This is a genomic window from Streptomyces sp. NPDC047085, from assembly GCF_040643735.1.
Lineage (GTDB): Bacteria > Actinomycetota > Actinomycetes > Streptomycetales > Streptomycetaceae > Streptomyces.
Map to the genome: position 1 here is coordinate 222,496 of NZ_JBEYUW010000010.1, position 111,905 is coordinate 334,400.

Annotated in this window: 102 protein-coding genes and 21 pseudogenes (1 of these 123 running past the window's edge); 67 read left to right on the top strand and 56 right to left on the bottom strand. The window is 68.6% G+C overall.

What is annotated here, in order from left to right; all coding sequences use genetic code 11:
* From ABZ865_RS29870 to ABZ865_RS29910, 9 genes and pseudogenes are all read left to right on the top strand, one after another.
* A protein-coding gene (locus ABZ865_RS29870; protein ID WP_361236975.1) for an alpha-glucuronidase crosses the window boundary here: on the top strand, positions 1 to 289 show its 3' portion. 1,688 nt of this gene lie to the left of the window's left edge; the window shows 289 of its 1,977 coding nt (coding positions 1,689–1,977); its start codon lies beyond the left edge, outside the window; the stop codon is at positions 287 to 289.
* Between the two features lie 249 nt (positions 290 to 538).
* Entirely contained in the window at positions 539 to 1,540 is a 1,002-nt protein-coding gene (locus ABZ865_RS29875; protein WP_361236978.1) for an acetylxylan esterase, read from the top strand.
* 125 nt (positions 1,541 to 1,665) lie between these two features.
* Positions 1,666 to 2,727, top strand: coding sequence for a LacI family DNA-binding transcriptional regulator (locus tag ABZ865_RS29880; RefSeq protein WP_361236981.1), 1,062 nt, complete (start codon positions 1,666 to 1,668; stop codon positions 2,725 to 2,727).
* Between the two features lie 125 nt (positions 2,728 to 2,852).
* Entirely contained in the window at positions 2,853 to 4,184 is a 1,332-nt protein-coding gene (locus ABZ865_RS29885) for an extracellular solute-binding protein (protein ID WP_361236984.1), read from the top strand.
* A gap of 6 nt (positions 4,185 to 4,190) precedes the next feature.
* Positions 4,191 to 5,177, top strand: a complete 987-nt coding sequence (locus ABZ865_RS29890; RefSeq protein ID WP_361236986.1) for a sugar ABC transporter permease — start codon at positions 4,191 to 4,193, stop codon at positions 5,175 to 5,177.
* Positions 5,174 to 6,019: a carbohydrate ABC transporter permease gene (locus tag ABZ865_RS29895; RefSeq protein ID WP_361236989.1), complete on the top strand. Its 846-nt coding sequence runs from the start codon at positions 5,174 to 5,176 to the stop codon at positions 6,017 to 6,019. Before ABZ865_RS29890 ends, ABZ865_RS29895 begins: the two co-directional genes overlap by 4 nt.
* 52 nt (positions 6,020 to 6,071) lie before the next feature.
* Positions 6,072 to 8,294, top strand: coding sequence for a glycoside hydrolase family 3 N-terminal domain-containing protein (locus ABZ865_RS29900; RefSeq protein ID WP_361236992.1), 2,223 nt, complete (start codon positions 6,072 to 6,074; stop codon positions 8,292 to 8,294).
* Positions 8,295 to 8,358: 64 nt separating this feature from the next.
* Complete coding sequence (locus ABZ865_RS29905) at positions 8,359 to 9,444, top strand: endo-1,4-beta-xylanase (protein ID WP_361236995.1); 1,086 nt, start codon at positions 8,359 to 8,361, stop codon at positions 9,442 to 9,444.
* A 245-nt stretch (positions 9,445 to 9,689) separates the two neighbouring features.
* Positions 9,690 to 9,791 (top strand): annotated as a pseudogene (locus tag ABZ865_RS29910) (universal stress protein); the annotation flags it as partial.
* A gap of 81 nt (positions 9,792 to 9,872) precedes the next feature.
* Here the strand turns inward: ABZ865_RS29910 and ABZ865_RS29915 are convergent.
* The 3 genes from ABZ865_RS29915 to ABZ865_RS29925 all read right to left on the bottom strand — a co-directional run bounded on the left by ABZ865_RS29915 (position 9,873) and on the right by ABZ865_RS29925 (position 13,233).
* Entirely contained in the window at positions 9,873 to 11,117 is a 1,245-nt protein-coding gene (locus ABZ865_RS29915; protein ID WP_361236998.1) for a glycoside hydrolase family 6 protein, read from the bottom strand.
* Between the two features lie 580 nt (positions 11,118 to 11,697).
* On the bottom strand, positions 11,698 to 11,856 hold the full coding sequence (locus tag ABZ865_RS29920) for a hypothetical protein (RefSeq protein ID WP_361237001.1): 159 nt from the start codon (positions 11,854 to 11,856) through the stop codon (positions 11,698 to 11,700).
* Positions 11,857 to 11,973: 117 nt separating this feature from the next.
* Positions 11,974 to 13,233, bottom strand: a complete 1,260-nt coding sequence (locus ABZ865_RS29925) for a SpoIIE family protein phosphatase (RefSeq protein ID WP_361237307.1) — start codon at positions 13,231 to 13,233, stop codon at positions 11,974 to 11,976.
* Positions 13,234 to 13,431: 198 nt separating this feature from the next.
* Here ABZ865_RS29925 and ABZ865_RS29930 point away from each other — a divergent pair, with 198 nt between their 5' ends.
* Positions 13,432 to 14,073, top strand: a complete 642-nt coding sequence (locus tag ABZ865_RS29930; RefSeq protein ID WP_361237004.1) for a carbonic anhydrase — start codon at positions 13,432 to 13,434, stop codon at positions 14,071 to 14,073.
* 46 nt (positions 14,074 to 14,119) lie between these two features.
* On the opposite strand, the pseudogene ABZ865_RS29935 reads toward ABZ865_RS29930, so the two are convergent.
* Positions 14,120 to 15,068 (bottom strand): annotated as a pseudogene (locus tag ABZ865_RS29935) (L-threonylcarbamoyladenylate synthase).
* 345 nt (positions 15,069 to 15,413) lie between these two features.
* Here ABZ865_RS29935 and ABZ865_RS29940 point away from each other — a divergent pair.
* Positions 15,414 to 15,830, top strand: a pseudogene (locus ABZ865_RS29940) (transposase); the annotation flags it as partial.
* Here the strand turns inward: ABZ865_RS29940 and ABZ865_RS29945 are convergent.
* The 4 genes from ABZ865_RS29945 to ABZ865_RS29960 form a co-directional block, all read right to left on the bottom strand.
* Positions 15,827 to 17,368, bottom strand: a complete 1,542-nt coding sequence (locus ABZ865_RS29945) for an oxidoreductase (RefSeq protein WP_361237007.1) — start codon at positions 17,366 to 17,368, stop codon at positions 15,827 to 15,829. The pseudogene ABZ865_RS29940 and the gene ABZ865_RS29945 overlap by 4 nt on opposite strands.
* Before the next feature lie 73 nt (positions 17,369 to 17,441).
* On the bottom strand, positions 17,442 to 18,287 hold the full coding sequence (locus ABZ865_RS29950) for a Cof-type HAD-IIB family hydrolase (protein ID WP_361237010.1): 846 nt from the start codon (positions 18,285 to 18,287) through the stop codon (positions 17,442 to 17,444).
* Positions 18,288 to 18,386: 99 nt separating this feature from the next.
* Positions 18,387 to 19,640 (bottom strand): MFS transporter, encoded by a 1,254-nt coding sequence (locus tag ABZ865_RS29955; RefSeq protein ID WP_361237013.1) that lies wholly within the window; start codon positions 19,638 to 19,640, stop codon positions 18,387 to 18,389.
* 109 nt (positions 19,641 to 19,749) lie between these two features.
* Entirely contained in the window at positions 19,750 to 20,436 is a 687-nt protein-coding gene (locus tag ABZ865_RS29960) for an isochorismatase family protein (protein WP_361237016.1), read from the bottom strand.
* 190 nt (positions 20,437 to 20,626) lie between these two features.
* Between ABZ865_RS29960 and ABZ865_RS29965 the strand changes: the two genes are divergently transcribed.
* Positions 20,627 to 21,487 carry a LysR family transcriptional regulator gene (locus tag ABZ865_RS29965; protein ID WP_361237019.1) on the top strand — a complete coding sequence of 287 codons (861 nt, stop codon included), beginning with the start codon at positions 20,627 to 20,629 and terminating at the stop codon, positions 21,485 to 21,487.
* A gap of 90 nt (positions 21,488 to 21,577) precedes the next feature.
* Here ABZ865_RS29965 and ABZ865_RS29970 read toward each other — a convergent pair whose 3' ends face one another.
* Together ABZ865_RS29970 and ABZ865_RS29975 are read right to left on the bottom strand one after the other, a co-directional pair.
* Positions 21,578 to 22,135 (bottom strand): TrmH family RNA methyltransferase, encoded by a 558-nt coding sequence (locus ABZ865_RS29970; protein ID WP_361237022.1) that lies wholly within the window; start codon positions 22,133 to 22,135, stop codon positions 21,578 to 21,580.
* Between the two features lie 169 nt (positions 22,136 to 22,304).
* A complete protein-coding gene (locus tag ABZ865_RS29975; RefSeq protein WP_361237025.1) occupies positions 22,305 to 23,090 on the bottom strand; it encodes a Ku protein in 786 nt (261 codons plus the stop codon).
* Between the two features lie 187 nt (positions 23,091 to 23,277).
* Here ABZ865_RS29975 and ABZ865_RS29980 point away from each other — a divergent pair.
* Positions 23,278 to 23,678: pseudogene (locus tag ABZ865_RS29980) on the top strand (PHP domain-containing protein); the annotation flags it as partial.
* A gap of 490 nt (positions 23,679 to 24,168) precedes the next feature.
* On the opposite strand, the gene ABZ865_RS29985 reads toward ABZ865_RS29980, so the two are convergent.
* On the bottom strand, positions 24,169 to 24,627 hold the full coding sequence (locus ABZ865_RS29985; protein WP_361237028.1) for a MarR family winged helix-turn-helix transcriptional regulator: 459 nt from the start codon (positions 24,625 to 24,627) through the stop codon (positions 24,169 to 24,171).
* Positions 24,628 to 24,737: 110 nt separating this feature from the next.
* On the opposite strand from ABZ865_RS29985, the gene ABZ865_RS29990 reads away from it, so the two are divergent.
* Together ABZ865_RS29990 and ABZ865_RS29995 are read left to right on the top strand one after the other, a co-directional pair.
* Positions 24,738 to 25,820, top strand: coding sequence for a substrate-binding domain-containing protein (locus ABZ865_RS29990; protein WP_361237031.1), 1,083 nt, complete (start codon positions 24,738 to 24,740; stop codon positions 25,818 to 25,820).
* A gap of 302 nt (positions 25,821 to 26,122) precedes the next feature.
* Positions 26,123 to 27,820, top strand: a complete 1,698-nt coding sequence (locus ABZ865_RS29995; protein WP_361237034.1) for a hypothetical protein — start codon at positions 26,123 to 26,125, stop codon at positions 27,818 to 27,820.
* Positions 27,821 to 27,890: 70 nt separating this feature from the next.
* On the opposite strand, the gene ABZ865_RS30000 is transcribed toward ABZ865_RS29995, so the two are convergent.
* Positions 27,891 to 28,463: a hypothetical protein gene (locus ABZ865_RS30000; RefSeq protein WP_361237037.1), complete on the bottom strand. Its 573-nt coding sequence runs from the start codon at positions 28,461 to 28,463 to the stop codon at positions 27,891 to 27,893.
* 481 nt (positions 28,464 to 28,944) lie between these two features.
* Here ABZ865_RS30000 and ABZ865_RS30005 point away from each other — a divergent pair, with 481 nt between their 5' ends.
* Entirely contained in the window at positions 28,945 to 29,382 is a 438-nt protein-coding gene (locus ABZ865_RS30005; RefSeq protein ID WP_361237040.1) for a VOC family protein, read from the top strand.
* A gap of 182 nt (positions 29,383 to 29,564) precedes the next feature.
* Here the strand turns inward: ABZ865_RS30005 and ABZ865_RS30010 are convergent, their stop codons facing one another.
* Together ABZ865_RS30010 and ABZ865_RS30015 are read right to left on the bottom strand one after the other, a co-directional pair.
* Positions 29,565 to 31,706 (bottom strand): SpoIIE family protein phosphatase, encoded by a 2,142-nt coding sequence (locus ABZ865_RS30010; RefSeq protein WP_361237043.1) that lies wholly within the window; start codon positions 31,704 to 31,706, stop codon positions 29,565 to 29,567.
* Between the two features lie 563 nt (positions 31,707 to 32,269).
* A pseudogene (locus ABZ865_RS30015) lies at positions 32,270 to 32,952 on the bottom strand (transposase); the annotation flags it as partial.
* 201 nt (positions 32,953 to 33,153) lie between these two features.
* Here ABZ865_RS30015 and ABZ865_RS30020 point away from each other — a divergent pair.
* Complete coding sequence (locus tag ABZ865_RS30020) at positions 33,154 to 33,375, top strand: hypothetical protein (RefSeq protein WP_361237046.1); 222 nt, start codon at positions 33,154 to 33,156, stop codon at positions 33,373 to 33,375.
* A 257-nt stretch (positions 33,376 to 33,632) separates the two neighbouring features.
* Here ABZ865_RS30020 and ABZ865_RS30025 read toward each other — a convergent pair whose 3' ends face one another.
* Positions 33,633 to 34,106, bottom strand: coding sequence for a hypothetical protein (locus ABZ865_RS30025; protein WP_361237049.1), 474 nt, complete (start codon positions 34,104 to 34,106; stop codon positions 33,633 to 33,635).
* Positions 34,107 to 34,722: 616 nt separating this feature from the next.
* Between ABZ865_RS30025 and ABZ865_RS30030 the strand changes: the two are divergent.
* The 3 genes and pseudogenes from ABZ865_RS30030 to ABZ865_RS30040 form a co-directional block, all read left to right on the top strand.
* Positions 34,723 to 35,289 (top strand): annotated as a pseudogene (locus tag ABZ865_RS30030) (helix-turn-helix domain-containing protein); the annotation flags it as partial.
* A gap of 164 nt (positions 35,290 to 35,453) precedes the next feature.
* Positions 35,454 to 35,558 (top strand): hypothetical protein, encoded by a 105-nt coding sequence (locus tag ABZ865_RS30035; RefSeq protein WP_361237309.1) that lies wholly within the window; start codon positions 35,454 to 35,456, stop codon positions 35,556 to 35,558.
* A gap of 116 nt (positions 35,559 to 35,674) precedes the next feature.
* A complete protein-coding gene (locus ABZ865_RS30040) occupies positions 35,675 to 36,379 on the top strand; it encodes a hypothetical protein (protein ID WP_361237052.1) in 705 nt (234 codons plus the stop codon).
* Positions 36,380 to 36,385: 6 nt separating this feature from the next.
* On the opposite strand, the gene ABZ865_RS30045 is transcribed toward ABZ865_RS30040, so the two are convergent.
* Positions 36,386 to 36,634, bottom strand: a complete 249-nt coding sequence (locus tag ABZ865_RS30045) for a hypothetical protein (RefSeq protein ID WP_361237055.1) — start codon at positions 36,632 to 36,634, stop codon at positions 36,386 to 36,388.
* A gap of 430 nt (positions 36,635 to 37,064) precedes the next feature.
* Here ABZ865_RS30045 and ABZ865_RS30050 point away from each other — a divergent pair, with 430 nt between their 5' ends.
* From ABZ865_RS30050 to ABZ865_RS30060, 3 genes and pseudogenes are all read left to right on the top strand, one after another.
* A complete protein-coding gene (locus tag ABZ865_RS30050) occupies positions 37,065 to 38,108 on the top strand; it encodes a hypothetical protein (protein WP_361237057.1) in 1,044 nt (347 codons plus the stop codon).
* Positions 38,109 to 38,198: 90 nt separating this feature from the next.
* Positions 38,199 to 38,597, top strand: a pseudogene (locus ABZ865_RS30055) (IS5 family transposase); the annotation flags it as partial.
* 88 nt (positions 38,598 to 38,685) lie between these two features.
* Positions 38,686 to 39,282 carry a hypothetical protein gene (locus ABZ865_RS30060; RefSeq protein WP_361237060.1) on the top strand — a complete coding sequence of 199 codons (597 nt, stop codon included), beginning with the start codon at positions 38,686 to 38,688 and terminating at the stop codon, positions 39,280 to 39,282.
* Positions 39,283 to 39,610: 328 nt separating this feature from the next.
* Here the strand turns inward: ABZ865_RS30060 and ABZ865_RS30065 are convergent, their stop codons facing one another.
* From ABZ865_RS30065 to ABZ865_RS30090, 6 genes are all read right to left on the bottom strand, one after another.
* Positions 39,611 to 40,000 carry a hypothetical protein gene (locus tag ABZ865_RS30065; protein ID WP_361237063.1) on the bottom strand — a complete coding sequence of 130 codons (390 nt, stop codon included), beginning with the start codon at positions 39,998 to 40,000 and terminating at the stop codon, positions 39,611 to 39,613.
* A 432-nt stretch (positions 40,001 to 40,432) separates the two neighbouring features.
* Positions 40,433 to 41,623: a PP2C family protein-serine/threonine phosphatase gene (locus tag ABZ865_RS30070; protein WP_361237066.1), complete on the bottom strand. Its 1,191-nt coding sequence runs from the start codon at positions 41,621 to 41,623 to the stop codon at positions 40,433 to 40,435.
* Between the two features lie 106 nt (positions 41,624 to 41,729).
* Complete coding sequence (locus ABZ865_RS30075) at positions 41,730 to 42,455, bottom strand: hypothetical protein (protein WP_361237068.1); 726 nt, start codon at positions 42,453 to 42,455, stop codon at positions 41,730 to 41,732.
* Positions 42,456 to 42,662: 207 nt separating this feature from the next.
* Positions 42,663 to 43,190 carry a GNAT family N-acetyltransferase gene (locus tag ABZ865_RS30080; RefSeq protein WP_361237071.1) on the bottom strand — a complete coding sequence of 176 codons (528 nt, stop codon included), beginning with the start codon at positions 43,188 to 43,190 and terminating at the stop codon, positions 42,663 to 42,665.
* Positions 43,183 to 43,695 carry a hypothetical protein gene (locus tag ABZ865_RS30085; protein ID WP_361237074.1) on the bottom strand — a complete coding sequence of 171 codons (513 nt, stop codon included), beginning with the start codon at positions 43,693 to 43,695 and terminating at the stop codon, positions 43,183 to 43,185. The genes ABZ865_RS30080 and ABZ865_RS30085 overlap by 8 nt, the downstream gene beginning before the upstream one ends.
* A 140-nt stretch (positions 43,696 to 43,835) precedes the next feature.
* Positions 43,836 to 45,722 carry a nitrate- and nitrite sensing domain-containing protein gene (locus ABZ865_RS30090; RefSeq protein ID WP_361237077.1) on the bottom strand — a complete coding sequence of 629 codons (1,887 nt, stop codon included), beginning with the start codon at positions 45,720 to 45,722 and terminating at the stop codon, positions 43,836 to 43,838.
* A gap of 653 nt (positions 45,723 to 46,375) precedes the next feature.
* Between ABZ865_RS30090 and ABZ865_RS30095 the strand changes: the two genes are divergently transcribed.
* Positions 46,376 to 49,462 carry an FG-GAP-like repeat-containing protein gene (locus ABZ865_RS30095; protein WP_361237080.1) on the top strand — a complete coding sequence of 1,029 codons (3,087 nt, stop codon included), beginning with the start codon at positions 46,376 to 46,378 and terminating at the stop codon, positions 49,460 to 49,462.
* Between the two features lie 29 nt (positions 49,463 to 49,491).
* Here ABZ865_RS30095 and ABZ865_RS30100 read toward each other — a convergent pair whose 3' ends face one another.
* Positions 49,492 to 50,337, bottom strand: coding sequence for an IS5 family transposase (locus ABZ865_RS30100; RefSeq protein WP_361237083.1), 846 nt, complete (start codon positions 50,335 to 50,337; stop codon positions 49,492 to 49,494).
* Between the two features lie 99 nt (positions 50,338 to 50,436).
* On the opposite strand from ABZ865_RS30100, the pseudogene ABZ865_RS30105 reads away from it, so the two are divergent.
* Positions 50,437 to 50,658: pseudogene (locus tag ABZ865_RS30105) on the top strand (IS5/IS1182 family transposase); the annotation flags it as partial.
* A 75-nt stretch (positions 50,659 to 50,733) separates the two neighbouring features.
* Here the strand turns inward: ABZ865_RS30105 and ABZ865_RS30110 are convergent.
* A complete protein-coding gene (locus ABZ865_RS30110; protein ID WP_234520305.1) occupies positions 50,734 to 51,087 on the bottom strand; it encodes a hypothetical protein in 354 nt (117 codons plus the stop codon).
* A gap of 141 nt (positions 51,088 to 51,228) precedes the next feature.
* Positions 51,229 to 51,573 (bottom strand): winged helix-turn-helix domain-containing protein, encoded by a 345-nt coding sequence (locus ABZ865_RS30115; RefSeq protein ID WP_361237086.1) that lies wholly within the window; start codon positions 51,571 to 51,573, stop codon positions 51,229 to 51,231.
* Between the two features lie 154 nt (positions 51,574 to 51,727).
* Here ABZ865_RS30115 and ABZ865_RS30120 point away from each other — a divergent pair.
* From ABZ865_RS30120 to ABZ865_RS30130, 3 genes and pseudogenes are all read left to right on the top strand, one after another.
* Positions 51,728 to 51,949: pseudogene (locus ABZ865_RS30120) on the top strand (hypothetical protein); the annotation flags it as partial.
* A gap of 199 nt (positions 51,950 to 52,148) precedes the next feature.
* Complete coding sequence (locus ABZ865_RS30125) at positions 52,149 to 52,676, top strand: hypothetical protein (RefSeq protein ID WP_361237089.1); 528 nt, start codon at positions 52,149 to 52,151, stop codon at positions 52,674 to 52,676.
* Between the two features lie 465 nt (positions 52,677 to 53,141).
* Complete coding sequence (locus ABZ865_RS30130) at positions 53,142 to 53,462, top strand: hypothetical protein (RefSeq protein WP_361237092.1); 321 nt, start codon at positions 53,142 to 53,144, stop codon at positions 53,460 to 53,462.
* Between the two features lie 4 nt (positions 53,463 to 53,466).
* Here ABZ865_RS30130 and ABZ865_RS30135 read toward each other — a convergent pair whose 3' ends face one another.
* Positions 53,467 to 54,609 carry an MFS transporter gene (locus tag ABZ865_RS30135; protein ID WP_361237095.1) on the bottom strand — a complete coding sequence of 381 codons (1,143 nt, stop codon included), beginning with the start codon at positions 54,607 to 54,609 and terminating at the stop codon, positions 53,467 to 53,469.
* Positions 54,610 to 54,865: 256 nt separating this feature from the next.
* Between ABZ865_RS30135 and ABZ865_RS30140 the strand changes: the two genes are divergently transcribed.
* The gene (locus tag ABZ865_RS30140) at positions 54,866 to 55,255 is read left to right on the top strand and encodes a hypothetical protein (protein WP_361237098.1); all 390 of its coding nucleotides are present in this window, start codon (positions 54,866 to 54,868) and stop codon (positions 55,253 to 55,255) included.
* Here ABZ865_RS30140 and ABZ865_RS30145 read toward each other — a convergent pair.
* From ABZ865_RS30145 to ABZ865_RS30155, 3 genes and pseudogenes are all read right to left on the bottom strand, one after another.
* Positions 55,191 to 55,979 (bottom strand): annotated as a pseudogene (locus tag ABZ865_RS30145) (IS110 family transposase); the annotation flags it as partial. The gene ABZ865_RS30140 and the pseudogene ABZ865_RS30145 sit on opposite strands and share 65 nt — an antisense overlap.
* Positions 55,980 to 56,049: 70 nt before the next feature.
* Positions 56,050 to 57,008 (bottom strand): annotated as a pseudogene (locus ABZ865_RS30150) (PP2C family protein-serine/threonine phosphatase); the annotation flags it as partial.
* Between the two features lie 212 nt (positions 57,009 to 57,220).
* Positions 57,221 to 57,874: a TetR family transcriptional regulator C-terminal domain-containing protein gene (locus ABZ865_RS30155; RefSeq protein WP_361237101.1), complete on the bottom strand. Its 654-nt coding sequence runs from the start codon at positions 57,872 to 57,874 to the stop codon at positions 57,221 to 57,223.
* 143 nt (positions 57,875 to 58,017) lie between these two features.
* Here ABZ865_RS30155 and ABZ865_RS30160 point away from each other — a divergent pair, with 143 nt between their 5' ends.
* From ABZ865_RS30160 to ABZ865_RS30185, 6 genes and pseudogenes are all read left to right on the top strand, one after another.
* The gene (locus ABZ865_RS30160; RefSeq protein ID WP_361237104.1) at positions 58,018 to 58,566 is read left to right on the top strand and encodes a carboxymuconolactone decarboxylase family protein; all 549 of its coding nucleotides are present in this window, start codon (positions 58,018 to 58,020) and stop codon (positions 58,564 to 58,566) included.
* Between the two features lie 126 nt (positions 58,567 to 58,692).
* Positions 58,693 to 59,550, top strand: coding sequence for an NADP-dependent oxidoreductase (locus tag ABZ865_RS30165; protein ID WP_361237107.1), 858 nt, complete (start codon positions 58,693 to 58,695; stop codon positions 59,548 to 59,550).
* A gap of 303 nt (positions 59,551 to 59,853) precedes the next feature.
* On the top strand, positions 59,854 to 60,297 hold the full coding sequence (locus ABZ865_RS30170) for a pyridoxamine 5'-phosphate oxidase family protein (protein WP_361237110.1): 444 nt from the start codon (positions 59,854 to 59,856) through the stop codon (positions 60,295 to 60,297).
* Positions 60,298 to 60,726: 429 nt separating this feature from the next.
* On the top strand, positions 60,727 to 61,098 hold the full coding sequence (locus ABZ865_RS30175; RefSeq protein ID WP_361237113.1) for a hypothetical protein: 372 nt from the start codon (positions 60,727 to 60,729) through the stop codon (positions 61,096 to 61,098).
* Positions 61,099 to 61,222: 124 nt separating this feature from the next.
* Positions 61,223 to 62,670, top strand: a pseudogene (locus ABZ865_RS30180) (NAD(P)/FAD-dependent oxidoreductase).
* Between the two features lie 336 nt (positions 62,671 to 63,006).
* Positions 63,007 to 63,327, top strand: a pseudogene (locus ABZ865_RS30185) (XRE family transcriptional regulator); the annotation flags it as partial.
* A 319-nt stretch (positions 63,328 to 63,646) separates the two neighbouring features.
* Here the strand turns inward: ABZ865_RS30185 and ABZ865_RS30190 are convergent.
* Both ABZ865_RS30190 and ABZ865_RS30195 read right to left on the bottom strand, forming a co-directional pair.
* On the bottom strand, positions 63,647 to 64,492 hold the full coding sequence (locus tag ABZ865_RS30190; RefSeq protein WP_361237116.1) for a hypothetical protein: 846 nt from the start codon (positions 64,490 to 64,492) through the stop codon (positions 63,647 to 63,649).
* Entirely contained in the window at positions 64,489 to 64,809 is a 321-nt protein-coding gene (locus tag ABZ865_RS30195) for a PadR family transcriptional regulator (RefSeq protein ID WP_361237119.1), read from the bottom strand. The genes ABZ865_RS30190 and ABZ865_RS30195 overlap by 4 nt, the downstream gene beginning before the upstream one ends.
* A gap of 317 nt (positions 64,810 to 65,126) precedes the next feature.
* Between ABZ865_RS30195 and ABZ865_RS30200 the strand changes: the two genes are divergently transcribed.
* Together ABZ865_RS30200 and ABZ865_RS30205 are read left to right on the top strand one after the other, a co-directional pair.
* Positions 65,127 to 65,504, top strand: a complete 378-nt coding sequence (locus ABZ865_RS30200) for a transposase family protein (protein WP_361237122.1) — start codon at positions 65,127 to 65,129, stop codon at positions 65,502 to 65,504.
* Between the two features lie 9 nt (positions 65,505 to 65,513).
* The gene (locus ABZ865_RS30205) at positions 65,514 to 65,885 is read left to right on the top strand and encodes a hypothetical protein (RefSeq protein ID WP_361237124.1); all 372 of its coding nucleotides are present in this window, start codon (positions 65,514 to 65,516) and stop codon (positions 65,883 to 65,885) included.
* 2 nt (positions 65,886 to 65,887) lie between these two features.
* Here ABZ865_RS30205 and ABZ865_RS30210 read toward each other — a convergent pair.
* The 7 genes and pseudogenes from ABZ865_RS30210 to ABZ865_RS30240 all read right to left on the bottom strand — a co-directional run bounded on the left by ABZ865_RS30210 (position 65,888) and on the right by ABZ865_RS30240 (position 71,764).
* Positions 65,888 to 66,659: pseudogene (locus ABZ865_RS30210) on the bottom strand (IS5 family transposase).
* 521 nt (positions 66,660 to 67,180) lie between these two features.
* Positions 67,181 to 68,068: an SDR family oxidoreductase gene (locus ABZ865_RS30215; protein ID WP_361237127.1), complete on the bottom strand. Its 888-nt coding sequence runs from the start codon at positions 68,066 to 68,068 to the stop codon at positions 67,181 to 67,183.
* 53 nt (positions 68,069 to 68,121) lie between these two features.
* Entirely contained in the window at positions 68,122 to 68,505 is a 384-nt protein-coding gene (locus ABZ865_RS30220) for an MmcQ/YjbR family DNA-binding protein (protein ID WP_361237130.1), read from the bottom strand.
* A gap of 131 nt (positions 68,506 to 68,636) precedes the next feature.
* A complete protein-coding gene (locus ABZ865_RS30225) occupies positions 68,637 to 69,554 on the bottom strand; it encodes an NADP-dependent oxidoreductase (RefSeq protein WP_361237133.1) in 918 nt (305 codons plus the stop codon).
* Positions 69,555 to 69,606: 52 nt separating this feature from the next.
* A complete protein-coding gene (locus ABZ865_RS30230; protein WP_361237136.1) occupies positions 69,607 to 70,254 on the bottom strand; it encodes a nitroreductase family protein in 648 nt (215 codons plus the stop codon).
* Positions 70,255 to 70,310: 56 nt separating this feature from the next.
* A complete protein-coding gene (locus ABZ865_RS30235) occupies positions 70,311 to 71,135 on the bottom strand; it encodes an isocitrate lyase/phosphoenolpyruvate mutase family protein (RefSeq protein WP_361237139.1) in 825 nt (274 codons plus the stop codon).
* An 80-nt stretch (positions 71,136 to 71,215) separates the two neighbouring features.
* On the bottom strand, positions 71,216 to 71,764 hold the full coding sequence (locus ABZ865_RS30240) for a carboxymuconolactone decarboxylase family protein (protein ID WP_361237142.1): 549 nt from the start codon (positions 71,762 to 71,764) through the stop codon (positions 71,216 to 71,218).
* 187 nt (positions 71,765 to 71,951) lie between these two features.
* Between ABZ865_RS30240 and ABZ865_RS30245 the strand changes: the two genes are divergently transcribed.
* Together ABZ865_RS30245 and nhaA are read left to right on the top strand one after the other, a co-directional pair.
* A complete protein-coding gene (locus tag ABZ865_RS30245) occupies positions 71,952 to 72,611 on the top strand; it encodes a TetR family transcriptional regulator C-terminal domain-containing protein (RefSeq protein WP_361237145.1) in 660 nt (219 codons plus the stop codon).
* 182 nt (positions 72,612 to 72,793) lie between these two features.
* Positions 72,794 to 74,671 carry a Na+/H+ antiporter NhaA gene (nhaA, locus tag ABZ865_RS30250; protein ID WP_361237148.1) on the top strand — a complete coding sequence of 626 codons (1,878 nt, stop codon included), beginning with the start codon at positions 72,794 to 72,796 and terminating at the stop codon, positions 74,669 to 74,671.
* A gap of 345 nt (positions 74,672 to 75,016) precedes the next feature.
* Here nhaA and ABZ865_RS30255 read toward each other — a convergent pair whose 3' ends face one another.
* Both ABZ865_RS30255 and ABZ865_RS30260 read right to left on the bottom strand, forming a co-directional pair.
* On the bottom strand, positions 75,017 to 75,910 hold the full coding sequence (locus ABZ865_RS30255) for a 2-dehydropantoate 2-reductase (protein WP_361237151.1): 894 nt from the start codon (positions 75,908 to 75,910) through the stop codon (positions 75,017 to 75,019).
* 144 nt (positions 75,911 to 76,054) lie between these two features.
* Positions 76,055 to 76,408: a MarR family transcriptional regulator gene (locus ABZ865_RS30260; RefSeq protein WP_361237154.1), complete on the bottom strand. Its 354-nt coding sequence runs from the start codon at positions 76,406 to 76,408 to the stop codon at positions 76,055 to 76,057.
* Between the two features lie 468 nt (positions 76,409 to 76,876).
* Between ABZ865_RS30260 and ABZ865_RS30265 the strand changes: the two genes are divergently transcribed.
* Genes ABZ865_RS30265 through ABZ865_RS30275 form a run of 3 tightly spaced genes read left to right on the top strand, consistent with a single transcriptional unit; the run spans position 76,877 to position 77,942 of the window.
* Positions 76,877 to 77,173, top strand: a complete 297-nt coding sequence (locus ABZ865_RS30265; RefSeq protein WP_361237157.1) for a HEAT repeat domain-containing protein — start codon at positions 76,877 to 76,879, stop codon at positions 77,171 to 77,173.
* 41 nt (positions 77,174 to 77,214) lie between these two features.
* Positions 77,215 to 77,742 (top strand): hypothetical protein, encoded by a 528-nt coding sequence (locus tag ABZ865_RS30270; protein ID WP_361237160.1) that lies wholly within the window; start codon positions 77,215 to 77,217, stop codon positions 77,740 to 77,742.
* An 11-nt stretch (positions 77,743 to 77,753) separates the two neighbouring features.
* Positions 77,754 to 77,942 (top strand): hypothetical protein, encoded by a 189-nt coding sequence (locus tag ABZ865_RS30275; protein WP_361237163.1) that lies wholly within the window; start codon positions 77,754 to 77,756, stop codon positions 77,940 to 77,942.
* Here the strand turns inward: ABZ865_RS30275 and ABZ865_RS30280 are convergent.
* From ABZ865_RS30280 to ABZ865_RS30300, 5 genes and pseudogenes are all read right to left on the bottom strand, one after another.
* Positions 77,866 to 78,259, bottom strand: a pseudogene (locus ABZ865_RS30280) (tyrosine-type recombinase/integrase); the annotation flags it as partial. The gene ABZ865_RS30275 and the pseudogene ABZ865_RS30280 sit on opposite strands and share 77 nt — an antisense overlap.
* 292 nt (positions 78,260 to 78,551) lie before the next feature.
* A complete protein-coding gene (locus ABZ865_RS30285) occupies positions 78,552 to 79,538 on the bottom strand; it encodes a hypothetical protein (RefSeq protein WP_361237166.1) in 987 nt (328 codons plus the stop codon).
* Positions 79,539 to 79,952: 414 nt separating this feature from the next.
* Positions 79,953 to 80,849 (bottom strand): aminoglycoside phosphotransferase family protein, encoded by an 897-nt coding sequence (locus ABZ865_RS30290; protein WP_361237169.1) that lies wholly within the window; start codon positions 80,847 to 80,849, stop codon positions 79,953 to 79,955.
* A 104-nt stretch (positions 80,850 to 80,953) separates the two neighbouring features.
* Positions 80,954 to 81,538, bottom strand: coding sequence for a GNAT family N-acetyltransferase (locus ABZ865_RS30295; RefSeq protein ID WP_361237171.1), 585 nt, complete (start codon positions 81,536 to 81,538; stop codon positions 80,954 to 80,956).
* Positions 81,539 to 81,614: 76 nt separating this feature from the next.
* On the bottom strand, positions 81,615 to 82,796 hold the full coding sequence (locus tag ABZ865_RS30300) for a hypothetical protein (protein ID WP_361237174.1): 1,182 nt from the start codon (positions 82,794 to 82,796) through the stop codon (positions 81,615 to 81,617).
* An 88-nt stretch (positions 82,797 to 82,884) separates the two neighbouring features.
* On the opposite strand from ABZ865_RS30300, the gene ABZ865_RS30305 reads away from it, so the two are divergent.
* Positions 82,885 to 83,325 carry a Tn3 family transposase gene (locus ABZ865_RS30305; RefSeq protein ID WP_361237312.1) on the top strand — a complete coding sequence of 147 codons (441 nt, stop codon included), beginning with the start codon at positions 82,885 to 82,887 and terminating at the stop codon, positions 83,323 to 83,325.
* A 108-nt stretch (positions 83,326 to 83,433) separates the two neighbouring features.
* On the opposite strand, the gene ABZ865_RS30310 is transcribed toward ABZ865_RS30305, so the two are convergent.
* The 3 genes from ABZ865_RS30310 to ABZ865_RS30320 form a co-directional block, all read right to left on the bottom strand.
* Positions 83,434 to 84,159, bottom strand: coding sequence for an ABC transporter permease (locus ABZ865_RS30310; RefSeq protein WP_361237177.1), 726 nt, complete (start codon positions 84,157 to 84,159; stop codon positions 83,434 to 83,436).
* Between the two features lie 107 nt (positions 84,160 to 84,266).
* Positions 84,267 to 85,832 carry an ABC transporter permease subunit gene (locus tag ABZ865_RS30315; protein ID WP_361237180.1) on the bottom strand — a complete coding sequence of 522 codons (1,566 nt, stop codon included), beginning with the start codon at positions 85,830 to 85,832 and terminating at the stop codon, positions 84,267 to 84,269.
* A complete protein-coding gene (locus tag ABZ865_RS30320) occupies positions 85,829 to 86,776 on the bottom strand; it encodes an ATP-binding cassette domain-containing protein (protein ID WP_361237183.1) in 948 nt (315 codons plus the stop codon). The genes ABZ865_RS30315 and ABZ865_RS30320 overlap by 4 nt, the downstream gene beginning before the upstream one ends.
* Before the next feature lie 119 nt (positions 86,777 to 86,895).
* Here ABZ865_RS30320 and ABZ865_RS30325 point away from each other — a divergent pair, with 119 nt between their 5' ends.
* From ABZ865_RS30325 to ABZ865_RS30375, 11 genes and pseudogenes are all read left to right on the top strand, one after another.
* On the top strand, positions 86,896 to 88,155 hold the full coding sequence (locus ABZ865_RS30325) for a HAMP domain-containing sensor histidine kinase (protein ID WP_361237186.1): 1,260 nt from the start codon (positions 86,896 to 86,898) through the stop codon (positions 88,153 to 88,155).
* Positions 88,152 to 88,829, top strand: coding sequence for a response regulator transcription factor (locus tag ABZ865_RS30330; RefSeq protein WP_361237189.1), 678 nt, complete (start codon positions 88,152 to 88,154; stop codon positions 88,827 to 88,829). Before ABZ865_RS30325 ends, ABZ865_RS30330 begins: the two co-directional genes overlap by 4 nt.
* Positions 88,830 to 89,874: 1,045 nt before the next feature.
* On the top strand, positions 89,875 to 90,594 hold the full coding sequence (locus ABZ865_RS30335) for a carboxypeptidase regulatory-like domain-containing protein (RefSeq protein WP_361237192.1): 720 nt from the start codon (positions 89,875 to 89,877) through the stop codon (positions 90,592 to 90,594).
* Between the two features lie 123 nt (positions 90,595 to 90,717).
* Positions 90,718 to 90,896 (top strand): annotated as a pseudogene (locus ABZ865_RS30340) (IS630 family transposase); the annotation flags it as partial.
* Positions 90,897 to 91,363: 467 nt separating this feature from the next.
* Entirely contained in the window at positions 91,364 to 91,975 is a 612-nt protein-coding gene (locus ABZ865_RS30345; RefSeq protein WP_361237195.1) for an NAD(P)H-dependent oxidoreductase, read from the top strand.
* A 234-nt stretch (positions 91,976 to 92,209) separates the two neighbouring features.
* The gene (locus ABZ865_RS30350) at positions 92,210 to 92,458 is read left to right on the top strand and encodes a hypothetical protein (protein WP_361237198.1); all 249 of its coding nucleotides are present in this window, start codon (positions 92,210 to 92,212) and stop codon (positions 92,456 to 92,458) included.
* A complete protein-coding gene (locus ABZ865_RS30355) occupies positions 92,455 to 92,841 on the top strand; it encodes a zinc-binding dehydrogenase (RefSeq protein ID WP_361237200.1) in 387 nt (128 codons plus the stop codon). Before ABZ865_RS30350 ends, ABZ865_RS30355 begins: the two co-directional genes overlap by 4 nt.
* Positions 92,842 to 92,878: 37 nt before the next feature.
* Complete coding sequence (locus tag ABZ865_RS30360; protein WP_361237203.1) at positions 92,879 to 93,172, top strand: zinc-binding dehydrogenase; 294 nt, start codon at positions 92,879 to 92,881, stop codon at positions 93,170 to 93,172.
* A 230-nt stretch (positions 93,173 to 93,402) separates the two neighbouring features.
* Positions 93,403 to 93,978 (top strand): TetR/AcrR family transcriptional regulator, encoded by a 576-nt coding sequence (locus ABZ865_RS30365; protein WP_361237206.1) that lies wholly within the window; start codon positions 93,403 to 93,405, stop codon positions 93,976 to 93,978.
* A gap of 117 nt (positions 93,979 to 94,095) precedes the next feature.
* A pseudogene (locus ABZ865_RS30370) lies at positions 94,096 to 94,533 on the top strand (SDR family NAD(P)-dependent oxidoreductase); the annotation flags it as partial.
* 79 nt (positions 94,534 to 94,612) lie between these two features.
* Positions 94,613 to 94,789, top strand: coding sequence for an SDR family oxidoreductase (locus ABZ865_RS30375; RefSeq protein WP_361237209.1), 177 nt, complete (start codon positions 94,613 to 94,615; stop codon positions 94,787 to 94,789).
* A gap of 61 nt (positions 94,790 to 94,850) precedes the next feature.
* Here ABZ865_RS30375 and ABZ865_RS30380 read toward each other — a convergent pair whose 3' ends face one another.
* The 3 genes and pseudogenes from ABZ865_RS30380 to ABZ865_RS30390 form a co-directional block, all read right to left on the bottom strand.
* Positions 94,851 to 95,459: a flavin reductase family protein gene (locus ABZ865_RS30380; RefSeq protein WP_361237212.1), complete on the bottom strand. Its 609-nt coding sequence runs from the start codon at positions 95,457 to 95,459 to the stop codon at positions 94,851 to 94,853.
* Positions 95,460 to 95,854: 395 nt separating this feature from the next.
* Complete coding sequence (locus ABZ865_RS30385) at positions 95,855 to 96,703, bottom strand: IS5 family transposase (RefSeq protein ID WP_361237215.1); 849 nt, start codon at positions 96,701 to 96,703, stop codon at positions 95,855 to 95,857.
* 56 nt (positions 96,704 to 96,759) lie between these two features.
* A pseudogene (locus ABZ865_RS30390) lies at positions 96,760 to 97,178 on the bottom strand (RacP protein).
* 33 nt (positions 97,179 to 97,211) lie between these two features.
* Here ABZ865_RS30390 and ABZ865_RS30395 point away from each other — a divergent pair.
* Entirely contained in the window at positions 97,212 to 97,604 is a 393-nt protein-coding gene (locus ABZ865_RS30395) for a transposase (protein WP_361237218.1), read from the top strand.
* Positions 97,589 to 97,747, top strand: a complete 159-nt coding sequence (locus ABZ865_RS30400; RefSeq protein ID WP_361237221.1) for a hypothetical protein — start codon at positions 97,589 to 97,591, stop codon at positions 97,745 to 97,747. The genes ABZ865_RS30395 and ABZ865_RS30400 overlap by 16 nt, the downstream gene beginning before the upstream one ends.
* A 2-nt stretch (positions 97,748 to 97,749) precedes the next feature.
* Here the strand turns inward: ABZ865_RS30400 and ABZ865_RS30405 are convergent, their stop codons facing one another.
* Positions 97,750 to 98,982 carry a hypothetical protein gene (locus tag ABZ865_RS30405; protein ID WP_361237224.1) on the bottom strand — a complete coding sequence of 411 codons (1,233 nt, stop codon included), beginning with the start codon at positions 98,980 to 98,982 and terminating at the stop codon, positions 97,750 to 97,752.
* A gap of 267 nt (positions 98,983 to 99,249) precedes the next feature.
* Positions 99,250 to 99,633 (bottom strand): hypothetical protein, encoded by a 384-nt coding sequence (locus ABZ865_RS30410; protein ID WP_329536736.1) that lies wholly within the window; start codon positions 99,631 to 99,633, stop codon positions 99,250 to 99,252.
* Positions 99,634 to 99,709: 76 nt separating this feature from the next.
* On the opposite strand from ABZ865_RS30410, the pseudogene ABZ865_RS30415 reads away from it, so the two are divergent.
* A pseudogene (locus ABZ865_RS30415) lies at positions 99,710 to 100,450 on the top strand (IS982 family transposase); the annotation flags it as partial.
* A gap of 122 nt (positions 100,451 to 100,572) precedes the next feature.
* Here ABZ865_RS30415 and ABZ865_RS30420 read toward each other — a convergent pair.
* Positions 100,573 to 101,235, bottom strand: coding sequence for a hypothetical protein (locus ABZ865_RS30420; RefSeq protein WP_361237321.1), 663 nt, complete (start codon positions 101,233 to 101,235; stop codon positions 100,573 to 100,575).
* A 795-nt stretch (positions 101,236 to 102,030) separates the two neighbouring features.
* On the opposite strand from ABZ865_RS30420, the gene ABZ865_RS30425 reads away from it, so the two are divergent.
* Positions 102,031 to 102,786 (top strand): class I SAM-dependent methyltransferase, encoded by a 756-nt coding sequence (locus tag ABZ865_RS30425; protein WP_361237315.1) that lies wholly within the window; start codon positions 102,031 to 102,033, stop codon positions 102,784 to 102,786.
* Positions 102,787 to 103,800: 1,014 nt separating this feature from the next.
* On the top strand, positions 103,801 to 104,985 hold the full coding sequence (locus ABZ865_RS30430; protein ID WP_361237227.1) for a hypothetical protein: 1,185 nt from the start codon (positions 103,801 to 103,803) through the stop codon (positions 104,983 to 104,985).
* 78 nt (positions 104,986 to 105,063) lie between these two features.
* Here ABZ865_RS30430 and ABZ865_RS30435 read toward each other — a convergent pair whose 3' ends face one another.
* On the bottom strand, positions 105,064 to 105,732 hold the full coding sequence (locus ABZ865_RS30435; RefSeq protein ID WP_361237230.1) for a TetR/AcrR family transcriptional regulator C-terminal domain-containing protein: 669 nt from the start codon (positions 105,730 to 105,732) through the stop codon (positions 105,064 to 105,066).
* Between the two features lie 57 nt (positions 105,733 to 105,789).
* On the opposite strand from ABZ865_RS30435, the pseudogene ABZ865_RS30440 reads away from it, so the two are divergent.
* The 4 genes and pseudogenes from ABZ865_RS30440 (at position 105,790) to ABZ865_RS30455 (ending at position 108,813) form a co-directional block, all read left to right on the top strand.
* Positions 105,790 to 107,239 (top strand): annotated as a pseudogene (locus ABZ865_RS30440) (MFS transporter).
* Positions 107,236 to 107,640 carry a cupin gene (locus tag ABZ865_RS30445; RefSeq protein ID WP_361237233.1) on the top strand — a complete coding sequence of 135 codons (405 nt, stop codon included), beginning with the start codon at positions 107,236 to 107,238 and terminating at the stop codon, positions 107,638 to 107,640. Before ABZ865_RS30440 ends, ABZ865_RS30445 begins: the two are co-directional and overlap by 4 nt.
* Positions 107,641 to 107,851: 211 nt before the next feature.
* Complete coding sequence (locus tag ABZ865_RS30450) at positions 107,852 to 108,493, top strand: hypothetical protein (RefSeq protein ID WP_361237236.1); 642 nt, start codon at positions 107,852 to 107,854, stop codon at positions 108,491 to 108,493.
* 62 nt (positions 108,494 to 108,555) lie between these two features.
* The gene (locus tag ABZ865_RS30455) at positions 108,556 to 108,813 is read left to right on the top strand and encodes a hypothetical protein (protein ID WP_361237238.1); all 258 of its coding nucleotides are present in this window, start codon (positions 108,556 to 108,558) and stop codon (positions 108,811 to 108,813) included.
* A 231-nt stretch (positions 108,814 to 109,044) separates the two neighbouring features.
* Here the strand turns inward: ABZ865_RS30455 and ABZ865_RS30460 are convergent, their stop codons facing one another.
* Positions 109,045 to 109,260 carry a hypothetical protein gene (locus ABZ865_RS30460; RefSeq protein WP_361237241.1) on the bottom strand — a complete coding sequence of 72 codons (216 nt, stop codon included), beginning with the start codon at positions 109,258 to 109,260 and terminating at the stop codon, positions 109,045 to 109,047.
* Between the two features lie 74 nt (positions 109,261 to 109,334).
* Here ABZ865_RS30460 and ABZ865_RS30465 point away from each other — a divergent pair.
* From ABZ865_RS30465 to ABZ865_RS30480, 4 genes and pseudogenes are all read left to right on the top strand, one after another.
* Positions 109,335 to 109,583 (top strand): annotated as a pseudogene (locus ABZ865_RS30465) (hypothetical protein); the annotation flags it as partial.
* Positions 109,584 to 109,585: 2 nt separating this feature from the next.
* Entirely contained in the window at positions 109,586 to 109,939 is a 354-nt protein-coding gene (locus tag ABZ865_RS30470; protein WP_361237244.1) for a hypothetical protein, read from the top strand.
* A complete protein-coding gene (locus ABZ865_RS30475) occupies positions 109,936 to 110,373 on the top strand; it encodes an NUDIX domain-containing protein (RefSeq protein ID WP_361237247.1) in 438 nt (145 codons plus the stop codon). Before ABZ865_RS30470 ends, ABZ865_RS30475 begins: the two co-directional genes overlap by 4 nt.
* Positions 110,374 to 110,786: 413 nt before the next feature.
* Positions 110,787 to 111,437, top strand: coding sequence for a hypothetical protein (locus tag ABZ865_RS30480; protein ID WP_361237250.1), 651 nt, complete (start codon positions 110,787 to 110,789; stop codon positions 111,435 to 111,437).
* Positions 111,438 to 111,905 lie beyond the last annotated feature (468 nt).

Genomic DNA, 111,905 nt, shown 5'->3' on the forward strand with positions numbered 1-111,905 from the left:
CGAGCTGCTGCTCTTCTTCCACCATGTGCCGTACAGGCATGTGCTGCACAGCGGCAAGACCGTCGTGCAGCACATCTACGACACTCATTTCGAGGGAGTCGAGGAGGTCGAGGCCGCCCGCGAGGCCTGGGCCGCACTCGCCGAGCTGGTCTCGCCCGCCCGGCACACTCGGGTGACCGAGCTGTACGAGGAGCAGCTGCGCTGCGCCCGCGAGTGGCGGGACCAGGTCAACAGTTACTTCCTGCGCAAGTCCGGGGTGCCGGACGCGCACGGCCGGCGCATCTACTGAAGCCGTGGTCAGCGCGGTTTAAGGAGTACGACGCCCAGCGGGTCGAGTGTGAACGTCACGGTCGGAGACGTCATGCAGGTGCCTTCCGTCACAGGGGCATCGCATGGGCGTCGCATGGGCCGGGAAGGAGTGACCGGTAACTTTTGAGAATTTTACGGTGACGTCGCCGCAACCTGAAGCCGCACCCGATCCCGGCCAAGGGGTGTCGCACATGAGGGAGTTGGCTCCCCAGACCCGTGTGAGGTGTCCGTGCCCGCCGTCGATCTCCCCCTGGACCAGCTCGAACGCCACCGCCCACCCCTCGACGAACCTGCCGACTTCGACACCTTCTGGCAGACCACCCTGAAAGCCGCCGAGCATCCGCAGCCGGTCGTCAGTGCCGAACGGATCGACAGCGGGCTGCGGCTCGTCGAGACATGGGACGTGACGTTCCGCGGATTCGCCGGCGACCCGATCAGCGCCTGGTACACCCGGCCCGCCGGCACAGACGGCCAACTCTTGCCCGCCGTCGTGGAGTTCGCCGGGTACGGGCGCGGCCGCGGCCTCCCGCACGAGCGGCTCACCTGGGCGAACGCCGGATACGCACACCTGCTCATGGACAACCGTGGCCAGGGCGACCAGTACGGCAGTGGCGGCGCGACCCCCGACCCGCACGCGAACGCGCCCGGTGGCCCCGGCGCCATCGTGCGCGGCATCCTCGACCCGCACGACCACCACTACCGGCGGCTGATCACCGACGCGGCGTGCTCCGTCGCCGCGCTGCGCGCGCTGCCCGGTGTCGCCGCGGACCGGGTCGCGGCCGTCGGCAACAGTCAGGGCGGGGGAGTGGCCCTCGCGGTCGCGGGACTCGTCCCGAACCTGGCGGCCGTGCTGGTCAGCGCGCCGCTGCTGTGTGGCATCCGGCGCGCCCTGGACCTCACCGACGACGGGCCCTACGGAGAGGTCGCCGCCTATCTGGCCGTGCACCGGGGCGCCGAGAGGGCCGCGTACCGGACGCTGGCGTACGTCGAGGGGATCTCCTTTGCGCGCCGCGCGTACGCTCCCGCCCACTTCGGGGTCGGCCTGCGCGACACGGTCTGCCCGCCCAGTGGCGCGTACGCCGCATACCACCGCTACGGCGAGCTGACCGGCCACGATCCCGCGCGGGAGATTCACGCGTATCCGTTCAACGGGCACGAGCACGGGGACGCCACGCATACGCGGCGGCAACTTGCCTGGCTGCACGCGGTGCTGGACGGCGGGCTGGCGTAGATTCGAGCCCGCACGTTCGACGAGCCGGACGGACGCTGCCTCTACCGCGAGCAGGCCGGTGGCATGTTCTACGCTTTCCGGAAGATGTGCGGAAGTTTTCCGGACGCAGAGCTACGGAGGTGGGGATGGTGGCCCCGGACGGCGCCCAGCACAAGACAGCCACGCGGAGCTCGGACGGGCCGGCCAAGGTGACGATCACCGAGATCGCGCGGGAGGCCGGGGTCTCGGTGCCGACCGTCTCACGAGTCGTCAACGGACGTTCGGACGTGTCGCCGGCCACCCGGGCGAGGGTCGAGGACCTGCTGCAACGGCACGGCTACCGGCGCCGCCCGCCCGCTCCCGGTGCCCGGCCGGTTCTGCTCGACCTGGTCTTCAACGACCTCGACAGCCCCTGGGCCGTGGAGATCATCCGCGGGGTCGAAGAGGTCACGCACGAGTCGGGCGTGGGGACGGTGGTCTCCGCGATCCACGACCGGGCGGACGCGGCCCGGCAGTGGATGACGAATCTACGGGCCCGCGCGTCGGACGGCGTGATTCTTGTGACCTCCGTCCTGGAGCCGAGACTCCACGACGAACTGCGGCGTCTGGGCGTGCCGCTGGTGGTGATCGACCCGGCCGGCTCGCCCGCGTCCGAGGAACCGACCATCGGCGCCACCAACTGGGCGGGCGGCATGGCCGCGACCGAGTACCTGCTGGGCCTGGGGCACCGCAGGATCGGCTTCATCGAGGGTCCGTCCCGCCTGATGTGCTCACGGGCCAGGCTCGACGGCTACCGGGCCGCGCTCGACGTCGCCGGAGTACCGGTCGACGGCGAACTGATCGTGCCCGGCGACTTCTACCACGAGTCCGGGTTCGCCGGCTGCAACCAGCTGCTCGACCTGGACGACCCGCCGACCGCCGTGTTCGCGGCCAGTGATCAGATGGCGCTCGGCGCGATGGAGGCACTGCGCCGCCGAGGGCTGCGTGTGCCCGAGGACATGAGCGTCGTCGGTTTCGACGATCTGCCGGAGATGCGCTGGGCGTCGCCGCCTCTGACGACGGTCCGCCAGCCGCTGTCCGACATGGGCAAGCTGGCGGCACGGGTCGTCCTGGACCTGGCCCGGTCCGTCGTACCCGCGTCACCACGTGTGGAACTCGCCACTGAGCTGGTGGTCCGGGCGAGCACCGCGCCGCCGCGCCGGGTGTAGCGGAAGATAGCACTCCGGGGGTGTCAACGGCCCATTTTGTTAAGGGCGTTGACACCCCCGACGCGTGCCCGTAACTTGCGTGGCCATGTCCCGATAAGTTTCGTAGGACTTCCGGAAGGTGCGCCATGTCAACCTTCGACCGTGCCGCTGCAACCGCTTCCAGCGCCGCGTCATCTGCTTTCTCCCGCCGCCGGTTCCTGGGGATCGCGACAGCGGCGGGCCTGGGCGCGGCGGGTCTGTCCGCCTGCTCGGACGACTCAGGCACCACCGACAGCAAGGGTCGTACTGTCGTGGAGTGGTGGAACATCCAGACCACCGAGCCGTCCAAGAGCGTCTGGCCCGAGCGGGCCAAGGCGTTCGAGGCCGAGCACCCCGACGTGCACATCAAGCTCGTCACGCTGGAGAACGATGCCTACAAGTCGAAGATGACGGCGCTGACCAGTTCCGGAAAGCTTCCGGACATCTATCACACGTGGGGTGGCGGCGTTCTCAAGCAGCAGATCGACGCGGGCCTCGTCGAGGACCTCACCGACACCGTCAAGCCCATGGCCGGCACCCTCGTCGGGGTCTCCGCAAAAGCCTACGAGTTCGACGGCAAGTCGTACGCGATGCCCTTCGACATCGGCGGCGTCGGCTTCTGGTACAACAAGGCGCTCTTCAAGCAGGCCGGCATCTCGTCCCCGCCCGCCACCTGGGACGACTACCTGGACGCCGTGAAGAAGCTGCAAGGCGCCGGGATCACGCCCATCGCCCTGGCGGGCAAGGAGAAGTGGCCCGGCATGTACTTCTGGGCCTACCTGGCGATGCGTATCGCCGGTGTCGACGGCATGCAGAAGGCCGCCGACGCCAAGGACTTCACCGGCGACGACTTCGTCAAGGCCGGTGAACGCCTCGAGGAGCTCATCGCCCTTCAGCCGTTCCAGAAGGGCTTCCTCGGCGCCGCGTACTCCACGCCCATCGGCGAGGCCGCGGCCATGGGCAACGGCAAGGCCGCGATGGAGCTGATGGGCCAGTGGGCGCCGGTCGTGCAGGCCGACGCGGGCAAGGGCATCGGCGAGGACCTCGGGTTCTTCACCTTCCCGACCGTCGCGGGAGGCAAGGGCGCCGCAACCGACATCTTCGGCGGAGGCGGCGGCTACGCCGTGCGCAAGGGCGCGCCCAAGGCGGCCGCCGAGTTCCTGAAGTTCTTCTTGTCGACCGAGTCCGACAAGATCCTCGTGTCCAAGGGCTCGATGATGCCCGTCGTGAAGGACGCCACCGGCTCCCTCACCGACCCCAACCTCAAGCTCGTCTCCGCCGCCCTGGACAAGGCGACCGGATTCCAGCTCTACCTCGACCAGGCCTACCCGCCTGCCGTCGGTCAGGAGGTCAACGACTCGGTCGCCGCCCTCATCGCCGGCGCCAAGTCACCAGAGCAGGTGGCGCGTTCCATCACCCAGGTCGCCAAGAGCCAGTAGTCCACGATGACCTCGACCCAGATCAACGAGGCACCCGCTCTCGCCAAGGCACCGGCGGCACCGGCACACAACCGGCGACCGCTGGTGCAACGGGTCCGGGACTGGCTGACCGCCTTCTCCTTCACCGTGCCCGCCCTCGTTCTGTTCGCCCTGTTCGTCCTCACGCCGATCCTCTACGCGCTGTACGTCAGCTTCTTCAACTGGGGCGGATTCGGAACGCCTTCGGACTTCGTCGGCACCGACAACTACACCCGCTTGTTCGACGACCCGGTCTTCCTCGGCGACCTGTGGCGCGGCCTGCTCCTGGTCGTGTTCTCCGTCGGCCTGCAGCTTCCGTTCGCGCTCGCCATGGCCGTCCTGCTCAACCAGAAGCTGCGTGGCCGTGCCGTCTACCGGATGCTGTTCTTCGCGCCGTACGTCCTGTCCGAGGTCATCACCGGAGTCCTGTTCTCCATGATCTTCGCGCCGGACGACGGACTCGCCGACAAGGTGCTCGGCTCGATCGGCCTCGACAGCCTCGGCGGTCTCTGGTTCGCCGACCAGGACTGGGTGCTGCCCACCCTGTTCCTCGTCATGATGTGGAAGTACTTCGGCTTCCACATGATGCTGTACCTGGCCGGCCTGCAGGGCATCCCCGCCGAGCTGCACGAGGCGGCCCGGATCGACGGCGCAGGTCCCTGGCAGCGCTTCCGCGACATCACTCTGCCGCTGCTCGGACCGACCATCCGCATCAGCGTCTTCCTGTCCGTGATCGGCGCCATCCAGCTCTTCGACCTGGTGTGGGTCACCACCCAGGGCGGCCCCGACCACCACTCCGAGACGATGGCCGTCACCCTTTTCCAGTTCGGCTTCAAGCGCTACCAGATCGGCTATGCCAGCGCGATGAGCATCGCCATGTTCCTCATCAGCCTCGTCTTCGCCCTCGCCTACCAGCGGTTCGTGCTGCGCCGTGACACCGAAGGAGCCCTCACCACCATGCGAGGCAACCGATGAGCGGCCTGACACCCGCAGCCCGCCGGCGGCTGCGCTCCACACCGCTGTACGTCATCGTGTGGCTGGTCGGCGTCGTCATGGTCACCCCGCTCCTGTACGCGCTGGTGTCCGGCTTCAAGTCCACCGACCAGCTCTCCCGGAACGCCTTCGGGCTGCCCTCGCCCTGGGTCGTGTCCAACTACACGGACATCCTGGCCGACAGCTCGTTCTGGCGGATGCTCGGCTCGTCCACGCTGGTCGCCGTCGGCACCACGGCCCTCACCGTCGGCACCGCCGCGCTCGCGGCGTTCGCGCTCGCCCGGTTCGCCTTCAAAGGAAGGGAGTTGATGTTCACTCTCTTCGCCATCGGGCTGATGTTCCCGTTCGCCGTGGCGATCCTGCCGCTGTTCATCCTGCTGCGCACATTCGGGCTGCTCGACAACCCGTGGGGCGTGATCCTGCCACAGGCCGCGTTCGGTCTGCCCATGACCATCGTCATCCTGCGCGGCTTCTTCCGGGAGATCCCCGGCGAGCTGGAGGAGGCCGCCACGCTCGATGGCTGCTCCCCGTTCGGCTTCTTCTGGCGGATCCTGCTGCCGATGGCGCGGCCTGCGCTCGGCACCGTCTCCGTCCTCGCCGTCGTCGGCAGCTGGAACAACTTCCTGCTCCCGCTGCTCGTCTTCAGCGAACCCACCTGGTGGACGATCCCCGTCGGCGTCCAACAGTTCCAAGGCCAGTACGCCGCAGACATCGCCCGCGTCTTCGCGTACCTCGTCCTCGCCATGGTGCCCGCGCTCGGCTTCTACGCGGTGGCCGAACGGCAGTTGATCGGCGGCATCACGATGGGCGCGACCAAGGGCTGACGGCGCCGTCACCCATCAACCGGCCTACTTTCTATCGCACTTGAGGAGTTCCATGGTCGAGCCATGGCAGGACACCACCCTGCCCGCGCACACCCGGGCGGCGGACCTGCTCGCCCGGATGACCACCGAGGAGAAGACCGCCCAGCTGTCCAGCGTATGGATCGGCGCCGATACCGAAGGCGCCGACGTCGCCCCCGGCCAGCACACCTACGCCTCCCGCAGCGCCGCCCTCGACGCGCTGCTCCCGTACGGGCTTGGCCACCTCACCCGACCCTTCGGCACGGTGCCCGTCGAACCGGCCGAGGGTGCGGCCCGTCTCGCGGAGCTGCAGCGCACTATCCGCGCGGGCAACCGGTTCGCCCTGCCGGCCATCGCCCACGAGGAGTGCCTGACCGGCTTCACTGCCTGGCAGGCCACCGTCTTCCCGACGCCGCTCGCCTGGGGCGCCACCTTCGACCCGGCGCTGATCACGGAAATGGCCCAGGCCATCGGTACGTCGATGCGCGCGGTCGGCATCCACCAGGGACTCGCTCCGGTCCTCGACGTCGTGCGCGACGCCCGCTGGGGCCGCACCGAGGAGTCCATCGGTGAGGACCCGTACCTGGTCGGCACCATCGGCACGGCGTACGTACGGGGACTTCAGGCCGCGGGCATCGTCGCCACGCTGAAGCACTTCGCCGCCTACTCGGCCTCGCGCGCCGCGCGCAACCACGCCCCCGCCTCGATCGGCCCGCGGGAGCTCGCCGACGTGATCCTGCCGCCGTTCGAGATGGCAGTGCGCGAGGGCGGTGCCCGCTCCGTGATGCCCGCCTACAACGACATCGACGGCCTGCCCGCCCACGCCCATGCCGGACTGCTCACCCAACTCCTCCGTGATCAGTGGGAGTTCGCCGGTACCGTGGTCTCGGACTACTACGGCGTCTCGCTGCTCGACGAGGCTCATCGCATCGCCGACGGCGAAGGCGCGGCGGCGCGCATCGCGCTGGCGGCCGGCGTCGACGTGGAGCTGCCGGCGGCCCGCTGCTTCAGCCCCAAGGATCCGCTGCCCGAGGAGCTGCTCGACCGGGCGGTGCTGCGCGTCCTCACCCAGAAGTGCGAACTGGGGCTGCTCGACGCCGACTGGGAACCGGTCACCGGCGACCTGCCCGTCGACCTGAACCCCCCGCACATGCGGGAGCTGGCGCAGAAGGTGGCCGAGGAGTCGGTCGTCCTGCTCGCCAACGACTCCGGGGTCCTGCCGCTGCGCGACGGGCTGCGTATCGCGCTCCTCGGTCCGCTCGCCGACGAGCAGGCGGCCATGCTCGGCTGCTACACCTTCCCCCGGCATGTGGGCGTCCACCACCCCGACCTGCCGACCGGCGTCGAGGTACCGACGCTCGCCGACGCGCTCCGCGCCGAGCTGCCGGGCGCCGTCATCGGCGAGGACCTCTCTGCCGCCGATGTCTGCGTCGTCGTCGCCGGTGACCGGTCAGGTCTGTTCGGACGCGGCTCGTCGGGTGAGGGATGCGACGCCGAGGACCTGGAACTGCCGTACGGGCAGGGCAAGTTGCTGGACGAGGCGATGGCCTCCGGCGTGCCGGTCGTCATCGTCGTGCTCAGCGGCAGGCCCTATGCGCTCGGCCGCTGGGCCGACCGGGCCGCAGCGGTCGTCCAGGCGTTCTTCCCCGGGCAGGAGGGCGGCGCCGCCGTCGCGGGCGCCCTGTCCGGGCGTGTCGACCCGTCCGGGCGCCTGCCCATCGGGGTACCCCGCACGCCCGGCGGCCAGCCCGCCCCGTACCTGGCCCCGCCGCTCGGCCGGCACGGCTTCCCCAGCACCGTGGACCCGACCCCCCTGTACCCGTTCGGCCACGGCCTGTCCTACACGACGTTCGCCTGGGACGCGCCCCGGTGCGACACCGTCGAATTGCCCACCGACGGCGAGACCACACTGCGCCTCACCGTCCGCAACACCGGCAAGCGGCCCGGCACCGAGGTCGTCCAGCTCTACCTCCACGACCCCGTCGGCACCGTCGCCCGGCCCGAGGTCCGGCTGGTCGGCTACGCCCGCATCACGCTCGACGCCGGAGCGTCAGCCGAGGTGCACGCCACGTTCCCAGCCGACCTGGCCGCATACACCGGCGCCGACGGCCGCCGCGTCGTCGAATCCGGCGCCCTGGAGCTGCGCGTCGCCGCGTCCAGCGAACACGTCCACCACACCGTGCCGCTCACCCTCACGGGTCCGGTGCGCGAGGTCGGCCACGACCGCAGGATGCGCTGCGAGCTCCGCGTCAAGTGACCCCACGGACCAGCCCCGCGCAAGACAACCACACCAGCCCTCCCCACCGCTGAGGAGACGCACCATGAGCACACCCGCACGCCGTTCGCACGTCAGATCCGCCGCACTCGCCGCGTCGGCGGCCCTGCTGCTCGGCCTCGCCGTCGCCCCGGCCGCCCAGGCCGACACCGACGGCGAGAAGAGGACGAAGACGCTGCACGAGCTCGCCCGCGAGACCGGGCGCTACTTCGGCTCCGCCGTCGACAACCCGGAGCTCGCCGACACCGAGTTCGCCGATCTGCTCGGCAAGGAGTTCGGCCAGACGACACCCGGCAACGGCATGAAGTGGTACGCCACCGAACCGCAGCGCGGCGTCTTCGACTACACCGCGGGCGACGAGATCGTGAACTACGCGAAGGCCGAGCACCTCAAGGTGCGCGGCCACACCCTGCTGTGGCACAACCAGCTGCCGAGCTGGCTCACCTCCGGCACCTGGACCAAGGACGAACTGCGTTCGATCCTCAAGAACCACATCACGAACGTCGTCAAGCACTACCGCGGCAAGGTCTTCGCCTGGGACGTCGCCAACGAGATCATGAACGAGGACGGCACCTACCGCCAGAACATCTTCTACAAGACCATCGGCCCGTCCTACATCGCCGACGCCCTGCGCTGGGCCCGCGCCGCCGACCCCCACGTCAAGCTCTACCTGAACGACTACAACGTCGAGGCCATCGGACCCAAGTCGGACGCCTACTACACGCTCATCAAGCAGCTCAAGGCCGACGGCGCCCCGATCGACGGCTTCGGCATGCAGGCACACCTCGCGCTGCAGTACGGATTCCCCGACCGGCTGCAGCAGAACATCCAGCGATTCGCCGACCTCGGTGTCGATGTCGCCATCACCGAGCTCGACATCCGCATGATCCTTCCCTCCGACACGGCCAAGCTGGCCGAACAGGCCGACTGGTACGGGAAGGTGACCGACGCCTGCCTTGCTGTGCGACGCTGTGTCGGCATCACGGTGTGGGGCTACACCGACCGGCACTCGTGGATCCCGTCGGTCTTCCAGGGCGAGGGCGCCGCCCTGCCCTGGGACGAGAACCTGCAGCACAAGCCGGCGTACGACGCGATCCACGACGCCCTCGCCGCGGCCGCGCAGGAGGACTGAGACGCGCATCAGCCGCCCGGGCAGACGGCGCTCCCGGTATCCCAGTCGATGGTGAAGTCGGCGCGGGAGAAGCCCTGGTCCTGCCGGGACTGGCGACTGCTGTCGTGCGGAGCTGGTCCCAGTAGCTCCATGCCGTGCGCAGGGCCCATCGTCCCCTCTGAAGGACCAGCGGTTCCCGCCCGCAGAACGCCCTGAACAGACGCTGGAATCGGGCCCTTCAGGCCCTGATTCAGGAGGTGGAGAACATGCCCCGCACCATCACCGTGGGTCTCGACGGCTCGCCCGAGAGCCGCGCCGCCGCGGAATGGGCGGCCCGTGAGGCGAAGCTGCGCGGACTGCCGGTGAAGCGGTCGAGGGCCTGGACCTCATCTTGACGTCCTGCGCAGCAAGCGCGCCCAGGGTTGTGGAAGGAAGGGGCGCGGGCCCGGTCAGCGCAGCAGCTTGGGGTTGGCGTTGTGCACCAGCTCCAGGGCCTGTTGCGGGAACCACTTGCCGGCCGCCGGGTCCTGGTAGCCTCGCTCGGGGTCCTCGGGGCCTGCCGTGCCGCGGGTGCACTGCCCGTCTGACTCTCCGGGGATCTTCACCCACAGCCTGGCGTCGGCCAGCGGGTCCCCCGTACTGAGCGTGGGCCGGGCACCGGTGCCGCGGCCGGGCGGGTTGCACCAGTCCTGCGGGTCGGAGTAGACGCCGGTCGGCGGGGTCCACGGGCCCTGGCCGTTGCGGCTGGTGTCGGTCACGAAGTGCTTCATGGCCGACGGCGCCGCGTGCACATGCGCGTCGAGCCATGCCTGGGCGTCGTTCACCGGCCACCACTGGTTGGGGCAGTCGGCCGCCGGGCCGCCCTCCGACACGTAGCTCAGACAGGACGAGATCAGTTTGCCGTACCAGGCGAGCTCGCTGTCGGAGCGGTAGTTGGAGATGTTCAGGAAGAAGCCGGTGGCGTCGTCGATGCCCGCGGTGACCAGGCGGGGCACGATGTCGTTGACGCTGTGCCAGCCGCTGTGCCCGGCGTCCAGGTAGACCTTGGTCCCGGCCAGCGGCTCCAGGGCGTCGACCGCGTAGTGGATCTCCGTGTAGCGCTCGGTGGTTCTGCTGCCCTGCGCGTCGTCCTGGCCGCAGTCCGAGGGCAGCAGCGCGAGCGAGTCCGGCTCCAGGATCACGGTGGCGGGCAGCCCGCCGATGCCTGAGCGCACGGCGTCGATCCAGGCCTCGTACTGCGGGGTGTCGGCGGCGCCGCCGGCCGAGTACTGGGCGCAGTCCCGGCCCGGGATGTTGTAGAGCGCCAGCACCGGCAGCGCGTGGCGCCTGGCCGCGTCCACGACCGTCTCGTGCACCGACTCCCGCACCTCGTCGGGCGTGCCGTCGCCGTACCACACGGCCTGCGGAGTCAGCGTCATCGCCAGTACGCCGGCCGCGTCCTTGAACTGCCCGTGCCGCACCAGGTCAAGGATCTGGCGGTTGGCATCCGGGTTCGCGGGTGGGGTGAACAGGGCGGCGGGTGGCTCCGGGTGCGCCGGCGCCGCGGCCTGCGCGGGAGCGGCGGCGAACGCGGTGGCGGCCAGCGCGGTGGCGGCTGCGGCGACGGTGAGCAGTCGGGGGGCTCCGACGGTTCGGCCGGTTCGGCCGGTTCTGACGGGTGTTCCGGTGCTTCCGGCACGGTCGCGTGCGGTCATGCGGGCGGCTCCTCGGATACGTGGGGTGGCCGTGCGCGTTCACGCCGGATTGGGAGCGCTCCCATGCACGGCACCAAGGAATTAACTCCTCATATGGCGGCGGCGTCAATCCCCCCGACCAGCTTCAAGAAGTGAATCTTCAGAAGTGTGACGGCAACTCAGGAAGCGCCCCTTCCCGGCCGGTCGCCCGCGCCGCTTCCGCCAGACATCCGATGGCGTCCAGCGGCCCCCGGCCGACACCGTTGCGATGTCGGCCGGGGAGTGGAAGTTGTCGCCCTCCGTGAAGGGCGGCAGAGCCGTTGCGTGAACAGGCGAGGCACCGCGGTCTTCCGCCACCGGCGACGCCTGCGACCCCGATGCACGGCGGTCGACGCTCAGCGCGGCGCCCAGCGACTGGTATCCCCTCCTCCCCAATCCCGTCGTCGCCGAATCGCTCCTCGACCGACTGATCAATACCAGCCACCAGGTCATCATGAACGGCCCCAGCTACCGTCCGAACAAGCGGCCCAAGTGTCCTTGCCGAGCTCGCCGGCGGACACGCCGACCGCACCTGGGACAAGCGGCTCCGGGATACGTGAACTCAGCCCCGGGGAATTACGCGAACGTTGTCGACTCCGGTCTTCAGGTTGTCCGGGACCCGGGGCAGTTCATCGACTTGTTCGCGGGCGGCGTGGAAAGCGTCGGTGCCGGTGGCGTCCGGGATGAGGTGAGCGGGGCAGGGGATCGGCAACTGCTGCATAACGGGAATCGTGACAAAGCCCTGCCGCTCTCGGCTGTGTTGACGGGGCGGACCGCCAGGGCCGCCATGCGACCGCACCAAGCCGGCCGCCTTCACCCATGGCCGAACTGAGCCTGATCAGTACGGTCGGGTCGTTCGCTCCAGGCGGACGACGATGATGGCGATGTCGTCGTTACCGCCACTGGCGAGGCCGAGGCGGGCGAGGAGGGCGTCGGCGAGGTGTTCCGCACCGAAGTCGGTGCAGGTGGCGAGTGTCGAGGTCAGGCGGGTCAGGCCGGCGTCGATGTCCTCACCGCGGCGTTCGATCAGGCCGTCGGTGTAGAGGATGAGGGTGTCGCCGGGGGCGTAGGTCTTGTTGGCCTGGGGGCGGGGGACGTGTTCGGGGCGGGCGCCCAGGGGTGGGTCGGTGGCCTGGTCGAGCACCTCGCAGGAGCCGTCCGGGTGCAGGAGGACGGGTGGGGGGTGGCCGGCGCTGCTGTAGATGAGCAGGTGGCTGTGGCAGTCGACGAGGACCTGGACGGCGGTGGCAGCCAGTGCTCCCTCGACCGAGCGGGCGTACAGTCCGAGGACTTCCAGGGCCTGGGCGGGACCGTGGACGGTGCGGGTGGCGGCGCTCAGGGCGCTGCGGAGCCTGCCCATGATGGTGGCGGCCATCAGCCCGTGGCCGACCACGTCGCCGACCGTGACGGTGAAGCGGTCCGCGGGCAGGTCGACCGCGTCGTACCAGTCGCCGCACACGTTCAGTGATCCCGTGGCGGGCAGGTAGCGCACGGCGATGTTCGGGTGTCGGGCCAGGTCGGGGGAGTGGAGCATGGCTTCTTGGAGGGCGACGGCGATGCGCCGTTCACGGGCGTGGGCCTGCCGCAGTTCCTCGTTCAGTTGCTGCAGTTGCCGGGCGCGGGCGTACAGCTCGGCTTCCATGGCCGCTTCGCGGCCGGGGCTGATCGTGGGCGGGTGCGCGGTGCGGTGGGCGCGGACGACGTCGGTCATGTCCTCGGACCGGTGGATGATCCAGGCGACTTTTCCGTCCGGGCCGAGGACGGGCACGTTGATTGCGGTCCACCACCGCTCCTTGAACACCTCGGGATTTCCGGGGACCGGGATGTCGTACTTCTGCAACGCCATGTGATCGGTCTGGCCGGAGGACAGGACACGGTGCAGGGAGGCTTTCAGTGTGTCCACCCCGTCGGCCTCCGGGTCGGCGGGGTTGTCCGGGAAGACATCGAAAAGGTACTGCCCGAGCAGCTCGGCCCGGCTGCGTCCGGTCACCTCGCAGAAGGCCCGGTTGGCAGCGGCGATCACCAGGTCCGTGCCGAGCACCAGGCACGGGCTCGGAAGGGCGGCGAAGACCCCGGGGTAGTCGATCTTTGGTGTCACACGCATTCCCTGCCAGCGGCTTCCTCTTCAATCTACGGAAAGTCCAGCTCCCGCGCCCGCCGGGCGCGCTCGTGGGCAGCGGGTTGTACCGCTGGCTCGCGGCCCGTGTCGTGGGATGGGGTGTGGACGGCGGCGCGGGAAGAGGCTTACGCATGGCCAGGCGATGTGACGCCTGGCGCCGGGTTCTAGGCTGCAGCCATGACCGAGATCCAGAGCCCGACGCCCCGCGACGCCTTCGAGCTGCTGCTGGCCGGTAACCAACGCTTCGTCGCGGGCACCCCCGAGCACCCGAACCAGGACGCCACCCGCCGCGCCGAGACCGCGCCTGCCCAGCAGCCCTTCGCCGTGCTGTTCGGGTGTTCCGACTCCCGGCTGGCCGCCGAGATCATCTTCGACCGCGCCCTGGGCGACCTGTTCGTGGTGCGCACCGCGGGCCACGTCCTGGGTGCGGAGATGCTGGGCAGCATCGAGTACGGCGTAGACGTGCTCGGCTGCCCGCTGGTTGTGGTCCTCGGCCACGACTCGTGCGGCGCGGTCGGCGCCGCGTGCGCCGCGCTGCAGGACGGCATGACACCGGCCGGATACGTCCGGGACGTCGTGGAGCGGGTGACGCCCAGCGTGCTGGCGGCGCGGGCAGCCGGACGCGTGAGTGCCGAAGAGATCCTCGCCGAGCACATAAGGCACACCGTCGACCTGCTGCTGGACCGCTCCCGGGTCCTCGCCGAGAAGGTCGCCGCCGGCCGGGCCGCCGTGGTGGGCCTGTGCTACCGCCTGGCCGACGGCAGCGCACAGCTCGTCGCGGCCCGCGGCCTCGATGTGGCGGTGCCCGCCGCGTCCTGAGCGCCATGGCCGTGGCTGCTCGGGCACGCCACCAATCCGATGTTGGTCACGCGGAGATCCGGGGCCCTGCGGCGCGGCGGAGCCGGTTGGCGATCGCCAGTCCCAGCCCCTCCTCCACGGGCAGGGACGCGACGATGAGGTCGCACCCCTGCTCGTCGAGCTTGCGCAGGAACCCGTACAGCTCGCGCGCGTAGGCGGCCATCGAAGAGGGGACCGCCACCACGGCGTGCACCTTCACCGCAGCGTCGGCGAAGGAGGCAGGCAGAAAGACGCCCACCTGGTGCCCCAGCTCCTGCGCCAGCTCCGCTTCGGCGACGACCTTCTCCGGCTCGACGAGAACGACCCGCGCGCGGCGCGTAGTGCGACGGATGCTGGCCCGGCACCCGCACACGGCTCGTCGAAGGAACCGCAAGCGGGCACCCCAGCACCGCTTCCAGGTCCTCGCGCGTCACCCCGCCCGGCCGCAGGATGCTCGGGGCATCGCCCGTGACATCGACGATGGTCGACTCGACGCCGACCTCGCAGGGACCGCCGTCCAGCACGAAGTCGACCGCCTCGCCGAGCTCGGCACGGACATGGTCCGCCGTCGTGGGACTGACCGAGCCGAAGCGGTTGGCGGACGGAGCCGTGACACCACCGCCGAAGGCCGACAGCAGCGCGAGCGCGACGGGGTGGTCGGGCACACGCACGGCCACGGTCTCCAAACCACCCGTCGCTTCGAGGGGCACCCGTCGGCCGCGCCGCAGGACCAGCGTGAGCGGCCCCGGCCAGAAATGCTCGGCCAGCAGGCGCGCCGCCTGGGGCACGTCCTCGACCCAGTCGTCCAGATGCTCCGCGCCGCCGATGTGGACGATCAGCGGATGGGAGGGCGGACGTCCCTTGACCTGGAAGATGCGCGAGACGGCGGCGGGGTCCTCGGCGTTGGCGCCCAGCCCGTAGACGGTCTCGGTCGGGAGGGCCACCAAGCCGCCGGCGCGCAGCACACCGGCCGCCATCTCGATGTCACTGGTTCTTGTCTCCACCTTTGTAATCCTAGGTGCCTCAAGACCGGCGAGGCTCGTGATCAATCTCAGCGTCAACCACCAACGCGTCGCGCCGCCCAAGGTCCCTCGATCCCGGATTCGCAGAAGCGAGTCGTCCCGACTTCAGGAGCATCCCGTGGCCCCTCTTGGGCTCACCTCGGCGATACCCCTATGGAAGCGATGAGGGGCCGTGGACGCGACGGAAGGCCTCGTAGGCCTTTGCTACCGCTGTCCGCCCTTCAGGGGCGAGCCGGTAGGCATCCTGCACAGCGCCGACCTGGGGGTATATATGTTCGATCGCTTCCATTCAGCGCCCCCCACTTGATCACCGACGCCGCCGGCATCCCGCTCGCTGCCACCCTGACCGACGGCAACCGCAACGACGTCACCCAGCTGATCCCACTCCTGCAAGCCGTGCCAGCCGTGCGGGGCAAGCGAGGCCGACCCCGGCGCCGCCCGGACGTGGTGCTGGGCGACCGCGGCTACGACCACGACAAGTACCGCCGCCTCGTCTGGGACCTCGGCGTGAAGCCGCTGATCGCGCGACCCGGCACCGAGCACGGCTCCGGCCGTGGCACCCAACGCTGGGTCGTAGAGCGCGCCTTCGCCCATCTGCCCTGGTTTCGCCGCCTGCGAATCCGCTGGGAGATACGCGACGACATCCACGAAGCCTTCCTCACTCTGGGATGCGCACTGCTCTGCTGGCGACGCCTGAACTCAGCTGTCGCCCGCTAATTTTTCTGCAATGCGCGAGTGACACCAGCGATGACGGCGGTCGTCAGCACCCAGCCGAAGGCGATCAGCAGGTAGGCCAGCCACTGCAGGCTGTCGTTCGACCAGTACCAGGCGGTGCGCTGACCCAGGCCACCGATGGGGATCAAGAGGTCGAGTGTGTAGACGAGGGGCTCGAAGGGGGCGCCTTGACCTCGTTGGACTGGGTTGGGGGAGTGAATGCCGAAGGACAGCGTGCCCAGCAAGGTCAGCGCGAGTAGCCAGACGCCGGCCAGCCAGGGTCGATAGCCGTAGCCGACGGTAACGTCGAGCAGATGCCCCCACGCTCGCGCTGCCGGATGCAGTGTGCTGCGGCGGTGACGCTGCTTGGCCAGGAGCACCCGACGCGCATCGTCATCGTGGCCGGCCATCCGGTACCAGCTCGCCAACTGCTCGTACGGCTGTGGGCTGTAGCCGGGACCGCGGCGTATCCACTCCACACGGTAGGCCACAGGGTGTCGACGCCCCACCGCCTCCCGTCGTTCACCCGCCTCGACGGCCTTGATGGAGCCGTAGACGAAGCCGTCCAGCTCCACCACGTCCGGCCAGCTCTGCTCACTGTCGTGGAGATAGGACACCTGCGCGCCCCGCAGGTCCACGGTGCCTGACGGCGGCCGGGCGAGGGTGAAGTCAAAGTCGGCCACCCGCATCAGGAGGCCCGCCAGGGCCGTGCCGTCACCGTCGGCTGCCGCGTTCAGGACAGCTCCTTCGAAAGTCAGGTTGTCTGAGACCCGGGCGCCGCGCAGCCTCACAGCCCCGTCTGCGGTGAAGCCCCCGGAGAAGTTCAGCGTCGACGCCACGACGCTGTCCAGAGCCAGGGCCACTCCGCGCGGCCCTGGGCGTCCCAACGGTACGGGGCACTCCAGGTGTGCACCCTGCATGAACAGTCCACCTGGCAACTGCGCTCCCAGCAGGCGTATGCCGCCACGGGCGGTGAACCCGTGCATGCAGAAGACACCGCCTCCCATGCGGAGGCCGTCCGCGATCACGGCCCAGCCCTCGGACACGCACACCCGCGTGCCATTCAGCACCAACTCGCCCGCTACCGAGGCATTCAGAAGATCCAGGCATCCCTCTATGCGTGACCGTGACAGATCGAGGTGCCCCTCGACTCGAACCAAAGCGACATCGAGGCCCGGCAGCCAGCTGTCCACGATGCGGATCGTCCGGGTCGACGCCCCGTGGAGCTTCGGCGCTTTCTCGAACCAGCACTCCTCGATCCGGAGAGCCTGACCGAGTTCCAGGTCCGAGAGATCCAGACAGCCGTTGATCCGTGCACCGGCGAGCCTCAGACATGCGGCGGCGCCTGGTTGCGCGGCGTTCACACCCGAGAGCAGAGCCGCGATCACTGCGGCCCGAACCGTCCGCCCGGGGCCCCACTGCCCGCCCTCGGTGGCACGGTCATCCTCGGGCACACCCGTGCGAAGGTCCACGTGGCGTCCCTCGGGGAACGCGTCCCACAGCTCACGCTCCGGTGAAGTCAACTCGTCATATGAGAGCACTCATGCAGAGTAGTGATCTTCCTGCGCACTCGCCTTGCGCAACCTTGTGCGGATCGGAGGACGACCCATTCTGTTAACAGCACACCGCTTTTTGTCCCACGCCGACGCGGCGAACGAACCGTTCGAGGGCCTGGGCGACGCCGTCCTCGTCGTTTGAGGCGGTACGACCGCGGGCGGTCCGTAGGACGTCGGGGTGTGCGTTGGCCATGGCGTAGGACGTGCCGACCGCCTTGAGCATGGGGAGGTCGTTGGGCATGTCGCCGAATGCGGCGATCTCGTCGGCGGTGATGCCGAGCCGACTGCTCCACGCGAGGAGTGTGGCGGCCTTGGTGACGCCGGGTGCGCTGAATTCCACCAGCGACAAGCCGGTGGAGTGGGTTGTTTCGGCGCTGTTGCCGGCGCTGCGGCGCGCCTGCTCGTGGAAGACATCGAGGGGCAGTGTGGGGTGGTGGGCGAGGAGCTTGAGTACGTGGCGGCCCGGCGCCGGTGCGAGCAGGTCCTCGACGGAATCGATCAGCTCGACGGGTTCCGTTCCGAATGTTCCGAACGACCAGTTGGGGTAGTCCGGTTCGTGGCCGTATACCGTCTCGTATTCCACGGCGAACGGGACACCGGGCACGGCATCGCGCAGCCGCGGCACGAGTTCGGTCGCCGCGTCGGAGCGTATCGGGGAGATGTGGATCGTGGTTGCGTCCGGCGCGTACAGGGCGGCGCCGTTGGCGGCGATGATGTGGTGCCGTCCGATGGTCTCCAGCAGGGTGGGTACGCAGCGCGGCGGGCGGCCGGTGACGAAGGCGATGCGGATGCCGGCCTTGCTTGCCGCGGTCAGTGCGGCCCGGGTGCGTTCGGACAGGCTGCCGTCGCTGTGCAGGAGGGTGCCGTCGAGGTCGGTCGCCACCAGCTTCGGCGTCGTTGTCATGGTGCACCCTCCGAACCTGGGGGCGGGCTGGTCGAGTCGGCTCAAGTCGGCCGGGCGTGGCGCTGCACGGGTCTTTGGGCCCGGCAGCGGTAGGTGTGCTCAGTCGGTGTGGCTGGGGCGGCGGGCGAGGAGGCCGGCTGTGGTGAGCAGGGCGAGCAGGACGCCGGTGAACCAGGTCATCGCGGTGGTCACGGTGGTGTGGCGGGTGGCGATGCCCAGGCCGATCGCGGGCAGGGCGAGGCCCAGGTAGGAGATGAGGAAGAGGCCGGCGAGGGCTTCGCCGCGCTTGGCCGGGGTGGCCATGGCGACGACGGTGCCGACCGCGGACTTGAACAGGACTCCGGCGCCGCCACCGGCCACAAGGCCGGCCACGATGAACGCGGTGAGGTTGGCGGTGTGCATGCCGATGGCGAGTGCGACCACTCCGGCGGCCTGGGCATACAGGCCGATGCTCCTCCGTATCCCGGCATCGAGTCGGCTGGTGAGGGTCTGGGCCGCGGCGGAGGCGCCGAACACGGCGAACACGGTCAGTCCGGCCAGTGCGCGTGAGGGGTGGTGCAGGGTGCCGCCGACGAAGGCGGGGGCCAGCGAGGTGAACAGTCCGAAGACCGCGAAGGACGCGAAGCCCGCGGCTGCCGCGGCCAGGTATCCGGCCCGGTCGCCGTGGTCGGTGCTGACGCGCTGCGGCCGGTAGGCGGGCCTGACGGACTGCACCTGGACCGTTTCGGGGGTGAGCGCGACCGCAGCGATGCTGATGATCAGCAGGGCGCCGAAGACGAGGTAGGGCAGGCGCAGCGGCGCGTCGAGGTACTGGGCGAGGAGGCCGGCGACGAGCGGGCCGAAGCCGAGGCCGCCGATGTTGGCCGCGGTGGACACGATCTCGAACCGCTGCGACGAGGCGCCGGGGCGGTGCGCGCTGTGCAGTTCGTGCAGATGCGCGGTGGCGGTCGCGGTGAGCATGCCGACGCCGAGGCCGGTGACCAGCCGGGCGAGGAGGAGGACCGGGAGGGACGGTTCGGTGAGGAACATGACGGCGGCGACCAGTTCGAGGGTCAGCGCCGTGATCAGGATCTTGCGTCGGCCGACCCAGTCCGAGACGTGCCCGGCCAGCAGCAGACTGGCCAGTACGCCGATGGCGTAGACGGCGAAGACGATCGTGACGGTGAACGTGGAGAAGCCGTCGCGTGCCTGGTACAGGGGATACAGCGGCGTCGGGACGGTGGAGAACGCCATGGCCGTGACGAACGCCGAGGCGATCAGCCAGAACCCGGCCCCGTGCCGGCGGGCCGAGTGCCGCTCGGCGATCTGCTGGGCGGGTGCCCGGCGAGCGTGCCGGGGCGCGGACAACGACATGGGGGTGCTCCGATTTCGTGACGGAATGGCAGCCGACGTCTCGGACCGACACCGGCCGTGGGGAGCGGGCCGCTGCCCCGGGCCCACCGGCCCGGGGCAGCGAAGGGATTCAGGCCAGCCGGCCGCGGGCCTGGGCCCACTTGACTTCGGCGCCGGCGCCTTCGCCGCCGGTGGCCTCTGCCTGGGCGCGGGCCACGGACTCCATGACGGCGGCGTAGCCGGGGCTGACGCTGGCGTAGATGCCGCCCCAGGCGGCCCAGTCCTCGCGGGCCCAGGTCTTCTGCAGCTCGGCCGCCACGCCGAGGACGTCGACGACCTTCACGCCGGCGCGGCTGAGGCGCTCGATCGAGATCCGCTGTGCTTCGTCGGAGTAGGTGCCGGAGGCGTCGATGACGGCGTACACGTCGTATCCCTCGGCGAGGGCGGCCAGCGCGGGCTCGACGACGCAGACGCTGGTCATGATGCCGGCGACGAGGAGGGTGCGACGGCCGGTCTGGGCGACTGCGCTGCGGAAGCCTTCCACGTCCCAGGCGTTGATCTCGCCGTGACGCTGGACGTAGGTCGCCTGGGGGGCGTTGTCGAAGACCTCGGGGATCAGGGGGCCGTTGGGGCCCTCGGAGACCGACGCGGTGGCGATCACCGGGGCGCCGGCCAGGGTGGCGGCCTTCGCCAGGACGGCCACGTTGTTGCGCAGCTCGTGGACGTTGGTGTGGTTGACGATCTGCAGCAGGCCGCTCTGGTGGTCCACCAGCAGGACCGCGGCGTCCGCGGGATCGATGAGGCCGTTGTTCGACATGACGTCTCCTTGCTTCAAGGGCGGGCGTCCGGCACCGGGCCGGATTCCCTCGTTCACCGGCAGCTCCCTCGCTGCCGACGACCTCTTCAACCTCGTGCCCCAGCAGCTACTTCCCCCTTGGAGGAGATGGCTGCAGATGACGGTAATCTCTGTTTGAGATATCACAGCCCGACGGTCGTACGGAGGCGGAATGGATCTTCGGCAGATGGAGGTCGTCGTGGCGGTCGCCGAGGAAGGCGGCTTCAGCGCGGCGGCGCGACGCCTGCACGTGGTGCAGTCTGCGGTCTCCACCACGGTGCGCACCCTGGAGCGCGAACTCGGCGCACCCCTCTTCCACCGGACCACCCACCGGGTGTCCCTCACCCCGGCCGGCCAGGCGTTCCTCCCCGCCGCTCGCGCCGCACTGCGGGCCACCGAGGAAGCCCGCGCCGCCGTCGACCTCGTCAAAGGAGAGCTGAGGGGAGAGATCACGATCGGTGTCATGCAGGGCCTGTACACGGGCCTCGCCCTGGCGCTGGCCGCCTTCCGTCACCAGCATCCGCAGGTGACGGTCAGGCTCCGCCAGGCGTCGGCCGACGACCTCCTGCAGGCACTGCGCGACGGCACCACGGACGTGGCCGTCGTGGCACTGGCCCGTCCTCAGCAGCGAGGACTGACCGCACGCGTGCTGAAGGAGGAGGAGATGGTCCTGATCACGGCACCGAGCCGTGCCGTGGAACCCGAGCGACCGGTCACCCTCGCCGAGGTCGCGGGCCTGCCATTGGTGGAATTCCCCGTCGGCTGGGCGATCCGGCACTCGGTCGACCGGGCCTTCCGCGCGGCCCTCGTCGACCGCACCGCGACCTTCGAGGTCAACGACGTTCTGGGCGCCACCGACCTGGTCCGCCAGGACCTCGGCGTGTGCATCATGCCGGAATCCCTGGCCGCCCGCTTTCCCGACCTGCCGGCACACCGGTTCGCCCGGAACGCACCGACCTGGAAGGTGATGGTGGTGCACCCTCGCGGGCAGGTGTCTCCGGCCGTCACCGCGCTGCTGGGCCACATCAAGTAGGCAGTGGCGCGGCGCCCGGTAGGCGGGACGCGTCGGTCACATCCGCCCTCGCCGTGAGCGGTTCTTCTCAGTGCTGACGAGCGGTTCTTCTCAGTGCTTGCGCGAAGCCATGCGCTGCCGTACGGCCTCGTAGGTGAAGAGGGCGGCCGGCACCGCGACGCTGAGCGAGTCCACCTGGCCGAACATCGGGATCTTCGCCTTGGTGTGGCTACCGGCGAGCCACTGGTCCGACAGGCCGTACTTATCGTTGCCGACGAGGATCGCCGTGGGCCCGGTCATCTCGACGTCCGCCATGAGAACGTCCGTGTCGGGCGTCGTGGCGACCACGTTCACCGAGTGCTCGGCCAGCCAGTTCATGACCTCATCGGAGCCGGCGGAGGCGATCGGGACGGCGACCACCGTGCCCTTGCTGGCCCGGATCACGTTGGGGTTCCCCAGTCGGTCACGGGATTGGCCGAGATCACGGCGGTCACCCCGGCCGCATCCGCGGTGCACCGACGCTGACCCGGACTGGAACCCCGAAGCTCTGGCCAACGACACCCTCGCCGCACTCTCGCTTGAGCCGCGCCGGGCGAAGTCGCTCGCGGCTGGCTGGCGAGACCTCCCGATCGAGCAGATCGGCGATCTGCGCCGTCCCAAGAACCTCACCCCGGGAGACCCCTGAACAGCGCCTCGCCCGGTCGAAGCGCGGCAGTACGAACCGGCACCAGACGATCACGGCCCGCGCCGGGCGAGGACCTCGAACACGCAGTCGGCGTCCTGGAGGTAGTTCACGTGGGTGCGGCATTCGTCCGCGATCGCGGCGAAGCCGCAGGGTTTATGGCCGAGGCCGTGGTGAGGGACGCTCGTGCGCCCGCTCGGCTGCCCGGACGCTTGCCTCGAGTGCTGCCAGCAGGTCCAGCGCCGGCGCTGGCTCCGCTGGCTCGACGAGCTCACCGCCGGTGATCTTTGCGTCCACGAGTTGCTCAAGGGCGTGGGCGTATTCGTCGTGTACCTCGCCGACGTTGATGCCGGTAAGTTCTCGGATCAGTACTTCGGCCAGCTCCAGTTCCCGGTCGGTGACCGGCGTGGAGGGTGCGAGGTCTCCGGGGTCGCGCAGCTCGTCCTGCCACAGGAGAGTCTGAAGGATGAGCATTCCGTGGCGGGGGCGGAGCAGCGCCAGGCGCTCCCGGCTGCGCAGGGCGACCTTGGACACGGCGACGTAGCCGGTGCGGGCGAGTGCCTCGACGAGCAGGGCGTACGGGCGGTCGGCGCCCGGTCCGGGACCGGCGTAGTACGGCCGCCCGAAGCTGATCGGGTCGATGTCCTCGAAGGGCACGAAGCCGAGCACGTCGATGGTCCGCTTTGTGGGCAAGGGCAGACGTGCGAGGTCCTCCTCCGTGAGCGGCACCACGCGCCCGTCTGCCAGGGCAAAGCCCCTGCCGACTTGTTCGTAGGGGATCTCCCGGTTCTCGGCCTTGCAGAAGCGGCGGTGCTCGACGCGGCTGCCATCGGCGACATGGATCTCGTGAAGGCGCACGGGATGTTCCTCCGTGGCCGCGTACAGCCTGATCGGCAGAGCGACCAGCCCAAACTGGATCATCCCGGACCACGTGGCCTTCATGTGTCCAGAGTCATTCACCAGCAGATGGCGCGCATCCCGGTCGTGGGCCGCTCCGGCAGTGATGGGTGCTTGTGCTCACTGGCCCTAGCGAGTGGCCAGCTCTCGCTGAGCGGCACACCGGGCACGACAAGCCGAAGATGCCTGAAGAGACGCAGGTCAGGCAGGGGGTCGCGGGAGACGGGAGGCATTGGGCCGTGGATTTACTCATCTGCACGTCGCCTCCGGCTACTCGGCCCGCTACGGCGCCTCCCTCCCCGACGCGCTCGTGCAGCGGGCGGCCGAGCGCGGCTCGACGACGCTCGCGCTGACCGACCGCGACACCGTGGCTGGCGCGGTCCGCTTCGCCAAGGCCTGTTCGGCCGCCGGTGTGCGACCCGTGTTCGGTGTCGACGTGGCCGTCGCCCCGCTCACACCGCCGGATCCGCACGCGCTCCGGCCTCGTACGCCGGTGCGCGGCGGTGCGCACGTGGTGGAGCCGCCGCTGCGGGTCACTCTGCTCGCAGAATGCGGCCGGGTGGGCGGCTATGCCGACTGGTGCCCGCCGCACACGCCGAGGCCGACGACGCCCTGCCTGTCGTGTCCTGGAAAGCTGGCAAGTGATCGGCTGCGGCTGGAGGCCGTGTATCTGGGCCGGCAGGGCACCGGTTGCGTGGTGAACTGACCGTCGGTTGGTGCGATCGTCACCGTGATCGTCTGCGCGGACGTTGCAAACTGGTTGTCGATGGTGGCCCCGTCCTTCGTTCCCAGGAGCAGTCCGAGAGGCCCCGGACGTGCGATAGGTGCCCGGCGCATCTCCCCGACGTCCTCCAACAGATCCTCCTATTTCGGGTGTGCCACCACGAGGTGGCCCAGCAATGGCCCCGACTGACACGCCCCCGCAGCTCATGACCGAGCATCGCTCGAATCACCGCCCGCACCCTGGCCGCGCTCCCCTTCTGAGCGCGCGCAGGGCTTCATCCCTCCCGCCGACTGTCACGCCAATCCAGTCGTCCAACTCGCTCGCGCGACCGCCAAGACGCTGAAGCGCAGGCCCAACTTCGCCACACAGGGGCGAGGCCGCGGCCATTGATCGAAAAGTTCAACTGTGCGGCCTGCTGGGCGCCACCGCAGGCAGCCCGTCGACCATTGCCGCGAGCAGAGGCAGGAGCTGGGCGAGTCTTCCTTGGTCACCGATGGCGTCGAGAAGCCGGGTTTGGTCGGAGTGGACGCGGTGGGCGGCGCGCTGGTGGAGGATGCGGCCGCGGGCGGTGAGGTGCAGCAGGACGCGTCGGCGGTCGTCGGGGTCGGGCCGACGGTAGACCAGGTTGCCGGCGACCATGCGGTCGACGAGCTTGGTCAGAGTGGGCGCCGGCATGAGGGCGTGGTCGGCGATTTCGGACATCGGGTGGCCCTGCCCGTCGGCAACGGCCGACAGGACGCGCCACTCCTCCACCGAGCAGCCCTCCTCGGCCAGCACCGCGGCCAAGCGCCGGCCCAGGCGTCGCTCGGCGTGACTGAGGAGGTGGGCAAGGTCCGGGGAGGAGGGTTCGGAGGGCATTGCCGGTGTCCTTCCGATAGGTCTAGTGTTCGGGCAGATTACGAGCCTCCGCGAGGGTGCCGGGGCCCGGACCGGGATCCGCGCGCCCAGTGCCCTCACGGAGGTGGTCTGTGCATCCGGTACCGCCCAGAGGGAACGGCGATTCGAGCACGACGCTGGTCGTGGCCCTGGTCGTGCCGCTGCAGGGACCCGCGGGGGTCTTCGGCCCGTCGTGCGAGCTGGCCGCACAACTGGCCGCGGAGGAACTGAACGCCGTGGGCGGCGTGTTGGACCGGGAGGTCCGCCTGGTCACGGTGGACGGCGGGGCATCGCCGGAGCGGGTGGCGGCCGAGGTCGAGGCCCTGGTGTCGCTGGGCGCCGTCGACGGGGTGGTGGGCTGGCACACCTCGGCCGTGCGCCAGGCGCTGCTGCCGCGGATCGCGGGCCGCGTTCCGTACGTCTACACAGCCCAGTACGAGGGCGGCGAGCGCACACCCGGGGTCTTCCTGACGGGCGAGACCGATGCCGCGCAACTGCTGCCGGCGATGCGGCTGCTGGCCGAGGCGACCGGCGCGCGACGCTGGTGCACGGTGGGCAACGACTATGTGTGGCCGCGCGTGACCGCCCGCGCCGCACGGCGATACGTCCGGGCGTGCGGCGGTCTGGTGCGCGACGAGGTCTTCGTGCCGCTGGGGACGCATGAGTTCGGGCCGGTGCTGCGCCGGATCGAGCGGTGCGAGGCGGACGCGGTGCTGATGCTGCTGGTCGGCGACGACGCGGCACGCTTCAACCGGGCGTTCGCCGCGTACGGCCTTCACCAGCGGTGTCTGCGGCTGAGCACCCATATGGACGAGAACATCCTGCTGGCCACCGGTGCCGAGGCCACCGACGGGCTGTGGGCGACGGCCGGTTTCTTCGAGACGCTCGCGACCGCCGAGAGCCTGGACTTCAGCGCCCGTTACGCGGCGCGGTTCGGTGTGGATGCCCCTGTCGTGGGCAGTCTGGGCGAGTCGTGTTTCGAAGGGGTACGCCTGCTGGCGGCGTTGGCCGAGCGGGCGCGGTCGCTGGACGTGCGGGCGATGTGCACGGTGGGCGAAACGGTCTCCTACGAGGGCCCGCGCGGCGCACTGCGGCTGCGCGGCAACCATCTCACCCAACGGCTGTACCTGGCACGGGCGGATGCCTTCGACTTCCACATCGTCACCCAACTCTGACCCCGCTCCCTGCCGTTGACATTACCCTGCCACAGAAATACTTTCTACGGGAAGCATCTGGCGGAGGCGAGACATCCGTATTCAATCGGGCCCTTCGCTCGCCGCAGTCGCCCATGGACGGGCACCCCGGCCCACGCGGTTTCGCTCCTGTTGGCGTGCTATCTACGCGCATCGAATAAAGGCCCGTTAAAGACCTTTCCCTTAAAGGCAGCGAAACGTTCAAGAAACAGTGCGGCGTGACTCTTCCGTGCAATCACCCGGGGTCGCCCGGGTCGTCCCCAGTGCTGGGAAGAGGGAATGTCGTGACGGAGATCGTCGACAAGGAAGCGCCGCCGGTGAGTACGGGCGGACGGACGTACAACAACTGGGCGCAGAACGACACGTTGGAGGACTACTCCCTGCGCTACGCTCCGAAGTCCTTCCGCCGCTGGACCCCCTACGTGGTGGCCACCACGGCACTCGGTGGCATCGCCTACCTCGCCGACTTCGCCATCGGCGGCTCGATCGCCATCTCCAACGGCTTCTCCTCCGCGATGGTCGCGATCCTCGCCGCCGCGGTCGTCATCTTCCTGACCGGCATCCCGATCTCGTACTACTCGGCGAAGTACTCCATCGACATGGACCTGCTGACCCGGGGCGCCGGCTTCGGCTACCTCGGATCCACGCTCACCTCGGTCATCTACGCCAGCTTCACCTTCATCTTCTTCGCCCTCGAAGGCTCGATCATGGCCCAGGCCCTGGAACTGGGGCTGCACATCCCGCTCGCCGTCGGCTATCTGATCTGCTCGCTGATCATCCTGCCGCTGGTCATCTACGGCATGACGGCGCTGTCGAAGATGCAGGTGTGGACGCAGCCGGTGTGGCTGGTGCTGATGGTCGCGCCGTTCGTGTCCATCGCCATCCAGGAGCCGGACAAGTTCTCGCAGTTCACGCACTTCGCCGGCAACTCTCCCACCGGCTCGAGCATCAGCATGCTCGGCGTCGGCGCGGGCGCGGGCGTGGCCCTGTCGCTGATCGCCCAGATCGGCGAGCAGGTCGACTACCTGCGCTTCATGCCCGACAAGACGCCCGAGAACAGCAGGAAGTGGTGGGGGGCAGTCCTCTCCGCCGGCCCGGGCTGGGTGGTGCTCGGCGCGGCCAAGCAGATCGGCGGGGCCTTCCTCGCCTTCTACATCGCCGGCAGCGTGGGCCTGTCCAAGGCCAACGAGCCCATCCAGCAGTACGTCCACGGTTTCAAGACCTTCGCCGCACCCGTCGCCCTGGGCCTGGCCACGTTCTTCGTGATCCTGTCCCAGATAAAGATCAACTCCACGAACGCGTACTCCGGTTCGCTGTCCTGGTCGAACTTCTTCTCCCGCCTCACCCACCGCCACCCCGGCCGGGTCGTCTACATCTTCCTCAACGTCGGCATCGCGCTGGCCCTGATGGAGGGCGGCGTCTTCGGCTTCCTCAACACCGTCCTCGGCTTCTACTCCAACGTCGCCATCGCCTGGATCGGCGCGGTCGTCGCCGACCTCGTCATCAACAAACCGCTGAAGCTCAGTCCCTCGTACATCGAGTTCAAGCGCGCGCACCTGTACAACTTCAACCCGGTCGGCTTCGGATCCATGCTCATCGCCTCGGCCGTCTCCATCGCGGCTTACTTCGAGGCGTTCGGAGACTACGGCAAGGCATACTCCCCCTTCATCGCCCTGTTCCTCGCGATGGTCCTCTCACCGCTGTTCGCGGTGCTCACGAAGGGCAAGTACTACATCGCCCGCGTCGACGACCTGGAGGAGCCGCTGCTCGGGGCGGACGGCCTGCCCTCCGCGGTCATGCTGACCTGCACCGTGTGCACGACCGACTTCGAGCGGCCGGACGTGGCGAACTGCCCCTTCCACGCCGGGGCGATCTGCTCACTGTGCTGCAGCCTGGAGAAGGACTGCCACGACTCCTGCAAGAGCGGCTCCGGCACGGGACCGGTCGCCCTCGCCATGCCCACCGTGCGGTCCGTGGACTGACCAGCATCACCTTCCCGTGTCCCGTTTGGCTCCGGCTCGCGTTATTCGACGTGGGCCGGAGCCGACGTCGTCAGTCGGTCAGTTCTGCTTTAGCGTCGCGGGCGTACGGTGCTTCGAACGGGCATGCGTCGGTCAGCCCTTTGGCTGGTGCTGGACAGGTAGGACACGAACGACACCGTCGCTGCCGGCGGACTGCCGCAGCTGCTGGTTCTCGGCCTCCAGGACGTGCAAGGCGGGTGAGCTTGTGCTGCAGTTCGTCGTTCTTCCGCTTGAGGTCGTCGACGACCTTCGGGCGTGCATCCTGCATCCGGACCAGGGCGTAGAACAGGTCTTTCAGCCCGGTGTGCTTGTGGGTGAGTTTGTTGCGCTTGAGGTCGGTTTCCTGGGCGAGTGACTTGATGGTCGGCTGGCCGTCGGAGCGCAGCGGCGTCCCCACCAGGAGCCGGATCATCGCGTCGGTGATGGCCTCGATCTCTGCGGCATCGCCGGGCCGCGAGGGGCTCGCTGCGGCGGCGGCCATCGCGAGGACCCGGCCCACGGTCTGGGCGATACCCGCGGCCGCCGGTGGCGCGGCCGCATCCGCACTGTCGCTGTTGCTGTCCTGTCCGGTTGGGGCTGGTGCGTCGCCTGGGGCTGTCGTCATGTGCTGTCCTTGCCCGTGGCGTCGCCTCTGGGGGCAATCACGGCACGATCGCCATCGTTCCGGGTGAGTAGCTTCTGTTCCTGGCCGGTCGTTGGGCTGTGCGTGGATGCTCGCCATGATGGCGCAAAACCCTGCGCGCCCCGGCCGGGAGCCTTCCGGTTCCCGACCGAATCCTATGATCACAGCAGTGTCGCCGAGCGGGCACGTGGGAAGCTGCGGCCCAAGTCGTGGAATGGGCGGGTGGTGATGGTCGCCATCGCGGTGACCACGGTGATCCTCGCGGTGGTGTCCGTCGCCATGCGTGATCTTTCGAGGTGAGCGGTGAGCCAGCCTGATGGGTGACTCAAGGCTGTTGTTGGCGCGGGCGTCTCGGCCCGTGGGGAGCCGGCGGCTAGGTTGGGCGGGAGCCGGCCGCTGAAAGCGGTGCCGACGAGGCCCTATCTCCGGCCCCCGCAGCCCGGTCGGACCAGGGAGTGCCGACATGGACGTTCTCTTCATCACGAGCGTGGCGGTGGTCGTTGCCGACCCGTCGCTGAGCCGCAAGCTGTTCATCGAGGTTCTTGGCCTCCCTCTGGAGGGGGAAGGAAACGGCTACTACTCCAGCGGGAGCGTCCCCGGCAGCAAGCACTTCGGTCTGTGGCCGCTCTCGCAAGCAGCCGCGGCATGCTTCGGCACACCCCAGTGGCCCGCCGACCGGGTGGTCCCGCAGGCATCGATCGAGTTCGAGGTGGAGAACGCGGAAGCCGTCGCAGCCGCCGGTGCCGAGCTTCAGCGCGCGGGCTTCGAGTTGGTGCACCAGGCTCGAACCGAGCCGTGGGGCCAGACGGTGGCCAGGCTTCTCACGGCGGACGGCTTGATCGTCGGGATCTCCTACGCCCCCTCCCTGCACGACGTGCAGGGCGACCAGGTTTCCGGCTGAGCCCGGCCTGAGACGGGTGAAGGCGTCGTAGATCCCTGACGTACTCCGGCCCCGGGGATCAATGGAACCGTGGTTGGTGCCGAGATTGATCACACCCTGTCAGGAGCTCCGCAGACCGGCCATCGGCTCCGTCCGCACAGGGTGCGGGGCTTCGCGCTTCACGGGGGTTGAAGTGCCGCGTTTCAGGTCGCCTGGTGGGGTGCTGTTGCCTGGATGAGGAGCAGGGCGATGTCGTCCTGGTGTGGGGTCGCGGGGCAGTGGTTGACGAGGGTGTTGGCGAGGGCGCCGATGGTCTCGTCTGGCGCCTGTGCGAGGCAGGCGACGAGGTCGGCGGTGGCGTCGTCGATGTCGGTGCCGGGGGTTTCGATCAGGCCGTCGGTGTACAGGGCGAGGAGGGTGCCGGATGGGAGCGGGATCTCGGTGGTGGGGTAGGTGGCGTCGGGGTCGATGCCCAGGAGCAGGCCGGGGGGCAGGTGGAGGATTTCGGTGTGGCCGTCGGGGTGGCGGATCAGGGGTGGGGGGTGTCCGGCGGTGGCGAGGCGGGCGCGGTGGTGTGCGAGGTCGAAGTGGGCGTACAGGCAGCTGGTGAACAGTCCCGGGTCGAGGTCGATGAGGAGACGGTTGGTCCGGGCGAGGGCTTCGCCGGGGGGTGTGCCGGCGGTGGCGTGGGCGTGGACGGCGATGCGGACTTGTCCCATCAGGGCCGCGGCGGTGATGTTGTGGCCCTGCACGTCGCCGATCGCCGCGGCTGCGGATGCTTCGCCGCAGGGGATGAGGTCGTAGAAGTCGCCGCCGATGTCGATGCCGTGGCCGGCGGGCTGGTAGCGGGCGGCGGCCTCCAGACCGGGGATCGTGGGCAGGGTGTGGGGCAGCAGGCCGGTTTGCAGGGTGTGGGCGAGCTGGTGCTTGATGTCGTAGAGGCGGGCGCGGTCCAGGGCCTGGGCGATCAGTCCGGCCAGGGAAGCCAGGATGGCGCGTTCCGGCGCGGGGAAGGGGCGGGGCCGGTCGTAGCCGAGGATGAGCGTGCCGACGGTGCGGCCGGAGGCGATCAGGGGCAAGGTTGCGCAGGCGGGCAGCTCGTCTTTGTGAACGGCTGGGGGGTAGGCGCGTTTGAGGTCGGCGAAGGTGGCGTAGAAGCCTGGGTCGCCCGTGAGCAGGGCCCGGACGGCAGGGGTGTCGGAGGCCAGGCGCTGGGAGTCGAAGATCTCGGTGAGTTCGGCACTGAAGCCGCAGGTGCCGATGACGCGCAGCCGGCCTTCCTCCGCGGTCAGCAGGGCGAGGGCTTGGGGGCCGAAGGCGGGGACGATCTGGTCACAGGCCAGCTCGACCACATCGTCCGCCCCGACAGCCTGCGTGAGGCCGGCTGCCAGGTGGGTGAGGTGGTACAGGGCTGTCGCCCCGACCTCTGGCGCCGGTGGGCTGTGCTGCCACGGCATGGTGGGCTTGGCGTGCTCGGCCGGGACCGGGGTGATCTGGATGCTGATGCCGCTGTCGTCCGGGTGGAGCTGGAAGTACAGCCATTGGTCCGGTGGGCGCAGCATGGTGAAGGAGGTGGGCCAGCGGCTGACCACCGCTGCCCGGTACCGGTCCTCGAAGAGGGGGTTGTGCAGCCACGGCAGGCTCTCCCAGGGACGGCTGCCCAGCAAGGCGCCGACCCCCGCGCCGAGCAGGTCGCCGGCCGCGGTGTTGATGAAAGTGACGCGCCCGTCCAGATCGAGTGCGCAGCAGCCCTGCGGCAGCCGTTCAGCGAATTCGAATGCGGGCGGTGCCTCGCCCGACACCATGCGGCCGGAACGCACGGGGGCCAAAACCCGCGGCTGGTCGCTGGGCAACAACGGCTGCCCTCGGCCGGCAGCCTGCTGCAGGAGCACACCCTCGCACTCGCAGCACGTGCTCAGCGCATCCCGTTCACGTGAGCTCAGCTGCGGCGGACGCCAGATAGGCCACAGCAGCACCAGGGCACCCCACACAGTGGTGCCACAGCTGACCGGGGCAGCAGCCAACATGAATTCGTAGGGCAGCACGAGCGCCAGCTGAGGGTAGCAGCGTGCCACCTCCTCCTGGCTGCTGAGCCACACCATGCGCCGTTGTCGTACGGCGTCCGCCGCCGGCAGGGGGGCGCCCACCGTGACCCGCGCCCAGGGGGCTGCAATCTGCTGGGATACCCCGGATATCACCGTCAGCTGCAGTACCCGCTCACCGGGCGGCAGCAGATACAGAAGGCCCACCGAGGCACCAGTGTCCCGCATGACGTCTGCCAGGGGAGCATCGAGCTGCTCCAAGCCAGAGCCGGAGCCAGGGGCGAAGTCGGCAAGCTGCTGCACGTCCGTCACCTCCTGCGGACGCCGGAAGCAGCAGCACGCGTGCGCCCGAAGCGAGCGCGAGCGACCTCGCCACAGATCCCAAGTACGGCACCGATCTGCGCCCAGCCGGCGCCGGCCAGATCCGGCACCCGCGTCAGCACGACGCTGTGCCAACCCGCCACTCCTCCGGTCGGGGACGACTGCCGGACCGCCCGCGGAGTGACGGCGTGCCCCCGGAGACGTAGCTCAGCACCAGCCGCCATCATCGTTCCCCACGCCTGAGCAGCCTGCTGCCCCCTGCGACGTGCACGCCTGACCACCTGCCGATGCGCAGGCCGGCAGTGCAGGCGGTCATGCCCCATCGGCTCCTGCGGCGCAGCCCCACGCCAGCCGCACAGAGCGTCGTTCATACCCGGACACTACGCCCACATCCGGCGACCGTCGCGCGGCGGCGAATGGCGAGCAGATCGTCCAGGCCGAGGGCGAAGCACGTGCCCGGCAGACATTCGTGCGCTAGCCCGCCCCCAACGCGAAGGCCCAGACCTGCCAAGAGCCGCATCGTTCAGCCGCCACCGGGACTTTGGTCAAGGGGTGATCGGGGTTGGTGGTTGGTAGAAGGTGCCGTCGCGGAGCATGGCGAAGAGCACGTCGGCCCGACGTCTGGCGAGGCAGAGGAGGGCTTGGGTGTGGTGCTTTCCCTGGGCGATCTTCTTGTCGTAGTAGGCGCGGGAGGTCGGGTCGGCCAGGGCAGCGAAGGCGGAGAGGAAGAAAGTCCGCTTGAGCTGCTTGTTTCCCCGACGGGAGGCTGTTCGCCGCGGATCGAGGAGCCCGAGCTTCTCGTTGCCGGGGCGAGGCCGGCGTAGGCGGCCAAGTGGGCGGCGGACGGGAAGTTGGTGCCGTCGCCGACGTCGATGAGTATGCGGGCTCCGGTCCTGATGCCGATGCCGGGCATGGACATCAGGACCTGGGAAAGAGGGTGGGCCTCCAGGAGTTCCTCGATCCGGTGAGCGAGGAGTTTGCGCTGGTCGAGGACGGCTTGGAGCGAGCCGGCCAGGCTGGGAACGATCAGCGTGGCGGCATCCGTGCCCGGGACCACGACGGTCTGTTCGTCGAGTGCGGTGAAGACCTCGGCGATCAGCCGTTCTGCCATCCTGGGAGCCTTGGGGCGGATCAGGGTGATCAGCCGTCGGCGTCCGGCCCTGCGGATCTGGGCCGGGGAGCCGAACTGGCTGAGCAGTTTCAGCACGGCGGGGTGCTGCATGCGCGGGAGTAGCGGGGACCAACGGTCCAGGCGTTGCGTAACCCCAGATCAGCGACGTCCCAGCTCACCGGTGGACCACGTACGCGATCTTCCAAGGAAGGTATGCGGCGCCCGGTCGGCGGCCCGCACCTACGCAGCGCCCTCTGTCGAGGAAGCCCCGGTTCAATGCCCCCACTTCGCCAGAGGTACTGTGCCGACCCGGGAGGGATGATCATGAAGAACCCTTTTGAGACCGGCGGCTTGCTGGACAAGGCAATGCCCTACACGCGCATTGTCCTGCTGATCGGCCTGCTAGTTCAGGGTGTGCGGTGGTACCTCCACGGAAGCAGCATCCTGTGGGCGCTCGCTGCCGGGGTGGTGCTCCTCAGCGTGTTCTTCGACCTGTACCGACAGTTCCAACTGCGTAGGCTCCAACGAGGGCCGAAGTAGGCTGTCCGCTTGACCGCCTCAGCGTCTGACACCAACCGCTGACACCAACAAGCGCGAACTGTGAAGGTTAACGCCGGACCTTCACGACCGATCAATAGGCGAGTACCAGGGGACGACGGGGACGATCAAGCCCTTGTTATCGACCTGATAAGAATGAGGCCAGACCTCAAACTCTGTGTCCAGCACAGGAGTCGTCCTCAGTCGGTGGACGGTGCTGGGCATTGAGACTCCGCCGACCCTCGTGACAAGTTGACGCACTACAGGTTTCGATCAGAGAGAACGGATGCGGCCATACCAGAGGAGGTGAGACGTAGCTCGGCTTGGTTAACGAGTCGCCGGTAATGAGGCCAAACTGGGATTCCGGGAAACATCCTGTCCCGATGGTCAATAAAAGAGGCTGCTGCGTACTTCAATCGGCCCAGAGTCGGCGCCCAGAGATCCAAGAAATCTCGCTCGCTCACATATTTCTTTTCGCAGTAATACGCGGCAACATCTAGATTTGCCAGGGCTCGATTGGCGAGTTCGTAGTCCTGCTGGCTGAGGTCATCGACTGCACCCTGCCGACGATAGAGATCGAACAGCACCCTTCTCCCTCTCTGCAGTTCCGGTGAAATCAGCGTCTCGTGCAGCCTCAAGAAGACATCTCTCCTGTCTGTCCGTGTCGTGTAACGAACGGCGGCACCACTCACGAGCAGAGCGACAATCGAGACGACGAGTCCCGTAATCTGCATTTCCGACTCCTGGATGACAGAGTGATCGCATCCCTTGAACCGTGCACAAGACGCAGCAGTATGTAGTCTGCCATCCCCATCCGTGCCCGCCAGATGCGTGCCACAGTCGTGCCACATCCTGGGGTCAACCACGGTCACCGGCGGTTCGCCGCAGTCGAGGTGCGTCGCCTGATCAGGACCGCACCTATGGCCGCAACGACCTGCGCACCTTCGCTTCTGACCACGACTGCCCTTACAAGGCGGATGTCGGCGGTTCGAAACCGTCCGCACCCACCAGCCCGAGGGCACAGCGAAGGCCCAGGTCGACCGGTGTGAACCCGGAAGCCTGGACTTTCAGACCTTGACGACCCCCAGCCGGGAGTTCGTCACGAAAAGGTCAGGCATCTAACTGCGTGACAAACGGCGGACGAGTACGGACGTCTGCGGACCGTCAGCGCAGTGTCTAAAACTGACGATCATCGTTGACACCTGGGTCTCCGATCACTACGGAGATCCGCATGTCGAAGTCCACCCAGACCGCCCCGCCGCTTGACCGTGAGGCCTAGCGGCGCTTGGCCGTCATACGCCACGTCGAAGAGGTCAGCGGGAACGTCGCGATGTCTGCCGGTATTTCGGGATCAGCCGGCAGGCGTACACCTGGTACCGCCACTACCAGGCCGAGGGCGTCGAGGGCCTGCGCACCCGTTCCAAGGCGCCCAAGACCTCTCCGAACGCGACCCATGTCGAGGTGGTCGGGAAGATCATCTACCTGCGGCAGACCTACCACTTCGGGCCCGAGAAGATCGCCATGTACCTCAAGCGGTACCACGACGTCACCATCAGCAAGTCGGGCGTCTGGCGCATCCTCAACCGTCTGGACATGGGACGCCTGCCGACCTCCCAGCGCTGCAAGCGGCATGACCGCAGATGGAAGCGGTACGAGAAGCAGCTGCCCGGCCACCGGGTGCAGATTGACGTGAAGTTCATCGAGCCGCTCGCCTCCGCACCCCAGGGCAGGCGCGGCGGCCCCAATAAGTACTACCAGTTCACCGCCGTCGACGACTGCACCCGACTGCGCGTCCTGCGCATCTACCCGATGCTGAACCAGGCCACCGCCATTCAGTTCCTCGACTACGTCACCCAACGCCTGCCGTTCAAGGTCGAGGTCATCCAGACCGACAACGGCGCCGAGTTCCAGTCCGCGTTCCACTGGCACGTCCTCTATAAGGGCATCGCGCACACTTGCATCAAGCCTCGAACGCCGCGGCTGAACGGAAAGGTCGAACACTCCCACCGCATCGACGCCGAGGAGTTCTACCGGCTTCTCGACGGCGTCATCATCGACGACGCTGAGTCTTCAACGACAAGCTGCGCGAGTGGGAGGACTACTACAACTACCATCGCCCCCACGGCGGTCTCGGCGGCCAGATGCCCTACGAACGCCTCAAGCAGAAGACCACGGCCCAGGCGTAATCGGTGATCGTCAGCGGCACACACCGACAACGGGTGACCGGTCATGAGTTGACGGCCGTCAGACGGTCTTGTGAGAAGCAGGGGCAGTTCGGCTGAGACTCTGACACCGTGGTGCGATGGGCTTTGGGGCGGGTGGCGAGGCAGCAGCACTGGTGGTCGGCGCGATCGTGTCGATGCTGTCGACGTTCTTCTCGAACTGGCGTGAGCGAGGGCTGAAGGACGAAACGCAGCAAGAGGCAGAGCGTCTAGAATCAGCGATCTTCGATCACATGTTCGATGATCGGCCTGGCGGCGAAGGAGCGGCTCCTGAAGATCCTTCTCAGCAGCGATTCGCCAAGCTGTTGGTGCAGTACTACGCACATGGCCTTGTGCAGGCGCGCCGCAGTTTCAGTGTGAGCCTGACGTACTCGGCCCTGGGCGGCTTGGTGTTGCTCACGGGCGTCGGCCTCGCGATCTTCAGAGCGGAGACCACTGGAGATGTGTACGCCTCAGTCACCGCGAGTGTGGCTGGTCTGCTGACAAGCTGTATCAGCATCCTTTTCCACCGGCGTGCCGACGCGGCGCTCAAGCATCTGGAGAAGCAAGGGGAGAAACTCCAGCAAGACATGAAGGCCGAGCGTGACGCGGGGCAAGCTGTCCGGTTGCTCGGTGAGGTCGACGACCCAGCCTTGAAGGCGCACCTTCAGGCCGCCCTGATCCTGAAGTTCTCCGCTGCGAAGCTCCCGGAGCTGAACGGCGTCCTGAAGCCGGCTGAAGCCCTTCCGGAGCCCAGCGTCAACGGAGCGGTTCCGCATCAGCCGTCGGAGTCCGCGAGTTCTTGACGGCCGTCAGGCGTCGAGCTGGACCAGCATGCGCTTGGCCTTCGCCCTCGTGGCCATCTCGGCCCTCGCGACGTCGAGATGACGGAACAGCTTCTGGCCTCGGTGATCGAGGCCCTCGACTTTCAGGTGGCCCTCGCGAGCGGCTTCTGGCCCCGCACCGAGGCAGGGTTTTGCCGCCGACGGTGGCTGTCGTCCGCTCGTGTTCGTCCTGACCGGCGGCCAGGCGGGCGACGCGCCCATCTTCATGGACGTCATGGCCGGCCTACGTGCAGCGCGCCGCCGCGGACGGCCCCGGACCAGGCCGGACGTAATCATGGCCTCCCATTAGGCGTATTCCTCCCGCGTGATCCGCAATCACCTGAGCAGGCGCGGCATCCGTGCGGTGGTCCCCGTGCCAGCAGATCAACGTGGTCATCGGCTGCGGCGGGGCAGCCGGGGCTGGAGACCGTCGGCGTTCGACCGCGGGACCTACAAGCAGCGCAACACGTCGAACGGTGCATCAACCGCCTGAAGCAGTGGCGTGGCATCGCCACGCGCTACGAGAAGACCGCGACCATCTACCTGGCCGGACTCCATATCGCTGGGATCTTCCTCTGGTCTGCCTGCTGACTCAGGGAAGCTGTGTGGTGTCAGCTGACGTGGATCGGTGCACCCATTGTCAGACGCTGCTGGCAGCATCCCCGCTGTGAACGCCACCTTTACCACCCCGCCGCGGCCGTTCGACGTGACCGCGCTCTTCCCTCAGCTGGCTCCGCTGGCGCGCACGGCGACCCGGCTGCACCCGCGGCCCGGGTCGCCGACCGTCCACGACAGCTCCGTCGGCGGGCCGCTCCTGTGGCCCGCCGACGAGCCGTGGCCGTACTGCGACGAGCCGCACGACAGCCGCGCGGCCCCGGTGGTCCACTCCCCGGACGACGTCCGGCTCCTCCGTCACGATCGCGCAGCAGCGGCCGAGCGGCGGCGCCTCGACCCCGAGGCACCCCAGTGGACTCCCGGGGAACGGGCGACCTGGGAGCGGCTCGCGGACCGCCCGTGGTTCAACGGCCCGATCCCCCTCCTCCCCGTCGCCCAGCTCTACGCTCGCGACGTCTCCTTCCCGCGCCCGCCCGACGCGGACCTCCTCCAGGTCCTGTGGTGCCCCTTCGACCACGAGATGGCCCACCCCCGCACAGCTCTCTTCTGGCGCTCCTCGGCCACCGTCACCGAAGTTCTCGATGCACCGCCCGAGCCGCCCATCGTCCAGCGGGAGGGCTACCTCCCGGAGCCGTGCCTGTTCTCACCGGAGCAGGTCACCGAGTACCCCAACCCCTCGGAGCTGGACAGGGAACTTCAGGATCAGCTGGACGACATGAGCCGCTGGGAGACGATCGACCCCGCGCGGTACAACACGTACGCGGACGACCCGGGCGAGCTTTACCTGAACAACCTCTCCACCGCCCCCGGCTGGAAGACCGGCGGCTGGACCCGCTGGAGCCTCACCGACCCCAAGCCCCGCCCCTGCCCCGAGTGCGGCACCGAGCAGGTCCCGCTCCTCACCATCGCCTCCTGGGAATGGGACGGCGGCAGCGGGACTTGGATCGCCGAGGAGGAACCGACGAGCCCGGCCCCGCCTCTTCTGGGCGCCAGGGCCGGCAACTTCACCTTGATCGACATCGTCGGCGGCTACAACCTCCAACTCCACGTCTGCCCGACATCCCCGGACCATCCGCACATCGAACTGCTCCCGTGAGCCATCGCGAAAGTCCTCCGCGCCACCGTGTACAACGATCGGCACTCCAGCCAGCAGCCTTGTACAACATGATCCCAACGATGGGCCCCAATCACGGACAGGAACGGGCTGCCGCTGTTCCTGGGCGTCTCCGGCGCGAACATGCACGACGGCCAGGGCCTGGAGCCGCTCGTGCGCGGCATCCCGCCCGTCCGGTCCCGCCGTGGACCCCGGCGCCGTCGGCCTACGAAGCTGCACGCCGACAAAGGTTACGACTACGACCACTTGCGTCGATGGCTCCGCGGGTGCGGCATCCGCCACCGAATCGCTTGCAAGGGGCACGAGTCCTCCCAGCGGCTGGGCCGCCACCGCTGGGTGGTCGAGAGAACCGTGTCCTGGCTGGCCGCCTGCCGACGTCTGCACCGCCGCTATGAATGCAAAGCCGAGCACTTCCTCGCGTTCGTTGCCATCGCCAAAGCCCTCATCGGGTATCGCCGTGTCAGCAGATGAGCCTGGTCGACCGCGCAGATGCTGACCAGGCCCGCGTTGTCAGCGGCAGCCCATAAGGTGCGCTCACCATCTCGAAGGAGGAACTGCCGTGGGATTCTCGGGTCACCTGGTCTATGCGCGCAGCAACCGCCCCCTGCTGGAAGCTCCCGTTTTCGACAGCCTCGACGAAGAACTCAAGGCAACCGTGCACACATGGGAGTCACGGTCGGGCGGCTGGCAGACGCTCCGAGTCGATTCCGGGACATGGGACGACGCGGACCTGCCCGCCCTGGTTGAGTGGAGCGGGGCACCGGCCTGCGTCGCCGACGTCTCCGACGGTTCCCTCGCTCTCGTGACCGGGCTGGACACCACCGGACAGCGCTGGCAGGCATGGCTCAACCTGGACACTGCCGCCCGGCTTCTGGCCGAGGAGCCCGAAGACCTCGAAGATCAACTCCTGTGGCTGGACACGCCAGAGTTCCACGAAGCCGTCAGACACAAGCGCGCCGAGCTCGACGTCGAGATACCCACCGACGCCGAGGGCGCCGTTGCCTGGGCCGCAGCCGCTGGCATCCCCGTCACCCCGGAGACAGCCAGGATTGAAGAACTGCTGCGCTCACACGAGACCTTCGTAGAAGACCTCTTCAGCATGTTGCTCGACCAGCTGGGATTTCCCCAGGCCACTCAGACCTCACCCGAAGCATAGGAATCGACGTCTTGATGGCCGGGGTTGCGGTGGTTGCAGTCGGGTCCGGTCTGGGTGATGAGGCACTGGATGTGGCGGGGCCGGTACTGCATCCGTTTCAGCCGTGTCTTCACCATGAGGTCATCTCATGAGGGTGCGGTTCCTGTGAAGGGAATCCGGTTCAGGCTGTGAGGGCGTATTCCTGCTGCTTGCCCGATACCGGCGGCGCCCCCTCGGGCTTGCAGCACATGGGAGTCCCATCCAGCCGCCATGACCGCCAACCCGGCGGACCTGCGGCACTGGATGATCAATTCCAAGGGGTGCCTGCGGAGGGTGTGGGGGTAGGCGGTCAGGCGTCTGGGTCGACTTCGGGGTGCGTGAACCGCACGGGCTTGCGCAGCGACCGGGCGTAGGCGATTTCGGCTCGGGTGCTGTCCCCGATGTAGTCGCCGACTACGAGCACCTCATCAGCGAGCCGGATCTTCGCTCGGTGCAGATCGTCGAGTCGGACCTTCAACGCCTCGGCCTCGACAGGATCGGACCAAAGTTCGTGCGGCGACTTCATGTCGCAACCCGGCTTGACGACAATCTTTCCGGCTTTGGTCTCCCGCAGATCGGCCTCGGTCATCTCGGTCATGAAACGGGTGGAGCCGCAGATCACGACGATACGCGGGAGGCTCAGCTGCTTCTTCGCGTCGGCGAGTTTCTCCTCGGGGGTGAGCGCTTGCGGGTAGGACACTGGTTCCTCCTGGTGGTGTGGTCCAAGGGGTGCCTGCGGAGACGAGAACGAGGGTGTCCAAGATCGTCTTATGGCGAACGACGTGGACACCCTCGCGACAGCACTCTAGTCGGCCCGCTCCTCGGGTGTTTCCTGGCGGGGCGTCCGCAGCTGCTGTCCCGACTCTTTCGACATAACCTTCACTTTCCGCTCGGCTTCAGGATCACGCCAGAACCGGCGGAGCATGTGTCGACCTGCGCGCTACTTGCACCGCTTCTCTGAATATTTCCCGGGCCCGCATGTCGGCTGTCGTGCGACGGTCTTTCCTGCTTCCGGGCTCATTGCTCCAAGGAGAGGGAAATGCCGACGGGCCGCTGCCGGGGTGCAGCGGGCCGTTCACGGGCGCCGTACAAACCGCCGCCCAAATGCCCCGTCTCACGTCGCACATCCAGTTCAGGAGCTTCCGCCGAGCCTGCTGGCGTGGGTGACGCGCCCGTGTTGGCGGCGTGGGTGGATGTCGGGCTCGCGGCGGAGCGCGACGAGAGCCGCGTCGTCGTTAAGGCGTCCGCGGGTGTGGGCGAGCAGGTCGCGCTGGATGTGGTGCAACAGCGATTCTGGGCTGGCCTGGCTCCACTGGGCGGCCCGAGTCTCAAAGGGGTAGAAGTCGCCATCGGCGTCGCGGGCTTCGATGACACCGTCGGTGTAGAGAAGGAGCGTGTCGCCGGGCTCGAAGGAGAGCACATCGATCTTGTATTCCTCCGGCACCATCTCACCGATCCCCAGCGGTGGCGCGGGGTGCAGGCTGGGCACGATGAGGGCACTGTTAGGGCTGAGAACCAGGGGCGGGGGGTGCCCGCAGCTGACGATGCGAGTGACGGGGTCGTCGTCGGGGAGTTCCAGCAGCAAGGTGGTGGCGAAGCGTTCGCCGGTTTCCTCCGCCGGCTCGAAGTCGGCCAGGTAGCGGGTGACGCTCTGTTCCAGGGAAGCGGCCAGATCAGGCAGGGAGGTGTGCCGGTGGGCGGCTTCGCGGAAGGCTCCGAGCAGGAGGGCGGCCTCGCCGATGGCGGACAGCCCCTTGCCCCGCACATCGCCGATCATGATGCGCACACCTCCGATGATGCGGGTGGCCGCGTAGAGGTCACCGCCGATCTGCGCCTCGTCCTCGGCGGCCAGGTACAGGCAGGCGATCCGCAGGGCACCGATCCGCTCCGGCAGCGGCCACAGCAGGACGTGCTGCGCGGCCTCTGCGACCGACCGCACCTGGGACAGCTGGCGTCGGTGCCGCTCACGCACCACGCAGAAGAACACGATCATGGCTGACAGCACTGCCAGGGCGAGGATCTGCACGAGCACGTTACGCGAGGCCAGCACCCCAAAGTGCCAGCCGATGTACGCCTGCGCCGCCACCGCCAGGAACCCGATCAGCCCGGTCAGCCGTGGGCCGGCGAACGCGGCGGTGATCGCGGGGGCGATGACCAGCAACGGGCCGAGATGGATGTCGGCCGGGACCAATTGGTCCACCACGGTGATCACCACGATGAGCACGATCGGGATCACCAGCAGCGCATGACTCGACTGCCACAGCCGCCGCACACCAGCCAAGCCATGCCCAGCCTCCACATCCTCCAGATTGCCACCGTCCAAGGCAGCTGACGAACGAGGACTGGGATACGAGCAGCGGCGGAAACGACATGCCTCTGATGCATCTACACGTTTGTTCCGCTCAATCTTGGTGCCCCGAACTCCCTGGTCAGAGGCTCCAGCCCCTTCTGCGTGACGGCCATCGCCACGATTCAGCGAGGGCCGGGCCCGGTCGGGTCAACAGCACCAGTCTGCCGCGAGGGCGGCAGCGTCGACTGCTTGGCCGGCTCGACGGCTGGCGGGGCCTGCGACACAGCTGCCTGTAGGGGGATGATCGGCACCGTGGGCACTGGTCAGCGTCCGGCAGACCCAGGAACTCCCGCACGGCCCCGTTGTCGCCCGTCGCGTCGGCAAGCCGGGAGGCCTGGTCGAAGGCACGCTTCTGAATTCGCTCGATCTCCTCGGCTACGTCGTCGATCGGATACCCGGCTTCCTGCAGCATGCGGACTGCGGTCTCCAGGGAGAAGACACCTGCCGCGTAGCCCGCGGTCACGTCGCTGAGGACGGTGGTCCGGTCGGTGGGGGTGTGCGCACCCCACACCAGATGTGCGGGCAGTGACTCGCCGGCGGGCCACTCCTGCCCTGCCTGGTCCAGGCGCTGCACCACGCGCAGCAGCAGTTGGTACTTGTGGTCTCGGGCCAGGCGCATCGCGCTGACGAGGCAGTCGAGAGGGCCGAGGGCGAGCTGCAGCGCGTACCCGGACGGCACCTTGGCCACGTCGAGGGTGCCGAGCCCGGCCGTGGTCAGGCGGGTGTTGGAGGCGAGCCGGTCAAGCAGGTGATCGATGCGCTGACGGAGCTCGGCGAGCTGCGCCGAGGTGTCCAGGGTGTCCACAGCTCAGCTTCCTGGCCACCGAGGACGGGCAGCCGTTCATCGCCGCCTGGAACGTCCCGTAGCGGCGGTGCTGCTGCCTCACGCCTGCTGCCAGAGGCGTCGGAAGCACATGAGCGCCGCGGCGATCCCGGCGAAGGCCAAGAGCTGTCCCGTAACCGCGGGTCATGCGTCGCCAAGCCCCGTGCTGGCTTGCGAGCGCCAGGGTCGTCACTGGGTATCGATGCGCAGATCCCGTACGTACCAGTCGAGATGTGTCCCGTCCGCGCCGTGTGTGTGCTTGTCGGGGGTAAAGCCCGCCCGACGGGCGACTGCGGAAGACGCGGCGTTCCCCGGCTCTACCCGGATCACAGCCTGCTTCGCTCCTTCACTCGCCGCATATCGGGAGACCAAGAGGACCGCGCGGGTGGCCAGGCCGCGCCCTCTCCATGACGGGTAGAGGCCGTAGGCGACATTCACCTGGCCGGGAGACAAGCCCTCTGCTGTGAAGCGCAGGTCGATCGTCCCCGCGAGCGCCTCGTCGATGCCTACCCGGATGCCGAAAGCGCGGAGTGGGCCGGCCGTGTCCCACTGTTCCAGGCAGTGCCGTATGTAGGCTTCGACGCCCTCGCGTGTGCCGGGACCGCCGCTGAGCCAGCGCACCAGCTGCTCATCCTCCCCCGCGAGGTGTGCCTCCGCATCGTCCAGGCGTAGCGGGGACAGACTGATGATCCCGTCGGACAGCTTCACTTCATGCATCCGGCGATTCTTGACGCCTGAGCTGCGTTGCGCCATCGGATTCTGCGGGACATCGCGCAGGGCCCCACCACAAGAGAGCGGCGCGGGCCGCGGCCAGGACGGCCGGGGCGGCGTCCTGGCCGATGCCCGCGGGGGCGAGCTTGGGCGCGACGGTCGGACGCAGGAGGTTCAGCCGGGCCTCGATCTGGTCGATCATGCGGGCCATGGCCTGGTCATGGCGCTCGGTGCGGACCGTGCGCAGCGCGGCGGCCAGGATCGCGGCGTACTCGTCGAGGGGGCGGGCGTCGGCGACGCACGCGATGCGCGTGGCCACGCCGGTCAGCTCCGGCGGAAGCCGGTCGGGAGCGGCGGTGACGTCGGTGATGCCGGCCCGCCCGCCGGGCCGTGGGACGCGTGCCAACTCGGCCGCGGCCTGCGGCTCGCCGGGGAAGGTGCACAGGGCGCCTCGCCTGATCGATCGCCAGATGTCATCCCCGCACTCCTCCCAGGCTGCGCTCCTTCGCAAGCGCTGTCATGTCATGAGCAGCCGTGCCCGCTGACGCGAGGCTCGCGACCAGTCCAATGAGAGGTGGCGTGCCCGTCGTCCGACTGCTTCCGCCACTGTTCTGCGGCGCTGCTTGCCGTCCGGGAGCCGCCGGTGTGCACTCACGTGGCTGCCGTGGTGGTCGAGACGTCCGGCTGTTGGACGAGCGTGGTAGGCAGGGCGACGTACGCCGTGACGCCCGAACCCTCCGTGGGACGCAGCTCGACGTGGGCGCCGAGGCGGGTCGCGAGCGCGCCGACAACGTGATGGCCGAGGAACCGGGTGGGCGAAGCGAGCAGGGAGGCGCCCTTGCCGGACAGCAGGGCGTTGGCCTCGGCCATCCGCTGCGCGGTCATCCCGATTCCCCGGTCGACCACGGCGAGGCAGTACTCGCCGCCGTCCCGCCAGCCGTACACCGCGACGGGCTGCTGGGGCGGGCTGAACATGAGCGCGTTCTCCACCAGTTCGGCGAGCAGGTGTGAGAGTTCGGCGACGCAGTGGCCACGGATGCGGCAGTGCTCGATGTCGGTGGCGGCGACCCGCTGGTACTGCTCGACCTCGGAGACGGCCGACTGCACCACCTCGGTGACGGTGACCGTGCGGGGCCAGCGGCGAGCCGGAGGCTCCTCTCCTGCAAGGACAAGCAGGGACTCGGCGTTGCGGCGCATGCGAGTCGCCAGATGGTCGAGCTCGAACAGCTCGGCCAGGGCGTCCGGGTCCAGCTCCTGGCTCTCCAGAGTGGTGATCAGGCCGAGCTGGCGGTTGAGGAGCGCCTGGTTGCGGCGGCCGAGACTGGCCAGGGACTCGGTGCTGTTGCGGCGCAGTACGGCCTGCTCGGCGGCGAGGCCCACGGCGGTGCGCTCGACGTTGCGCAGAGCGGCGGCCAACAGGGTGATCTCCCGTGCGGTGCCGGGGACTTCGGCTGCCTCGGGCTCTGCGGGCAAGGGGGTGTCGGGGTCGGCCTCCTGGATGTACTTGACCACGTCCGGCAGCCTGGCGCCCGCGACAGCGTCCGCCTCGTCGGCCAGGGCGCCCAGGGGGCGGGTGATGGAGCGGGCCGCGAACAGAGCGAGTGCGGAGGCCACGGCGAGAATCAGCGCGCCCAGTGCCAGGAAGCCGATGAGTTCCCGTGTAGCCGCGCCGCCGACCTGGTCCGCTCGTGCCCGTACGTCGTCACCGACCTGTTTCTGCACGCCGTGCAGATCATCGACGAGCGTCGTCATGTCGGTCCACCAGCGGGCGGGGCCGACGTCGAGGGACGAGCCGTCGGCGCCCGCCTCGGCCTTGGCTTCGTACCCGGTGACCCGGTGGGCGGCAGCCGTCCCGAAGGCGTGGTCGAGGGATGACTTCTGTCCGGTGTCGGCAAGTTGGCGGAACTGACCGAGGGCAGCGACCCGCGCAGCCCGGATCTCGGTGAAGTCGAGGTACTCGCCGGAACGGAACCGCTGTACCGCGAACACGCCGTTCAGGGAACCGCGTTCGAGGGCCACGGCCTCCGTGGCACGCGCCAGGGCCTGCAGCGCCTGCACGCCTCGCGTGATACGGCGGTCGCCGTCGGGCACGCCGGCGCCTTCGGCGTCGATCACGGCGGTGACGGCCCCGGTGTAGAAGTGAAGTGTGGCCGTGCGGTCGGCCGTTCCCGTATCGACGGCTGTACGGGTTCCGGCGAGGTCGACGAGCGGGAGCTGGGCCCGGCGTAAGGCGGAGGCCGCGGCCTCGGGCAGATCGCCGCCCTCCTCCGAGAGCGCCGCCCTCAAGGACGTACGCGCGTTGTCGGTGCGCGCCCGCTGCCTGCGGACATCATCCCGGTATTGCTCGGCGCCGCTCAACAGGCCGTTGGTGAGGCCGCGTTCACGCTGGAGCTCACGGACGAGGTCCTGTTCCCGCAGCAGGAGGCCAACCTGGGACTCCGTGGCCCGCGCGGCGGACCAGTCGTGGGCGCGGTCGGCAACACCCAGCCCGGTCAGGGCGAGGAGCAGACAGGTGGGTACGGCAAGGACGAGTGCCATTCGGCCGCGGATGGAGCCCCAGCCGGGAATGCGGACGGGTCGGTCAGGTCGGCGAATTCGGTTCCCCCTCATGCCCCGCGAGGCTAGAGGTGGCCCGGCAGGCGCCTGGTTTCCCGTTCGTAAGGCATCGATTCACAGGTGCTCACGCCACGTACGCGGCAGCTGTGAGAGGGGTCACGGCGCTGGATCAGTGGCACGCGCCACCGCAATCGATCACGCTGCCCCGTGCCCACAGCGTGCCCGAGCTGAGCCCGCGAGTTCGATTCTCGTCACCCGCTCCATGCGAAACCCCGGATCAGAGGCCAGGGGGTTCCTTGTTGCCCAGCCGCAGGCCACCGTAGCCGGTCATGATCATGCTGTTATCCTCCCCTTACGCGCGTGGGGGATGCGGCCGGGGGGCCGGGGGATGCCAGGGCGTTGCCGTACGTCCCGCCATGCCTTCTTCTTGCCTTTCAGGAGGAACGGTGGCCCGACTCGGCCGACGCCGGCACAGACACAGATCGGCTCTTGGCTCACGCTCAGCACGCATCGGTGCGCCGACTACGCGTACCGCGGCCATTCTGGCGACAGCACTGACTCTCAGTCTCCCGCTCGCCGCTGCACCGTCCTCGGCGGCAGCCGCTCCGCAGTCGGCCACCGCGGCCGCAGAGGTCGTGCTGCCCGCCGCCCCGCGTGCCGTTCCCAGGGCCACGCAGATCCTCAACGCGGGGAACAGTGGCTTCCTCTGGGTCGAGGAGGGCGACGACCGCTACCTGTGGACGGACTACGCCACCGGTACCACGACCGCGCTGGAGCAGCGGCTGGACGTCCCGGTCCAGTACGACATCGACAGCGGCTCCTACCAGGAAGCCGCCTTCTTCCAGCCCGGCTACTACGGGCACGGTTCCGACACCGTCGCCCTCTACTCCAAGGACGACGACCAGGTCACGCTCCTCAAAGTCGCCTCCGGTGCCACCGCCGTCGTGCCGATACCCGACGAGTACCACAGCTATCAGGGCACCTTCGGCGACACCGTCCTCACCAGCACCGGCGGTGGAATGCCGGACGCGTACCAGTTGTGGCGCGTCCAGGACGGGGGCGGGGTCGCCGAAACGCCCGTGACCGGACTGCCGGAGGGCGCGGCCGACGTGGTGGTCCAGGACGGCGACGCGCGGTCCGTCATCGTCCGCTACGGCTCCAACCACTGGGGCATCGTCGACCTCGCCACCGGCGTGTTCAGCACGCTGCCCGACCGGGTCGACCCGGAGGACAGCTCGGAGGTGACCGGCTTCCGGCTGAGCGCCGACTCGGTGCTGCGGCTGCGCAGCGGGCGCGGCAAGGCGGACCTGTACGACCGCGACGACCTGTCCGCCACGCCCCGTACCCTCGACACGGCCTTTCTGAGCTACCAGGCCGCGTACGGGATCGTCGGCGACAAGCTGCTCGGCGTCGAGCCGATGTCCCCCGGCGACAACAAGTACCGGGGCCAGCCCCTTTGGGCCCTCGGCTCGAACGGCACGGACACCGACTCGTCCAAGGTGATGGACCCGGCCGCCGGCCAACTCGTCCAGGCGCCGGACGGCTCCGTCCTCGTGGCGGGCGCCGAGCGGTACGTCGAGCGGGGCGATCTCGACTGGGGCGTGTACCGGATCGCCCGGGCCGCCGACGGCTCGGTCACCCGCAGCCTCCTGACCGTCGTACAGCCGATGCCCGCGCAGATCCACGGGCTGTCGCTCGGCAACGGCATCCTCACCACGGCCGACAACAGCACGCTGTACGAGCCGGCCACGATCCTCGGCGCCTATCGCAGCACCTGGCTGACCACGGGCGGCACTCCGAGCGTGGCCAAATCCACCGTGGACGGGCTGGTCAGCGGGGCGGACGGCTCCTGCGACAGCACGTTCCCCCGCTGCATCCGGATGTTCGCCGACGGCACCGGCCACCATGGCCGCCGCTGGGCCACCGAGTCCGGCCTGACCATGCTGCGCACCAACGGCACCACCGGCTGGGGCCCGTCCCTCGACACGGGCGACGACAGCCCGGAACTCCGGGACCTCTCCGGGCAGTACGCCGTCGTCGACGGTGCCTCCTCCCACAAGCAGTACATCGGCGAGTTCGCCGAGGGCTCTGCAGGGAAGGTTCTGCACAAGCGCGACCGGGTCGCCGCGGCCGTCTGGGGAAACACCCTGTGGAGCGGTGCTGCCACGGGAGGCAAGGTCACGGCCACCAGGCTCCCGTCCGGCACCGCCGTGGAGTCCTTCACCACCCGCAACGGCTGCACGCCGTCCGACCTCCAGGCCGTGGGCCGCTGGGTGTACTGGACGTGTGAGGACGCCTGGGGCGACTTCCATGGCTCGGGCGTCTACGACCGTACGACCAAGCGCACCGCCACCGCCCCGCCGAGCAGGGTCCTCCTGGGTGACGGCTACCTCGTCCAGTACATCGGCGGCACCGACTCGGACAGCGGGCTCACCCTCATGGACCTGCACACCGGATTGCCGTCCAGCGGCTCCTACGCAGACCTGCCGAGCCGCAAGCTCGTCGACTGGACCGAACTGGGCCGGTACCGAGCCGGAGTCTCCGGGGTGGGCACCAGCTGGACCGTGGACCGTTTCGGCGGCGGTGTCGCCTACGCCGATGACGAGCAGCGCGTCCACCTCGTACCGACGGGTGTTCCGGCATCCGCGCTGTCGGCCATCGACTCCACCGTCAGGTCCGGGGCCGCGAGCTGGTCCGCCACCTGGTGGCTGTCGAAACCCGCCACCGCCTGGAAGGTCACCGTCCGCCACAAGACGTCCGGCGCCATCGTGCGTACCGTGTCCGGCTCGGCCGCGCGCGGTCTGCTGACAGCCGCCTGGGACGGCAAGGACTCCGTGGGCCGCCTCGTCACCAACGGCACCTACACCTGGACGCTCACCGCCCAGCCCGCCGACGGCCAGGGCGCCGCCCTCAGCCTCTCCGGCAACCTCGCGGTGACGGCCGGAGCGGCGGTACCGCGCGACTACGCGGGCAACGACGGCGTCGGCGACCTCCTCACCCTCAACTCGTCGGGCACCCTCACGATCCATCGCGGCACCGGCACGGGCACGCTGGGCAGCAAGGTCTCCGGCGCCGGCTGGCCGACCACCGCGAAGTTCGTGCCGTTCGGCGACCTCAGTGGCGACCGGTGCAACGACATCCTGGTCCGGCTGAGCAGCGGCGCCCTCCGCGCCTACCACCCCGCCTGTGGCAAGGCAGCGACGCCCTCGACGTCGTACACCTCGCTCGGTATCTCCGGCTGGGGCCAGTACGACGTGCTGACCTCGCCGGGTGACGTGAGTGGTGACGGCCGCCCGGACCTGATCGCCCGCAACGCTTCGACCGGCACGGTCTACCTGTACAAGGGCACCAGCACGGGCAATCTGTCGGCACGCGTGAAGCTGTACGACAACTGGAACACGTACAAGAAGATCGTCGGGGTCGGCGACCTGAACAGCGACGGCACCGGCGACCTCCTCGTCCAGGACAAGTCGAACAACCTCTACCGGTACGACGGCACCGGCAGCGGCACCTTCAAGGCCCGCGTGAAGGTGTTCTCGGACTGGGGCGCTTCCTACAACGCGGTCGTCGGAGTCGGCGACATCACCGGCGACGGCAAGGCAGACCTCGTCTCGCGCGACACCAGTGGCAACCTGTACCGCAACAGTGGTGACGGCAAGGGGTCGTTCGGCGGCCGTACGAAGATGACGACGGGATGGCAGGCATACAAGGCCGTCGTGTAAGAGGTCCTAGAGGGCGTCTGAAAAGCCTGTCAGCGGGCTGGTCTTGCGAGGCGGCGCACGAGGAGCATCGCCATGGTGAGGTAGATGGCGTTCTCCGAGCAGACGCGCAGGTACTCGTAGTCCTTCGACAGGCGGCGGCACCGTCCCAGCCAGGCGAACGTCCGCTCTATGACCCACCGGCGCGGGACCACCGCGAAGAGGGGCACTTCCGGAGGCGGTGTGCCTGCCTTCGCCCAGGTCGAGCGGAACCCTCCGTCGCGGCGCTGCACCACCTCCACCGTGATGCCGGTGACTTCCCGTGCCCAGTCGTGGAAGTCGGCGCCGCGGTAGCCCCGGTCCGCCCACACGTGCCGAAGGCGCGGGAAGGCATCGGCAGCCCGAGCGAACAGGACTGCAGCTCCGTCGCGATCCCCGACGCTCGCCGGGCTCACGCAGGTGACCAGGACTGTGCCGCGGGTGTCGACGAGCAGGTGGCGCTTGATCCCGCTGACCTTCTTGCCGCCGTCGTACCCGTGCAGGCCGCCGCGCTCACTGGCCCTAACGCTTTGACTGTCCACGATGGCCGCGCTGGGAGTGAGATCTCGACCGAGCTGCACCCGCTCGCGTTCGCGCAGCGCCGTCAGCATCCGCTCCCACACGCCTTCTTGCTGCCACCGTCTCCAGTAGTGGTAGACGGTCTGCCACGGGGGCAGGTCGTGCGGCAGCAGTCTCCAGGCACAGCCGGCCCGCAGCCAGTACGCCAACGCGTTGATGATCTCCCGCCCTGCGTGCTTCGCCGGTCGCCCACCAGGCTTGACCGCCGGAACCAGCGGGCGGAGGATCTCCCACTCCGGATCGGAAAGATCCGTCAGGTATCGGGTACGCAGCCCGCACACTCCAGCCCCCGAAAGTGCGTCACCACCCCGCTATCAGGCGACTTGCCCGCTGACAGGCTTTTCAGACGCCCTCTAACGGCCAGTCACCGTGCTTATTAGGCCTACAGCAACAAAGTCATCCGCGCATACCTACGACGTCGCGGCATCCGGCACACCATCCCGGAGAAAGCCGACAGCCAGGCCGCCCGCCTGCGCAAAGGCCCACGCGGCGGACGGCCACCCAGCTTCGACGAAGAGCGGTACAAGAAACGCAACACCATCGAACGAGCGATCAACAGGCTCAAGCAACACCGGGCCGTGGCCACCCGCTACGACAAGCGCGGCTACGTCTACCCCGGCACAGCCACCGCAGCAGCACTCGCCATCTGGCTCCGAACATGCCCGGCCGGACAAGTCCTAGGCGACTGCGTTGCCGAACACGGCAGTGACCAGCCCGGCGTCTCGGGTGTAGACCCGCATGCGCTGCACGTTCCCGTCGGCGAGCGTGAGGTCGAATGCGGCGGTGCCCATGAAGATGTGCTTGGCCGCGGGGGCGATCGTGGTGGTGGCGAGCGGAATCGTCAACGCGTCCTTGCCGACCTTGGCCTTCCACGCGGCGTCCGCGGAGTTCGAGAGGCGCAACTCGCCCCACTGTGCCTTGATCCTGCTGTCCGGCGTGACGAACAGTGCACGTACGCGGAGTTCGACGCCCTGGTGGAAGTCGGCCACGTCCTTCGCCGGGCTGATGGGGGCCTTACGGGCAGCGGCCACCCAGCGGAAGAGCGGCGCTGTACTGCCAAAGGATGATCTTGAAGAGATTGTCACGAGCCGCATAGTCGCACCCCGCACACCTGCTCGACAAGCGACGTCAGCCGCAGGCCAAGCCCATCCCGGCCGCCGTCGTGCCGGTGGTCACACCTGTCGTGCGGCGCCTTCGATCTGCGCGTCGCCGAGCGCGGTGCGGCGATACGGCACCGCGCGGCCGGCGCGTGCCCGGGCCAGGAGCCCGGACGCCCGCAGCACGGCAAGGTGGTCGCCGACAGCGCCGGGAGCCATGCCGAGGCTGCGGGAGAGCTGTGTGGTGCTCGCGGGCGTTGCCAGTTCCGTGAGCAGTCGCGCCCGCGAGCGTCCGAGCAGGGCGGCGAGCGTGGCCCGAACGTCGAGGGAGGGAGCGGTCCGCTCCCAGAGTGTCGCGGTGCCGCGCGCCGGATAGACGAGCGCCTTCGGCCAGGGCTCGCCGTGAGACTCGACGGGCACTTCGGCAGTGAGATCGCGCGGGAACAGTGGGAACGCGAAGGACCCGGGTGGCGTCGCACCATGGAAGCGGGCGATCGCCGTGACCGTGTGTTCGTTCGCGCTGAAGTCGTGTCAGCGCATGGGGTGTTTCCCGAAGCTGGACGAGATCCCGGATATGGTCGTCGACTTCGTCCGTCGCGCGGTCGACCTGCCGGAAGGCACGGTGCCGAGAGCGGCGAACCGTACGGCGGAACGACAGCGAACCGTCGTACGGCAGCGGACGGGTCTGTCGTACGACAAGGCGAAGGCCCGGAAGATCGCCGAGGCGGTGATGCGCAGTGAGGCGGTCTCGAAGAACCGCCCGGCGGACCTGATCAACATCGCACTGGAGAAGGTCGTCGAACCCGGGCTGGAGCTGCCGGGCTTCACCACGCTGGACGCGCTCGCGGCGAAGGTCCGCACCGAGGTGAACGCCTCGATCTATCGGGCCAGGTACGCGTGTCACTACAAGACAGTGGTTCGCTCGCCTGGGCAGGCTGGACTTCCTCGGCGGGAGGGGGCGGCCATGCGGTCCCGCCTCATCGATGGGAGCATTCATGCGCGGTCACCCTCTGCGCGCCATCAGCAAGATCTGCCTGATCGTCGCACTGCTTGGCCTGGCCCTTCCTATGACCACGGCCAGCGCCTCCGCCGCGATCCTCCACCGGCGCACCGAACTGCTGGCGCTGAGCGGCACCTTGTTTTCCGGCCCGGAGCGGGTCGACGTCACGGGCAGTATCCGAGTCACCGTCGTCACCCGGAGCGACCCGGGCGGCGGCGGGAGCGCCGACATCACCAGCCAACTCGTGAACACCACTGGCATCGGCCAGACCAGCGGCGGCCGCTACCGCTTCGTCGGCGCGGACCACAACACCGTCGCATACCCGCCGGACCCGATCACGCCCGTGGCCGTCTTCCCCACCTTCCTCAAGATCTACCCGCCGAACCCGGTCGTCCCGCCGAACCCGGTCGTTCCGCCGAACCCGGTCCGACCCGTCAGGATTCGCACGGCCATCGCCCAGGACGGGAGCATCGACAACATCACAGCCGAAGTCTTCGAAGTCGACGAGAACCCCAACACCTGAACGATACGAGTCAACATCTCACCCCAGGACCGGGCTACCGACGAAATGTGGCGGGTGAGGTGACGGAATGCCTGTCTGGTCTTCAGCGGGCCCCGGACCGCCGCCCGCTGGAACTCGGTTCCAGCGGGCGGCAGTATTTCCGGCATGGTGTCTCAGGAGGGAACTCGCAGCACGGCCACCCTGGAACCGGCATGGGCCACAGGCGAGCCGACCCCCGCAGTCCGCGGGGCCGGTTAGCGATCTTCGCCGCCGCCTCGCGACTGCGGTTGGCGGCATCGGCACGACTGTCACAGCCATCGGTGGTGCACAGATCGGTATGCGCAACCGCCGTTGAGTCCTGGGGCGCAGGACCCGCACACCGCGAGCGTGCGCCGGGCCCTCAAGGCGCCGGACGATACCGCCACGGCCCTCACCTGGCCCCGAAACCCGTCGTGACCGCATCACGGTGCTGCCACACTCGCGCCCATGAGCGACGACAGCGCCAAGAGCCTCGACGGAGCCATCAGCACCGACGTCAACGCCATCACCTACGAAGTGATGGACTGGGCGACGGAGGCACTGCCGGCGCACGTACCGGCGGACCACCTGAAGAAGCTGAAGCCGGCCGCGGGCGAGCATCTCGCGGCGATGCTGACGACCGCCTATCTCGGCATCGTTCCGGTCGCCGTAGACGTCCACGGCGGCGTGGATCTCGTCTACCGCGTGGCGGACTCGCACAGCGACGCACTGCCGTCGCAGCTCGGCCGCAACGTCGGCAATGCTCTGACGGTGAGGTTCGTCATGTGATTACTCACCGTTGACTGGTCGGGTCCGTATGCGGGTTGCGTGCGGCGAGGACCGTGAACAGGGTGGCGATAACAGCAAGGGCGCCGTATCCGAGCGCGATCTGTGGTAGTGAAAAGGCGTTCGAGAGCTGACCGAAGATGAGGCTGATCAAGGCGGCGCCGCTGTAGCAGAGGAGGTAGACCGCGCTGAAGATCGGCGCCCGGTCGGCCAGGGCGCTGCCGTGCAGCAGGCCGCGGGTGGCGGCGCTGACGGCGATGCCCTGACCGACGCCGGTGACGATGGTTGCAGCGATGAACAACGGCAGTGTGCCGATGGCGATGGCTGTAACGATGCCGATCCATCCGATCAGGACGATGATCATGCCGATGCGTTGGGCTGCCGCTGGTGTGAACCGGCCGCCGATGGGAGCGCCGAGAACGCTGGGGGCCATGTAGCAGGCAAACACCAGTCCGAGGATGAGCGGGCTGCGGGTATGGAGTTGATCTTCGACCAGTGCGGGCATGAAGGACTGGTAGAAAGCCCCGGTCGCATAGGCGGTCACGAACACCACGGCCGCGACAGGGAGCAGACGCCTGACCCGAGCCGGTACGCGGACCCGGGGCCGCAGTGATCGCCACGCGCCCGGCGTCGGCTTCGCGGTCTCCGGGCTGACGACGATGAGTGCGGCAGACAGTACGAGGAGACCGGCGCAAACCAGGTAGATGAGCTCGCGTGGCCAGGGGGCGAACTGGACCAGGGCGCCGGCGGCGATGGCGCCGAGGGTGAGGCCGAGCATGGGTCCCTGGCTGGACGCGACGGAGGCCAACCATGCCGGCCTGGTGGGCGCGGCGTCGACGATGTAGGAGGTGAGGCTGCTGCTGGCCAACCCCGTACCGACGCCCATCAGGAGCCGACCGGCCAGCAGAGTGCCGATGTCGTGCACGTTCAGCAGCAGCAGACAGCCCAGCAGGAGCAGGCCGAGGCTGGCGATCGCGGTGCGCCGTCGGCCCAGATGATTGGACAGCCGTCCCAGCACCAACAGTGCGGCGATAATGCCGACGGAGTAGGTGACGAAGGCCAGCGAGATGCCGGCGTTGGTGAACCCGTCCTCGGCCCGGTAGGTGTTGAACAGGGGGATCGGTGCGGCCGACGCGGCAAACGAGGCCACCAGGGAGACGATCCCAGACGAGAATGCCAGCCGGAGCGTTGTGCCCTGGCGAGGCCGGTTGATCACTGGTGACACATCTGCGTCGTCGAGAGGGGGCGCATTCAGTCGCGACATAACGGATCAACCTCCGGTAGCTGTGCGAGTAGTCGCCGAGCCCAGGTCAGGCCGAGCATTTTTGGGCTTGGCAACCCAGTTCTCAGAGGTAACACCGCCCAAGACTGGGCTGTCAAGCCCAGTCTGCGGTATCGTGCGCCGTATGGAGGCCACGACGGGAACACGGGTTCCTCGCAAGCTCACGGACAAGGGCCAGGCGACGCGTACCCGGATCCTGGAGCATGCGCAGCTCCGTCGCGGGGTCGGCCTCAGCGGGTCGCAGCTGAACCACTACTTCCCGACGAAGGAGAGTCCGGTCCTGGCCGTGATCGCCCGGCAGGCCGATCGCGTCCTCGCGTTCCATCGCGGTGAGCGATTCGCCTCCTTCGACGATCTCGACGCGTTTCGGGAGTGGGCGGATTTCTACGTCGGCTACGAGCGCGCCTACCAGGAAGGCTGCAGCCTCGGCTCCCTGGTCAGCGAGATCTGCCGATGCCGGGCAGGGACTGGATCACCTCGGCGAGTTCGTGCTCGCGAAACCGGCCCTCAATGAGTTTGCCCGTCTCGGAGATCTTCTCGTTGAGGCCCGTCACCTCCTTCGTGAAGGTGAGCACCATCTTCGCGATGGCCGTTTCACCCGCGACCGCGGTGTGCTGCCGCTCGGCGGCTTCCACGGCCTTCGTCGCCAGTGCTTCGGCTCCGCGGACCTTGCGGTTGCGCAGCCAGGTGATCAGCCGACGCTGACCGGTGCGCCGAATCGCAGCCGGGGTCTGGTAGCCCGTCAGGAGGATCAGCGATGCTGGTCAGCAGCGGTCTGAGCCTATTGATGGTGCGGGTGCGTTCGGCGCCAGGTCGACGCGGCGGTCGGTCAGCAGCCGCAGTTCCACGGTGGCGTCGTCGTCAGGGCGGATCGGCTGGAGGTCACGCCGCATCCTGGCCTGGTCGGCGATAACGCGGGCGTCCCGGGCGTCGGTCTTGCCCTGGCCGCGATAGCTGTCCGAGGCCCGGTTGACCGCGATGCCGGGGATATAGACCAGCTCCTGGCCGTGATTGACCAGCAGCGCGATCAGCAGGGCTGGCTCGCCGCCGGTCATGTCCAAGGCCCAGGTGACGGCACGGCCGTCGGCAAGGTCAAGTACGTCACCGAGGAGCTTCATCAGCAGCTCGGGCTCGTCGTTGGCCACCCGTCGCGACAGCAGCGTGTCGCCCTGGTTGTCGAGGACCAGGCAGTGGTGGTGGGTCTTGCCGCAGTCGTTCCCGGCCCATATACGGCTCACCGTGCTCCAGCTCGTCGTGCGTGCAGTGCGTACCACGGACGAGCTCGCCGGTATTGCTCTACACAGCGACCTATTCGCAGTTCCCAATCGGCGGCCGAGTCGTCGTGGGGAGTTGGGCGGCCAAGCACCAAAAGCCATGCGCTGCAGCCGGATGAGAGCCACACCCGACTCCCCTGGGCGCCACAACCCTACGAATGGCTGGGGCAGCCCCACGAAGAAGGTAGAGCCGGATGAGCCGTAGCCGGATCGGGCCGGCGCCGTGGTGGATAGCATTGGTGACCAGTTCGCTGATGATCAACTCCGTGGTGGGCACGAGCTGCTCCAGGTCCCCATTCGCTGAGTTGATGGGCGGCCAGGTGCCGGGCGGCGCTGACGACCGCCGGCTCGGTGGGCAGGTCCCAGGAGGCAATGTGGGCCGGCTTGAGTGTGTGGATCCGGGCGAGGAGCAAGGCGACGTCGTCAGATGTTGCCTGAGTCGGCACGGTTTCCATCACTGAGGAGCACAAGTCTTCCAAGGGCGGTGTCGAGGCGGTGCATGCCGACTTCGATGTCGTCGTCACGGGATTCGACCAGGCCGTCGGTGTAGAACGCGAGCAGGCTTCCTTCGGGCAGTTCCACTGGGGCTCCGGTGGGCAGGTCGGGGAAGGTGACCTGGCCTTGTGCGTCGACTATCGCGGGCGGGGGTGCCCGGCCCGTGCCATCGTGCACTGCCGGGTGGCCGGGTCGTAGACGGCGTACACACAGGTCGCGCCCGTAATCGCGGGGATCTGATCAGGGGCGTCGTCCGACCACATCACCGACGACGAGGGCCACCCGGGCACAAGGCAGCGGGATCACATCAAACCAGTCGCCTCCGACACCGGCGTCCGTGTCGGCCGGCAAGTAGCGCCCGGCCGCCTCGACGGCGACGCCGCCCCTCAAGCGGTGCGGGAGCAGGTTGCGCTGGAGGGCGAGGGCCGTGCTGCGTTCGCGAGTGTACTGGCGGGCGTTGTCCAAGGACAGCGCGGCCCGGGTGACCAGTTCCTCAGCCCGGGAGACGCGCCGTACCCGCCTCCCGGGACGTCGCCGCGGATGGGGCCGCGACCTTGCTGAACGACAAGCCGCACAACCGCGGAGATCTGCACGCACCACGACGGTCTCGCGCGCCCGCCTCATGAGTCGGATGCCCGACTGCCGCATGGGTCCGCCGTCGAGGAGACGACCCTTCTCGCGTTCGATGGGCCGTCTCAGACCGTCGTCGGCTAGCGAACCTGCAGTACGTCGACTTCGGGAGACCTCACGAAGGTCTGCACGTAGTCGATGGCTGCCTGCAACGCGTCCTTCAGCGGGGTGATGTCCCGAGCGACCTGAGCGAGGAGGCTGCCGCCCTGGAATGCGGAGAGAAGTAGATTGGCCAGCTGCGTCGGATCCGCGTCAGTGCTGATGCGGCCGAGTTGCTGCATGTGCCGGAGCCCCTCGCGGAAGATGTCCCGCCACTGATCGAACGCACTTGCGAGCTCATCGTGAACGTCAAGGTCAGTCTTGATGATCTCGCTCGCGAGGGAGCCGAGGCTGCAGCCTTCCTGGTAGGCGCGCTCGTAGCCGACGTAGAAATCCGCCCACTCCCGAAAAGCGTCGAGATCGTGGAAGGAGGCGAATCGCTCACTGCGATGGAATGCGAGGACGCGATCGGCCTGCCATGCGATGACCGCCAGGACGAGACTCTCCTTGGTCGGGAAGTAGTGGTTGAGCTGTGACCCACTGACGCCGGCCGCGCGACGGAGCTGCTCGTTGTTCGTCGCGTGGACACCCTTCGTGTAGATGAGTTCCGCGGCATGCTCCAGGATCCGGGTACGCGTCGCCTGGCCCTTGTCCGTGAGCTTGCGAGGCACCCGAGCTCGTGTCGTGGCTTCCATACGTCGCACGATACCGCAGGGTGGGCTTGACAGCCCAGTCTTGGGCGGTGTTAGCTCTGAGAAGTGGGCTGACAAGCCCAAAAAATGCCCGGCCTGACCTGGGCTCGGCGACTACTCGCACGCCTACCGAAGGTTGATTCGCTATGTCACGACTGAACGTTCCCTCTTCCGACGATGTCCCCGCGGGAGCGCAAGGCATCCTCGACAACATCGGCGGACAGCTCGGCTTCGTCCCGAACATGTTCAAGACCATCGCGTCGAACCCGACCGTTCTTGACGCCGTCGTGACGCTGCAGAGCACCATGAGTCGCGTTCTGGACGCGAAGACGCGGCACACCATCGCGCTCGCGGTCTCGGAGGCCAACGGTTGCGCTTACTGCCTGGCGATTCACACGTACGTATCGTCCGAACTCAGCGGAATGTCGAGCGACGACATCGACCTGGCTCGCGCCGGGAGCTCGGTCGACCCCAAGCGCGCCGCAGCCGCTCGCTTCGCTCAACGGGTGGTCGAGAGCCGCGGGCGAGTCAGCGACGCAGACCTCGCGGCTGTGCGCGGCGCCGGCTACACCGACCCGCAGATCTTGGCGATCGTCACGGTCGCAGTGCAGGCCCTGCTGACCAATTTTCTCAACAACGTCAACGAGACCGACATCGACATCCCCTCCGCCGGCTCGGTCGGCACGCCCGGTTGAGCGCCGAAACCCCAGACTGAAGATATGACGGCCGGCCTGTACCTACCGTCGGCCGGACCGACTGAAGGGATAACCATGAAGGCAAGCGGAGTGTCCTGACCCGATGCGGACGTCGTCCTCCTGGAGGTGCCTGAGCCGCCGGCTCCTGGTGCTGGTCAGCTTCAGCTGGAGGTGGAGGCGGCCGGTGTCGGTCCGTGGGATCGGTTGCTGAACGGTGCGGGCTGGGATGTGGGGCTGCGTCCGCCGGCGGCGCTGGGTGTAGAGGGCGTGGGCCGGGTTGTGGCTGTGGGTCCCGACGTCGAGGGCTTCGCTGTCGGCGACCGGGTGCTTGCGCATGAGGCCCCGTTGCCCGGTGGCAGCGGCTTCTGGGCTGAGCGGGTACTGATCACTGCGGCCAGTGCTGCGTTCTGCCCGGCGGGGCTGGATCCGGTGCAGGCGGGGGCGCTGCCGGTTGCCGGGCTCACGGCGTACCAGTCGCTGGAGGCGCTGGGGCTCAGCCAGGGGCAACGGCTTCTGATCACCAATGGTGGTGGGGCGACCGGTGTGCTGGCGTTGCAAATTGCTGCTGCTCGGGGGATCGAGGTGACGGTGACGGCGTCCGCTTCGGCTGCTGAGCGCCTGCGTGGTCTGGGTGCGTTGGAGGTCGTCGACTACCACGACTCGGATTGGGCGGGTCGGGTTCGTGGTGGGTTCGATGGTGCGCTGATCGCTGCTGGTGGTACGGCGCAGGCCGCGCTGTCGCTGGTGCGGGACGATGGGCGTCTGGTGTCGCTGACCTCGGACGCGCCAGAGGGAGAGCGTGGTATCACCAGCACGGACCTCTACGTCCGACCTGATGCCGCTCAGCTAGCCCATCTGGCGGAGGCGGTTGTGGAAGGGAAGCTGAAGCAGAACGTGGAAGCGCTCCCGTTGAGTGAGGGGCCGGCCGCTTTCGCCCGGGTGTCCGCCGGGCAGGCCGGCGGCAAGAAGATCGTGCTCACCTGAGCGCATCCACGACGCCAGTGTCGTCCGGCCCTGACACCGCGTCATGGCACCCGCCGGACCCGGTACGGCCCCGTGCGCGGCCGTACCCACCAGGCGCGGCGCACATCAGGCGGTCGGCCCGGGGGCGTCCAGCGCGATCGGGAAGCCCGCGCGACAGCGCAGAGCGAGAGCCGGGGCATCGGCCGGACCAGGCCATCGGCCTGTTGTGGCACTCGAAAAAGGCTGCGTCGTGACGGCCAGGAGGGCGGAGCACGCAGACGTGGCAGGAAGGGTTGACGAGCGATGGGAATGATCACTGAGGACATGCGGCAGATCGTCACCAGCGCCAAGCTGGCGTTCGTTGCGACGGTCTGCGAGGACGGCTCTCCGAACCTCTCCCCGAAGGGGTCCGTGCGCGTCTACGACGACGATCACCTGGTATTCATGAACATGGCCTCGCCCAATACGGTGGAGAACCTGCGGCACAATCCGCGGGTGGAGGTCAACGTGATCGACTTCCTGCTCCGGCGGGGGTACCGCTTCAAGGGAACAGCCGAGATCCGCGGGAAAGGTGACCCGGTGTACGACTGGTCCCGCCAGTGGGTGCTGAACACCCACGGCGATCCCATCTACCCGTGCCACCAGGCCGTACTGATCAGGGTGGACCGGGTGCTGCGGGTGGACTCTCCCGCGTACACGTTCGGGCACGCGAACGAGGATGACCTGAAGCATGAGTGGGCCGCCAACTACGGTGTGGCATACCTTTGATGCGACATCGGACCACAGGTCCCGCAGGGCCGGCCGCAGACCGTGGTCTGCGCCGACCGCTCCGAAGTACGAGCGTTCGCTGAAGGGCTCGGCGGTGGACGCGGTCAGGGTGCAGATCCGCAAGCTTTTGCGGGAGACGCCGACGATGCCGGCGACAGTGATTGTGGAGCGGATCGGCCGGCAGCGGGGGAGGACGATTCCTCAAGGAACGTGTTGTGTGTGAGCTCGGACCGGCGTGTTTGCCGGTGGTCCCGGTGCCCCGGACGACGTATCGGCCGGGCGAGCCGGCCCAGTGTGACCTGTGGTTCTCCGAGGCGAACATCCCGCTCGGCCATGGGTAGACGGGCCGGCCGCCGGTCTTGGTGATGGTGTCCGGCTACTCGTGGGTGATCGCCGCGAGCATGCTGCCCCCGCGGCGGACCGGGGACCATGATCCCGGCCCCGGTCCGGGAACGGCTGGCGATCGACACCGCGGAGTACAACAATTGCACCTACTGCCTCTCCGCCCACACCTGCATAGGGGCGCATGTCGCCGAGGTCGACGCCGAGGATCTGGAGCGTGCCCGCCACGCGGAGTCCGCCGGCCCGCACGCGGCCGCGCTGCCGGCCCTGTCCGACGCCCGCGGCCGCGGCCACATCGGCGAGACGCAGCTCAAGGCTGCCCGGGCCGCGGGCGTCACCGACGCCGAGATCGCCGAGGTCGTGGGCAATCCGGCGTTGAACATCCTCACGAACCACTTCAACGTCCTCGCCGATACCGACAACGAATGGCCGGTCGTCAGCCCGCACACCCACGGCTGACCGACGCGCCCCGGCCTGGCCGACGAGCCCCCCGGCATCCGCGACCAGGCCCGACCAGGCCCGAGGGGCGGCCTCAGCACCGCCTCGACCGTCGTCAGGCACTTCCAGGATTGCGAGGAAGAACATGAGCGAACCGCACGAAACCCCCACAGACGTGCCTTACGACGTGGTCGTGCTGGGCGCGGGCCCGGCCGGTGCGAACGTCGCCGACCGCGCCCGTGCCGCTGGCCTCTCCGTAGCGGTCGTGGAACGGGAACTGGTCGGCGGTGAATGCGCGTACTGGGCGTGCGTGCCCAGCAAGGCGCTGCTGCGGCCGGTCCTCGCGGTCGCCGACGCACGCCGCGTGGACGGCGCCCGGCAGGCCGTCACCGGCCGGATCGACACCGAGGGCGTCTTCGCCCGCCGCAACCGCTATGTCTCCGACTGGGACGACTCACGACAGGCTCTGTTCCTCAAGTCCATCGGAGCTGACCTCTTCCGTGGCCACGGCCGTCTCGACGGGCCCCGACGCGTCAGCGTCACCCGTGACGACGGCGCCCGACAGACTCTCGCGGCTCGGCACGCGGTGGCCATCGCCACCGGCAGCCGACCGGCGTTGCCCGACATCCCAGGCATCGCCGAGGCCCGTCCCTGGACGAACCGGCACGGCACCGACTCCAGCACCGTGCCCGCCCGCCTCGCCATCATCGGCGGCGGCGGAGTCGCCATCGAGATGGCCACTCTCTGGCAGGGCCTCGGCGCCCAGGTCACCCTGCTGGCCCGCCGCCGATTGATCCCCCGCATGGAACCCTTCGCCGGCGAACTGGTCGCCCAGGGACTGAGCGAGGCGGGCGCGGACGTGCGGATCGGCGTCCAGGTAACCGCCCTGCGCCGCCCGGACCCGCAGGGACCGGTCACCCTCACCCTCGACGACGGCGGCGAGCTTCAGGCCGACGAGGTCCTGGTCGCCACCGGCCGCACCCCGGCTACCGACGACATCGGCCTGGACACGGTCGGCCTGACCCCCGGCTCCTGGCTGGAGGTGGACACCACCTGCCTGGTACAGGGCGCCGACGGCGACTGGCTGTACGCCCTCGGCGACGTCAATCACCGTGCCCTGCTCACCCACCAGGGCAAATACCAAGCCCGGACCGCAGGCGACGCCATCGGCGCCCGCTGGACGACACGCCCTGGGGCGACCACGCCACCACTGCCGACCAGCACGCCGTACCCCAGGTCTTCTTCAGCGACCCCCAGGCGGCCGCCGTAGGCCTGAGCGCCGACCAGGCCGAGCGCGCCGGGTACCGCATCAAGACCGTCGACCTCGACTTCAACGCCGCCCAGGGCGCCAACCTCTACGCCGACGGCTACCAGGGCCACGCCCGGCTGGTCGTCGACCTCGACCGGGAAGTCCTCCTCGGAGTGACCTTCGTCGGCCCCGGCGTCAGCGAGCTCCTGCACTCGGCCACCATCGCAGTCGCCGGCGAGATCCCGCTCAAGCGGCTCAGGCACGCGATCGCCCCCTTCCCCACCGTCAGCGAGATCTGGCTCTTCCTCCTCGCCGCCTACCAGCGCGATCAGGAGACGCCGTAGACCACCGCCACCTGACACCCCCGCCTGCCCACTCCGGACCCTGGACGCGGCCGCACGCACGGCACTGACCCCACCCGGCAACCCGACCTGCTGATTCCCAATGAAGTTGTCAACTGGCGTCGAGGACAGGGTGTGAGCGTCTCAGCCGAGTGCTGCCGGGGGCGGCGGCGGGGTGGTCTCGAAGGTGCGACCGTCGCGTATCAGGGCCCGCAGGACGTTCACATGGCGTCGCGCAAGCGCGATGATTGCCTATCTGCGGCTCTTTCCCTCGTCGCTATTGCGTGTGGAGAAGGCTTGGGAGAGGGGGGCAGGAGCGGGCCGCGACCTGGCCGACAGCAGCCCCGGGTCCGCAGGCGCCGGCAGCGGCAGGCCGCCGCGACGACGGGAATCACGGTGGAGACGCGGGCCCGGTTCGGCTACACCGCGCCGGTCGGCAGCACCGACGACGGCCGGTTCCGCCGCCTGACCGTGCACCTCTCCGCCGAGTACGCCCGCCGCTTGTTCGACGCCCGCGACGCAGGCGCCAGCGACCAGCAGATGCGGCAGATCGTCGCCGACGGATTCAAAGAAGTGTATTTCCAGGACGGCGGCACCCGAGCCATGGGACTCTCAGATGTTGCCATTAGCGACATCGACTACATCGATTTCGGATTCTGAAGCTGAAGGAAAAGATGAGCAGCGGCAACCTGTGACTGAGCCAAAGCGCGATGGTTGTCACTGAACCCTTCTCATCCTGTGGTTCAAGGCTGATGAGGATGGGCTGGTGGAGGCGTGACGCGGCAGGGCTCCTGGTCGGTCGGTTGGTGATCTCACTCATCAACGCCCGGACACAGGAGCCCTGTTGGTCCCGTATCGGTCAGTCCGGAAAGCGTCAGACCCCTGACGATCCCGTGAACGATAGGCGCGGATGGCGTCTCAGGCCAGAAAGTGAAAAGGACTCGTAGCACGCCCTGGAGCGGGAGCATCGCAGCCTCACTCACACGTCACCACCAAGATCCACCGGGTGCTCCCCATGGAGTGCGGCCTTGGCACCGCGACTGGAGCTGATCAGAGCTGCTGTGGAAGCGGCAACGGTGACGGTGAGTATGGGCATCATGACCAGCCGGGCCGCGTCATCGGTATTCATGGCCAACGCCGCGCCGCAGGCGATGCCTGTCGTCGTCACGGCGAACGCCACCGCAACCCCGGACAGGGCAAGCAGTCGCAAGACCTTGGCAGATGGTCGGAACCGGGTGACGGCGACGGCCGGTGCCACCGCCATGGTGATGAGGAACGCTGCCGGCCCAAGCACCGCCAAGGCTCCGACCCAATAGGAGATCGGGTCGATGGAGGCGTATGCCAGGAGGAACGGCGCGATCAGCCACGTGGGTAGCGTCGGGGCAAGAGCCACCAGCGGGCGCCACGCGGCCCGGTTGCCGGTTCTGGAGGTTTCCGCGAGGAGGGCGAGGGCGCCAGCCAGCAGGATGAGCCCAGCGCCGTACATGGCGTACTGAGCAACGTCGAGCAGTCGGCGCACCAGGGCCGGAGCCAGCCCGGGTTCCTCGGACAGGATGAAGCCCAGCATCGGCAGGGCATACAGTGCGGCGCACCAGGTGACCCAGGTGGTGGCGACGCTTGCCTGCATGCGGCGCCGGCGCCGTTCGGCGGACTCTTCGGGCATCACCGGGTGAAGCCACGCCCGCATCGCGCCGACAAGAAGGTCCGCGACGATGCTCGGGCCGGCGCCGGTGTCCTCGACCAGTGCTTCAAGCTCGCAACCGTAGCGCTCCCGGAACGAGGGAGGGTATGACCGCAAGGCCACCCGGGCCGCCATGTTGATCACGCGTTTGCCACCCCCAGTCGGGTCAACCCGGTGCGTGCGAAGCGAGCCATCGCCCGGAGCCTGTCGTCGAGCACGGTCTGGCCTTCCGCGGTGATGCGGTAGGGCCGTCGGCGCTCGTCCTCGTCCAGCGGCGCGATCAGGCCGCTTTCCTCCAGCCGCGCGATGGCGGCATACAACGTGCCCGGCCCCAGCCTGATGGACGTCTGTTCCTCGACATCCTTGGTGATCGCGTAGCCGTGCTTGGGGCCGTCGGCCAGGCTGGCCAGGATCAGCAACGCGGGTTCCGCCCATCCGACACGGTCCCGTTGACGCGGCATCAGGCACCTCCTTCATTCCCTCCCGACTACTACGTTATACGATAGTGCGTCGTACGTAGTACCAGTCGAGTTCGGCAGGACCCCGGGCACGATGGCTCTCGCAGCGCCCCGCCCGCCGTGGAGGCCACGCTGACCAGCGGCAGATCCACCTGGCCCCCGGCGTGCCGCCTCAGTGAAACCCTTCTCGTCCTGAGGATCGGGGCTGATGGAGAAGGGCTGGTGGGGGTTCGTGACGTGGCAGGGCTCCTGGTCGTTCGGCAGGCGGTTTCACTCATCAACGCCCGGATAGAGGAGCCCTGTTGGTCCCGTATCGAGCCATGCTCGACGTCCCACATGAGGTCGTCGAGTACGTCTCCTGTCTCATCTACGCCCGAAGGCGCGAACTACGCTCGCGCTGGCGGCGGCTGAGCTTCTTCCAGCAAGCCGTCCTCGTGCTGGTGCACCTGCGCAAGAACGAGACACTGCAGCAGGTGGGAGTCGGGTTCGGCGTCTCCACCGCCACCGCCGGCCGGTATGTGACCGAGGCGGTCGACGTCCTGGCCGATCACGCTCCCACCCTGCTCGACGCGCTGCACCACCATGACCCGAACGAGTTCCTCATCCTGGACGGCACCAATGGAGTGGATCAGGAGGCTCTGAGCCCATTCCAACTTCGGGCGACAGCCGATCGGCGCTGTGTCACGGACATCTGGTAGACCCTGGCTATGACGTTCTTGGCGGTGGTCGAGGGTGATGTGGGCGGATGGCACATCGATCGGGATGCGCTGACAGACGCGATCCGTGCCCGGTGGTCTGGGGTCGAGATCGACTCGATGCACCGCAGCGAAGTGCGCAGCCTCATATGGCAGTTCAAGACCGAGAACGGCCCAGGTGAGGCGTATCTGTACGAGGACGGTGCCTGCCTGTACATGGACGTCTCGGAGGAGGACGCGATCTGGTTGGCGATCGTCTTTCGCAGGCTGACACCGGTGGACCTTGGCGTGGTGTTCTGCGATGAGGGTTACACCTTCGACGTTCGCCTGCGGGCGGGGACGACCGAGGCCGAATTGACGGACCTGGTGAATGCTGCGGGTTGACCTCAGCCCGAGGCGACGAGCTGGAGGACCAGCACGGCTTGGACGAGGCTCGTGATCCTGGTCGTCGAGCAGCGGAGTTGCGGAGGAGGCGCCAGGACTCGAGGGTGGCGACGGCCTGCTCGACCAGTGCGCGGATCTTTGCGTGGGACCGGTTGACAGCCTGCTGGCCGGCGGAGAGGCTGTCCCATCGGCCGCGGTAAGGGAGACGGACCGTGCCGCCTGCGCCCTGGTAGCCCTTGTCTGCCCAGCAGGTGATGCCGGCCTCGGCGAGTGCCTCGATGACGCCGTGCTTGCGCGCGGCACGGACGTCGTGGACGGCGCCGGCCAAGGCTGGTGAAGCCCATATCAGACGCCCCTGCGGATCGGCAATGACCTGCACGTTCATGCCGCGCTTCTTCGCTGCTTGTGTTTGCCCGAGTAGAAGGGGCGGTCGGCGGCGATTCGGTCGATGGGCAGGAGCGTCCCGTCCAGGATCACGTACGCCTTCGTGGCCGCCGCTCGTGCGGCTTCGGTGAGGGCGGGGGCGAGGGCGGCCAGGAGGTTGACGGCCTCAGTGATGTACCGGGAGGCGGTGGTGGTGCCGATCCCGAATCCGGCCGCAAGCTGGGCGTAGGGCTGGCCGTTGCGCAGGTGGGCGAGGGTGAGCAGGGCCTGTCGCCCTGCATTCAGGCGTCGCCATCGGGTTCCGAGAGCGCGGCGGTGTTCCCTCAGGCGGGCGGCGAGGAAGCGCAGGGCAGAGCTGGACACGTCGACGCCGGACGGGTAGACAAGCATGCGAAGCCTCTGGTGGAGACGGTTCTCTTGGTCGAAAACCCACCTACCAGGGGTTTCATCTACCTGTCACCCCAACTGCCTGGGCTGGCATGTGAGGTTGGAAAAGGCTCTCTGTACACGGACGCGTACCAGAAGCGTAAGGGCACCTGGGTCTGTGTCTCGGCTTGTGCGATCGCTCCGGGTGCCTGACCGACCACGCGCGCGAGACTGCTGTCCGCGACGCAAACCCCGCCTCCAGGCAGGAGACCATCCCGAAGAGCAAGTGGGACACGGCAACAAGCCGAGACCGGCCCGCGGCCACGCACCAGTACTTACCCCAGAAGAGAAGGGCCTCGCCGGGCTGTAGGAAGGCGGGCACGAGGGTTCTGGCGGTTCTGGCCGCACCTTCGCGGTTCGGGCGCAGGGACCGGTCAATGTTCTGCACGATCTCGACCTGGGAGCCGCGGGTGTCGGCGAAACACACCGCCTCAAGGCCGCGCTCGCCGGCGATGCTGGCGGCTCGCGGCGGCATCCCGAGGATTTCAACCCAGGGCGGGGTAGCCGCCGGCAGCGAGGTCGTCGATCAGGCTCGGGTGGGTGGGCTGCCAGCCGAACCGTTCCCGGGTCAGCGCACTCGACGATGGCATGTCGAGGGCGAACACGCGGCCGATGACGCCGAAGCGCTCAGACGCCACTGACTCGACCGGTACCGCGAGAACGCCGCCGATAGCCTCGGCCAGTGTCCTCATGGTGTCGCCCTCGTCGGCTACCGCGTGCAGGACCGTGCCCGGCGCGGCGTCCTCGAGTGCGATGCGGAACAGCCGGGCGGCATCAAGCCGGTTGACCGCTGGCCATCGCTGTGTGCCGTCACCGACGTACGCTGACACGCCGGTTTTCTGCGCGGCGGCGATGAGGACGGAGCAGAAGCCGTATTGCGACCCGCGTTGGTGCACGGAGCGCGGCAGCCGCACGACAGAGGAGCGGATGCCCTGGTCGGCCAGGGTCAGCACCATCTCGGAAGTGCGGCCGCGGCCACCGACCGGACCGTCGGTGGTGTCGGGGTCGTCCTCTGTGGAGGTGTGGCCTGGCATCATCGGCGTGAGGCCGGCATGCACGAACGGCTTGCCGCTGCCTGCGAGTGCGGCCGCGAGGGTGTGCACGGCGCGTGTTTCCTCGTCGATGCCCGCTTCCAGGTTGTTCCAGTCGTTGCTGAAGGCCAGGTTGATGACGCCGTCGGCCTGCGCGGCTCCGGCGCGGAGGCTGTCGAGGTCGGTGAGGTCGCCGCGCAGCGGCGTCCCGCCGGCGGCGGTGACGGCCGTAGCCGCGGTATCGGAGCGGACGAGGCCGAGGACCTCGTGACCGGCGGCGATGAGCTCGGGAACGGCAACTGAGCCGATGCTGCCGCTGGCGCCGGTGACGAACACGCGCATGGGGGCTCCATATGCGGGCTGCGACGCTGGTCGCAGGATGGGCGTGGCGGGGGTCAGGCGTGGCGGTTGTGGGTGTGTGGATCCATGGGTTGCTTGGCCTTGCGAAGCGCGCCGGCCACGAGACGGTAGGAGTCGGTGACGAGTTCCTTGACCAGCTTGGCGTCGATGGTGTCTCCGCCTTCCATGGTGATCCAGTGCCTTTTGTTCATGTGGTAGCCGGGGGTGATGTCTGCGTACTGCTTGCGCAGGGCTGTGGCGTCGTCCGGGACGGCTTTGAGGATCACGACGGGGCGTCCCGGCATGTCGGTCATGAGCATGAAGACCTTGCCGCCTACCTTGTGGAGCTCCCAGTCGGGGTCGAAACGATGCTCCTGGTCGGTGCCGGGCAGTTCCGCGGTGTGGTCGCGTGCGAGCTTCTGCAGTTCCTGTCCGTCCAAGGTGATCAACTCCTGGGTCGGTTCGAGTGCCTGGCGTGTGTCGTTTCGGGTCCTTGGCGCCGGTCGGTGGCCGGCACTGGACGGCCACCGACCGACGGGCAGGTCATGGTCTTGATCTCCGCCACGGCCGTCTACGGCAGGACGCGGATGATCGTCTTGCCGCGGCGTCGCGTGGTCGGGTTGAGGGCGCCGATGGCGTCGTCGAGGCTCGCGATGTCACCGATGTTGGTCCGCAGCCGTCCGTCGCGCACCCGCTGTACGATCTCACCGAGTTGGGCGCGATCGGCTTCGACGACGAAGTCGATGGCCAGGCCGTCAGCGGGACGTGCTTCGACCGGGCCGACGACGGACACCAGGGTTCCGCCGGGCTTGATCAGGGCGGCGGACTGCTTTTGCACGTCGCCGCCGATGACGTCGAAGACCAGGTCGACGCCGCCGATGTCTTTGAGCGTGTCGTTCTCGAGGCCGATGAACTCGTGCGCGCCGAAGTCGAGTGCCTTCTCGCGGTCTGCGGCGCGTCCGGTGCCGATGACGTAGGCGCCGGCTTCACGTGCGAGCTGGGTGACCATCGTCCCGACTGCCCCGGCTGCGCCATGGGCGAGGACGGTCTGGCCGGCCTGGAGGCGGCCGTGCTGGAACAGCCCCTGCCACGCAGTCAGGCCTGAGATCGGCAGGGACGCGCCTACCGTGAAGTCGACGTCGCCGGGCAGCGGTGCGAGGTTGCGTGCTTCGATCGCCACGTACTGGGCGAGGGTGCCGTCGCGGTGCCAGTCGGCGATGCCGAACACCCGCTGCCCGACCGAGAGCCCCGTCGTGCCGTAGCCGAGGGCGGTGACCACTCCGGCCAGCTCGTGGCCGGGGATCGACGGTGTCTTGTCACGGCCGGCGCGATCGGCCCAGGTCGACGGCCACTCCATCTCTGTGGGGACGAAGCCCGATGCATGGATCTGAACGATGACGTCGTTGATCGCCGCGAGCGGCTCGGGCCGCTCCGTCAGCGTCATCCCGGCCATTCCCGCGGCCTGGTCGGTGACCACAATGGCTTTCATCGAAAATGCCTCTTCCTCGTATGAGTGGTGGGTTTTGGTTTCCGAATGGGTCTTAGACGAAGGTGAACAGCTGGTCGGCGTCGAAACGGGAGATCGGGGTGGTGTACACCCTCTCCGGGTCCGGGTAGCCGAGGGCCAGCAGCACCGTCGTGCTGTGTCCGCCCTCGCGGATCTTGAAGGCCTTGTCGACACTGGTCGGGTCGAACCCCTCCAGCGGCGTGGCCTCGACGCCGAGCTCGGCGGCCGCCATCATGGTCAGACCCACCGCCATGTAGGTCTGCTTCTCCATCCAGTGGTTCAGGTCCTTGTAGCCGTAGGTGCGCAGGTTGAGGAAGTCCCGGGTCATGGATTCCCATAGCTCCTGCTTCGCCGGGTCGGGGAACCGGCCGTCGGCCCTCTCCTTGTCGAACACCGCCTCCAGGTGGGTGTCGGGCAGATCGGCCCGGGTGGTGAGGATGATGGTGTGCGACGCGTTCAGGATCTTCTCGGCGTTGTCCCGGAATCGCTCGCCCAGGTTGTTGGCGAGCCGCTCCTTGCCTTCGGGCGTGGCGAGAACGTAGAAGTGGTTCGGCTGGACGTTCACCGATGACGGCGTGGAGCGCAGGAACTTCAGCAGCTGCTGAAGGGTTTCCTCCGGAATGGTCTTGCTGGGGTCGAAGTACCTGGTGAGGTGCTTGTTCATGAGCTGGTCGAGGTTCATGTCGATCTGCCTTCTTCTTGTGATGAGCGGGTGAGAAGCGGTGGTTCGGGTCAGGGCTAGTTCGTGCCGCGGGCGAGCAGGTCGTTGATGCGCTCGAAGCTGATTCCTGTCGTCGCGGTGGTGAGGTCGCCGGCGACGAGAGCCTTGGTGGCCTGCTGGAGTGCCTCCATGGCGTGGGTGTAGAGCGCGGGACCCAGGCTGATGCGCTTGACCCCGGCCTGCTGCAGTTCAGCGACGGTCAGCACCTTGTCCGCCGGCGAGATGAGGACGTTGACCGGTGTCGGCGCAACGGCGGTGACGATCGCGACGAGTGCGTCGAGGTCGGGTGGGTAAGGGGCGTAGAGCACATCCGCGCCGGCCTCGGCGAAGGCCGTCAGACGCCGGATGGTGTCATCGAGATCGGGCCGGCCCTGGATGAAGTTGTCGGTGCGGCCGGTGACGACGATGCGCCCCTTGGCCGCCTCGACGGCGGCGCGTACGCGGTTGACTGCCTCGTCGAAGTCGCGGATCGGTTGATCGGGATCGCGTGAGGTGTCTTCGATCCCGATACCGGCCAGGCCGGAGGCGACGGCGGCTTCCACGGTCGCCGCGACGTCTGCAGGGGTGTCGCCGTAGCCGTCCTCGAAGTCTCCGTTGACGGGCAGCCCGGTGAGCCGGCCGAACAGCCGCGCATGCGCGAGGTGCTCGTCGAGGGTGACTTCGTGACGACCGTCGGCCCGGCCGAGCGTGGCGGCGAGTGCCGCCGACGACGTAGCGATCGCCTCGAAACCGGCATCGGCCAGCATCAGTGCCGAGAGGCCGTCCCAGGCGTTCGGCATGACGAGGCCGCCGTCGCGGGTGTGCAGTGCCATGAACGTCTCATAGAGCTCGGAGCCTGGCATGGCGAACCTTCCGGATGATCGTGCTGGTGTGCCGAGGGGTTTGCCGGCTGTGCGCGCGGCCTTGACGGGGGTCCCGGCGATCAGCCGGGCGTGCCGGCCGGGCTGACGGCGGGGATGTCGATGTCGGTCTGGTTGACGTTGTTGATGAAGTTGGTCAGCAGGACCTGCACCGCCACCGTGACGATCGCCAGGATCTGCGGGTCGGTGTACCCGGCGCCTCGCACAGCCGCGAGGTCGGCGTCGCTCACCTGGCCGCGACTGTCCACCACCTGCTGAGCGAAACGAGCGACCGCGGCGCGCTTGGGATCGACCGAGCTCCCGGCCCGGGCCAGGTCGATGTCGTCGCTCGACATGCCGCCGAGCTTGGACGACACGTAGGTGTGTACCGCCAGGCAGTAGTCGCAGCCGTTGGCCTGCGAGACGGCGAGCGCGATGGTGTGCCGCGTCTTCGCGTCCAGAACTCGGCTCAAGCTGCCCTGCAGCGTCATGACGACGTCGAGGACGGTCGGGTTCGACGCGAGAGTGGCGAACATGTTCGGGACGAAGCCGAACTGCGCACCGATGTTGTCGAGGATTCCCTTCGCGCCGTCGGGGACGTCATCGGGGGAGGGAGCGTTCAGTCGTGACATGGCGAATCAACTTCCATGAAGGTGTGAGGGGGTAAGCGCCGACCCAGGACGGTTCCTGCTGCTTCGGAGGTCCAGTCCCTGTTGTGGCTGCGCACCCCGGGCATTTTTTGGGCTGTCCGGCCCACTTCCGAGAGTGAACACCCCTCGTTCTGGGCTGTCAAGCCCAATCCGGGGTTATCGTTAAGGCATGACCACCACTACGGCAGCTCCGGCGCCTCACAAGCTCACGTCAATGGGGCAGGCCACGCGGGCCCGCATCCTGGAGCACGCCGCCGAACTGATCTACACAAACGGAGTCCACGCGACGAACAACGAGCAGCTCCGTCGCGCCGCCGGCGTCAGCGGATCGCAGCTCAACCACTACTTCCCGAGCAAGGAGAGTCTCGTCCTGGCCGTGATCGCCTGGCAGGCCGAACGCGTCCTCACCTTCCACCGCGACGAGCGATTCGCCGGCTTCGACACTCTCGACGCGCTCCGGGCGTGGGCGGATTTCTACGTCGGCTACGAGCGCGCCTACCAGGAGGGCTGCACCCTCGGCTCCCTGGCGAGCGAGATCATCAAGACGGACCTCGACGTCCACGACGAGCTCGCCAGTGCGTTCGACCAGTGGAGGGGGATCTTCCGCGAGGGAATCGAGCGCATGCAGCAACTCGGCCGCATCAGCGCTGAGGCAGATCCCACGCAACTGGCCAATCTCCTCCTCGCTGCCTTCCAGGGCGGCATGCTCCTCGCCCAGGTCGCGCGGGACATCGCTCCACTGAAAGACGCGTTGCAGGCAGCCATCGACCACCTGCAGACCTTCGCGACGTCTCCCGACGCTGGCGTAGGCCAAGCTCGGGGAGCGTGACGCACGGTGGGTCCCTGGCCGTATGCTTCAGCGCTCGGGCCTGGCCTATGACGGCCCCCGCCAACGTGGCCGTTGCCGCTGCCATGCCCACGAGCCCGCCAGCCTGCCAAACGCCCCACAGCCGACGCACCGGCTCTCCGCCCGCACACCGGTCAGCCACGCCTCGAACGAGAATCTGCCCCATGTCCCCTGAACCAGAGGCCTACACAGGCCAGACGCTGTGCAGCAGCGGATCGCCTTCCCCGCTGCGTGCCTTCTTGCGCACCGAGACCGCCGGTGCCGCCGTCCTGGTCGCCGCCGCGCTCGCCGCACTCCTCTGGGCCAACGCGGCACCCGCGGCATACACGTCGTTCTGGGACACCCGCCTGTCTGTCCGCTTCGGCACGTACGGGATCTCGCTCGGCCTGCGGGAGTGGGTCAACAGCGGCCTGATGACGTTCTTCTTCTTCGTCGTCGGTCTGGAGGCACGCCGGGAGTTCGACATGGGCGAACTGCGTGAGCGCAAGCGGCTCACGCTGCCGCTCGTCGCGGGGCTCAGCGGCATGATCGTGCCCATCGCCCTCTACCTTGCCGTCAACGCCGGACACGGCAGCGAGCAGGGCTGGGGTGCGGCGATGTCCACCGACACCGCGTTCGCCCTGGGCGTGCTGGCCGTCGCGGGCCGCGGCATGCCGCCCGGACTGCGGGTGTTCATTCTCCTGCTGAGCGTGGTCGACGACTTCCTCGCCCTCGGCGTCATCGCCTTCGCCTACAGCGACCGCATCGCCGCGCCCGCACTCGTCGTGGCCATCGGCACCCTCGCACTCGTCCTGCTCGGCCTGCGACTCGGCGTACGCCACGGCAGCGTGTACGCCCTTCTGGGCGTCGTCGCGTGGGTCGCCCTGCTCGAGTCGGGTGTGGATCCGGTGGTGATCGGTCTCGCCCTGGGGCTGCTCACCTACGCCTACCCTGCCTCGCGCGCCGACCTGGAACACGCGAGCGGCCTGTTCCGGCTGTTCCGCGAGCAGCCCACCCCGGAACTGGAGCGGTCCGTCCGCGTCGGCATCGCCTCGGCGATCTCTCCCAACGACCGCCTGCAACGCATCTACCACCCCTGGACCAGCTACGCGGTGGTCCCGCTGTTCGCCCTCGCCAATGCCGGCATCGAGATCAGCAGCGACCAACTGGCACGAGCCTTCACCTCGCCCGTCACCCTCGGGATCCTCATCGCCTACGTCCTGGGCAAGCCGCTGGGCATCGTCGGGGCCTGTGCGCTCACCACGCTCGCCTCCCGCGGGCGGCTGCGCCTCCCGGTCGGCTGGGGCGCGGCAACCGCCGGCGGCGCGCTGTGCGGGGTCGGGTTCACCGTTTCCCTGCTCATCGCGACCCTCGCCTTCCACGGTGCACGCCTCAACGAGGCCAAGCTCGGCATCCTCGCCACACTCGTCTGCTCCTTCCTGGCAGCCCGGCTCGTCACCGCGGCGATCGGCATTCTGCCGCCTGCGTTGCGCCTTAGGTCCGTGCTCGGGAAGGCGGAGACGATCGTCGACCTGGCCGTTCCCGTAGACCACCACGATCACATCCGAGGGCCTCACCACGCCGCGGTCACCGTCGTGGAGTACGGCGACTACGAATGCCCCTACTGCGGGCAGGCCGAGCCCGTGGTCCGCGAACTCCTCGCCGACTTCGGAGACCTGCGCTACGTATGGCGCCACCTCCCCCTGACCGACGTGCACATCCACGCCCAACTCGCAGCCGAAGCCGCCGAAGCAGCCGCACGCCAGGGCCGCTTCTGGGAGATGCACGACCTGCTGCTGAGCCATCAACAAGCCCTCCGCATCGAAGACCTGCACGCCCACGCGGCCGCTATCGGCCTGGACACCGAGCGCTTCGAGCGAGACATGCGCGCTCACACCGGCGCGGCCCGCATCGCCGAGCACGTCGAGTCAGCCGACCTCAGCAGCGTGGCCGGCACCCCCACCTTCTTCATCAACGGCCGCAGACACCACGGCGCCTATGACCTCACCAGCCTCACCGCCGCCGTCCGAGCAGCCCGCGAACGAGCCTCCGTCGCCACGTGACGGGGCCAATTCGCTCCTTGCCCCTTCCAGGGCGGCATGCTCCTCGCCCAGGCCGCGCGGGACATCGCTCCACTGAAAGACGCGGTGCAGACAGCCATCGACCACCTGCAGACCATCGCGACGTCTCCCCACGCCGGCGTCCACGGGGAGGGGCCGACGGGGCGAGTCGCGGTGGGCGCCCTTTGAGGGCAGGGCGAGATGCCTCGTTGTCCTGCGGAGCCGGGCCCGACCCGGTCGGCGCCGCCCCGGCGCCGCACTCGCATGTTCGATTTTCCGTTCGGGAGCGCTCCGGTACCACGGCACCGACCCGGCCCACCTGAGGGAGATGCTCAGGGCAGGGTCACACTATGAAGCGTTCCCCGGTGTACTCACGGCTTCCAGTAGCGCGGTGACAGTCTCGTTGTACGGGGTGGGGATGCCCAGTCGGGCACCGGCGCGCACCACCGCGCCGTTGCGGGCGTCGTACTCCATCTCACGACCTGCCAGGCGGTCCCACAGCATGCTGCTACCGGACTCGGGCGGCATCGCTCGCAATCGGGCGATGACCTGGTCGGCCAGATCCTCGGGAAGGCGTGCGCCCGACGCTGCGGCGACCTGCCGCGCCTCCTCCACCAGCGCGCGTCCCAACTGGGCGATGCGCGGACTGGCGAAGACCGGCATCCGTTGCATCGTCAGCGCGGTAACGGCACCGTTCGCCGCGTTCAGGCACAGTTTCGCCCAGGCAGCGGTGACAAAGTCGCCGGTTGACGTGACCTCTATGCCGCTGCCCTGGCACAGGGCCGCGAAGTCGGCTCCGTCATCGCCGCCCGGGACGGTGAGCCGTGGCCAGTCGAACAGCCGGACGTGGCCGCGGCGCTGCGACTCGGCCGAGATCTCCACCACGGCCGGAAGGACGCGGGCGGCGCCGACCAGCGGCGCCACGCGCTCACGGTGCTCCACGCCGTTCTGCAGCACCACGACCCGGGTGCCCGCACCGCACAGTCGTCTGAGCCACGGCCCCGCTGCGGCCGTCTGGTAGGCCTTGGTCGCCAGCACCACCCACTCCACCGCCGATACCTCGGTGGGGTCGGTGACCTCAGGAACAGACGCCTCCAGAGCCGACCCGTCGGGCCGTACGATGCGCAACCCGCCCAGCGGCGCACGCACGCAAGCGGTCACCTCCGCCCGGCCGGTCGCCATCAGCCCCGCGGCCACAACGCCGCCCACCGCCCCCACACCCACTACCGCAACCCGTGCCATGTCCACCGAGCCTATCCGTACCAAGATCGATTCGGAGAACGCCGCCGCACAAGGGGAGAGCCACAGTGGTGCGCACCGCGACGCGAACGTTCGCCTACCCGCTTTCGATCCGACGCAACTCCAGATGCACGATCCCCGACGTGGCTAGACGTGCCAGTGCGCGAGCTTGTGCAGCGCGGCCGCGGCATGGGTGAAGCCGTCGTCGCCGAGGAGATCGCGCATTTCCGCGTTGAACCGGTCGATTTCTGGTCCGGCGTTGCGCAGTGCCGCCGCGCCCGCGTGCGTCAGCTGCAGTACGACGGCACGGTGTTCCTGGGGGTGGGCACTCTTGGCCACGAGCCCGGCAGCGGTGAGCCGGCCGACCAGCGGCGTCACCGCGGACTGGCGCAGGCCGAGGTCACGGGCGGGAAGCTGCCGCGTTGTTGGTAGCTGCCCGGCACGCCGGAGAGCTCCGATCAGCACGACCGCCGGAGATGGCCGGCGCTTCGCCCTGATCATCTAGCCCACCGGCGTCTTGCGCCTGCTGGCCTGGCTTCCCGTCAGTACCCCGCGTCACGCGTTGTGCTGTGACACCGTCCGCCCGGTCGATGTGTACGGCAAGTACCGTCCTTGCGGCGCATGTCGGTTTTCGCGCGGCGCGTTCGGGCATGCCGGGAGGCGTGAAGCGGAGCCCTCGACGATTTGAGCTGAACCGCCACGTGCGGATTGCGAGCGAGCGCGCCGACGCGCTGCGGCGTCGGTGCGGGCGTGGCCGCGCGGCGTCACGGTGACCGTGGGCGCGGTGCTGCTCACCGGGCTTCTGATCGCGGCCGGCCTGCGCTTCATCGCAGAGGTGGCCGTGCCGGTGGCCGTGATCGTCGCGGTCGGCTGGGTCCTCACGTTATTCGCTCTGCTCACGGCGGCTGCGGTTCTGGCCTACCAGGCGTTTGGCTTCCTCGTCGCATTGGACAAATTCGGTCGGTCGGGTTGTGCGGCCTCGCGAACGACACCAGCGACAGCTTCATCCGGGTGTGGGCGGCCGAGACACTGGTCGATCTGGGCGACTCTCGCGGCACCGACCTCCTGTGCGCTCTCGCCCACGACACCAGCCTTGACAGCTCCTACCGAGTGGAGGCGGCCACGGCGCTCGCCGACCGAGGTGACCCCCGGGGAACCGGTCTGCTGGGGGAACTCGCCCACGACACCAGCCTGAATGCCGCCTGGCGCGGCCAGGCGAGACAGACGCTGGCAAGACTGAGCACCCCGGGGCTGGCTAACGATTGAACGTCTCCGCAAGCCGGTAGCGGCCGGCCTCGGCGGCGACTTTGCGCCCCCAGATCGCCGCCCACCCGACCACGGGCAAGGGCGTGGAACACCGCCCGCGGGGCATCGTGCAGGCCTTCCGCACTGGCAAGGACGCCCGTGCAGACGCCGGACCCAAGGGCCGCCCGAAAGGCAGCGGGGACATGGTGCCGCGCGACGAGATCTCCGCCCGGGTCGGCGACCTGCTCGACGAGGACCCGACGGTGACCCTCGCAACCGTCCAGGAGCGCGTCGGCCTGTCCTACGCCGCGGCCGCCCGTGCGCTGCCCTGGCTGCGCGGGGAGCGGATCGCCGACCTGCTGCAGGACGAACCGGACGTGACCCCTGAGGAGGCCGCCACCCGTCTCGGCTATCCGACCGCGGTACAGCGCACCGCCTTGGCAGCGCCGCCACCGAACTGCGCGCCCGGCAGGTCCAGCCCTACCTGCAGCGCGTTGCCGACGTCCTGGCCGGCGCGGGGCTGGCCGAGGCACAGGACGTCCGGGTGCAGCGCCTGGAGGGCGATGTGCTCGCCGCGGCAGTGGCCCTGAGCGGAGCCGGCGTGCCCACCCTCGTGTGGGACGAGCGCTACGGCTGGCGCATCGCCATCAGCAAGCGTCATCCGATCGGCAAGGAGATCGGCACCCCGCCAGAGGGAGACGGCATCCGCTACCTCAGCGAGCACCAGCAGCCCGACCCCCCGAGAGCGCAGAGCTTCCAGGCCGGACGTGGGCGTAAACGGCAGCGGTGACACCGATGCGGGCGTGCCTGAGGAGCTCCTTGATGACAATGAGCTCGACGCCTTGCTCAGGGAGCAGGGTGGCGGTCGAGTGTCGGAGGTCGTGGAAGCGGATGCGGCGGCGGCCGGCCTTGCGGAGGAGCGCGGTGATGGCACGGCTTTGGTTTGGTCGGGTCGATGGGTCCACCCTGCGCAGTGGTGAACAGGTGTTCGGCGGGCTGCCAAGAAGAGTCCGCGGTTTCATGCTCGCGCTGCTGGTGCTCGTGGTGGTGCTTCAGGGACTGGAGGCAACGGGCGGGGAGGGCGATGCGGCGTTCGGAGGCCCGCGTCGAGCACGCCTACTGCCGGACTCCCTAAAACACGCCAGCACTGGTACGTGCGAGGTCATGTACACCCTTGTTGGGCACAGGAGGTGGCCGCCTCATCATCGGTCTGTCGGGATTCTCTGAACCGATCGGCTGTTGGACAGGGTCGCGGGAGTGGGCCAGCGAGTTACCGGCCCTCAGCGCGCCTCGCCTGTGACTTTCATCGGTCGATGGCGGCAAGACACTGATAGTAGACATCCCGCACGACATGAACTGAGCAGGGCACCCCAGGGCTTCGCGCGCGGGTGTATGTCGGTCAGCGGGCGGCGAAGAGCGCGGTCACCACTGTGCCGACCAGCGGAGCCAGGACGCTGAACACTGCGGTCAGGACGCGGCCAGCGGTCGACCGTGCATCGAGCAAGGTGTCGAAGTCGGCGCGGGCCTCGACCCAGTCATGCGGCGGGCGTCCGTCCACGGGGACAGGGTGGAGGGCATCGCGCATCGCGGACACGCTGGATTGCCACGCGACGTACGCGGGCACGAACAGCAGCGCGCTCGTGGCGGTGAACACCCCGCCATAGGTGAGCAGGCGCAGCACGGGCAGCTGCCCAGCCGGCGTGCCGTTGGCGAGCATGGCGCTGCGTAGTGCGCCCAACGCGAGCATGCCTCCGGTAATTGCGGCGGCGAAGGCGGTCAGGAAGCGCTGCATCGCGGTGCGCAGCCACAGCAGTTCCTCCACCAGTGCTCCCGCCGTGCCCTGGGCCACGGCGGTCGTGGTCTCCCGTGTGAGGGCCGCGACTCGGGTGTGGACCAGGAGGAGCCCCGCGAAGCACGGCGTGATGAACGCCCAGGTGGCCGCGTTGATGGTGGTGTAGCGCGCGAAGCCCAGCCACAGGGGGTTGTGTTCGTCGAGCGCACGGGGGCCGAAGAACACCATCAGTATCCCGAGTGCTGGCCACATGGTCACGACCCTGACGGTGACGCTCCGCCCCATGGCGTTGGCGAGCCGAAGGAACGCGGGCAGGGCGGCGATGCCCAGCGCCGCAGCGGCGCCGGCTTCTGCCGCGTACACCCAGATCCACACGTCGAACTCGGGCAGGGCCGCGAACCGCCTGCTCGACGGCGTATGCCCCGAGCCGAGCTGCAGGAGCAGCAAGGTCGTTGCCGCCGTGGCGAGCGCGGCGACCAACGGCGCCCGGTCGTGGGCGAGTACGGCGATCATTCGGGTCGTCGCCCCACCGGACGTGGGCGCGGGTGTCGGGGCGGGAGTGGCGGACGGGGTGCTGCTCGCACTCGTGGACACGCTCACCTCAAGGCTGGTCGGGACCGGTGGGGTACGGCAGTTCCTCGCGGCGACGCCGACCACGCATCGTGCCATGACTTCGCCGGCCCCGTGGCCCCGAACAAACAACCTGGTACCCGCACACACCGCCGTCCCCGACCTGACCGGCCGCAGCACCGCCAGTCCTCGCTTCGCCCCGGCAGCCGCCTCGCGAACCGCGAAGTCGTGCTCGGCCTGAGAGCCCGTGCCACGCGCACGCGCGCGACCAGTCTCACCCAGGGGAGCAGTGGCGCCGCGGAGAAGCTCCGCCAGCTCGATCGGGGCGACGGGCAGCAAACGGCTGTGGACCTTGGGATTCCCACCACGCGTCGTGATCGATGAACCCATCAAGACGGGCGGCCCCATGGCCCTCAACCAAGTCCAAAGAGGCGCGCATCAAACACCCTTCAGAACACGATCAAGCGCCGCCCGACCTACAGGTCCCCAGTTCGGCTTGCCGCCGGGAAGACCCCGATCTCCGTTCTGCCCCATGAGCATGAGGAAGAGGCTCTTCATAGCGGCCAACCCGCGGGCGCGCCGGATCGCTTCCTCGTCTGCATGCGCGTACACGTCGAAGAACCGTGAAGCCGTGCCCGCGGGTAGCAGCACCCATGCGGCGGCGAGGTCCCACGCCGGGTCGCCGGCGAACATGTCGCCGAAGTCGACGATGCCCGAGAGCGTTCCGTCCGAGACGACGACGTTCGCGGGATGGAGGTCGCCGTGCACCCACACCGGCGGGCCCTCCCACGCGTGGGCCGCAACGGCGTCGTCCCAGACAGCCCGGACGTCGGCAGCGATGTCGTCGGGGGCAACGGCCTGCAAGAAATTCTCGAAGCCGTCCGTGCAGTTCCTGGGATGGGCGCCGCGGTCCGTAGCGATCGGCGCCTCGGCGGGCGCCTCCACATGGAGCGCCCGGAGGAAGCCCGCCAACGTGTCGGCCGCGTGGGCGCCGCGGCTGATCGAGCCGTGGTCCAGCGGTTCGCCGGGAACCCACGTCATCACGGTCCAGTGCTTGGGGAAGCGCGCGGACGGTTCGCCGAACCGCACCGGGGTCGGTACTGGGAGCGGCAGGCACGGGGCCAGCACGGGTAGCCACCGCCGCTCCTTGAGCTGGAGCTCCGGGGTGGGGTCCATGCGCTGCATGCGCACGGCCAACTCGTCCCCGAGGCGCCACATTTGGTTGCCCCAGCCGCCCGCCACCTCGCGGATGGCCAGCCCTGCAAGGTCTGGATGTTGCTCCTGCAGCAGGTCGCGGACCAGGTCTGCGGTGATCTCGATCTCGGAGTCGGTCATGCGAAGTCACAGTACCGAGGTGGCAGGGGGAGCGACTCTCGCTCTCCGGAACATCAAGCTGTGATTCCTCTGTCATCACCGATTCGGTTTCAGAGAGCTGCAGATCAGAGGTTTTGGGGCGGACTGGCCCAAAGTTCTGCTTGGCAAGGCCGACGGCATCGAGTCCACTGGTCCGAGGTCAACTCGAACACCCGGACTCGCCGACCGCCGTTGGGATTGACGGTCTCACGGACCGGATGCATCCCCAGTTTGGTCATGATCCGTTCGGAGGCGTCGTTGCCCACTTGAGTGATGCTGACGATCCGCTCCAGCCCTCGCTCTGCGAACCCGAACCGTACAGCGGCTGCAGCGGCCTCGGTGGCCAAGCCCTGCCCCCAGTGGGAACGTCCCAGCCGCCAGCCGACCTCAACCGCCGGCAGTACCTCCGGCAAGAAGTTGGGCACCGAAAGGCCGGTGAACCCGGCCAGCTCGCCAGTGGACCGGATCTCCACGGCGAACAGGCCGAAGCCCTGTGACTCCCACTCGCTCTCCCATGCCTGGATCCCGCTGCGAGTCTGCTGTTCGTCACGGACGCTGCCGTCACGGATCCACCGCATGACCTCGGGGTCGGCATTGATGGTAGCCATGGGCACAACGTCTTCCTCGCGCCAGCGACGCAGGATCAAACGGGGAGTCTCAAGCGTGATCATCCAATCATTCTGGATCACAAAATGGGCTCTCCGCCATCCTCACCAGGCACTTTCGATACAGGGCCTAGCTTGATCTTTAACCTGTGCGGCGAGGTCGTGGAGTGGTCGACTTCTTGTTCCAAAACGTGGTGGTGCCGGTCTTGCGGGGTGTGTGGACGTCCACGGCGGGCGGCCGCCGGGGGGTGACGACGCCGATGGCCTCTTCGGCGGCCCGCAAAGCCAGTTCGTGACTGCCGCTGCCGAGGTGATGAGCAGGGCAGCTCCTGCAGTCGCCGGTCCGGGCGTGTGCATGGGGGCTGCCGTTCAGGCCCCGAACGTGGGCGAAGGCGTGTTCGGGGAAGTCGGCCCGCACCGTGTGCCACGTGCCGCGTTGCTCTTCTTCGGTGAGGCCCGCGGCCACTTCCGGGTGCATCGGAGGGTACACCTGGCCATCGTGCTCGCGGAGCATGAAGACGTGGTCGACGTAGTCGACGGTATCCCCCTTCGGCTGCTCTGCATCCAGCCAGGCCAGGGCGTCACTGCGGCTCCCAGGCCCCCACAGGTACTCCGCGGGGAACTGCGTTGTCTCGAACCGGGCGTCGAACTCCGACCAGTACGGGTCCTCGTACCGGCTTCCGGGGCGGGAAACACTGCGGATCAGGATGTAGAGGTATCCGTCGGCATCCGTATCGTCGCGCAGGGCATCGGCCTGGGCCATGTGGACGCTTCCCTCGTCGTTCCAGGCCATGACGACGACGTCGCGTTCCACCGGGGCGGGGTACAGACGCCCACCAGGGGTCGGGTGTCCCCACAGCTGATTGATGAACTCTGCCAGGTCGTGCAGGGTCCGCGCCGTCTCCACGGGCGTCGTGCGGTGGTAACCGGTCGGGTGGGCCACAGCATCGCGCACCTTCGACATCGCATGCTCGATGCCGCGCGTGCGCTGACCACGCAGCAGACCCGCCGCTCGCGCCCAGGCCCGCAGCCCGGCCAGCATGCCGTTGAAGTCGATCAGCGTGCTGCCGACCTTCAACTGCCACTGTGGCGACGGCTGCTGCCGCGGTCTCCGCCGGCTTCTCCTGCCCACCTTCTTCACCGCGGCGAACACATCGTCGTAGGTGCGTACGTCCTCGATTACTGGAGACTCCAAACCGTTGGCGTCCTCGAACGTGACCGCGCCGGCGCACCACTGGACGAACCGCTCGCGCAGCGCCTGCTCCATCACCAGCAAGGCGCGGTCGTCGACCACGGTGAAGACGTCATAGTCGAGCAGGCCCAAACCGCCCTGCGCCTGGGCACCGCCGAGGCCGAGCAGGTCCCTGCGCCGCTTCACCCGCGGCGGGCCCAAGCACCCCACCTACCGCGCGATCGAGGAACTCGGGCGGGCGGTGCGTACGGCGTTCATCTGTGACTACCTCGCCGACGCCGACCTGCGCCGCGAGATCAACGACGGCCTGCAGGTCGTGGAGAACTGGAACTCCGCCAGCCATGACCTGTTCTACGGCAAGGACGGCGACCTGACCGGATCCGACAAGGAGTCCCAGGAGGTCTCCATGCTCGCCCTGCACCTGCTCCAGTCCGCGCTGGTGCACGTCAACACCCTGCTCGAAGCGGCTCACCGACGCCGACCGGCGGGCCCTGTCCCCGCTGTTCTGGACCCACGTGAACCCCTACGGTCGGTTCGAGCTGGACATGAACTCACATCTCGCCCTCGCCGCCACGGCGTCCCTGGTGCCAGGCCTCCGCACAGTGCGCGGGCGGAAGCCGCCCGATCGGCGGCGGACGGTGGGTCCGGGTCGGCATCCTGAAGACCCGCCCGCCCGGCGTCGCTCCCGGTCGGCTGGCTCGTTGACCGGGTGAGGCGCCGGGCCGGGGAGGGGCCCGAAGCCACCGTGCTCGCGGACGGCTCGATTCGGCTACGCGTCGCGCCTGTGCAGCAGCAGGCTGCCGACCAGCAGCGCGGCCGCGGCCCACGTGGCGAGCACGCCCAGGCCGGCCCATGGGCCGATGGGCAACTCGTGCAGATGGACGGTGGCTTGGATCGCGAGTCCGGCGGTCATGGGCGAGATCTGCTGGAGGTGGCGCTGCCACTCCGGGGCGTTGACCACCCGGGTGACTACCGGGAAGAGGTAGAGCAGCCCGAGCACGATCCCGATGGCGCTCGCCGCGTCCCGTACCGCCGTCGCCACGCCGAGGCCGATCAGGGCGATGAGGACCAGGTAGAGGACCGAGCCCACGGCCGCTCGCAGGGTCGGGCCGTCGGCCAGCGAGAGCGGGGCATAGTCGTGCGCCTCGGTGAATCCGTTGCCGGGCAGGATGTAGCGGCCGGCGAGGAGGGAGGCCAGGACGGCAGCCGTTCCGGAGGCGAGGACGACCGTGGTGAGGATCGTCGCCTTGGCGGTAAGGACGGTGATCCGGTTCGGCACTGCCATGAGCGTGGTGCGGATCATCCCGGTGCCGTACTCGCCGCTGACGGCCAGCACCGCGAGGACGGCGATGACCGCCTGCCCGACGGTGACGCCGGTCAGGGCGAGTTTGACGGCGTCCTGGCCGCACCCCGCGTCCGGGCACTTCACGGCCTTGGCGGTGCCGCAGCCGACGGCCACGGTCAGCGCGACGGCGAGCAGGAGCAACCTGCCCATGTCCCCTGCGGTGCGCAGCTTTGTCCACTCCGCGTGCAGGACGCGGCCGAAGTCTCCTCGCCACGTACCGTCAACCGTGCTCGTGAGTCGTGCACCGTTCAGGAGACTCATACGTCCCTCCCGCGCAGCCGCACCGCGGCCAGACCGAAGGCGAGCGCGGCGTATCCGCACAGCACGGCGAGGCCGGCCCAGGGCGCCAGCGGGTAGTAGCCGGTCGACGGCTCGTACACGCTGAGCACGTGCGCGTACTGCGGCAGGGTCTGCTGGATGGCGAAGCCCGCAGCCGGGGTCACCCGCAGCAGCCACTCCGAGACGCCCGGGGGCAGTACGCCGGAGGTGGCAAGCAGGAAGGGCAGTACGATCGACGCGATGACCAGGGCGACCGCCGTGCCGCTGCGCCGCAGCAGGGCACCGATGCCGAGAGCGAGCACGGCGGTGGCTGTGCAGAGCAGGCCGGTTCCGACCATGACGCGCACTTCGGTCGCCGACGTGACGGGGAAGACATGGAAGCCCCTGCCGCGCGCGCTGCGTTTTCCGATGGGAATGGTGATCGCGGCGGCGACCAGGCCGATGGCGAACGCGACGCCCCCGGCCACCAGCGCCTTGGCACCAAGTACCCGGCCGCGCAGGGGAGTTGCTGCCATGGTGGTACGCAGCAGACCGCGCCGGTACTCGCCGGTGATGAGCACCGTGCCCACGGCGATCACCACGATCAGCCCGGCGAAGGTGCCGACGAGGAAGTTCTCGACGGAGAAGCCGACGCCCATGACGGGCCCGCCGACGACCGGTGCGATGTCACCGGCCCCGGTCACGGTGAACTCGCCGCCGTCGGTCTGGGTGAAGCCGCCCTTCGTGGTGTTCGTGTAGCTGCCGGAGGTGCCCGCGTCGCCGCCCACCTGTGTGCCGCTCCACGCGCTCTGGGACCAGCCGCCGGTGAGGCCGGGGCGGCCGAAGGTGCCGGTGGCCACGGCGGGGCTGAAGCCCGTGCCCGCCGCGGTGTCCTGCTTCGCCTCCGGTGACGTGGCGAAGAGCCCGGCCTGCACGATGCGCGCAAGCCCCGGCAGCTTCGCATGGCCGACCTTGGTCCAGTGGGAGCCGTCGGTAGAGGCGTAACCGGTGAGGCTGTCGCCGGAGCGGACCAGGCGCAGCCAGCGCGGGGACTCCTGGGTGACCTTGCCGGAAGGGCCCGCCGTGTCGTGCGTGTAGTCGTACTGCATGCGCACGCCGTGGCCGCCGGTGGCGATGACCGCCGCGTACGGGGATCCCTGGGTGAGGCTTTCCTTCACGATGATCCCTGCCTTCGCCCAGGGCTGGGCGCCCTTGGCCGGCTTGCCGCCGGTCCCGGTGTCGGCCACACCGGTCAGGGACCGCAGTGCAACGGTGAGGGCGCCGTCGCCGGTGAGCGTCCTGTGGACGAAGTAGAAGCTGTCATTGACGGCCTCGCCACCGGGGCCCTTCGGGTACGAGGCGGAGTCGGCGCCGCGACCGCCGGGGGCGGGGGCGGCCGTGCCGAGCAGGCCGACCACGATCGTCACCAGGAGCGCCCCCGCCATGGCGAGGACCCAGCCGCGTACCGTACGGAACTTCGTCCACTCGGCGTGCAGCGTCCTGAGGAACCCGCCCCGCTCAGCGCGCCTCGTGGCCAGGGGGCGAGGGGTGAGGGTGGCAGTCATCGCGTAGCCTCCCACGCCGGGATGCCCCGGTACTCCACCGCGTCCCGGGTGAGCTCCATGTACGCCTCTTCGAGCGTCGCCCGGTGCCTGGACACCTGGGAGAACGGCACCCCGTTCCGGGCGAGCAGGGCCACGATCTCCTCGTCGGACAGGCCCGTGACGCCGAGGGTGCCGGGGCCGGTCGCGAGAACGGTGGCGCCCGCGCCTTGCAGGACCTGGGCGGCGCGCGGAGTCGCGGAGGTACGCAGGGTGACCCGGCCGCCGGACGCCTCGGCGAGCAGCTCGGAGACGCTGGTGTCCGCGACGACCCGGCCGCGGCCGATCACCACGAGATGGTCCGCGATGTCTTCGAGTTCGCTCATCAGGTGACTGGAAACCAGGACGGCGCGGCCCTGCCGGGCCAGCGACGACAGGAAGCCGCGCATCCACACGATGCCGTCGGGGTCGAGGCCGTTGAACGGCTCGTCCAGCATGACCACCGGCGGGTCACCGAGCAGCGCCGCCGCGATCCCCAGGCGCTGGCGCATGCCCAGCGAGAAGCCGCGGGCCTTGCGCCGGGCCGCCGTGCCCAGGCCGGCCTGTTCGATGACCTCGTCCACGCGCCGGGGCGGCACGCCCTGTGAGTGGGCCAGCCACAGCAGGTGGTTACGGGCGGTGCGGCTCGGCTGCAGCGCGGAGGCGTCGAGCAGTGCCCCCAGATGCCGAAGCGGGCGACGCAGGGTGCGGTACGGCACCCCGCCGACCAGGGCCTTTCCCTCCTCAGCCGCGTCAAGGCCCAGGATCACGCGGATGGTGGTGGACTTGCCCGCGCCGTTCGGGCCGACGAAGCCGGTCACCCGTCCCGGCCGCACGGTGAACGTCATCCCGTCCAGAGCCAGCTGTGGGCCGAAGCGTTTACGCAGACCGACGACCTCGATCATCGCCTTCGTACTCTCATCGCTCATGGGCCCCACCCTGTGACGGAGCGAGTTACAGGGGCCGAACGGCCACTGTCATCTCGCTGTTAGGCGCCTCGACTTAGCCTGACCTGGTACGTGTCCTGGTGCGGTGACGAGAGGGGAGCATGCGGATGAAATGGGGTCTGCCCCGACGGCTCGCGGGCCTGACCGCCCGGCTCGGCCTGCGCCGTGGCACTGCCCGCACCCGCTTCACCGCCTTGTACGTGGCTCTGTTCCTGCTGTCGGGAACGGCGCTGCTCGCCATCGCGGCCGTGGTGGCATCCGGCGGATCGCGCTCCAGCCAGACCGCCCCCGATGGCGGCACCGATCAGCCCGCTACCGCGGCACAGGCCCAGGGCCGCATCGACGAGCTGGAGCAGCAGCTGGCCCAGGCGCACGACACCCAGTCCCGGCAGATCCTGATCGGCTCCGCCATCGCCCTCGGCGTCATGGCGGTGATCTCGGTCGGCCTCGGCTGGTTCGTCGCCGGCCGGGTGCTGCGCCCGCTGCGCGTGATGACAGCGGCCACCCGCCGGATCACCGCCGACAGCCTGCACGAACGCTTGGCCATCGGCGGCCCCGGCGACGAGGTGAAGGACCTCGCCGACACCATCGACGACCTCCTCGGCCGCCTGGAGGGCTCCTTCGACGCCCAGCGACTCTTCGTCGCCAACGCCTCCCACGAGCTGCGCACCCCGCTCACCACGATGCGGGCCTCCCTGGACGTGGCCCTCGCCAAGCCGGGCCCGGTACCCGAGACCACGGCCACGCTGGCCGCCCGGATGCGCGCCGAACTCGACCAGGTCGACCGGCTGCTGGAGAGTTTCCTCGTCCTGGCTCGCACCCAGCACGGCGAGTTCACCGACTCGTCTCGCCTCGCCCTCGGCCAACTCGCGCTGACCGCCCTGACCGGACGGGCAAAGGACATCGCGGCCAAGGGCCTGACCGTGCGTGAAAACCGGATCGACGACTCCGCGTGGGTGTGGGGCAGCCAGACGCTGCTGCGCCGCGTCGCCGACAACGTGGTCGACAACGCGATCGCACACAACGACCCCGGGGGCTGGATCAGTGTCGCGGTACGGGCCGAAGGAGACGACGCAGGCGCAGTATCCCTCGTCGTCGAGTCCAGCGGACCGGTCCTCGACCAGCGGCGGGTGGCGGACCTCGTGCAACCCTTCCGCCGCCTTGGCGCCGACCGGACCGGCACCGGCCAGGGCAGCGGCCTCGGCCTCTCCATCGTCGCGGCCATCACCCAGGCCCACCACGGCACCCTGGACCTGCGCGCCCGCCCCGACGGCGGCCTGCGCGTCACCATCACCCTCCCCCGTACGGACGGCAGGGCGACGGTGGAAGCCTCCGACACAGAGACGGGCGTGGCGCGTTGAGAATCCTGGTGGTCGAGGACGCCCGCTCCCTCGCCGAAGTCATCGCCGAGGGACTGCGCGACCAGGGCATGGCCGTGGACGTGGCCCACGACGGGCTCGACGCCGCTGCCAAGCTGGACGTCAACGCGTACGACGTCGTCGTGCTCGACCGCGACCTGCCAGGCATCCACGGCGACACCCTCTGCCGGATGATCACGGAGCGGGACAGCCGCGTGATGGTCCTGATGCTGACCGCCGCCGACTCACCCGGCGACCGCGTCAGCGGCCTGACCCTGGGTGCCGACGACTACCTCGCCAAGCCCTTCCACTTTCCCGAACTCGTCCTGCGCATCCGCGCCCTGGCCCGCCGTCGCCCCGCAGCCCGGTCCCGCACCCTGAGCACGGCGGGCATCGAACTCGACCCGATGCGTCGCACCGCCAGCCGCGACGGCCACCAACTCGACCTCTCCGTCAAGGAATTCGCGGTACTCGAAGCCCTCCTGAACGCGAGCCCCGCCTTCCTCAGCACGGAGAACCTCCTCGAACAGGTCTGGGACGAACACGCCGACCCGTTCACCAACACCGTCACGGTGACCATCAGCCGCCTGCGCCGCAAACTCGGCGACCCCCCGGTCATCGCCACCACACCCGGCGTGGGCTATCGGATCATCGACCCAGCCGCCCAACCCGACTGAGCAGCGGGCCGGCGCTGGCGGCCCGCGAGCGGAGGCCGTGCTCGGTGCACCCGACTCCAGTCATCTGCGCAGCCGACTTCGGAGACTGACAACTCTCACAAACGTTCCTTTGCGCGAGCAAGATCAACAACAGGCCGCCGGGCCCCCATCGAACCCGGATTCGTTCGCAGAACCCGTTCTCAATCAAAAGCGGGACGGACCCCCTCCTGAGACTTGCGGTCTGCTGCACCTGGTCGGTGCCGAACTCGGCGAGGGCGCTCACCCGATCGGCGGTGGGCAGGGCGGTGACGGTCGTGGTCATGGCTCTGGAGCGTACGGTGCGGAACCCAGCGGATCAGCCGGACAGGTGAAGTGCCTGGACGTCGCGGGCGGGCCAGCTCATGCGCCCCTTCGATCCGAAAGGTACTGGCGGGTTACTTGTCACCTTGTTCGCCGCTCGTTAACGGCCCCCCTCGTTGTGGAAGTGGACGGGAAACATCACTACGCCGAGGGGGACGAGGCGTCCCCGCGGCTGTACGCGAAGATGGTCGCCGAAGACCGGGCGCTGCGGCTCAAAGGGTACGAGGTGTACAGATTCGGTGGGCGCGAGCTGGGCCTGAACAGTGCTCCAGTGATGCTTCGCCGGTTCTTCGCCGAACTGCTCGGGAGCAGCCATAGGGCATAGGCCCGTCAACCTCCTGGTGCGGGCTGGCCAGGTCTTCCCTTCACATTCGCCGCTGCTGCCTGCGCAGCCCTCACCCAGCCAGCTCCTGACCATCGCACTCCCCGCACCAGCCCCCGATGGCTTCGTCAGCAATCGCTGGCGCTCACGCCGGTCGGAGTGGTGGTGCCAGGGGCTCGTTGGCCTTTGTCCGGCTGTCGCAGTTGCCGACTCTGGCTACGCAAAGGCGGTTGGTCATTCGCTCAGTGATGGGCGGTTGAGCAAGCGTTATGGCCGAGGCGGTGCCGACGATCGCTGGTGCGCCCGCTCGGCCGCTCGGACACTCGCCTCCAGTGCTGCCATCAGGTCCAGCGCGGGGGCTGGCTCCGCCCCTTCTCCCTCGGCATGGCGCCTTTCGTCAAGCACTTCTTGCCGCTGGCGGGTCTGGGCCTGTACATCGTGCTGAGCGTTCCCTCCTCCGGCCTGGTCCCCGTCGAGCTACTGCCGAGGTTCTTCCAGGTCCTGCACGCCGTCATGCCCCTGGGCAACGCGGTCGACGGCCTGAGAGGGGTCCTGTACTTCGACAACGCGGATGTGCTCAAGCCGGTCCTCGTGCTGTGCGCGTGGATCGCGGCGGGTATGACCCTGCTGGCTCTCGACGCGTGGCGGCACCACCGCATGGCCGCCCGACAGGGAGCGGAGGACGAGCTGGAGGACGTTCCGGAACCGCCGGTGGAGGACCCCTCCATGGAGGCGCCAGTGCCCACCGCGCTTCCGGTCCACCCCCATCACTTCGGCGAGCTGTTGCCGATGCTGGAGGGCGTCGTCCGCGACGGCGAACAGCAGCCCGTCCGCCATGCCGCGGTGACCGTCATGGACACCAGTGGCCGGCAGCTGGTGCGCACCGCGACGAACGCGCGGGGCGAGTACGCGGTGACCGGTCTGCCCGAGGGATACATCAGCGTGGTGGTCTCGTACCCCGGCCGGAATCCACTTGTCCACCAGAAGCTGCTGCAGTCAGGCGTGGCCGTCCGGTCCGACTTCACCCTGCACGATCGGCGCAACGGAACAACTCGCACGGCGGCTCGACCCCTCGATCTCGAATCCGCGAGACACGGATCTTGAACAGCTGACTGACTGCCTGCCGCTCGGCATCGCGTGACCCTCGCCACCACGGTGCGGGATATGGGCGAGGCATTTCGCGATCCGAGCCTCGGATCTGCCGCAACGCGGAACGCGGAGGAATAGATTCCCTTCACCCCGACCAGCGTGTCCTGGCTCAACCTCGTCGAGCAGTGGTTCGCCGAGCGGACCAACCGCAAGCTCCGCCGCTCCGCCCATCGCAGCGTAGCCGCCCTGGAGAAGGACGTCCGTGCCCGGATCAGTGCATGGAACGCGGACCGGAGCCCTTCATGTGGACCACGACGAGATCCTCGACAGCCTCGATCAGGTCGTCGCCTTCTGGCCTGCTGCGGGCTGCACGGCGCACAGCACCTCGGTGCCGCCGGACAGGAGCCCGACGTGGACGGTGTCGTGGCGGCGAGCGACTGTCGTGGCCGGCGGTCGGCGGTGTCCGGGGTGCCCCGCAGGCGCAAGATCCAAGAACTGGACCGAGTCGGCTGTCGTCGGTGAGACCGAGGACGCGCAGGTGAACGGTGGTGCTGAGACGTGACGGACGCAACCAGGGATAGATGGTTTAGCATTCAACTTATCCAGGTACAGTCTGGTCCAGGGGAACGCGAAAGCACCGCACCCCGAAGCCCGGAGGCTTCCGCCGTCACAGACGTCATGTGGCGCGTGTCCGCGGATGCCCAGCGCTTTCTGCATTCGCGTAGTCAGTGCGTCTCCACATCCTCATTGTGGAATGATCAATCCTCAATTTTGGGAAGAAGCTATGTCTCACCTGCTCCACATCGACTCCAGCCCGCGCGGCACCGACTCTCTCACTCGGCAGATCGGCGCTCGTTACGTCGCAGCCTGGCGCCGGCAGAACCCCGGGGGAACCGTGGCCTACAGGGACGTGACCGAGGACGTGCCGGACTTCGTCTCCGCGGACTGGGTCACCGGCGTCTTCGCCCCGGCCGAGCACCACACCCCGCGGACCAAGGCCGCTGTCGACGCCTCGGCCGCCCTCATCACCGAGGTCGAGGACGCGGACGTGCTGGTGCTTGGGGTGCCCATGTACAACTTCAGCGTTCCCGCCACCTTCAAGGCATGGATCGACCAGATCTGCATGGCAGGTCGCACCTTCGCCTACGACGAGAACGGCCCGCGCGGTCTGCTCGCCGGCAAGAAGGCCGTCATCGTCCGCGCGTCCGGCAGCGACTTCACCAACCCTGCGTTCGCCGCCATGGACTTCCACGCTCCCTACCTGCGTGGCGTCCTCGGCTTCATCGGCATCACCGACGTGGAATTCATCTCGGTCAACGGACCGGCTCCCGAACAGGTCGAATCGGGGCTGATCGAGGCCGACCGGGCCATCGCCGCATCCCTCAAGGCCCTCTGAGAGGTCCGGACAAGGAAGCCCACCGCCGCGGCGGCCGACAACGCGCTATCCCCGCAGGGCGCATCCATCGGCCGCGCTGCAGTGAGCAACATGCCTCGCGGCCGGCGCCTCACCGGATGCTCTGCCATGCCCTGAGCGCTCAGGGTATGGCGGGCCGGACGCGTCGCGCTGTGGGATCCTGGGGGCCGTCGCGGTCCCGCTCCACCGGCGCAGGCGCGGGAGGGAGTAGCCGTGGTGAACACCATGCATGCCGTACGGGCCCACCGCCGTGGCGGTCCCGAGCAACTGGTGTATGAGCAGGCTCCCCGGCCCGAACCGGGACCCGGCGAGGTGCTCGTCGCTGTACGGGCCGCGTCCGTCACCGCGGCAGAGCTGGACTGGGACGCGACCTGGACGGACAGCTTCGACGGCACGGGTCGCAGTCGCACGCCCGTCCCTCCCATGAGTTCTCCGGCGTCGTCGCCGCCCTGGGTGGGGGAGTGACCGACTGGGCCGAGGGCGATGAGGTCTACGGGCTGATCCCTTTCACCCACGACGGTGCGGCAGCCGAATATGTCAGCCTGCCCGCAGACATCCTGGCAACCAAGCCGGACACTCTGAGCCACGACCAGGCGGCCGCAGTTCCTCTGGCGGCTCTCACCGCCTGGCAGGCCCTGGTGGACCACGCCCACGTGGAGGCGGGTCAGAGCGTGCTGGTCCACGGTGGCGCCGGCGGAGTGGGCTCCTTTGCCGTGCAGATCGCCGCCGCCCTCGGCGCGCAGGTGACCGCGACCGCCTCCGCGGCCGACCTGGACCTCGTCCGACAGTTGGGCGCCCGCCGGGCCATCGACTACGCGCACGATCGCGTCGAGGACCACGTCACCTGAGGACCACGTCACCAACGTCGACGTCGTCATCGACCTGGTGGGCGGCACAACCCAGTCCCGCTCCTGGACGGTGCTGCGCCCCGGCGGAGTCCTGGTCGGCATCGCGGCACCGCCCGACGGGCAGGAGGCCACCCGCCATGGGGCGCGCGCCGTGTTCTTCATCGTCGAACCTGACCGCACCGGGCTGGAGGCCGTCGCCTGGCTGATCGAGGACGGCAAGGCTCGCTCCCGTTGTGGATCGCATCCTGCCCCTGGCCGAGACCCGCGACGCGTACCGGCTCTTGCCCAGGAGCATCATCGTGGAAAAGTCGTGATCCATGTCGCAGGGTAATCAGAGGCATCGGGGCGTGCTTCTGGGCATGCACGGCGCCCACACATGGCACGCACCCGGCAAGCGATGTCCGCGCCCCCTGCCCCGAACGGCGCATCGAGCCGCTCACAGGCCCGGCACCAGCCACCAACGCTGAGGTCTCATGCTCCGAGCCGGGCAGCGGAGAACCCGGCGGGACCTCGGCCTGGCAATTCTTTCTTAGGCGATCCAGAACTATTACGGTGTTGGCCATGGCAAGGCCCCGGGAGTTCGACATAGACCAGGCCGTCGACCGCGCGATGGACCTGTTCTGGAGCCGCGGCTATGCCGCGACCTCCCTGCAGGACCTCACCGCCGTACTCGGCATCGGCAGCGGCAGCCTTTACGCCGCGTTCGGCTCGAAGGAGCAGCTCTACGCCCGGGCCCTCGAGCGGTACTGCTCACGCAACGCCGGCGCGCTGATCGCAGACCTGGAGTCGGCCACCGACGTCCGCTCCGCGCTGCGGGCAGCACTGACGGCCATGGCCGAGGCGGACCTGTGCGACCCCGAACGGGGCTGCTTCCTGGTCAATGCCGCCACCGAGCGCTCCGCCGATCCGGAAACCGTGGACAAGGTCGCCGCGACACTACGTCTGGTGGAGAGCACCATCGCCGGCGCGCTGGAACGGGCACAGGCGCGCGGGGAACTGCCCGCCGACAAGGACGCCGCGGGGCTGGCCCGGTTCCTGACCACCTTTATCCAGGGACTGCGTGTCATGGGCAAGGCGCGTGCCGACCGGGCGTTCCTCGAGAGTGCTGTCGCCAATGCACTGACCGCTCTGGACTGATCAGCCGGGGCGGCTACGTCCCGCTCGCCGACCGGCCGCCCCACTGGTGGTCACGGGCGCGAGCCGGGGCATCGGCCTGGCCATCGCCTGTGCCTTCGCGCAGGAAGGGCGAATGTCGTGGCCGGGGCCCGCACGCCCGGCACCGGACTTGCAGAACTCGCCGACTCTCACAGTCTGGTACCCGTCGCGGGTGACCTGGCGACCGTCGAAGGCGTCGACCGACTGATCGCGGCCGCTGCGGACCGCTTCGGCGGCATCGACGTCCTGGTGAACAACGTCGGCATCCTCCACCCCCGCCTGAACGGATTCCTGTCGGTCACCGACGAGGACTGACTCACCACGTTCAACGCCAACATCATGAGCGCTGTACGCGCATGCCGTGCAGCCCTGCCTTCGCTGGTGGCCGCCCACGGCGTGATCGTCACGATCAGTTCGGTCAACGCCTTCCTGCCCGACCCCGGCATCATCGACTACACTGCGTCCAAAGCGGCCCTGACCAACTTCTCCAAGGCCCGGTCCAAGGAAGTCGGCCCTCAGGGCGTACGCGTCAACACGGTCGCCCCCGGCCCGGTGTCCACGGACATGTGGGTGGGCAGCGGCGGGCTGGCGGAGCAGGTCGTTGCTGCCAGGGGGCGTGGACCACGACACGGCCGTCGACCAGATCATCGCGGGCGCCGGCGGATTCGACACCGGCCGCTTCACCCGCCCCGAAGAGGTCGCCGACCTCGTCCTGATGCTCGCCAGCGACCGCGCCGGCAACATCACGGGCGCCGACTTCACCATCGACGGCGGCCTGATCAAGACCCTCTGACAGCCACCTGACGCCCATCACACGGGCCAACCTCACCCTGGAGCACTACCGCTGGCGAAGCTCAATCGGCGGCAGGCTCCTCGTAGGGAATGCGACTCAAATGGACAACCTCACCCAGAGTGCCCCATTCATCGCCGCCGAGTTTAGTGAGCGGCCGCAGCAGCTCGCTATTGGGGCGGTCATCGACGAGGTATTCCTCGTGTGCCGCGGCGCGGACCACCCGTCCGAAGACCAGAGTGGAGTTGCCCATGCGAAGGGTGGTGTGTGAACGGCACTCCAGAACCACATGGGAGGAGGCCACTCTGGGCGGCCGTACACATGCGCTGGCTTCGCGCTCGACGCCCGCAGTGTCGAATTCGCTAACGGACCGAGGAAAGTCGATGGCGGTGGCGTTGATCAGCTCCAGCAGAGGTTCGGACGAAAAGTTGACGACAAACTCCCCCGTGTCCTCGACATTGCGCAAGGAGTCCTTGCGGCCGATCGACGTGAACTGCACGATCGGGGGATCGGTGCTGGCGATGCTGAAAAAAGAGTGGGGTGCGAGGTTCTCCGTGCTTCCATCGGCAGTGATCGTCGAGACCCGGGCGATCGGACGTGGAACGACGACCGACGTCAGGAACCTGTAGAAGGCCGTCCTGCTCATCGCCTCAGGGTCGAATTCGACACGCATACGCCCAGTATCGACCCGACGCGCTCTGAACGTTGGCTGCGAGCGCGTGTCGCACCGCGATGACGCGGACACGCGCTTTCCGCGTCGAGCCGGTGCAGGGAGTCGACCACAACGTACAGGTGCGCGCTCCACCGGCCCGATCCAGGCCAATCGGCGATCGCGTACGGCTTCATCGACTCCTCAAGCCTGCATCGCTCAAGACCTCACTCCGGCTCTCGCAACCCCACATAAAGGGGGGGCAGCTGATGTGAGAAATGACCGCCTTGGGGCTAAGTACGGATCGGAGGGGCCAACTACCGATCGCCGTCACACCCTCGCCAACATACGCCTTCCCGGACTGGTCACTGACCGCCTATGCACAAGGGTGCGACAAGCGGAAACGATCGCAAGTGGGTTCAGCCGGCGGCCGGCGCTGGTTTCCTCGGCCAGCTGGGGGTGGCGCCTTTCCGGGCCAGGAGCCTGCTCATGAGAGTGATGGCAGCCCAGGTGATCAGAGTCTCGGAATGTTGCATGAGACGCTCGTAGTCCCGCGCGTGACGGCGGGCGTGCATCATCCACGCAAGGCTGCGTTCGACGACCCAACGTCGGGGCAGCACGACGAAGCCGGAGGCGTCCTTGGGGCGGCTGACGGGCTTGATCGTCAGGTTGAGGTGCTGTTTCGCCCAGTCGACGAGCTTGCCGGCGTAAGCCGAGTCGGCCCACACGATCGTGTTCTCGGGGTGCATCAGGCGGAGGCGGAACAGGATCTCCTTCGCCGCAGCTGAGTCGTTCAGGTCGGCGGGGGTGACTATCACCATGAGGGGCAGTCCGCGCGTGTCCACGACCATGTGGCGCTTGCGTCCGTTGATCTTCTTGCCCGCGTCGTAGCCGCGGGTGGCCTTGGAGACGGTCTCGGCGGCCTTCACGCTCTGGGAGTCGATCACGGTGGCGACCGCCCGGAGGCCTTTGCCCATGCCCCGGCGGATCCGGCCGGCGAGCTGGTCGCGGATCTGCCCGACATCCCCGGCCGCCGCCCAGCGGGCCATGAACCCCCAAACTGTGCGCCAAGGCGGGAAATCCGCAGGAAAAGCCCGCCACTTGCACCCTGTATCCACCACATAACGTATGGCGTCGACGATCTCGCGGCGCGGATGTTTCTCCGGCCTGCCGCCAGTGGACGTCTCGCAGGCCGGGGTGGGCAACAGCGGTTCGATCAGCGCCCATTCGGCGTTCGTGGTGTCCGAGGGGTAGCGGCGAGAGCGCATGGCGGGGGCCTTCGGGCTGTGCGGTGGGGCTGCCCACAGGGCGGTCCCACCGCAGGTCAGGAGCTGTGGATGAGGTCGAGGGTGGACTCGATGGAGTCGAGCTGGGCGACGATGTGCTTGACCCATTTGTCGCCCGGGTGGGCGGCGGCGTGCGGGGCGACCGTGCCGGTGATGAACTGGCGGAACTCGGTCAGCTTCTCCCTGATCACCGCCCGTTCGTATGCCTCCAGCACGTCCCGTTCCGCTCCGAGCTGGTAACCGCCCGCCCGGTTCCAGGTCAGCGGGGGCCATCCCTTCTCCGCGGCCTGGTCCTTCAGCGCGGCGATCCCGGAGCGGACCTGGCTGGGGTCAGATCGCTGGCGCGTACCAGCTGGGGGAATTCAAGGCCGGCGGGTCTGGCCTCGAACAGCACGAACCGGAGAGTGTCCGCGTGACGTCTGGCTGCATCGCCCCGTCGCCGTGAGGGACAGGGCACGCGTGGCTGTGCTTCGCGGACGAGTCGGGGCAAGTGCTGCGACCGCCGAAGGCACGGACCTGGTCCCTGCGTGGTCACACGCCCGTGGTCACGGTCCGCGCCGCCGGCTCGGGGCGTGTCTCCCTGGCCGGTCTGGTCTGCCGCAAGGCCCGTCAGCGGACCCGGCTGATCTTCCGCATGCTGGTGCACCACGGCCGCACGGGCGAGAAAAGGGGCTTTCGGGAGAAGGACTTCGCCGCCTTGCTGGATGCGGCTCATCAGCAGCTCGGCGGGCCGGTGGTGCTGGTGTGGGACAACTACACCCACCACGTCGACGCCGCGATGCGCGAGCTGATCGCGGCCCGCAGCTGGCTGACCGTGTTCCGGTTCCCCTCCCCTCCTACACACCGGACCTCAATCCGGCCGAGGGCGTGTGGGCGCACCTGAAGAACAGCCTGGGCAACCTGGCCCCGTGCGGCATCGACGAGCTTGCCGCGCTGTCCCGCACCCGCCTGAAGCGGATGCAGTACCAGCCCGGCCTGCTCGACGGGTTCATCGCCGAGACCGGACTGGTGTCGGCCCCGCCATAACGTCACCCCGAACCGAAGACCTCAGTAGCGACGTTCCCACGTGGCCGTACTGCAAGCCGAGCGCGATGCGGCCGCCGGGGCGCCGGTAGATGAACCAGGCTACCGTCCGGCGCAGACGGCGCAGGGTGATCGGCCCAATGCGGATCCGGTGGAATTAGCTCGTGGTGGTGGCCGAGCCGGGTGGCCGTCTCGTTCGCCCAGTCGATGAACGCGGCGATGCGCCTGATGAACACGTTCGGCTTCAGCCCCTCCGCGGCGACCTCGACCTGGGAGGGCTCGCGGGTGCGTACGGTCAGGGACCGGGGGAACAGCAGGCGGTCGTCGCGGAGTTCCTCCAGCACCTTCACGGCACGGTCGACGAGTTCGATGACCGTCCAGGGTTCGGGGCGGATTTCGCCGCCGGGAAGGACGTTGCCGTCCTTGTCGGTGACGCCTTTGAAGTGGCGGCCGGTGATGCGGTAACTGACGGCGCCGTCCTTGCGCTCCTGGCGGCTGCGGCAGCCGCGTTCCAGATGGAGGACTTCCTCGGGACGCATCCCCGAGACGTAGCCGATGGTCAGGATCGCGGCCGTCATCAGGTGGCCGGCGAGCCGCTGAGCTTCGGTGAAGTCGATGGCCTTCGCCCACGCCTGGCCGTCGATCCGGCTGGACACCTCTACGGGCAGCGCCGCCCCGTCCGCCACGGCCAGACCGCCCAAGCCCGGCGGCAGCTCCAACAGGCCCGTCTCGACCTGGTGAGTGGTGACGCCCGACTGCCCAGCGAGGAACGAAATATTGATCAACGGGCGATCGTCCGTGCCGCCGGGGCGTTGCGTGAAGTGCCTTCCATGACTTCCGATGTAGGCGGGCAGCGCGCCGCCGCTCGACTTCAGCTGTCCCAGGTGGGCGCGCACGAGCTTGAGCCCGTCCCTGGGCGCGGCGTGCGCGGTGCGGATGTTCGTCTTAAGCCGGCGCCAGGTCCAGTGCGCGTCGATGATGTCCGGCGCGAGGTCGAGGACGACCCCCAGCGCCCAAACCAGGAGCGGCGACATGGTGGCCGGGTGGATGACGACCTCCCGGTTCTCGCCGCGCTGGCGGCGGAAGTCCTCGCCGAGGAAGTCGATGAGGGCCGCGCCCGGGTCTTCCCACGGCGGCATCACCAACCGGTCCTCGGGCAGCAGGTAGGGCGCGTAGGCCCACATCCGGGTCAGGGCGAACAGCCGCCGCTCGTCGTTCACCCCACCGGGCATCGCCATAGCCGTGCAACTCCCCGGCACGCCAGCGTTCCAGCAGCACCAGGTTGTCGCTGATCCGCCGCTCGGCGCGGCCCACGGTGTGCGCAGCGGCGCTGCGCACCCGCTTCATCTCCGCACTCGACAGGCTCGTCTTGGGCCTAGATGATCAATTCCAAGGGGTCAGTGATCGTATGGCGTGAGCAAGCAGAGGTTGGCTTGTCCGGTACGGTCGTTGTGCACCATCACCGACGCAGACGCCGAGGCGGGCCAGGAAAAGTGCCTCCTGCCTCACACTGGAAGCCAATCCGGCCACCACGGTGGCACGTTGTCGGGCGCACAGAAGCTGACCGGATAACCGTCAGGCGCGTGCCAGATCGCCATTAGGGGCCACAGTAGGGCGGCGGCTGCGGCAACGGTCATGAGTAGAGGAAGCAGCAACTGGCGACGGCCGGTGACCTTGCGCATGAGCCCCCACAGCAACGTGGAGGCCATGGCCATAGAGGTCGATGCCATGACGAGGTCCCCGAGATTGGCTGAGGCGTTGATACCGATGTCGCAGTCATGCCAGGCGTTGCTCAGCAGCACGGAGGCCGCATAGCCGGATCCCAGGAAGGTGACCCAACCAACGGCCCAGGCTCCGGCGCTGTACGGCGCCCTCTCGCTGTCGTTCACAGACTTCCTCACCACTGGATGATCAATTTCAAGGGGTGTCGGTGGAAACGAGAACGAGGACGTCCAAGATCGTTGTGTGACGAACAACCTGGACACCCTCGCGACAGCACTCTATGCGACGACCGACGATCTGCTGAAGGAGCGGCCGGACTTGGCGCCGTGGCGGCCAGCTGTGGGGATCGCGCCCCAGATCACGGACGCCGAGCTGGTCACCCTCGCGATGATGCAGGCCATGCTCGGCTTCACCTCCGAGGCCAGGTGGCTTCGGCATGCCCGGGCCCACCTGCGCACCTCTTCCCGTACCTGCCGCAGCAACCCGGCTACAACAAGCGGCTGCGCAAAGCCGCCGAGCTGCTGCTCCGGGTCACCCGGATCCTGGCCACCAGCACCTCGGTGTGGAGCGACAGCGTGTGGATCGTGGACTCCACGCCCGTGGAATGCGGACGCTCACGGGAGACCGTGAAACGCTCCGACCTGGCCGGATGGGCCCAGTACAGCTACTGCGCCAGCCACAGCCGCTTCTTCTGGGGCCTGCGCCTGCACCTGATATGCACTCTCCAGGGTCTGCCCGTCGGCTTCGCTCTGACCGGGGCCAAGGCCGATGAACGCGAGACCCTGCTGGACCTGCTTGCGGTCGAACCGCACTTGGTCGCCGCCCGCCCCAGCCAGACACTGATCGGCGACAAGAACTACTTCGGCCGCGACTTCGAACGCGAACTTACCCAGCAGGGCATCCAGTTGCTATGGCCGACCCGCCAGGGGCGAACGGCAACGGCCCGGCGCATCCCTGTTCAAGCCGTTGCGACAAGCGTTAGAACCCAAGCGTCGGCAGTGGCTCACAATTCAGCCGTCGCCGACACTCGCCGGCAGAAGACGGTTCTTGGTCCGGAACGCTGCGTGGGGACGAGCCATTCCAGGTCGACCATCCGCGGGATTCAGTCATGGTGTGGGCAGACGGCAACGCCTCGGAGAGCCCTTCCGTTCGACGCGTACCAGCTGGTCGCCCCAGTCGACATCGACGCCGCGGACCCCGAGAAGCTCGGAGGCGCGGACGGCGTTGCTGATCCCGAGGGCGAGGATCGCCCGGTCCCGGTTGGAGCGCAGAGCCGCGAACAGCTCGTTCCATCGCTCGTCCGGCATCTGCCGGGGCCGGCGCCGTGGAACCTTGGGGTTGTAGCGCAGCCGCCCCTCGCCGCCGTACGGATCCAGCGGATTGTGATGGGCGTGCGGGCGCCGCCTCACGCTCCGGGCCAGCGGAACCGGGTTGACCAGCGGACCGCTGCCCGACTCGATCCAGAACTCGTAGAAGCTGCGGATCACGGCGTTGCTGTGCCTGATCGTGCGCGGCTTGTAGAGGTCGTCAAGGTACGGCTTCTTCGTGATCGTGTTGGTCGTCCCCGCGATTGCCGCCGACTGTGTACGCGCCGACGTCCGCGGCTTCGTCGCGATGCGCAGCCACAGCACGAAGTCGCGGACCTCCGCCGAGGTTGCGCGGTCCCACTCGACCTGGACCACACGAAGCCATCGCCACCAGCGCAGCGGGTCGAAGGCGTAGCTGCGGACGCTGCCAGGCCGGTTGTCACGAGCGACGAAGTCAACCAAAAACCTCCGGATCGGCTCCACCGCCCTTCCATCTCCATCGAAGACCAGCCAAGGCGCCGCCCCCATACCCTCGGCCACCCGCCCCCAGCGAGGCAGGGTGATCAGCTGGATGTCACGAGATGCTGCGTCCAACTCCGTTGCGCTTCTTCATCGTTCGGATGCGCAACGTCTACCGACTAGGCCATGCAGGGGATGCACTCGCACTCGGCGTGTTGTCCGCTAGTCCGGTCAACGACCGGTGCCGGCCTCCCGTTCTCTCGCCCATTGCGAGCTGTTGCTCCAGCGGACCGCGTAGCCGCGGTTCAAGCGGCTGGTCAACGCGCAGGGGCAGCACTAGGCCCTGGCTCCGAGGGGGGAGCAGGGCTGTCGGTCAGTGCGGGCTCTCGTGTGAGGTGAACACTTCCAGCAGTTCCCGGACGGGCACGTCTGCCTCTGCTGGATGACGGAGGGTGCCGTCCAGGCAGAGGATGTAGCCGTGCGCCGTCCTTCGCGATCGCGGCGCATGTAGCCGGCCTGTTCGAGGTCGGTGACGATGCTCAGCGCCGTGCGTTCGGTGATGCGGCAGACCGCGGCGATGTCGCGGAGCCGGGTGGCAGGGTCGCGTGCGATGGCGACCAGTACGCGGGCGTGGTTGGTGAGGAAGTGCCACTGCCCAGCCTGCTCGCTCACGGCTCCGTCCCTTCAGCTCTGCAAACACCGTCAGAGCCATCCTTGCGAAAACCATTGGTGCCCGGCTTGCTCCGCTGATGGACTGACGTCCTACCGTGAGTCTGCCGCGTGACGGAGGTAGTGGTTGTGACAGGCTATGACGTGCTTGCCGAGGTGTACGAGTGGCTCATCTCGGATGCAAAGTTGCCTCCAGCCGAGTTCGCTGCGTCGTTCGATGACGTCCTCAATCTCCTGCCGTCGAACGCTCACGTCCTCGATTGTTCGTGCGGAACCGGACAGTTGGCGGTTGGCCTCGCCGGTCGTGGCATGCAGGTTGTCGCAACTGACGCCAGCGAGGCGATGGTTCGTCGGACTGGAGAGATGTCTGAGGAGTTCGGAGCATCCGTCCGGGCCGTACGGGCGAACTGGGACGAGTTGCCCGACCATTTCCAGGACAACACGTTCGACGTGGTGTTCTGCGTTGGCAACTCGCTTCACCATGCCGCGGGCGCGACAGGCAGGGGTGCTGCTCTGGAGTCGATGTCACGGCTTCTGCGCCCCGGCGGGCGCTTGGTACTCACATCCCGCACTTGGGAACTCGTGAGGGCCAGAGGTTCCCGGCTGGAGATCAATGACCGACTCGTCCGCCGGAACGGCCGTGATGCCGTCGTGGTCTACCGCTGGGAGATTGCGCCGCATTGGGAGGAGGAGCACCACATCGAAATTGCGATCGCGCAAGTTGATGCGACCGGGTTGGTTCTTGTCCGCTCGGAACTGCTGTCCTGCTGGCCCTACCGGTACGAGGAACTCGAAGTCGAGCTGCACCGGGTCGGACTCCAAACGGAACTGAGCACGTTCGATCTTGAGGCCGAGAACTACATGGTGGTCGCGAGCAAGGTATAGAGAACACCGGACCCTCAGTCCCTGGCCGGACCGCGCGGTTGCTCGGCGGATCACCGCGTCCGTCGTACTCGCCGACGACCCTGGCGGGGACGTCGCCGGTCACCAGTCCCTTTGACGTCCTAGGCATGCCGCGACCGCCTCGCGCATCAGGGGATGCTGGCAGGGAGGCTCCGGAGGGGGCTGCGACAACTCCGCCCCGAAGGGCGGCTCTGCGGCTCGTGCGACGCTCGAAGCCGCAAGCGCGAAACCTGTGCACGCTGCCACCGTGACGGCCAGCGCCTCGTTGCCCGGCGCCCCGAGGGCCCGATCTGCAATCGCTGCTACCGCGCGGACCCCGCCACGTTCGAGGAGTGCGCCGAATGCGGGCAGCTCCGACATCCGGTGGTGCGACGCGAGGACGGCCGAGGGCTGTGCATCAAGTGCTGGAAACGTCCCATCTACACCTGCGTGAGCTGCGGAAAGTCCGCAGCCGCCACCCTCGTTGACGACGGCGGCGCACTCTGCCACCTCTGTTACAACCGCCATCGCCGACCCCGACGGCTCTGCGGTCGGTGCGGACAGCTCAATCGCATCGCTTGCAACGCGCACGATGGGCAGCCGGATCTCTGCGACGGCTGTTACCCAGGGCCCCGACGCAACCTGTTCGATCTGCAGCCGGGTTCGCCCTTGCGCCAGCCGCGACGAACAGGGCCAGCCGATCTGCGCCACCTGCTACCAGCGTCACCGCACCGGCGAGCCGTGCGCCCGCTGCGGCCAGACGAAACCGAGCACCACCCGGTGGCCCATCGGGCCGGTCTGCCACGTCTGCTATACCGCCGTGCTCCGGTCACCGGCCGAGTGTCCTCGCTGCGACACGGTCCAGCCGCTGATCGCCCGGGACGACGCGGCGCCGAGGTCTGCGGACCATGTGTTGGCTTCGCCGCGGACTACAGCTGCAAGCAGTGCGGTCGGGCCGGCAATCCCCACAGCCGCGGCCGATGCGCTCACTGTGTCCTCGCCGAGCGGGTCAACGCCGTGCTGGCCGGGCCCGACGGCACGGTCACCCCACAGTTGGAACCGCTCGTGGCCGCCCTAGCGGACACCCCCTCGCCGTTCCCTGCCATCCAGTGGCTTAAGGAGAGCCCGAATATCAAGCTCCTCGCCCGGCTGGCGTCCGAAGGGCGCGAGCTCAGCCACGAGCTGCTGGACGAGCTCCCGCCCAGCCGGAACCAACGCTGTGTCCGTCAACTTCTCGTCTACACCGGCACCTTGGACGAGCGGAACGAGGACCTTGAACGCATTCCTGGCTGGCTGGAGAATGAACTCGCGGACAAGTCGGCCGCGCACGCCAACCTCGCCCGCCCGTTCCTGAACTGGTTCCTGCTTCGACGAGCACGCCAACGGGCGGCCCACCGCCCCCATCCCGCCTCCGCCGACCGCGATCTCCGGCGTCGAGCCAGCGTCGCCCTGCACTTCCTGGCCTGGTTGGACAAACGCGGCCTGGCCCTCGCCGACCTTGCCCAGGAGCATATCGACGACTGGATCGCCGGGGCCACCAGCCAGCGGCGCTACCTGATCCGCTACTTCCTGAAATGGACCACGAGCCGCCGGCTCACCCGCGAACTGACCGTCCCCTCCATCCGAAGCCAGGAGCCCCAGGACCTGCTCGACGACGACGATCGCTGGCGGCTCCTCCAACGCTGCCTGACCGACGATGCCCGGCCGACGGACGTCCGGGCCGGCGGCGCGATCACCCTGCTGTTCGGCCTGTCCACTGAACGTCTTTGCCACCTGACGCCTGAGCACCTCAAGTTCGGTGATAAGCACGCCCACCTGGTCCTGGGCCGCCACCCCGTCCTGCTGCCTCCACGGCTAGCCGAGCTCCTTCGGCAACTTGCCGAACAGCCCCATCTGCGGCCGCAGCTCTCGCGAGCCCACCCAGGTCCTCAGTGGCTCTTCCCGGGCATGGTCCCGGGCAAGCCGATCTCGACGCACGGCATGACCCAGAAACTCAACCGGCACGGCATCCCGGTTCGCACCGCGCGCAACGGGGCCCTTGCTGCCCTCGCTGCTGATCTCCCCAGCCCGATCCTTGCAGACGTGACCGGGATGCACCGCCACACCGCGCTCCGCTGGGTCGCCTACGCCAGACGCGACTGGGCCGAGTACCTCGCCGCCCGCCCCGAGGACCTCACCGGCCGCAGATCACAGCGATCATGAGATCGGCTTCGTGAGGCTTGCGGGCAGAGGCGTTGGCATCGTATCGGCGCTCGGGCAGGTATGAAGTGAATGCGCAGGTTAACGGGGAGTCAGGAGGCCGTCCACCAGGGCTCGGAGCCCCTCCAGGTAGGTGTCCTCGGCGGTCAGCGGCGCCCACTGGTCGGCGACCTGTGCCAAGCGGGGTAGCTCGCTCGGGTCGAGACCGGCGAAGGCTCGCTCCCGGTAGGTAGGACGGTCATCGTCTTTGCGCCGCCGGGCCGCTGTTGTCCGGACCACGATCTCTCCGGCGGTGTAGTACCAGATTGCGCGGTACCCGTGTACGGCTCGCTCGGGAGGCAGGCCACATTCGACCAGGCCATCGACGATCTGCTCGACAAACCACAGGGCGGATGTGGACATCAGGTCGTCGGCGGTCAGCACCTCCACGATCCAGGGGCAGGCGGCGAGCGCCTCGTGGATCGTGGCAGCGGCGACGACGATCCGCTCGCGCGGCTGGGCAGGCAGTTCGGGCCGGCGCAGCGTCCGCGAGGCGTAGTCGTCCAGCAGCAGGACGAGCAGTTCTTCCTTGTTGCGGACGTGGTGGTAGAGCGCCATCGGCGTACTGCCGATCTCTGTGGCCAGCCGCCGCATGGTCAGCCGGTCCACGCCTTCCGTATCCACGATCCGGCGGGCCGTCTCGACGACCTCCTCGCGGGAGATGCGGGGAGGTCGGCCGAGGATTTTGCGCGGTGCGGACGATTGCGGCATGCCCTCATCATCCCCCAGGTGTCGACAGCAGCGATCCTCTGAGGGTACTTTCCTTACATGTATAAAAACTCGCGAGGGCGCCCCGGAGTGGTGCTGGCGGCGGCGGCCGTCGCCCAGTTCGTCTTCGCCCTGGACATGTCGGTGGTCAACGTCGCACTGCCTGCGATCCGCACCGCGTTGGGGTTCGCGCCGCTCGACCTGTCGTGGGTCGTGCACGTCTACGCGCTCACATTCGGCGGACTCCTGTTACTGGGGGGCCGCGCATGCGACCTGTACGGTCACCGTCGGCTGTTCGTGCTGGGTTTGGCCGTCTTCGGGCTGTGCTCGCTGGCGGGCGGGCTGGCCCAAGCGCCCTGGCAACTGATCGCCGCCCGTGCCGGTCAAGGGCTGGGCGCTGCCGTAGCCGCCCCGGCCGCGCTGGGGATGCTCACCACCACCTTCCCTGAGGGCCCTCGGCGAGTCCGGGCGCTCGGGGTGTGGAGCGGGGTGAACGCCGCGGGGGGAGCGCTGGGCGTGCTGGCGGGTGGGCTGTTGACCGAGTACATAGGTTGGCGCTGGGTGATGCTGATCAATCTGCCCATCGTGGCGGTGGCTCTCGCGCTGGTTCTCGCAGGCGTGCCCGCCGAAGCACGCCCCGACCGGCGCGAGAGGCTGGACGTGCTCGGCGCCGTCCTGGCGACCGGCGGAGTCGGGCTGCTGGTGTTCGGTGTGGTCCGCACCGACGCCCAAGGGTGGGGCTCCCCGTCCACGTTGGCGATGCTCGTCGCCGCGGCCGCGCTCCTGATCGCCTTCGTCTTCGCCGAATCCGGGGCTCCCGCACCGCTATTGCGCCTCGGCCTGCTGCGCAGCCGCTGGGTCGCCGGCGCCAACGTACTGGTATTCCTGGCCGCGGCTGGGCAGTTCGCGGCGTTCTACTTCGTGTCTCTGTACATGCAGCAGGTCCTGGGCATGGGTGCCGCAGCGACTGGCACCGCGTTCCTGCCCTTCTCCGCGGGCCTGGTCGCGGGCACCCTCGTCACGACCCACGTCACCACGGCACGCACCCCCCCGAGCTGCCCTAGTACCCGGCGCTCTGCTGGCCGCCGCGGGCCTGGCCTGGTTCGCCTTTATTAGTCCCGACGGCGGCTTTCTCACCGACGTGCTCGGCCCATCCCTGATGACCAGCATCGGCACCGGACTTGTCCTGGCCCCGGTCGCCGCCGCCGCGACCACCGGCGTCGCCGCGCGCGAGGCCGGCATGGCCTCCGGCCTCTTCAACAGCTCCCGCCAACTCGGCGGCTGCATCGGCCTGGCCGCCCTGGCCACCATCGCCGCACACCACACCGGCACGGCCACCGACCCCGCCGCGCTCAACGACGGCTACGCCCTGGGCCTGGCCGTCGCCGCCTCCCTCTTCGTGCTCGCGGCCATCGTGGCGATCGGCGTTCTGCCCCGCCGCCGAGCCGAAGCACCTGACCCGCGACCCGCCGCCCCCGCAGAGAACCGACTGGAAGGAACGCCGTCATGACGACGACACCCATCTCATCCATCGACCTGTTCGCCTCGGCACTGCACATCCACCCCGACGGCGACGTCCGAGTCGCCGAACGGCGGATGACGAGCAGCGACTCCGGCGCCTGGCAGATCGCGACGTTCCACGTGGAGACCGACGCCGACGTCCACGCTGACCACTGGGAGATGCACCCGGAGGCCGAGGAGGCGGTGTGCTGTCTGACCGGCGGCGTCCGCCTCTACTTCCGTCCCGCCAGGCCCGGCGGCGGCAAGGACATGGTGCAGTTGCAGGCAGGCACCGCCGTGATCATCCCCCGCGGCCGCTGGCACCGGCTGGAACTGGACGCCCCCAGCGACCTGATGTCGATCACCCTTCGCCACGGCACCCGCCTCGAAAAGCGCACCGACACTCGCTGACTGCAGAGGGCCCGGCCGACCCTGCTGTCGGGCCCCCTGCGGCGACTGTTCGGGAGAACGGCGGTCGCCACGAGATGGCTGGTCGTTGATTCGCCTCCCCTGGGTCCGTCCGACCCGGGGTAGGACCACGGGCGTGATCCTCAATGTCATCAGTCGGGGCGAGCGATCTTGGGGAATAGTGCACGGTCGGAATAACCCCCTCCCGCCAGTAGTGCTGGGCCTTCAGACCGGGTGCTGCCCGGAGGTCGCCTCCGGCCGGCACCTCATCTACGGGCGCGAGTTCAAAAACGCCTTCGACGAGGACGGCAACCACCACTCCGCCGGGCGCCTGCGCGAGGTGCCCTGGGTGGCGATCCCTCCAGTGGCGCGGGCGATCCGCGTGCTGGAGAAGATCGCCCCGGCCGAAGGGCTGGTCTTCGACGCCTCCACGCACACCTTCGTGAACACCCCCACGCCCAGCACGACCTCCCTGCGCTATTCGGGGCTGCGCACGCGCATCGAGGCCTTCGTCGCATGGGCCTCCCGCTGGCCCTGCGCCTGGGACGGGAAGGCGAGGTCATTCCCGACGATCCGCACGGCGCGATCGGTCTGGCCCGGTTTCGCCGCACCCTGGCCTGGCACATCGCACGCCGTCCGGGCGGCCTGGTGGCGCTGGCCATCCAGTACGGGCACATGCGCACCGCGGTCAGCGGCGGGTACGCCGCCCGCGGCCGCGACGGGATCCACCAGCTGCTGGGACATCGAAACCGCCCGGGCCGCCGCCGACACCCTCACCACCATCCATGACGACCTCGCCCGCCGGGTGGGCATCTCCGGTCCGGCCGCGCGCCGCGCGATCCACGCCGCGGCGTAGGCGCCGGCCTTCGCCGGGTCGATCCGCACCCACCGCCAGGCCCGCGACAAAGGCCGGATGACATGGCACTGAGCCATCAGCAGCGCGACCAGATCGAGCGGCGCATCCGCGCGGCTGTCGACCGGCTGCTGGCGGGGCAGATCCCGCCCGGCGGCGCCTGCGACGTCAAGACGCTCGCCCGCGAGGCGGGCGTCTCCCGCGCCTCTCTCTATCGGACCTGGGGCCACCTCAAGGACGAGTTCGAAAATCGGCCGGGCAGCCGCCTGGGCAGCGGGCCGGCAGCCCGACCCGCGCGCGGCCCGCATCGCCCGGCTGCGTGATCTCAACCAGCGGCTCACCGGAAAGCTCGCCCGCACCCACACCGAGCGCAGCTCAGGGAGCGTCACCGGCATCTGCTGTCGGTCCTGGCCGCCAAGGACGACGAGCTCCAGCGGCTCCGCCGCGAGAAGAGTACATTCAGCCGCGAACTCCCGACCCTGGCAACCGACATGGGTCAGGGGACGACGCCAGGAGCGTCATCCCCTTGCCCCGCCGCTGAGCTCCTATGTCCTTCAGCGACAGATCCAGTAGCTGTCGCGGGCCGAGTGCATGCGTCGCTCGCCAGTAGGGCTGGTCACCACGACGTTGCCCTCCTCATAGGAGAGCCGGTCGCCCGCTGCGACGAACACCGGCCCGTCCAGTTCGACCTGGAAGTCGGAGTGCAGCAGAAACTCGCTGATCAGCAGCATTCGCGGCACCGGGGTGATCCCGTCGGCATTCACTCGCATGAGCCGAGCATTCCGGACGGACCGGTGCCGCCGCGACAGGTTTTGAGGTTCAGGCAGGCACTGATGCCACCTAGATACCCTCGCTCTCGTCTCCGCAGGCACCCCTTGGACCACACCACTAGGAGGAACCAGCGTCATACCCGCAACGGCTCACCCCCGAGGAGAAGCTCGCCGACGCGAAGAAGCAGCTGAGCCTCCCGCATATCGTCGTGATCTGCGGCTCCACCCGCTTCATGACCGAGATGAACGAGGCCGATCTGCGGGAGACCAAAGCCGGAAAGATTGTCGTAAAACCGGGCATTGACATGAAGTCGCCGCACGAACAGTGAAGTCTTCCTGGTACGCGCTGACCGCCACCTACCGCCCCGACCAGCTGGGCGGCCTGCCCCTGGAGCACTTCCACCAGGCCCTGATCGCCGAAGGCGCGACCGAGTTCGACATACCCAATTCCACCAGGCCCCTGAACCAGCTGCCGCTCCACCAGCACCCCTCCCACCTGTTCCCCGGCTACCCGAACACCCGTCCCCGCTACCGAGCCGGTGACTTCCCCGTGGCCGAGCACGCCCACACGCACACGATCAAGCTTCCTGTCTGGCACCGTGAGCAGGATCTGAAGCTGGCCGAGCAGTACGTCCGCGCGGCCAGGAAGGTCAGCGAACACCACAAGGAGCTGCTGTGACCGTTACCTCCGACCTCGCTCTGTCTTTGGCCAAGGAGGCCGAAGCCAACGGCATCACCAGCTTCGTGGCCGCCGCCGTGGTCACCGACGCCGACCGCGTCCTCCTGGTCCGGCGCAACGCGGACGACTACATGGGCGGCCTGTGGGAGATCCCTTCGGGGAAGGTCGAGCCGGGCGAGACCATTGTCGACGCGGCCCGCCGCGAGACACGGGAGGAGACCGGCCTGACCGTCTGCTCCGTGGACCGCTACCTCGGGCACTTCGACTACGAGAACAGCCGAGGCACGACAACCCGTCAGTTCAACTTCGCCGTCACCGTCGCCGAAACCGGGCCGGTCATCCTGACCGAGCACGACATGCACCAGTGGGCGGCCCTCGCCGGCGACCTGCCGGGCGTCACCGACGGCGTACGCAAGATCCTGGCCAGCGTATAGAACAACCGAATGATGTCGCCCGACACCACAGCCGCCTGAGCCCGACGCGAAGGACTGGTGTTCCTTCCCTCGAGGGAAAGAACACCAGTCCTTCCGCCCTCACCTCGAATAGCCGGACGCCCTTGTCCCGCCCACTCATCGATGTCGATGTCCACTCCGCGAGCGTAAATCCAACTGCGTCAGCCGGACCGGGTTCCAGAAGAAACGGCCCCGGTCCCGCACCCGTTCGCCCGGACCCTGTCAGGGGCACGGTTCTCCTCCGCGGGCAGCCCCTGGCAGGACATCCGGGATGCCGGCCAATAGCCAGCCCCTTCGAGCAGCGCTCCCGCCTCGCCCAGGCCGCTGCCCAGGGCGACGGGCAGCCACACTGATTTCGTTGGCCTTTGCGAGATCTCCCCTGTACACCACGTGGTATGGGGATATGGACCGACGCCTTCATCGCGCCCGCCGAGCCGGCTCTGTTGTCCCGGGAAGACTTCGGGCAGCTCGTGGTCGACCTGGCGCGGGAGCGCGTGGTGTGCACGCCCTGGGCGCTGCTGGCGGGTGAGCTCTGTGTCAACGCGAGTCTGAACTGGGAGAGCGTCAGCGGGCAGGCCCGCTGGGACAACCCTGACGTCGGCACCGTCCTGTGCTCCGACGAACGCCCCGAAGGCCTGCGGGACAACGATCCGCCGCCGTGGGGCGACTCGCACGAGCGTGCCCGTCTCCTCGCCCGCGGTGACGCCGTTCTCGACGTGCTGCCGGCCCTGCTGCAGGCGCCGTACGGGGAGGTGGACGTCGCGGTCGTCTTTCACCACCTCGACTTCACCAACCGTGCGATCGTCGATCACTTCCAGTTCGAGGACACACGGACGATGCTCGTCGCCTACTCCCTGGCCCGCCCGCAGAACCGCCCGCTGTCCACAAACGACGGCTGGGCCCCCGGCCGGCCCGTGCACCCTGTGCGCACCTGCCTGGTGCACACCTTCAAATTCGCGATCGAGGACGGCCCGCTTCCGCCCCTCGCGTCCATCGCCGCCCGGCACTTCGGCCCAGACCTGGTCAACGGTGAGACCTGGGGCTGAGCAGCGACTCGAGCCACCTTGCAGCGCTGCCCTGGTTCGACGCCGATCCAGCAGGGCCGGTGAAGTGCCCTGCCTGCGGCCCTGGTCGGCTGGACGGCTCACCCCCGCCCAGGCGGGGGTGAGTCGATGGACGTGTTCCCGGTCAAGGCCACCGGTGTGTCCTCCCTGCGCGGGCGGCGGTGAGCGAGCCGTGCCGTTGCATGTCAGCTAGCGCTTGGCCATGCTCTATGGGCATGACGGCGATGGGGGTCGTCCGCAATCCCGGAGAACATACGCCAGACAGAGCGCGAGCTGACCTCGATCGCTGCACCGGCCGCGCAGTTCGCCCTGGACCGCCGTGCCTTCGTGATCTCCGGGCTCGCGAGTGGATTCAGAGTCGTGTCAGTTCTTGGGCTCCTGACTGTGCTGTAATTTGCGTTCGGCTACCCCCAACCCGGGGCGAGCGGTCTCGCGGCCACTCTGGCGATC

What these genes read in the sequence shown, in the direction of transcription:
- ABZ865_RS29880 (WP_361236981.1), top strand. Translation starts at nt 1,666, where the DNA reads ATGGTGGCCCCGGACGGCGCCCAGCACAAGACAGCCACGCGGAGCTCG.
- ABZ865_RS29885 (WP_361236984.1), top strand. Translation starts at nt 2,853, where the DNA reads ATGTCAACCTTCGACCGTGCCGCTGCAACCGCTTCCAGCGCCGCGTCA.
- ABZ865_RS29890 (WP_361236986.1), top strand. Translation starts at nt 4,191, where the DNA reads ATGACCTCGACCCAGATCAACGAGGCACCCGCTCTCGCCAAGGCACCG.
- ABZ865_RS29895 (WP_361236989.1), top strand. Translation starts at nt 5,174, where the DNA reads ATGAGCGGCCTGACACCCGCAGCCCGCCGGCGGCTGCGCTCCACACCG.
- ABZ865_RS29900 (WP_361236992.1), top strand. Translation starts at nt 6,072, where the DNA reads ATGGTCGAGCCATGGCAGGACACCACCCTGCCCGCGCACACCCGGGCG.
- ABZ865_RS29905 (WP_361236995.1), top strand. Translation starts at nt 8,359, where the DNA reads ATGAGCACACCCGCACGCCGTTCGCACGTCAGATCCGCCGCACTCGCC.
- ABZ865_RS29915 (WP_361236998.1), bottom strand. Translation starts at nt 11,117, where the DNA reads ATGACCGCACGCGACCGTGCCGGAAGCACCGGAACACCCGTCAGAACC.
- ABZ865_RS29920 (WP_361237001.1), bottom strand. Translation starts at nt 11,856, where the DNA reads ATGCAGCAGTTGCCGATCCCCTGCCCCGCTCACCTCATCCCGGACGCC.
- ABZ865_RS29930 (WP_361237004.1), top strand. Translation starts at nt 13,432, where the DNA reads ATGACCGAGATCCAGAGCCCGACGCCCCGCGACGCCTTCGAGCTGCTG.
- ABZ865_RS29950 (WP_361237010.1), bottom strand. Translation starts at nt 18,287, where the DNA reads ATGACAACGACGCCGAAGCTGGTGGCGACCGACCTCGACGGCACCCTC.
- ABZ865_RS29955 (WP_361237013.1), bottom strand. Translation starts at nt 19,640, where the DNA reads ATGTCGTTGTCCGCGCCCCGGCACGCTCGCCGGGCACCCGCCCAGCAG.
- ABZ865_RS29960 (WP_361237016.1), bottom strand. Translation starts at nt 20,436, where the DNA reads ATGTCGAACAACGGCCTCATCGATCCCGCGGACGCCGCGGTCCTGCTG.
- ABZ865_RS29965 (WP_361237019.1), top strand. Translation starts at nt 20,627, where the DNA reads ATGGATCTTCGGCAGATGGAGGTCGTCGTGGCGGTCGCCGAGGAAGGC.
- ABZ865_RS29975 (WP_361237025.1), bottom strand. Translation starts at nt 23,090, where the DNA reads ATGAAGGCCACGTGGTCCGGGATGATCCAGTTTGGGCTGGTCGCTCTG.
- ABZ865_RS29985 (WP_361237028.1), bottom strand. Translation starts at nt 24,627, where the DNA reads ATGCCCTCCGAACCCTCCTCCCCGGACCTTGCCCACCTCCTCAGTCAC.
- ABZ865_RS30000 (WP_361237037.1), bottom strand. Translation starts at nt 28,463, where the DNA reads ATGACGACAGCCCCAGGCGACGCACCAGCCCCAACCGGACAGGACAGC.
- ABZ865_RS30005 (WP_361237040.1), top strand. Translation starts at nt 28,945, where the DNA reads ATGGACGTTCTCTTCATCACGAGCGTGGCGGTGGTCGTTGCCGACCCG.
- ABZ865_RS30020 (WP_361237046.1), top strand. Translation starts at nt 33,154, where the DNA reads ATGATCATGAAGAACCCTTTTGAGACCGGCGGCTTGCTGGACAAGGCA.
- ABZ865_RS30025 (WP_361237049.1), bottom strand. Translation starts at nt 34,106, where the DNA reads ATGCAGATTACGGGACTCGTCGTCTCGATTGTCGCTCTGCTCGTGAGT.
- ABZ865_RS30040 (WP_361237052.1), top strand. Translation starts at nt 35,675, where the DNA reads ATGGGCTTTGGGGCGGGTGGCGAGGCAGCAGCACTGGTGGTCGGCGCG.
- ABZ865_RS30045 (WP_361237055.1), bottom strand. Translation starts at nt 36,634, where the DNA reads ATGACGTCCATGAAGATGGGCGCGTCGCCCGCCTGGCCGCCGGTCAGG.
- ABZ865_RS30080 (WP_361237071.1), bottom strand. Translation starts at nt 43,190, where the DNA reads ATGCATGAAGTGAAGCTGTCCGACGGGATCATCAGTCTGTCCCCGCTA.
- ABZ865_RS30090 (WP_361237077.1), bottom strand. Translation starts at nt 45,722, where the DNA reads ATGGCACTCGTCCTTGCCGTACCCACCTGTCTGCTCCTCGCCCTGACC.
- ABZ865_RS30125 (WP_361237089.1), top strand. Translation starts at nt 52,149, where the DNA reads ATGCGCGGTCACCCTCTGCGCGCCATCAGCAAGATCTGCCTGATCGTC.
- ABZ865_RS30130 (WP_361237092.1), top strand. Translation starts at nt 53,142, where the DNA reads ATGAGCGACGACAGCGCCAAGAGCCTCGACGGAGCCATCAGCACCGAC.
- ABZ865_RS30140 (WP_361237098.1), top strand. Translation starts at nt 54,866, where the DNA reads ATGGAGGCCACGACGGGAACACGGGTTCCTCGCAAGCTCACGGACAAG.
- ABZ865_RS30155 (WP_361237101.1), bottom strand. Translation starts at nt 57,874, where the DNA reads ATGGAAGCCACGACACGAGCTCGGGTGCCTCGCAAGCTCACGGACAAG.
- ABZ865_RS30160 (WP_361237104.1), top strand. Translation starts at nt 58,018, where the DNA reads ATGTCACGACTGAACGTTCCCTCTTCCGACGATGTCCCCGCGGGAGCG.
- ABZ865_RS30170 (WP_361237110.1), top strand. Translation starts at nt 59,854, where the DNA reads ATGCGGCAGATCGTCACCAGCGCCAAGCTGGCGTTCGTTGCGACGGTC.
- ABZ865_RS30175 (WP_361237113.1), top strand. Translation starts at nt 60,727, where the DNA reads ATGATCCCGGCCCCGGTCCGGGAACGGCTGGCGATCGACACCGCGGAG.
- ABZ865_RS30195 (WP_361237119.1), bottom strand. Translation starts at nt 64,809, where the DNA reads ATGCCGCGTCAACGGGACCGTGTCGGATGGGCGGAACCCGCGTTGCTG.
- ABZ865_RS30200 (WP_361237122.1), top strand. Translation starts at nt 65,127, where the DNA reads ATGCTCGACGTCCCACATGAGGTCGTCGAGTACGTCTCCTGTCTCATC.
- ABZ865_RS30205 (WP_361237124.1), top strand. Translation starts at nt 65,514, where the DNA reads ATGACGTTCTTGGCGGTGGTCGAGGGTGATGTGGGCGGATGGCACATC.
- ABZ865_RS30215 (WP_361237127.1), bottom strand. Translation starts at nt 68,068, where the DNA reads ATGCGCGTGTTCGTCACCGGCGCCAGCGGCAGCATCGGCTCAGTTGCC.
- ABZ865_RS30225 (WP_361237133.1), bottom strand. Translation starts at nt 69,554, where the DNA reads ATGAAAGCCATTGTGGTCACCGACCAGGCCGCGGGAATGGCCGGGATG.
- ABZ865_RS30230 (WP_361237136.1), bottom strand. Translation starts at nt 70,254, where the DNA reads ATGAACCTCGACCAGCTCATGAACAAGCACCTCACCAGGTACTTCGAC.
- ABZ865_RS30235 (WP_361237139.1), bottom strand. Translation starts at nt 71,135, where the DNA reads ATGCCAGGCTCCGAGCTCTATGAGACGTTCATGGCACTGCACACCCGC.
- ABZ865_RS30240 (WP_361237142.1), bottom strand. Translation starts at nt 71,764, where the DNA reads ATGTCACGACTGAACGCTCCCTCCCCCGATGACGTCCCCGACGGCGCG.
- ABZ865_RS30245 (WP_361237145.1), top strand. Translation starts at nt 71,952, where the DNA reads ATGACCACCACTACGGCAGCTCCGGCGCCTCACAAGCTCACGTCAATG.
- nhaA (WP_361237148.1), top strand. Translation starts at nt 72,794, where the DNA reads ATGTCCCCTGAACCAGAGGCCTACACAGGCCAGACGCTGTGCAGCAGC.
- ABZ865_RS30255 (WP_361237151.1), bottom strand. Translation starts at nt 75,910, where the DNA reads ATGGCACGGGTTGCGGTAGTGGGTGTGGGGGCGGTGGGCGGCGTTGTG.
- ABZ865_RS30260 (WP_361237154.1), bottom strand. Translation starts at nt 76,408, where the DNA reads ATGATCAGGGCGAAGCGCCGGCCATCTCCGGCGGTCGTGCTGATCGGA.
- ABZ865_RS30290 (WP_361237169.1), bottom strand. Translation starts at nt 80,849, where the DNA reads ATGACCGACTCCGAGATCGAGATCACCGCAGACCTGGTCCGCGACCTG.
- ABZ865_RS30295 (WP_361237171.1), bottom strand. Translation starts at nt 81,538, where the DNA reads ATGATCACGCTTGAGACTCCCCGTTTGATCCTGCGTCGCTGGCGCGAG.
- ABZ865_RS30310 (WP_361237177.1), bottom strand. Translation starts at nt 84,159, where the DNA reads ATGGGCAGGTTGCTCCTGCTCGCCGTCGCGCTGACCGTGGCCGTCGGC.
- ABZ865_RS30315 (WP_361237180.1), bottom strand. Translation starts at nt 85,832, where the DNA reads ATGACTGCCACCCTCACCCCTCGCCCCCTGGCCACGAGGCGCGCTGAG.
- ABZ865_RS30320 (WP_361237183.1), bottom strand. Translation starts at nt 86,776, where the DNA reads ATGAGCGATGAGAGTACGAAGGCGATGATCGAGGTCGTCGGTCTGCGT.
- ABZ865_RS30325 (WP_361237186.1), top strand. Translation starts at nt 86,896, where the DNA reads ATGCGGATGAAATGGGGTCTGCCCCGACGGCTCGCGGGCCTGACCGCC.
- ABZ865_RS30335 (WP_361237192.1), top strand. Translation starts at nt 89,875, where the DNA reads ATGGCGCCTTTCGTCAAGCACTTCTTGCCGCTGGCGGGTCTGGGCCTG.
- ABZ865_RS30345 (WP_361237195.1), top strand. Translation starts at nt 91,364, where the DNA reads ATGTCTCACCTGCTCCACATCGACTCCAGCCCGCGCGGCACCGACTCT.
- ABZ865_RS30365 (WP_361237206.1), top strand. Translation starts at nt 93,403, where the DNA reads ATGGCAAGGCCCCGGGAGTTCGACATAGACCAGGCCGTCGACCGCGCG.
- ABZ865_RS30380 (WP_361237212.1), bottom strand. Translation starts at nt 95,459, where the DNA reads ATGCGTGTCGAATTCGACCCTGAGGCGATGAGCAGGACGGCCTTCTAC.
- ABZ865_RS30385 (WP_361237215.1), bottom strand. Translation starts at nt 96,703, where the DNA reads ATGCGCTCTCGCCGCTACCCCTCGGACACCACGAACGCCGAATGGGCG.
- ABZ865_RS30405 (WP_361237224.1), bottom strand. Translation starts at nt 98,982, where the DNA reads ATGGCGATGCCCGGTGGGGTGAACGACGAGCGGCGGCTGTTCGCCCTG.
- ABZ865_RS30435 (WP_361237230.1), bottom strand. Translation starts at nt 105,732, where the DNA reads ATGCCGCAATCGTCCGCACCGCGCAAAATCCTCGGCCGACCTCCCCGC.
- ABZ865_RS30445 (WP_361237233.1), top strand. Translation starts at nt 107,236, where the DNA reads ATGACGACGACACCCATCTCATCCATCGACCTGTTCGCCTCGGCACTG.
- ABZ865_RS30455 (WP_361237238.1), top strand. Translation starts at nt 108,556, where the DNA reads ATGGCACTGAGCCATCAGCAGCGCGACCAGATCGAGCGGCGCATCCGC.
- ABZ865_RS30460 (WP_361237241.1), bottom strand. Translation starts at nt 109,260, where the DNA reads ATGCGAGTGAATGCCGACGGGATCACCCCGGTGCCGCGAATGCTGCTG.
- ABZ865_RS30480 (WP_361237250.1), top strand. Translation starts at nt 110,787, where the DNA reads ATGGGGATATGGACCGACGCCTTCATCGCGCCCGCCGAGCCGGCTCTG.